The sequence below is a fragment of the Microvirga arabica genome (genome assembly GCF_016811235.1).
In the GTDB taxonomy this organism is placed as follows: domain Bacteria; phylum Pseudomonadota; class Alphaproteobacteria; order Rhizobiales; family Beijerinckiaceae; genus Microvirga; species Microvirga arabica.
Map to the genome: position 1 here is coordinate 1 of NZ_JAFBID010000019.1, position 93,700 is coordinate 93,700.

Genomic DNA, 93,700 nt, shown 5'->3' on the forward strand with positions numbered 1-93,700 from the left:
TCTGGCCGCAGCCCGCGAGGGAGACCCTCTGGCGAAGGATGCCCTGGACCTGTTCGCGCGGTTCCTCGGGCGCTTCGGCGGCGACCTCGCGCTCACCTTCGAATCCTCCGGTGGCGTCTTCATCGCCGGCGGCATTGCGCCCCGGATGATCGACATCCTCCAGGCCGGCAGCTTCCGCGAGGCCTTCGACCGCAAGGCGCCCCATGACGAATGGGCTCGGAAGGTACCCGTGTACGCCATCGTCAATCCCGAGCCGGCCCTGCAAGGCCTGGCCGCTATCGTGACGAATCCCGAGCGCTTCGTCTTCCCCTCGCAGGGGTGGAGGGCTACCTGAAGGGCCTGCCGCAAACGCGCCGGTCGAGCACATGAACCCGACGGCGCTCCAACCCGCTGATGGATGATGAGAACAGAACAGATCGCCCTTGCTCCGCTGGCTCCCGGAGCCGACCTCTCCCTGACCGTCCAGCGCTTCGGCCTGGAGGGCGCCCGTCCGCGCATCTATGTCCAGGCCTCGCTCCATGCGGACGAGATCCCCGGCATGATCGCGGCCCATCACCTGCGCGAGCGCCTCATCGCCCTCGAGAACGATGGCCGGATCAAGGGCGAGATCGTGCTCGTGCCCTCGGCCAATCCCATCGGCCTGGCGCAAAGGGTGCTGGGCGACCATATCGGGCGCTTCAATCTTTCCGACGGCATCAACTTCAACCGCGGCTATCCCGATCTCATGCCGAAGGTCACTGATCGCATCGACGGCAAGCTCACGGACGATGGCGAAGCGAATGTGCAACTCATCCGCGAGGCGCTGCGGGCGGAGTGTGAGGCCTGGGAGCCGTCCAACCCGGCCGAGGCGATGAAGAAGGCCCTGCTCGGCCTTGCTCAGGAGGCTGACATCGTGCTCGACATGCATTGCGATGCCGAGGCCGTGGTGCATCTCTACACCCATACCCGCTCTGAGGAGGCCTTCGCGCCGCTTTCCGCGCTGATCGGCGCTCATGCGTATCTGCTGGCGGATGTGTCGGGCGACGAGCCTTTTGATGAGGCCTGCAGCCGCCCCTGGGCGGAACTGGCGGACCGCTTTCCGGATCATCCGATCCCCTTCGGCTGCCACTCCACGACCCTGGAGTTCCGGGGCGAGCGAGACGTGAGCCACGAGACCGGGCAAGCCGATGCGGCGGCAATTGTCGATTACCTGATCCTGCGCGGTGCCATTGCCGGCGAGGCGCCGCAGGTGCCGGAGCCCCTGTGCCGGGCCACCCCGCTCGCAGCCTCCGAGCCGGTCCAGGCGCCGGCCTATGGCATCCTGGTCTTCAAGGCCGAGATCGGGGCTCGGGTGAAGGTCGGCGATGTCATTGCCGATGTTATCGATCCGCTGACCGGCGCTCTGGCCCAGGCCAAGGCGCCCTGCGACGGCGTGATGTTCGCCCGGATCGCCCAGCGCTTCGCCACCAAGGGCATGCGGCTGGCCAAGGTGGCGGGCACCACGGCCAAGCGCACCGGCAAGCTGCTCAGCGCCTGAAAACAAGAAAGGCCGCCCCAGGGGGCGGCCTTTCCATTGTCGGTTCCACGGCCCTTAAGGAGCCGTTCCTTGACGTGCGTTACGCACCAATCTCGGCAGAGGCCAAGATCCAGGTCACGGCAACCGGGGACCGTAGGGTATGACAATGAGACACTGGATCACCTCCTTTCGTTGTTGACGGGAAACCCCCATATGGGGTGAGAAGAGCCCAGCGAAAGGGCAGGGCGCTGCGGCGTTCTGTCCCCCATGTCGATCCCAGAGAATTTTTGAAAACCATGACCGATCTTCCGGCCCCGGTGGGCCGCCGCCGAACCTTTGCGATCATCTCCCACCCGGACGCGGGCAAGACCACGCTCACCGAGAAGCTGCTGCTGTTCGGGGGCGCGATCCAGCTTGCCGGCGAGGTGAAGGCGAAGAAGAACCGTGTCTCGACCCGGTCCGACTGGATGGGCATCGAGAAGGAGCGCGGCATCTCGGTGGTGACTTCGGTCATGACCTTCGAGTATGGCGATTGCGTCTTCAACCTGCTCGACACGCCGGGCCACGAGGACTTCTCGGAGGACACCTACCGGACGCTCACGGCGGTCGATTCCGCCATCATGGTGATCGACGCGGCCAAGGGCATCGAGGCGCGCACCCGCAAGCTGTTCGAGGTGTGCCGCATGCGCGACATCCCGATCGTCACCTTCATCAACAAGATGGACCGCGAGGCGCGCAGCCCCTTCGACCTGCTCGACGAGATCGAGAAGACGCTGGCGCTCGACACCGCGCCCGTTACCTGGCCGATCAGCCAGGGCCGGAGCTTTGCCGGCACCTTCGACCTGCGCCGCAACGTGGTTCGCCGCATCGACACGGACGAGGAGCCGACACCCGTCTCCGGTCCTGACGATCCGAAGCTGATGAGCCTGCTGCCACCGGAAGAGGCGGATGCGTGGCAGGAGGAGGTGATGCTCGCGCAGGAGGCCTGCAAGCCCTTCGATCTGCAGGCCTTCCGCGAAGGTCATCTCACGCCGGTGTTCTTCGGCTCGGCTTTGCGCAATTTCGGCGTGCGCGACCTTATCGATGCGCTGGCCGCATACGCGCCGCCGCCGCGCGGCCAGGAGGCCGACAAGCGTCTTGTCGAGGCGAGCGAGCCGAAGATGTCGGGCTTCGTGTTCAAGATCCAGGCCAACATGGATCCGAACCACCGCGACCGCATCGCCTTCATGCGCATCTGCTCAGGAAAACTCCAACGCGGCATGAAGGCGAAGCTCGTGCGCACGGGCAAGCCCATGAGCCTGAACTCGCCGCAGTTCTTCTTCGCGCAGGATCGCGCCATTGCGGACGAGGCCTGGGCCGGTGACGTGGTGGGCATCCCGAACCATGGAACGCTGCGCATTGGCGATACGCTGACAGAGGGCGAAGACATCGTCTTCCGCGGCGTGCCGAGCTTCGCACCGGAAATCCTGCGCCGCATCAAGCTGCAGGATGCCATGAAGGCGAAGAAGCTGCGCGAGGCCCTGCAGCAGATGGCCGAAGAAGGCGTGGTGCAGCTCTTCGTGCCGCAGGACGGTTCCGGGGCCATCGTGGGCGTGGTCGGCGCGCTGCAGCTCGACGTGCTGAAAGAGCGCTTGGCTGCGGAATACGGCCTGCCGATCGATTACGAGCCGACGCGCTTCTCCATCTGCCGCTGGATCACGGCGGACGATCCGCGGGAGCTCGACAAGTTCATCGAGAGCCACCTGTCGTCCATGGCGCGCGATCTCGACGACGCGCCCGTGTTCATGGCGCCGAACCAGTTCAACCTTCAATACGAGGTGGATCGCTACAAGGCGATCCAGTTCTCGGACGTGAAGGACTATCAGAAGAAGGCGGCGTAAAGCGCAAGCATCCCGTCATCCCCGGACTTGTTCCGGGGATCCACTCACGCGCGCCACGCTATGGATACCCTTCCCCTGCGATGGCTGCGCCATCTCCGGCCGGGAATGACACCTCTAAATTATGCTTCCAACTGGCTCAGCGGCAGGTCGATGCGCACCTGCAGGCCTTCCGCGCGCCAGTCATAGGCGATGGCGCCGCCGAGCTGGTCCGTCACGCTCCGGCGCGCGAGCTTCGAGCCGAACCCTTCCGCGCTCGGCACACCGTGGATGGCGGGCCCGTTTTCCTCCTGCCATGTGAGCGTGAGCATCGCGCCGCGCACCCAGGTGATCCTCAGGCGGCCCTCGGGCACCGAGAGGGCGCCGTATTTCGACGCATTGGTGGCCAACTCGTGCAGCACCAGCGTCAGGATCGTCGCGGCCTTTGGGCCGACCCGCACCGGCGGCCCTTCGAGGGTCATCGGTGAGGGCGCATCCTGGTTGATGTGCGGCGCCAGGATCGCCTGGGCGATCTCTTCAACCGAGGTTTCTCCGTCGGTCGGCTCGCTGCCCGTGATGGCTGGTCGGATCAGCTCATGGGCGCGGGCCAGGGCCTCGATGCGCCCGCGCAGGGCGGCCGCCATCTGCTTCGGCGTCTCCGCCATCCGGGCCGTCAGGGCGATCATGCCGCTCGTCATGGCAAAGAGATTTTTGACCCGATGGTTGAGCTCCTGCACCAGCAGCTGCCGGATCTCCTCACTCTTCCGACGCTCGGTGATGTCGATGATCGTTCCGAGAACGCGGGCGGGTTTCAATTCGCCGTCGACAATCTCGTAGAGCATGCGGCCGCGGCTGAGAATCCAGCGGATTTCTCCGTCAGGACGGATGATCCGGTGTTCGACCTGGAGCTGCCCTCCCGAGCGAGGATCGCTTAAAGATCCGACGCTGCTCACCACGTGCTCGCGGTCCTCCGGGTGAATGGCCGAGTGCCAGAACTCATAGGTTGCGGGCTTGGTCTTGGGCAGGCCGAAGATCTCCTTCTGCCGGTCCGACCAGAAGGTCTCGCCGGTCTGCGCGTTCCATTCCCACAGACCCATCTCCGTCGCCTCGACGGCAAGCGCCAAGCGCTCATTATGAAGCGCAGCTTCGCGGGCTTTGAGCTCGGCATCGCCGCGCGCCCTGACCCGCTCGGTCACATGGGCTGCCAGAGCCAGGATGCCGCTGATCTGATCGCCGCCATCGCGAACCGGTAGAAGCTTGATGTCCCAATAGGTGGTCGTGCCGGGCGTGAGCACGAGGGGATGGTCCTTCAGCTCCTGCGGCTCGCCGGTTTGAAACACCTTCTCCCGCAAAGCCCAAAGCTCAGGGGTGTATTTTTCACCCATGACCTCGGACACGGTCCGGCCAACAATGTCCTCATCGGGAACAGACAGGGCTGACCGGAACAGGCGGTTTGCAAAAGCAAATTGCTGGTCGGCCCCAAGGGTCACGGCGATGGCCAGCGGAACGTTCTCCAGAAGCTCGGACAGAGCCTCCCGGCTGAACCCTTCCACTCCTCCCTGGAGGCGAATTTCATCCAGTCCATAGGCCCAGGGCTGAGAGGGACTCACGCAGACATCCTTTACAAAGGCACATCAAGGAGAGGCGCCAGTACCATGACGATATTGTCGACGTAATTATATTCTAAGCCGTCAGCTTGCTTTTTCCAGCCGTATCCGAATCGTCCAGCAAGGTCCTGGATGCCGCTTTCTCAGGATATTGCGCCTGCACCTGCGCGATGTCGGCGATCGTCGGCAGGCTCGCCTCGTTGCCGAGATGCTGGATGGCATGGGACGAGGCCCCGCGGGCGAAGATGAAGTGCTCGCGCCAGGGCAGTTCGGGTCGGGCCATGGCGGAATAGACATAGGCGCCATGGAAGATGTCGCCGGCGCCGTTGGTGTCCACCACCTTGTCGCCCGGAACGTCGAGGGCGGGCAGAATCCCTTCCTGGCCGGTCTCGTCGTACCAGACGAGGCCACGCTCGCCCAAGGTCACGCCGCCGATCTTGCAGCCGCGGCTCTTGAGATATCCCAGCATGCCGGCCGGGGTCAGATCCATCTGCTCGCACAGGCGCTCGGCCACGATGGCCACATCGATGAATTCCAGAAGCTCATGGGTGTTGGAGCGCAGGCCCCCGCCATCCAGCGAGGTGAGGATGCCCGCCTCGCGGCACGCCCTGGCGTAGTGCATGGCGGCATCGGCCTGGTGTCCATCGAGGTGGAGGGCCTTGCAGCCCTGCAGGTTCAGCGGCGGGACGGGGTGTAGGTAATGGTCGTCGCGGCAGCGCACGATGGCGCGCTTGCCGCCGCGCGGCATGATGAAGGACAGGGACGACTCGTGGACCTTCCGGTGATGGACCGAGATGCCGTATTTCGCCGCCATGTCGATGAACATGCGGCCGAGCCAGTCATCGGCAATCGAGGTCAGCAGGTCGGGCGGCAGTCCCAGCTTGGCGCAGGCAAAGGCCGCCGTGACCGCATTGCCGCCGAACGAGATCGCATAATCCCGCGCCACGGTCTTCTCGTCCCCGGTCGGCAACTCGTCCGCCAGGAAGGTCACGTCGATATAGGTCTGTCCGACAAAGAGAGCATGCATCGTTCGTCATCGTCCCGCTGGATTCGCCGCCCGAGTCTTGGACGAGCGGGAATGAATAGGCAAGCCGTGCGGGATCCGCCTTTGGGCTTGGCGGTTTCTCAGGCCCTGTTGAGGGTTGCGGCCAGGCGGGCCGCCGTCAGGGCCGCGTCCAGATCGGTCGCGATGAACTCGACGGGAGCGACGAGCCCTTTGCGGAAGGCGCTCGAGACGACCGGGTGGAGGCGCGCACTGCCGCCCACCAGGGCCACCGGCCGGGGCCCGAGGCGCTTGATGAGGGCATTGGCGAGACGAGCCAGCTCCTCGCCGGCCTCTCTGAGGATGCGAAGAGCCGTGCCGTCGTCGGCATAGGCCGCCTCACCCACGGCGCGAGCGAGCGACCCGATCTTGCCCCGGTCGCCGCCATAGACGAAGGAGCGGACCACGTTCCAATCGGTCCCCCCAAGCGCCCGAGCCAGGCAGGTGCCCAGCGTCGAGGCCCAGCCCGCGCCGGGGCTTTCCTCCTCGGTGCGCAGGATGGCCTTGAGCGCCTCGCGGGCGATCCAGAAGCCGGAGCCGCCGTCGTCGATGAGGTTGCCGCGCCCGCCGACCCGGATCACCTGCTTGTCCTCGGACAGGTAGTAGCCGATGGAGCCGGTGCCGCTATAGACCAGGATGCCTTCGCCCAGCTCAAAATAAGCCAGATAGGCAATCCACATGTCCTCCGCGACGAAGACCTTGTCGGGCGACAGCTCGAAGGTCTCCGCGAACATGGCCCGCATGGTGGCCTCGGCCGGAGTCTCGCGGGTGAGCCCCGTGATGCCCGCGATGATGCCCAGCGGCTTTCCCACTTTCAGCACCGCCTGCGCCATATCGAGGACGATCTGCCGGGCGCGCTCTTCCGCGGCGGCGGAAAAGAGGTGGCCGGTCAGGGGAGCAACGGAGCCCTGCGCGACGCACTGGCCTTGCGTATCCGCCAGCCGCCAGCGCGTGGCGGTTCCGCCCGCATCGATGCCCAGCCCCAGCCCCATGCGCCCGCTGCCTTCTTGTGAGTGCCAGCTTTCAAGTCGACCTTTTTGTTAGGACGTCTTGGGGAGATCCGCCAGGGCTTTGCGCAGATTGCCGTCGTGGCGCTCAAGCGCGCCCTGCGCCTCCGCCGGGCTGGCGCCCATGGCGATGAGCACGGCAGTCTTCAGGTCGCCGCCAGCCTCCAAGATGGCATCCGTTGCCGTGGCTTCGTCGCAATCGGTGATCTGCATGACCATGATCTCGCTGCGGCGGCGCAGCTTGGCGTTCGTCGCGCGCATGTTGACCATGAGGCCGCGGTAGACCCGGTCCATCCGCACCATGATCAGGGTCGAGAGCAGATTGAGAATGACTTTCTGCGCCGTGCCGGCCTTCATGCGGGTCGAGCCGGCCACCACCTCCTCGCCTGTGTCGGCCAGGATCGGATGGGAGCAGACTTCCAGCAGCGGCGTGTCGGGATTGTTGGAAATGCCGATGGTCTGGGCTCCGCGCGCCGCCGCCTCCTTGAGGGCCGCGATGGTGAACGGTGTTCGGCCGCTGGCAGCCACGCCGATCACCACATCGTCGGGTCCGATGGTGTTGTCGCGAATGCCCGCGATGCCGTCCTCAACCGAATCCTCGGCATTCTCAACCGCCTGCATGATGGCGCCTTCACCGCCGGCGATCAGGTAGACGATGCGGTCGTCGGGCCAGTTGAAGGTCGGCGGCAACTCGGTTCCGTCCTGAACGCCGATGCGGCCCGAGGTTCCGGCGCCCGCATACACCAAACGACCGCCACGGCGTAGACGGGGCACCGCCTCTTCCGCGGCGGAAGCAATCGCCGGGAGAGCAGGCCTGACGGCGGCGACGGCGGAGAGCTGTCCCTCTAGAAAGGCCGAGAGCACATCGAAGCTCGGCCATGTGTCGAGGTCTTGGTAGCGGGTACTGAAATGTTCTGTCGCCATTATGCCAACTTTCTTCCAGACCAGTATAGGACCAGTTGTGGCCGGCAACAATTGCCTGCGAGGTTCTGAAAGAGACCGGTCATCAACTTTCTGTTGGCATCCTTAAAGTCATCCGATCTGATCGAACAACGCGATCACCTGCTCACCCGTTGCACGGCGAAGGGCAAGGATCCCGCTGTCCTTGTGTCGGCTTGGATGGACCCGGTTGGTGAGGAGCGACCAGGCAAGCCCGCGCTCGAAGTCGATCCACAATCCGGTGCCGGTGAAGCCCGTGTGGCCGATGGTGTCCGGCGAGCAGGCATCGCCGCCGTGCCAGCCAGGATAGAAGGCCTCCCAGCCCACGGTCCGCTTCTCGGATTCCCGTGTGCGGATCGCTTTGATGGAGTCGGGCGACAGCCCCGAGCCGTCAAGGAGCGAACGGGCGAAGTCGAGCACGCCGTCGATGGTGCCGAACAGGCCCGCATGGCCTGAGGCGCCGCCGAGCGCGAAGGCGTTCTCGTCATGCACCTCGCCGCGGATGACGCGCCCGCGCCAAGTGTCCTTCTCGGTTGCGGCGCAGTGTTTCGGATCGGGCCGGAACGAGAAGCGTTCAGGAAGCGGCTGTTCGATCAGCGCCTGCCCGGTAATGCGCTCGATGGCGATGCCGAGCAGGATGTAATTGATATCAGAATAGACAGGCGGTCCTGGCTGCCAGACGCGCTGCAGGACGAAGGCGCGCAGCGTGTTCGGATCCTGCCCATAGGTGTAGAGCGGCTCCACGGCCGGCAGATGCGTCTGGTGCGCCAAGCACTGGCGGAAGGTGAGGCGCCGCTCCGCCGCGTTCATATCGTACTGGCGAAGATCCGGAATGACGTTGACCAACGGATCGTCGAGGGCGACCCGGCCTTCCTCGACCAATTGCAGAACGCGCGTGGTCGTGAAGATCACTTTGGTGAGTGAGGCGAGATCGAACCATGTTGCACGGGAAACATTTTCGCGAACTGGCTCGATCTGCGCATAGCCTGCCCATCGCACAGCGCGCGCGCCATTTGCGGTCACGAGCCCAAGAACCGCGCCGGGAATGTTGCCGTTCTCAATCGAGTTGGCGGCGGGTGCGAAGACTTTGTCGATCAGATCAGTCAGAGGCATCAATGTCTCACGCCGCCCGGTGCAGTTCGCCGCCAGGCATTGGGTGCGGCACGCCGGTCGTGGTCGGCAGGCTTAAGGGCAGACCGAGGGTCGACCGCACGGCAAGATAGCCGAAGGCCTGCGCTTCAAGGAAATCGCCGTCCCAGCCTACGGATTCAACCGGATCGACGGCGACGCCGAGTTCCTCATGCAGGCGCTTCATGAAATGGGCGTTGCGCCGTCCACCGCCGGTGACCAGCCAGCGCTGCGGCGCGCGCGGTACATGGCGCAAAGCCGCGACAACGGATTGAATCGTGAATTCCGCCAGGGTCGCCGCGCCGTCTTCATCCGAGAGCGCTTCCACGCCTTTGGCGCGAGCGTGAAAATCCTGGCGGTCGAGAGATTTCGGCGCTGGGCGATCAAAGAACGGGTTCTGCATGAACGCGGCAACGAGTGCCTCGTCCACCGTGCCGGAGGCAGCGAGCTGCCCGTTCTCGTCGAAGCTTAAGCCGCGGCGGCGCAGCACGAAATCATCGAGCAGGGCGCTGGCCGGTCCGGTATCGAAGGCGATCACCACATCACCGTCGATATAGGTGACGTTTCCGACGCCGCCGAGATTGAGGATCATGATCGGCTGCTGGAGGTTGCTGGCGAGCGCGCGGTGGTAGAGGGGAACGAACGGAGCACCTTCCCCGCCTGACGCGACATCCGCATGGCGGAAGCGATAAACCGTATCGATGCCGAGCGCCTCGGCGACCTTGTCGCCAAGACCAAGCTGACGCGTGAAGCGGATCTCCGGCCGGTGATAGACTGTCTGGCCATGGAAGCCGATGAGCTTGACCTCTGCGGCCGCAATCCCGGTCTCCGCCATGAAGCGCCGGATGGCCGCGATATGCGCCTCGGTCACGGCCTGCTCGAGATCCTCCAGTGGCTCGCTCTGGGCCCGTGCCGGCTCGGCAATTAAAGCCTGAAGGGTTTTCCTCAAATCATTCGGATAGGAGAAGGTCCGGCCCGGCCCCGGCTTCACGACCGTATCGCCATCCGTCTCGACCATGGAGACGTCAATCCCATCCATCGATGTGCCGCTGATTACCCCGATGGCTTTGACGATGGAACGATCCGACATCTGTTTCTCCGGCCTTACTGTCTGTCGCGACCATAGCACAGCCGAGAAGACGGTCCAGAGTGGTATGATATTGGACCATGACAGGTTCGCGGCGATGGCCTATAAAATGGTCTGCGGCTTCCAAGGGAGGAATAGACGTATGGTCAGGTCAGCACTGCGCGGCGCAATCGGCGCAGGTTTCATGGTGGCGGCAATGGCTTCCGCCTCGGCTCAGATTCTGGAAATCGGTGCGGACAATGGGCCGACCGGCCTCGACCCGCATCTCATCACCGCGTTCCCGAGCTTCATGGTGGTGAACGGCAATATCTATGAGGGCCTCACGGCCATCGACAAGGACCTGAAGACCGTTCCAGGCCTCGCCGAGTCATGGACGGTCGCGCCGGACGGCAAGACCTATACCTTCAAGCTGCGCTCGGGCGTGAAATTCCACGACGGCTCCGACATGAACGCGGAGGACGTGGTAGCCTCCATCAAGCGCGTGCAGAGCAAGGACATCGCCTCTCCTCTGGCGAGCCGCTTGGCGGCGGTGGAGAGCGCCAATGCGGTCGATCCCCAGACCGTGGAGCTGAAGCTCAAGGAGCCGTCCGCGGCGCTGCTCTCGTCGCTTGCCACCATCGCCATTGTGCCGAGTGCCATGGAAGCCAACAAGGATGCCCTGCAGAAGGCACCGGTCGGCACAGGGCCGTTCAAATTCCAGGAGTGGCAGCCCAACGGCTTCATCCTTCTGACCAAGAACGATGCCTATTGGGAGAAGGGCCTGCCGAAGCTCGCCGGGCTCAAGTTCAACATCGTGCCTGAATCGGCCACCCGTCAGGTGGGCTTAAGCAACGGTCAGTATGCGCTGCTGCCCAACATCGATGCGGCGACGGCCCTGCAGCTCAAGGGCAAGCCGAACGTGAAGCTCGCCGAAACTATGGATCTCGCCTACACGCTCATCGGCATGAATGTGTCGAAGCCGCCCTTCGACAATGCCAAGGTGCGTGAGGCGGTGAACTACGCCATCAATCGCCAGGAGATCGTGGATGCGGCCCTCTTCGGCGCCGGCGTTCCGGGCGGTCCGCTGTCACCGGCCCTGAGATCCTGGGCGCTCGATGTGAACCAGTTCGCCTGCTACAAGCCCGATCTGGCCAAGGCCCAGGCGCTCCTGAAGGAGGCGGGCGTCACGACGCCTGTCGCCGTCACCCTGAAGGTTCTGCCGCGTCAGGACGTGAAGGACATCGCCCAGGTGGTGCAGGAGCAGCTGAACAAGGCGGGCTTCAAGGTTGAACTGGTCAACCAGGAGCAGGGCCAGTTCATCCAGGATTGGCGCAACAGCAACTTCGACATGTTCGCCTCGATCAATGCCGGCCAGCCGGATCCGGACGAGTATTTCTACCGCACCTTCCGCACGGGCGGATCGACCAATGTGTTCAAGTATTCGGACGCGGAGATCGACAGCCTGCTCGACCAGGCACGCAGCCAGCAGGATCAGGCAGCGCGCAAGACGGCGTACGACAAGGTGCAGCAGAAGCTCGCCTGCTCCGGCCCTGCGGCGCATCTCACCTACGGTACCCTGTTCTCGGCCATGAACAGCAAGCTGCAAGGCTATGACGTGATGCCGAACCGCTCGCTCATGCTGCTGCGCAACGCCTCCTATTAAGAGCCGACGATTGTCCCGGCGCCACAGATGCGGCGCCGGGGCGTATTTTGAGAGCCTCTCTGTATGAACCGAGTTCTGCTCGCCCGCCTTATCGATCTCGTCATCGTCCTGTTCGGCGTGTCGATCATCGTGTTTCTGATGATCCGCCTGATCCCGGGCGACGCGGTGGCGATCATGCTGGGGGCGAACACCGAGATCACGCCCGAGCGCATGGCGGAGCTCAACCGCCGCGTCGGTCTCGACCGCCCCATCGTCGAGCAGTACCTGCTCTGGGCGGGCGCTGCGCTGCGTGGCGACTTCGGCACATCGTTATGGACGGGCCGGCCCGTTGCCGGTGAGATTCTCCTGCACTTGTGGCCGACGCTGGAGCTCACCTTCCTGGCGCTCCTCATCGGCGCCGTGCTGGCGGTGCCCGTCGGCTGCCTGATGGCCCAGACCCGCGGCGGTGCAGCCGACGTGGCGATGCGGGTGACGGCCATCGCCGGCCTGACGATCCCCTCCTTCTGGCTCGGGATCGTGCTGATCCTGCTTCTCGCCGCCTGGGCGCCGGGCTTCGCGTCGCTCGGCTATGTGCCCTTCTCCGAAGATCCCATCGGCAACCTCCAGCGAATGACGCTGCCGGCCATCGCCCTGGCACTGCCGATCCTCGCCAATCTTTCGCGTCTCGTGCGCTCGGCCATGCTCGATGCGCTGGGGCAGGACTATGTCCGCACCGCACGCGCCAAGGGCTTGGCCGAGCGCAAGGTCGTCTACAAGCATGCCCTGCGCAACGCGCTGATCCCGTTTCTCACCAGCGTCGGCATCATGACCGGCTATCTGCTCGGCGGCGCCATCGTGGTCGAGCAGGTCTTCGCCATTCCGGGGCTCGGCCGACTCATTCTCGGAGCCATTGCCGAGCGCAACTACCCGCTGATCCAGGCCACCATCCTGGTGGTCACGGCAGGCTTTGTGCTCGTGAACTTTCTTGTCGACCTTCTCTACATCGTGGTCGACCCCCGCGTGAGGGCCTGAAGCCGTGCAGCGCCTAGCCCGAAACAAGCTTCTCGCCTTCGCAGTCGTCCTGGTGGCGATCCAGATCATCCTCGCCCTCGGCGCACCTTTATTCGCGCCCTACGATCCTATGGCGCAGAGCGTGGTGCGGCGTCTGCGCGCGCCGACCGAACTGAACTGGTTTGGCACCGACCAGCTGGGTCGCGATGTGCTGACCCGCATTCTCTACGGCTACCGCACCTCGCTTATCGCCTGCCTGCTCGCCGTTGGGATCGCACTTCTTATTGGAGGCACCCTCGGGCTCGTGGCCGCCTACTACCGTGGATGGCTCGACCGCATCATCATGCGCATCATGGACGTGCTCTTCGCCTTCCCGGTCATGCTGCTCGCCATCGGCATCATCGCGGTGCTCGGGCCGCATACCTATAGCGCCGCCGCCGCCATCGCGGTGGTCTATACGCCGATCTTCGCCCGGCTTTTGCGCGGCCCGGCTTTGGTGCTATGCGAGAGCGAATACGTGGCCGGCGCGCGCGCCATCGGCGCGTCCGACGCCCGCATCATCTTCCTGCACATCCTGCCGAACCTCGCCTCCGTGATTTTGGTCCAGACAAGCCTGCTGCTCTCCGCAGCTATCCTGGTGGAAGCTTCGCTCTCGTTCCTCGGCCTCGGGACACAGCCGCCGACGCCGTCCCTCGGCTTGATGCTGTCGGAAGGGCGCAACTTCCTCATGCTCTCCCCCTGGAGCGCGATCTTCGCAGGCTTCGCCATCCTGTTCCTGTCCTTCGGCTTCAATCTCCTAGGCGATGCCCTGCGTGACACCCTTGATCCGCGACTGAGAGGACAACCGTGATCGTACGGTCTGCCGGAGCCGACGACGTTCAGGCTCTCGCGGCCGTGGCCGAGCGGTCCTACCGTGCTGCCTTTGCAGAAATCCTGGAAGCGGAGGTGCTCCAGGGCCGGAATGAAACGTTCTTTGCTGAGAGGTTTTCCTCCTCCTGGCAACACATGCTGGTGGCCGTCTCGGACGGTAGGTCTGTCGGCTTTCTGCTCATGACGGACGGACATATCGACATGCTGTTCATGGATCCCGTTGCCAGCGGCAGGGGAGGTGGCGCGCTTCTCCTGAAGGAGGCGGAACGGCGAGGAGGGCGAAGCCTCGAATGCTTCCGAGATAACCATGCGGCCCGTCGCTTCTATAAGCGCCACGGTTGGCATGTGGAGCGGGAATACGACCGGGAGTTCGCCGGAAAAAGCCGCAGCTTTGTCTTCTACGTGAAGGGCTGACGCCTCAGAGCGTCACCACTCGGCCCGTCCGCACCGCCTCGTCGGCCGCGAGCACGATGCGGAGCGACCGGACAGCATCGTTCATATGATCCGTCAGGTCGAGATCCTCCTGGATCGCCCGCAGAAGATAACGCTGCTCGCGTTCGCAAAGAGCATCGTGATCCGGCTCGTCCGTGGTGCTGATCCGCTCGTCAGTCTTCGCGAAGCTTCCATCGTCCTTGAGCGCTGCATGGTGAAGCAGGATCTGGTTGGTCTTCGTGTGGGCATTAATGTCGTCGGAGCGGATGTCGCCCACCGTCTCGGCCATGACGATGCTGACGCTGCCCTTCGGCCCGATCACGTCCTTCACGAAATAGGCCGTCTCGCTCATCATCGGGCCCCAGCCGGCCTCGTACCAGCCGACCGAGCCGTCATCGAAGGTCACGTGGAGGTGGCCGTAATTGTACATGCCGGCCGGCATGTCCTCCGTCAGGCGCGTGCCGACGCCGTGAACATGCATGGGCTTTGCCCTGGTGATCTGGCACATGACGTCCACATAATGCACGCCGCAATCGACGATGGGTGACAGAGATTGCAGCAGCCGCTTGTGGGCCTCCCAGGCGGCGCCGCTCGATTGCTGATTGAGGTTCATGCGGAAGACGTGCGGGGTGCCGAGCGTCCGGGCAATCTCGATGAACTTGATCCAGGACGGGTGATGGCGAAGGATGTAGCCGATGACGAGCTTGCGCCCGGTGCGCATGGCCGTATCGACGACCCGTTGCGCATCCTCAACGGTATCAGCGAGGGGCTTTTCCACGAAAACATGGGCGCCTGCCTCCATGGCCCGGATGGCGTAGGGCGCATGGGTGACCGACCAGGTGTTGATCGACACCACGTCCGGCTTTGTCGCCGTCAGCGCTTCCTCGAAATCGCTGAACCGTGGAGCCCCGCGCAGAGCCTCGGGAAGTTCCATAGAATCGATGTTGCGCGTGCAGAGCCCGGCGATCTCGTAGCCGTCGATGCGCGCATAGGCGAGGGCATGGGACAGACCCATATTGCCGAGACCGACGACCAGAACCCGCTGCGCGCTCATCGAAGATTTCCCTTATTCGCTTTGCCCCTCGATCCAAGTCTGCCGCACCTGCAGGTTTTCGTCGAGAAGAACGAGGTCGGCCCGATAGCCTGGCGCAATGCGGCCGAGTTCGTGATCGAGCCGCAAGAAGCTCGCCGGCACGAGGGATGCCATCCGGAGCACGTCCGGCAGGGCAAGCCCTAAGCGCTCGACGCTGTTGCGCACGGCGCTCGCCATGTCGAGGTCGGAGCCTGCGAGCGTTCCGTCCTCCGTGGTGAGCCGGCCGTCCTTGCGGTAGATCGTGCGGCCATGGAGCTCGAAGCTCGTCAAATCCGTGCCGGTCACCGACATGGCGTCGGTCACGAGCATCATCCGCTCCGTGCCCTTGGCGGCAATTGCAACGCGCAAGGCGGCGTCGCTCACATGATGGCCGTCGACAATGAGGCCGCACCAGGTGTCATGGCTGTCGAGCGCCGCGCCCACGGGGCCTGGATCGCGGCCGGCCAGCGGCGGCATGGCGTTGAAGAGATGCGTGAAACCGCGCAGGCCGTGGCGGGTGGCTTCCATGACGGTGGCGTAGTCGCTCGCAGTATGCCCGGCGCAGATCAGCACGCCGGCCGAGGCGAGCCGCGCGATGGACTGCATGCTGTTGCGCTCGGGCGCCAGCGTCACCAGGGTGCGGCCCTCCTTCAGCGAGGACAGGATCGCAATGTCCTCTTCCTCCATCGGGCGCATGAAGGCAGGATTATGCACGCCCTTGCGCTCGGGGCTGATGAAGGGGCCCTCGACATGGATGCCGAGAACGCCGGGAATGCGAGCTGCCAGAGCTTGCCGCATGGCCTCGACCGCTTCCGCCATCGTTTCACGCGTGTCGGTAATGAAGGTCGGCAGGAGGCCGGTGGTACCGTAGGCCCGGTGAGCCTGCGCAATTTTCTCGATGCCCTCGACAGAGCGCACATCATTGTAGAGAACGCCGCCGCCGCCATTGACCTGAACGTCGATGAAGCCGGGAGCAAGCAAGCCGCTCACTGCGCGGCGTTCGATTCCGGCACTGAGATCGCGCTCATGCGGCACGCCGACGATGCGGCCGTTCTCGATCGCGACCGCGCGGCCGTCGAGCATGTGCGACCCGTCGAAAATGCGGGCGCCGGTCAGAGCAAGGGCCATCAGACGGTCTCCGTCACCTTGCGCAGCCGCGGCGGGCTGTCAGGGTCGCGCCCACGCGCCAGCGCAACGGCGTTTACGAGGGGATAGAAGCTCTGGATGAGGGCGATCGGCGCGAGATAGGGATGCACGCCCTCGACGGGCGGCAGCATGACGGCAGAAGGGCCTTCCGCCGCACCCGCAACCACGACAGGAACGCCTTGTTCGTTCAGCTTCGTCACGAGATCGTTCACGCCGCTCAGGGTCTCGTCCTGCTGGCTGAGCACCAAGATCGGGAAGTGGTCGCCGGCCAAGGTCCAGGGGCCGTGCATCAGCTCGGCGGCGCTCATGGCTTCCGCATGCACGCCCGATGTCTCCTTGAGCTTGAGGGCCGCTTCCTGAGCGACCGCAAAGCCTACCCCGCGTCCGACGACGAAGAGGTTGTCGGCATCCGACAGGAGAGGTAGCGCGGACGACCAGTCGACGGCCGAGGCCTTGGCGAGAACGTCCGGCAGCGTGTCGAGCGCGTTGAGCAGATCCTGATCCTGCGACCAATGGGCGACGAGCTGCAGGCCAGCTGCCAGTGCGGCGATGAAGGATTTGGTGGCAGCCACGCTCTTCTCGGGTCCCGCGTGAAGCGGCAGCACCACCTCGCAGGTGGAGGCGAGCGGCGAGGAGGTGTCGTTCACCAGGGCGACCGTCAGCGCGCCGTCATCGCGCCCGGCCTGGGCGAGATTGAGGATGTCGGGGCTGCGGCCCGATTGCGACACAGCGAGGAACAGCGCATCGCGCATGCGCGGACGCGCCTCGTAGACGGATGTCACCGAGGGGCCGACGGAGGCGGTCACAAGACCGGAATGAATCTCGAGCAGGTATTTGACGAAGGTCGCCGCATTGTCCGAGCTGCCGCGCGCGCAGGTCACGGCAAAAGGCGGAGGTGAGGCGCGCAGGCGCTCGCCGAGATCACGGCAGAGGGGCGCATTGGCATCGAGCAGGGATGCGACCACCTGCGGGGCCTCCTGCGCTTCGCGCAGCATGGCCGTGACGGTGGAAACAGCGCTGTTCGTGTCAGGTGTCATCATTGTGCATCCGGTCGGGCTGGCTGATGGTCAGCTCAGCCACGAAATCATAGGCATCGCCCCGGTAGTAGGATGAGGTGAACTCGACCATTTCACCGGTGGCCGTGAAGGAGCGGCGCTCGATATAGAGCGCGGGGCTCTGGGGCGGAACGCCGAGGAGCGAGGCCTGTTCCTCGTTCAGGAGCACCGCATGGAGGCGCTGCAGGGCGCGGGCCGGCATGAAACCTTTTTCATGCAGCACAGCATAAAGGGATTGCTGCACAAGAGACGGATCCGGCAGAACGCGTGACGGGAGGACGGCGTTCTCGATCGCCATGGGAATGCCGTTCGCCAGGCGCAGGCGATTGACGCGGCTTACCCGATCGCCGGGCGAGAGACCGAGCGCCATCAGCTCGTCCGTCGAGGCTGGCCCGGTCGATTGACTGAGCATCACGGCCGAGGATTTGAGGCCGCGGGCCAGCATGTCGTCCGTGAAGCTCGACAGGCGGGACAGGGGCTGCTCCAGCCGCATCTGCTGCGCGATGAAGGTGCCCGAGCCCCAGCGCTGGACGAGCACGCCCTTCTGCACAAGTCCCGTGATGGCCTTGCGCACGGTCACGCGCGAAATGCCGAGCTGCTTGGCGAGATCCCGCTCTCCCGGCAGCGCGGCATCGGCCTTGAGCGCCCCCTTTCGCACCGCCTCCTCGATGGATTGCTGCAGCTGAAGGTACAGGGGCGTCGGATTGGCCTCGTTGAGGGGGAGAAGCGACAGGGCCTCGCCGGATTGATCGCTCATGTGGGCCTCCCCGTCACGGCCATGCGCGCGAGCAGGATGGCGCCGTCGACCGCATCGGCCATGGGAGCCACAATGGTCCGCTGGACCGGGGGCGGGAGCCAGCGGCGCATAGGCTCGGCCAAGCCGCCGAAGAGGCAGATGGCCGGGGCGCCAAGATCGAGGAGGCGCGTGGCAATCAGGCCCAAGCCGGCGGCCGCGTCCGCAACGAGGTCGATGGCGAGGGGGTCCCGCCGTTCGGCATAGTCGAGGACGAGCGGGGCATAGCGTCCGAAATCGCTCGGCCGGGCCTTACCGACCCAGTCGACCAGGATCTCGAGATCGTTCTTGAACTCGGCCAGCACTACATCCGAGAGCGGGGTCGAAGGCGCGCGACCGTCATGAGCCCAGATGCAGCGGCGCAGGAGTTCCCGCCCAATGGCGGCCCCGCTGCCCTCGTCCGATACCTCATATCCCCAGCCCCCGACATAATGGCATTGGCCACTCACGCCGCCGTAGCCGCAGGAGCCGGTGCCGACGATGAGAATCGCCCCATCGCCTCCGTTGAAGGCGCCGAGCCAGGCGGTGTGGGCATCCGTGTCGATCTCGAAGGATGCGAAGGGATGCGAGCGGGCCAGCAGGCGCTCGACCGCGCTGGTCTGGCCCGCACCTGCGGCACCCATGCCGGCATGAATCCGGCCGAGGTCGTTCTCCTGAAGCCCTGCCTGGGACAGAGCTTCGCGGCATGCTGTCAGAATTGAGTTCCAGACTAGATCCGGGTCGAGACGGATATTGGATGGGCCCCCCGTTCCTTCCCCGAGCAGATCGCCCTGCGCATTGCGCAGACGCGCCCGGCACTTGGTGCCGCCGCCATCGATGCCGAGGAACAGGAGGTCGGTCATGCGTGGATGGATCTCAAGATCGGACATTCGGACGGCACCATGCCACTTAATGTCCAGTTCGGGAAGGGGCGGTAGCCGCATTGCCTGGAGCCTTGTGCACCTGCCCTGCGGATGCGGATCGTTGAGAGCGCGGACGGAAGCCGGCAATTTCCGGAGGATCCAGCCGAAGGGGAGTTGTCTTTGAATTTTGTCGATACCAATATGAGGTCACTTGTCCAACGCATCGACCAGTGAAACAGTCATGGCTGCCTGCTGGGACGCACAAGAATGCACATAATGGGCACGGGGCAACAAAAGGGAACATGCTCGTAAGGCGCGCCTCGGAGCCGCCTTCGGGTTACGGAGGACGAAGACAATGAAGAATCTCCATTCGAAGGCTTTCCGGCGCCGTGCGGGACAGCTGCTGGCGACGGCATCCGTCGTCGCTGCCGCTCTGGCTTTCGCCAATGCTGCCTCGGCCCAGACCCTCACCATCGAGAGCTGGCGCAACGACGATGCGGATGTGTGGAACACCAAGATCATTCCGGCCTTCAACAAGAAGCACCCGAACATCAAGGTGCAGTTCAAGGCCGATCCGCCGACCGAGTACAACGCGGCCCTCAACGCGCGCCTTGCCGGCGGGACGGCCGGAGACCTCATCACCTGCCGGCCTTTCGATGCGTCCCTCGACCTGTTCAAGAAGGGCAACCTCGTTTCCGTCAACGATGTGAAGGGTCTCGAGAACTTCTCCGACGTAGCGAAGAGCGCCTGGTCCACGGACGACGGCAAGACCACCTTCTGCATGCCGATGGCTTCGGTGATCCACGGCTTCGTCTACAACAAGGAGATCTTCGACGAGCTGAAGCTCACACCGCCCAAGACGATGGCCGAGTTCCACGCGGTGCTCGACAAGATCAAGGCCGACGGCAAGTACACGCCCATCGCCATGGGTACGGCCGATCAATGGGAAGCCGCTACCATGGGCTTCCAGAACATCGGCGTGAACTACTGGAAGGGCGAGGAGGGCCGCAAGGCGCTCATCGAGGGCAAGCAGAAGTTCACCGACAAGCCCTATGTGGATGCGTTCAAGGAGCTGGCGAGCTGGGCGCCCTATATGGGCGACGGCTACAAGGCGCAGAAATATCCGGATACGCAGAACCTGTTCACCCTGGGCCGTGCGGCCATTTATCCGGCGGGCTCCTGGGACGTGCCGATCTTCCGCAAGCAGGCCGATTTCGAGTTCGACGCCTTCGCGCCGCCCGTGGTGAATGCCGGCGACAAGTGCTACATCAGCGATCACACGGACATCGCCATCGGCATCAACGCCAAGTCTCAGAACATGGAAGCCGCCAAGACCTTCCTGTCCTGGGTGGCATCGCCTGAATTCGCCGAAATCTACGCCAACGAACTGCCGGGCTTCTTCCCGCTCTCCAAGGCGAAGGTGGACGTGAAGGATCCGGTGGCGGCTAAGTTCGTCGGCTGGCGCGGCACCTGCGAGAGCTCGATCCGCAATTCCTACCAGATCCTGTCCCGCGGCACGCCGAATCTCGAGAACGAGCTCTGGAACGTGAGCGCTCAGGTGATGAACGGCAGCATGAAGCCCGAAGAGGCGGCCAAGAAGGCCCAGGACGGGCTTGCCAGCTGGTATGAGCCGCACAAGAAGTAAGTGAAGCACTGAAGCGGGCCACTCATCCGGGTGGCCCGCTCTTATCCTACTCAGTTTTTAGGGCAGCATGACGGATCTCACGGCCTCACACGTGCAGTCGACGGACGTGGTCCCGGCCCGTTCGCGGTTCCCGATCCATATCGTGGTGTTTCTCGCCCCTGCGCTGGCGATCTACACGCTGTTCTCGATCTATCCGTTGGTCGATACCATCCGACTGAGCCTCTATGCTGGCGATGAGACCGGCGCGCGCAGCTTCGTCGGCCTCCAGAACTTCTATACGCTTCTGACGGATCCCAACTGGTCGGGCCAGTTCTGGAACGCATTCACCAACAACCTGATTTTCTTCGCCATCCACATGGTGGTGCAGAACGGGATTGGGCTAGGACTGGCCATGCTGCTCAGCCTGCCACGGCTGACGGGCGGCAGCGTCTACCGCACGTTGATCTTCCTGCCGACCATGCTGTCCGTGGTCATCATCGGCTTCATCTGGCAGCTCATGCTCAACCCGCTCTGGGGCATTGCGCCGAGCCTGTTGAAGGCCGTCGGGCTCGGCAGCCTCTTCGGTCCCTGGCTGGGGCAGGAATCGACCGCCCTGTTGACGGTCTCGCTCATTTCGGTGTGGCAGTTCGTCGGCATACCGATGATGCTGATCTATGCGGCGCTCCTGAACATTCCCGACGACCTCCTCGATGCCGCGACCGTCGACGGGGCAGGGCCGTTCAGCGTGTTCTGGTTCGTGCGTCTGCCGCTCATCCTGCCGACGCTCGGCGTCGTGTCGATCCTCACTTTCGTTGCCAACTTCAACGCCTTCGATCTGATCTATGCGATCAAGGGCGCACTGGCCGGCCCGAATTTCTCCACCGACATTCTCGGCACCTTCTTCTACCGTACCTTCTTCGGCTTCCAGCTCCAGGTCGGCAGCCCGACCATGGGGGCGGCGGTGGCGACCGCCATGCTGGTCATCATCCTGATCGGCGTGCTGATCTACCTCTTCGGCGTGCAGCGGCGGCTGCAGCGGCATACGTTCTGAGAGGGCAGGGACCATGACCATCAGACCTGGCCGCATCGCCGTTCACATCGCCCTGATCCTCTACACGATCCTGGCGCTCGGCCCAATCCTGCTCATCCTGATCAACGCCTTCAAGACGCGCCGGGCGATCTTTGCCGACCCGCTCGGACTGCCCAACGGACAGACCTTCACCACCATCGGCTTCGACCGGGTTTTCGCCAATTCCGATTTCGGCCTCTACTTCTTCAACAGCCTGACCGTGACAGTCGTGTCCCTTGTGCTGATTGTGCTCATCGGAGCCATGGCGGCCTGGGCGCTCACGGAATATCGCTTCCGCGGCAACACCCTGCTCAGTCTTTATCTCGCCATCGGCATCATGGTGCCGATCCGTCTCGGCAGCGTCAGCATCCTGCGCATGATGGTGGAGCTCAATCTCGTCAACACCCTGACGGCGCTCATCCTCGTCTATGTGGCGCAGGGGCTTCCGCTCGCCATCCTGATCCTCGGGGAGTTCATCCAGCAGATCCCGAAGGACCTGCGCGATGCGGCCCGCTGCGATGGGGTTAGTGAGTACCGGATCTTCTTCAGCATCATCCTGCCGCTGATCAGCCCGGCCATCGCGACAGTGGCGGTGTTCACCATGGTGCCGGTGTGGAACGATCTGTGGTTTCCGCTGATCCTGGCTCCCGGAGACGGCAAGCAGACCATCACGCTGGGCGTGCAGCAGTTCATCGGCCAGTACGTGACGGACTGGAATGCGGTGCTCGCGTCGCTCACGCTGGCGATTGCGCCGGTTCTTGTCCTTTACCTTCTCTTCTCGCGCTATCTCGTGCGCGGCCTCACCGCCGGCGCTGTGAAGTGACAGCTTCTTCCAGGAACTGACCGCAATGGCTGACGTTTCCCTCCACGGAGTTGCCAAGTCTTTCGGGGCCACCGAGATCCTGCGCGACATCAACCTGTCCGTGGATGATGGCGAGTTCGTCGTTTTCGTTGGCCCGTCGGGTTGCGGAAAATCCACGTTGCTGCGCATCATCGCGGGCCTCGAGACGGTCAGCGGCGGCGAGATCAGGATTGACAAAAAGCGGGTGAACGAGCTGCCGCCGGCGGACCGCAAGATCGCCATGGTGTTCCAGTCCTATGCGCTCTACCCGCATATGAACGTCTACAAGAACATGGCGTTCGGGCTGAAATTCGCGAAGACCGACAAGGCGGAGGCGGACCGCCGAGTGCGGCAGGCGGCGGAGATCCTGAAGTTGACGCCGCTTCTCGACCGCAAGCCTCGTGAATTGTCTGGTGGCCAGAGGCAGCGCGTCGCCATTGGTCGCGCCATCGTGCGTAATCCCAGCGTCTTTCTCTTCGACGAGCCGCTGTCGAACCTCGATGCGGCTTTGCGGGTTAATACGCGCCTTGAGATTGCCAAGCTGCACCGGGATCTTGGCGCCACGATGATCTACGTCACGCACGATCAGGTCGAGGCCATGACACTCGCCTCCAAGATCGTGGTGCTGAACCAGGGCCGGATCGAGCAGGTCGGGGCGCCGCTGGAACTTTATCGCTCTCCGCGCAACCTGTTCGTCGCCGGCTTTATCGGCTCGCCGCGCATGAACTTCATCAAGGGACAAGTTCTTCGAACTGACGGGAATAAAGTCACCATCGGCTTCGCCGGCACGGAGGCTACCCTGGATGTGAGACCCGGCAGCGTGAACCCCGGCGACCATGTGACGGTGGGTATCAGGCCCGAGCACATGGAAGTGGGAGGAGCGGATTCTACCTCTCTCAGGGGCACCATCGATGCCGTGGAGCAGTTGGGTGAATCGAGCTATGTCTATATGCGGCTGGCCAGCGGCGATGATGTGATCGTCCGTGCTCCCGGCGAGACCGAGGCGACGCCCGGTGGCACCTATACCGCCCATGTGCCGGCCCGCGCACTTCACGTGTTCGATGCAGCGGGCCTGTCGGTTCTGCCTGAGCGCACTTGAGGCGGCATCTCTACGAATTCGATACGGCTGCCGCGATCCTAGGTGCCAGAGCGCTGTTGAGAATCTCGGCAGGCTGACCTGAGGCTACGACCTTGCCATCAGCGACGAAGGCCATCTGATCGGCCACGTGGGCGGCATCCTCGGGCGTATGGATCGTCATGAGAATGGTGACCGGACGCTTGCGCCGCATCTCGTCGACGAGCAGGATCATGTCGCGGCGCAAGGTCGGGTCGAGGCTGCTGAAGGGTTCATCGAGCAGGATCAGAGGGCGGCCCGAGACGAGGGCGCGGGCGAGCGCCACGCGCTGGCGCTGGCCGCCAGACATCTCGCCGGGCTTGCGGTTTTCGAACCCTCCAAGGCCGACGGCTTGGAGGGTTTCCTCGATGAGCATCTTTTCACCTTCGGTCAGGCGTAGGGAAGGCCGTATTCCAAGGCCGACGTTCTGCGTGACGTTCAAGTGCGGAAACAGGTTGTGGTCCTGGAACACGATGGCGACAGGCCGCTTGGCCGGTGCGAGCGGCAACAGGTTCTGACCATCGAAGGTCAATGTGCCGCTCTGCGGCGTCTCAAACCCGGCGATCATGTGGAGCAGGGTGGTCTTGCCGCCTCCGGACGGGCCGATCACGGCGCAGAGATTTCCCGCCTTCACCGACAGCGAGTAATCGGCCGCGAAGTCGGGCCAGGTCAGGCGGCAGTTCTCAATGACCAGCATGGGACAGGCGACCTGAAATGTGAGCGAGCAGGAAGGCGACGAGAACGATGACGAGGCCGACGGCTGACGCCTCGTCGAGCCTGTAGGCGCCGAGGCGCTCGTAGAGAAGGTAAGGCAGCGTTACCAGCTCCGTCCCACCGAATAGCGCGATGATGCCGAAATCGCCGAACGATAGGGCCATGGCCAGGGCAAAGCCTGCGGCGAGCGGGCGCTTGAGCACTGGCCAATCCATGATCGTCAGCTTCGCCCATCCGGCGAGGCCCAGCGAGGCTGCCACCCGGCCATAACGCTCCTCGACGGTGAGCAGATGCGGCGCGACGAAGCGATAGGCGAAGGGCACGGCAGCCAACCCGTTGATGAGCGGCAGGAGAATGAGACCGGCGGAGGATGGATCCCCGGAACGCTGGATCAGCAGGAAAAGGCCCGCCGTGAGGGCAAAAGGAGGAACGGCAAGCAGCGTGTCGGGCAGGAAGTCATAGAAGGCGGCGATCCGCGGAGAGCGCAGGACGAGACGTTTCCGCCGCGCCGCAGAGGCGAGGGCGAGAGCGAGCAGGCAGGCGATCACTGCAGCGGCGGCGGCGATGATCATGCTCGTGAAGAAGGCCTGGAGAAGGTCTGCTCCAAGAATATCTGGAATGTTGCGAAGGCCTGTCAGGACGCTGAGGGCGAGCGGGGCGATGAACAAGGCTGCAATGGCGAGAACGATGCTATCCAGAGCCTTCAGGCGGCGATTCCCCGCATCCGGCCGGCGGACGAGGCTGCGGACAGTGTGGCCGACGGGCGGGCGCGTGAAGGCCCAATGCAGCAGCCCCGTCATCGACAGGCAGATCGCGAGCTGGATCAGCGCCAACCAGGCCACGCGGCCGAAATCGAGATCGATCTTGAGCGCCTCGTAGATGGCCACCTCGAGGGTGGATCGGCTTGGGCCGCCGCCCAGCGCCAGCACGATGGCGAAGCTCTTGAAGCACATGAGAAAGATGAGGCCGGCAATGCCGGGCAGCTCAGTGCGCAGCACGGGCCAGTCGAGATGGCGGAAGATTTGCGCCGGCGTGAAGCCAAAGGCAGTGGCGAGCCGCCAATGTTCGGCGGGAATCTGGTTTAGGCCATCCAGCGTGATCCGCGCCACGAATGGGGCATTCAGGAACACATGGGCGATGAGTATGCCCGGATAGCCGAAGATGGTGATGCCGCCGGGCCAGCCGAAGAAGGCGAGCCCTTCGGACAGCCAGCCGCTGCGGCCGTACACGGCAAAGACCGCGAAAACCGCCACTATCGTGGGCATCACCATCGTGGTGCTTAAAGCAGCCAGAACGATGCCTCGACCTGGAAAAGAGCGCCGAACGAGGGCAAGCGCCAGCCCGATGCCGAGAGCAAGAGACAGAACGGTCGAGAGTGTGGCCTGGATGATCGAGAAGGCGAGCACGCGGCCGAGATAGGGGCCGATGGAGAAAAGCGTCGGTGTTCCTCCATCGAAGGTGGCAAGGGCGATGAAGCCGCCCACAACCAACCCTAAGATGGCGAAAGCCACCAGGGTTCCGGGATGGGGCAGCCTCAAGGTCAGCATGGGCGATCAGCGCGCCGTGGCGTTGAGCCAGACATCGGTGAAGGCGCGGCGGTTCTGCTGCACCTCCTCGGGCGTGAAGAGCAGCGCCTGGCTCGGCTGGATCATTCCTTTGAGAGCCTCAGGCGTCCCCGACGGAGGGTTCTTCGCCGGATACATCCAGTTGGTCTCGGGGATCGCCGTCTGGAACCCTTCGCTGAGGATGAAGGCCATGAACTGCTTCGCGAGTTCCGGCTGCTTCGTGGTGCGGGTCATGCCGGCGAGCTCCACATGAAGGTAGTGACCTTCCGTGAAGGCGGCGGCCTTGTAGTTGTCCTTCTTCTCCGCAACGATGTGGTAGGCGGGCGACGTGGTGTAGGACATCACCATGTCGGCCTCGCCCTTCATGAAAAGGCCATAGGCCTCCGACCAGCCCTTGGTGAAGGTGACGATGCGGGGCTTGAGCTTGCCCCAGGCCTCGCCAGCCTTTTCGCCATAGACCTTCTGCATCCAGAGCAGAAGGCCGAGGCCCGGCGCGCTGGTGCGAGGGTCCTGCAGGACAACCTTCGGGCCGTTAGGATTGTCGACGAGCTCCTTCAGGCTCTTCGGCGTGTTGGGCAGCTTGTTGGCGTCATACACGAAGGCGTAGTAGCCCCAGTCGAAGGGGATGAAGGTGTCGTCCTTCCACTCGATGGGAAGAGACAGGTCCTTCACCTCGGTGCCATGAGGCGCGAAGAGGTTGAGGGACTTCGCTTCCGCCACGAGGTTCATGTCGAGACCCACGACCGCGTCGGCCTTGGTGTTCTGGCCTTCGAGACGCAGACGCCCGAGCAGGCTGCCCGCGTCCTCGGCGGTGACCCAGGTGACGTCGCAGTTGCAGGTCGCCTCGAAGCGTTCCTCGACGGTCTTGGCAGGACCGTATTTGCTGGCGAACGAGCTGTAGGTGTAGACGGTGAGCGTCGGCTTGGTCTGCGCCTGGGCGATGCCGGTGGCGAGCCCAAGCGAAACGAAGGTGAGAAGAAGGCGGCGGTACATCTTAAGAGCGCTCCCATGCAAAAGGCAGGCCGGACAGGCGGCGCAAATTGCACGAGGCATGGCTTTTATGGCGATGTCGCATGCTCATTCCCTCCGCCGGCATGACCCGGATCAGGTTCGACGGGTCGGCGGCCTGGCCGCCTCTCAGCCCCGTATGAGGCTCCCCGTGAGACGCTTCGCTTCTAGAACACTTCAGGGAAGGCCACAAGCCACCCCTGTTGAAGTCACTTCCGGCTGCCCTTGTCCTTGCCGTTGGTCATGGCAGCCCGGCGCAGGGCATCGGCAAGCGCGCCGCCGGAGGAGGGAGCCTGTGCGGCAGGCTTCCGCTCCGCTTGAGCCCGATGCTTCTGGAAGGCTCCCCGGTTGTCGTCCTGCCGCCCCGAGGGGCGCTTCTCGGCCGGGTCGCTCATGCGCATGGTGAGCGAGATGCGCTTGCGGGGAATGTCGACCTCGAGCACCTTCACTTTCACGATATCGCCCGGCTTCACCACGGTGCGGGGATCCTTCACGAAGGTATCGGCGAGCGCGGAAATGTGCACGAGGCCATCCTGATGCACGCCCACATCCACGAAGGCGCCGAAGGCCGCCACGTTGGTGACGACGCCTTCCAGCATCATTCCTGGCTTCAGGTCGCTGATCTTCTCCACGCCCTCCATGAAGGTGGCCGTCTTGAACTCGGGACGCGGGTCGCGACCGGGCTTCTCCAGCTCGCTCAGAATGTCCTTGACCGTCGGCACACCGAACTTCTCGTCGGTGAAGGTCTGCGGATTGAGCTTCTTCAGCACCGCGCCGTTGCCGATCACCACCTTGATGTCGCTCTTCGTGGCTTCGAGAATGCGGCGCACGACCGGATAGGCTTCCGGGTGAACGCCGGAGGCGTCGAGCGGATCGTCCCCGTTCGGGATACGCAGGAAGCCTGCCGCCTGCTCGAAGGTTTTGGGTCCAAGGCCCGAGACCTTGGTCAGCGCCTTGCGGGTCTTGAACGGGCCGTTGGCATCGCGATGGGAGACGATGTTCTGCGCCACCCAGTCGCCGAGGCCCGACACGCGGGCGAGCAGCGGCGCGGACGCCGTGTTGAGATCGACCCCGACCGCATTCACGCAATCCTCCACCACCGCGTCGAGGGAGCGGGAGAGCTTGTACTCGGCAAGATCGTGCTGGTACTGCCCGACGCCGATGGATTTCGGGTCGATCTTCACCAGTTCCGCGAGCGGATCCTGCAGGCGGCGCGCGATAGAGACGGCGCCGCGCAAGGACACGTCGAGATCCGGCAGTTCCTGGCTGGCAAAGGCAGAGGCCGAATAGACGGAAGCGCCCGCTTCCGAGACCATGATCTTGGTGAGCGTCAGATCCGGGTGCTTCGACACCAGTTCGGCAGCGAGCTTGTCGGTCTCGCGCGAGGCAGTGCCGTTGCCGATGGCAACCAGCTCGACCTTGTGCACGCGGCAGAGACGCGCCAGCGTTGCAATGGACTCGTCCCATTGGCGCTTCGGCTCGTGCGGGTAGATGGTGTCGGTCGCCACCACCTTGCCGGTCGCATCCACAACCGCCACTTTCACGCCGGTGCGGTATCCCGGATCGAGACCAAGCGTCGGGCGGGCGCCGGCAGGAGCGGCGAGCAGCAGGTCGCGCAGGTTGCCCGCGAACACCTTTACGGCTTCGTCCTCGGCGAGCTGCCAGAGCTTCATCTTCATGTCGAGTTCGATGGAGAAGCGCAGCTTCGTGCGCCATGCCCAGCGCACGGTATCGAGCAGCCACTTGTCGCCGGCGCGCCCCTGATCCGTGATGTTGAAGGCAAGCGCCACACGGCCCTCGTAGCGGCTCACATAGCCCGGCTCGGCCGCGTCCTTGTCCTCCTCCATCCGCAGGTCGAGGATCTCCTCCTTCTCGCCGCGGAACAGCGCGAGGATGCGGTGGGAGGGAAGCTTGGTCAGCGGCTCGGCGAAGTCGAAGTAATCGGAAAATTTCGCGCCGTCATTCTGCTTGCCGTCACGCACCTTGGAGGTGAGGCTGCCCCGCTCCCAATAGATGTCGCGCAGGGCACCCAGCAGCTCCGCGTTCTCGGCAAAGCGCTCGACCAGGATGGAGCGGGCGCCTTCGAGAGCGGCCTCCGGAGTGGCGACCTCCTTCTCCGGGTTCACGAAGGCAGCGGCGGCTTCCTTCGGCTCGCGGGTGGGGTTGCCCAGGAGCAGATCGGCCAAAGGCTCCAGGCCGGCTTCCCTGGCGATCTGCGCCTTGGTGCGCCGCTTGGGCTTGTAGGGCAGATAGAGGTCTTCGAGGCGCGCCTTGGTGTCGGCGGTGTTGAGCTGGAGCGCCAGCTCGTCGGTGAGCTTGCCCTGCTCGCGGACGCTGTCGAGGATTGTCTTGCGGCGGCTCTCCAGCTCGCGCAGGTAGCTCAGGCGTTCCTCGAGGGTGCGCAGCTGGGCGTCGTCCAGGGTGCCGGTGACTTCCTTGCGGTAGCGCGCGATGAACGGTACGGTCGAACCGCCGTCGAGGAGCTCGATGGCCGCCTTGACCTGCCATTCCTGAACATTCAGTTCGCTCGCAATGCGCTGACCGATGGATAGCATGAAAGTCTCCGAAAGGTTGAGGCGCGGCTTCTACGGTGCAGGGCGCCCCCGGGTCAACGGCCCGTCCACAGCGCCAGGGTCGCAGTGACCGAACGGAAAGCCCTTTCTCCGGCGATTTCGCTTGGCTCTCGAAGCCTTGGCGTATAGACCGTCCGGCCCTTCCCGCCCGCTCCCGAGGTCCTCATGCCCCATTCCAACGATTTTTCCATCGGCATCGATTTCGGCACCAGCAACACGGTCGTGGCCATTGCGGGGCCGGACGGGCAGGTGGAGGCCCTGACCTTCGAGCATGGAGGTGAGAGCCTGAAAGTCTATGTGACCGCGCTCTGCTTCTGGGACGAGCGGCACGGAAACGGACTGCGCACCCAGGTCGAGGGTGGCCCCTGGGCCATCGAGCAGTTCCTGGAAGGGCTCCATGCCCATCGCTTCATCCAGTCCTTCAAGACCTTCGCGGCGAGCGCCACCTTCAAGGAAACGCGCATCTTCCGGGAGCGCTACGGCTTCGAGGATCTGCTGAGCGCCTTCCTGCGCACCCTCGTGCGCCACGGCGGCTCGCGCCTGGACTGGGGTGCGCGGAACGTCATCATCGGCCGGCCGGTCCAGTTCGCCGGCTACAATCCGAATGACGATCTCGCCATGCAGCGCTACCGGGCCGCCTTCGGACGGCTTGGGGCGGAGCACGCCCGTTATGTCTATGAGCCCGTGGGAGCCGCCTTCTTCTATGCGCAGCAGCTCGATCACGATGCCACCGTGCTCGTGGCCGATTTCGGCGGCGGCACCAGCGACTTTTCCGTCATGCGCTTTTCTAAAGCTGGTGGAGTGCTGCGGGCCGAGCCTCTGGGCCATGCGGGCATCGGAATCGCCGGTGACGCGTTCGACTATCGGATCGTCGACCGGGTGGTCTCGCCTCGCCTCGGGAAGGGCGGGCTCTACCGCTCCATGGACAAGATCCTGTCGATCCCCAACCATTACTACGCCAACTTCGCCCGCTGGAACCAGCTGGCGATGATGAAGGGCAGCGGCGATCTCAAGGAGCTGCGGGAACTCGCCCGTACAGCCCTCGATCCCGAGCCGCTGGAAAAGTTCATCGATATCATCGAGTACGATCTGGGTTTCGCCCTCTACCGCGCCGTCTCCTCGGCCAAGGTAGCGCTCTCTAACCGGGAGGAGACGGATTTCCGCTTCGAGGGCGAGGGTGTCGCCATCCAGGCGCGGATCACCCGCGCCGACTTCGAGGGCTGGATCGCCGAGGATGTCCAGAAGATCGCGGGCACGGTGGACGAGGCGCTTGCCAAGGCCGGCGTGAAGCCGGAGCAGATCGAACGCGTTTTCCTCACCGGCGGCACGTCCTTCGTGCCCGCCATCCGCCGCCTGTTCGTGGAGCGCTTCGGCGAGAGCTGCCTGACCTCCGCCGACCAGTTCGAATCGATTGCCTACGGTCTTGCTCTCATTGGCCAGACGGAGGAGCCGGGCCGCTGGGCTGTCGCCAACTAGATCCGCAATCCGGCGGGTCTATGCGGTAGCAGCCTGGGAACGGAGTTACGGAACCGTTCTCCGGCAGTTCGGTTGAGCCTGCGAGAGGTCATCTCATCCGAGCACCGATACGATCAGGAGAGCGCCATGTCCCGCGGTGACAAGTCGGCTTATACGGACAAGCAGAAGCGCAAGGCCGAGCATATCGAGGAATCCTACGAGAGCCGTGGCCTTTCCGAGAAGGAAGCCGAGCGTCGCGCCTGGGCGACCGTCAATAAGCAGGACGGCGGCGGCAAGAAGAGCGGCTCCGGACGCAGCTGAAGGCATAGCTGGGCCGCCTCCCAAGGGTAGTGCACCCGGCGGCAAGCAGGTGTATGAGGGGCGCCTGACCCTTTGCCAAGCTCTGCCATGGAGGAAGCCTTGCTCACGAGTTCTGCCGCCGGCGTCTATGTCATCTGTCCCACGCCTTTCGAGAGCGATGGGCGGGTGGACGTCGCCTCCACCGATCGGATGGTCGAAGCCTACTTGAAGGCCGGGGCCACTGGGTTGACAATCCTCGGCATCATGGGCGAGGCCCCTAAGCTGGCGGCCGACGAGGCGCTGGCCTTCGCCCGCCAAGTGATCGCCACGGTGGCGGGGCGTGTTCCCGTGATCGTCGGCGTGTCCGCCGCCGGTTTCGCCGCCATGTCGGGGCTTTCCTCCAAGGTCATGGATGCGGGCGCCGCCGGCGTTATGATCGCCCCGCCTTCGACCCTGAAGACCGACGACCAGATCGTATCCTATTATGCCGATGCGGTGGAAGCCATTGGCGCGGATGTGCCGTGGGTGATCCAGGACTACCCGCTCACGACGAACGTGGTCATGACCCCAAAGGTGATCATGCGCATCATTGAGCAGAGTCCCTCCTGCGTGATGCTCAAGCACGAGGACTGGCCAGGTCTCGACAAGATCACGACGTTGCGCCGTGCCAGTGACTCCGGGCAGTCGCGGCGCGTATCGATCCTCTGCGGCAATGGCGGCATGTTCCTGCCCTTCGAAATGGAACGCGGCGCCGACGGCGCCATGACGGGCTATGCTTATCCTGAGATGCTGGTGGGCGTGGTCAATCTCATCAACCAGGGCAAGCGCAAGGAAGCGCACGATCTCTTCGATCGTCATCTGCCGCTGGTGCGCTATGAGACCCAGCCGGGCGTCGGGCTGGCCGTGCGCAAATACGTGCTCAAACGGCGCGGCATCATCGCAACCGACACGCTGCGCAAGCCCGGGCCGAAGCTGAGCCCGGAAACAATCGCCGACATCGAATGGCTGATGGAGCGCATCGAGCGCTCGTAAGACAAGGGGACTTTCAGATGAAAACTGGATTGGAAGGAAAGCGCGCGCTCGTTCTCGGCGCGAGCAAGGGCCTGGGCTTCGGCATTGCTCAAGGGTTGGCGGAGGAGGGCGCCCGCGTCGCCATCGCGAGCCGCACGATGGAGGGCTCGAAAGCCGCCGCGGATAGGATCGGCAAGGATGTTCTGCCGTTCATCTGCGACACCGGCAAGGTCGATCAGGTCGATGCCTTGATCAAGGACGTCACGGAGGCGCTCGGCGGTGTCGACATCCTCGTGCTCAACAGCGGCGGCCCGCCGCCCGGTAAGGCGCAGGGCGTGTCGTCCGATCAGTGGCGGCAATCGTTCGATGCGATGTTCGTCAATCTGGTGCGCATTGCGGATCAACTGCTGCCCGGCATGATCGAGCGCAAGTTCGGCCGCATCATCTCGGTGATCTCGTCCGGCGTGATCCAGCCGATCCCGAACCTTGCCATCTCCAATGCCATCCGCCCCGCGCTCGTGGGCTGGGGCAAGACGCTGGCGAGCGAGGTCGCGTCCTTGGGCGTGACGGTGAATGCCATTGCGCCAGGTCGCATCGCAACGGATCGGCTGAAGCAGCTTGATGCTGCCAATGCCGAGCGCACGGGCCGCTCCGTGGAGGACGTGGCCGCAGCCGCTCGCGCGGGCATTCCGGCCGGCCGCTATGGCGAGATCGAGGAGTTCGCGGCGGCGGCTGTGTTCCTCGCCAGCGAGAAGGCCTCGTTCATGACGGGCTCGATCCTGCGCGTCGATGGCGGGCAGATCTCGTCCGTGACCTGATCGAAGACGGGTGAGGCAATATCTTGCCTCACCCCATGGCGCCGGCTGCGTAGAGAGCAATGCCTGCAGCCGACGTCGCAGCCAGGGTTGGCAGCATTCCGACCTTGAAGCGGAACATGGCGATGATGGCTGCAGCCGACAGCAGCAGCGCCCAGAGATTCACGCTTCCCCACACCGGCGCGTCGAAGCTGAGAATGCCCCATTCCACGGGCCGAACATCCCTGAAGATCGTGTGAATGCCGAACCAGATCGCAAGGTTCAGGATCACGCCAACGACAGCCGCCGTGATGGCTGTTAAGGCTCCGCTCAAAGAGCGGTTGCCGCGCAGCACCTCGATGTAGGGGGCACCGAGGAAGATCCACAGGAAGCAGGGCGCGAAGGTCACCCATGTGGCGAGAAGGCCGCCCAGCGTGCCTGCCACAAGCGGATCGAGCGCGCCTGCATCGCGGAAAGCTGCCATGAATCCCACGAACTGCAGAACCATGATCAGCGGGCCCGGCGTCGTCTCGGCCATGCCGAGGCCGTCCAGCATCTCGCCGGGCTGGAGCCAGCCATGTGTCTCGACCGCCTGCTGCGCCACATAGGCCAGAACCGCGTAGGCGCCGCCGAACGTCACCATCGCCATCTTGGAGAAGAAGACTGCGATTTGGCTGAAGACATTGCCGCCGCCGAGAAGCAGCAGGAGGGCGGCAACCGGCACGAGCCAGAGCGCCAGCCACACAGTGGCGATGCGCAGGCTTCGTCCTGTGTTGGGTCTTGCGTGATCCGGAAGATGTTCGCCCAGCAGGTTGTCGCTTTCCTCTGCGCTCTGGCTGCCATGCCCGCCGACCTGAAACTGCGGCAGGTTTGCTCTTCCACTAAGAAAGCCGATCAGGCCCGCCGCAAGGATGATTAACGGGAATGGCGCGTCCAAAAAGAAGATCGCCACGAAGGCAGCCGCCGCGATCCCGACTAGCACCCGGTTCTTGAGCGCCCGCTTGCCGATCCGCATAACCGCTTCGAGCACGATGGCGAGCACGGCTGCTTTCAGGCCGAAGAAGAGCGCCGCGACGAAGCCGACCTTCCCATAGAGGGCATAGATCCAGCTCAGGCCCATGATGGCAATGATGCCCGGCAGAATGAACAGGCCGCCGGCCATGAGGCCGCCGAGGGTACGGTGCATGAGCCAGCCCACATAAGTGGCCAGCTGCTGCGCCTCGGGTCCCGGCAGCAGCATGCAGTAATTGAGCGCATGAAGAAACCGGCTCTCCGAGATCCAGCGCTTCTCCTCAACGAGGATGCGGTGCATCACGGCGATCTGGCCTGCAGGCCCACCGAAGCTCAGGGCAGCAACCCGCAGCCAGACGCGAAAGGCTTCGCCTAAAGATACGCCATGGCTCGGAGGGGGGTGAGACGTCGATCCCTGTGCGGCCTGTACTGTCTCACTCATATCAAGCTCCTGGCTTCGTCGAAGGCCAGTTGTGGGTCTCGTCCGTGGCATCCCGGCACCAGCGGTAAAAGGCATCATAGAGGAAAAGCCCGGCCTCAAGCTGAGCGAGATCATCCGAATACATGCGGGACAGTCCCAGAGATGCGGCCAGCAGGCCGGGCGCTTCAGGGGCTAAGTCCAGCCGCGCTGTGTCGGCGCCTCTTACGATCGTCGCGAGGTGTCTCAAAGGCTTGGTGCCAAGCCCGAACTCCTCGACCATCACGTCGAAAGTGCAAAGCTCGCCGCGGTGGCTCCAGAAGACATCGTCGCCGTCGATGTCAAAGGGCGTCGCCTCAAATCGCTCTACGACGCCAAGAACTTCCGAGGTTGGAACGAACAAGAACACTGCGTTTGGATCTACGAAGCGGCGGATCAGCCACGGACAGGCGATCCGATCGATCTTGGGACGCGAGCGTGTCACCCAGATCGTTCGCCCCTGCCGATCGCGGAATGGAATTGTTGCGCTAGGCACCATGGGCAAGCCAGCCTGAGCCCAGGCCAAAGTCCCTCCTTCAAGGCTATCGGCCGGTATGCCTGCATGGCGGAGCCACGCCGCGACGCCATGGCTGAGCTTCCGCCCCTTTTGGCAGATCACGATAGTAGATCTGCCTGTGAAGTCATGAGCCCAATCTGAGACTGTCTCGAATGGACGTCTGACGGAACCAGGAACAAGGCGTGGATCACTCTCAAAATCTTCATCAGTGCGAACATCGATGAGGACCGGGCACTTGGGGGTGCCGACAAGGCGAGCAAGCTTTTCAGTGGAAATGGTGTTGAATGACGACATGATGCATCCGTGAACGTTCTGGTGCGGATGCGATGCTTGGGCATGTCGCCTCGTGGGGAGATCGCTATCCCCATGAAAGTCATGAAAGTTCAGCCCCGCGATTTTGTCAAATCAATTCGACCGTCTCCGACCCAGCCTCAGAAATCCTGCTCCGAGCCTCTCTCGAGTGTCTGAACCACAAGACCATTTTCAATCAATGTGCTCCACACGTCTTCTGCGGTATCGGCAAAATGGGCCAGTTCGCGATCTCTCTCACTGACCATGCCGTGTTCGAGGAGAGCGTCGAACTTAATGACGGATTGCCAATAGGCCTTGTCGAAAAGAACGATAGGCAGGGGTGGCGCCTTGCCGGTCTGACGAAGGGTAAGGATCTCGAACAGTTCATCCAGAGTACCAAAGCCTCCGGGAAACACCACCAGCGCATTGGCGCGCATGGCCAGATGCATTTTGCGCATGGCGAAGTAGTGGAAGCGGAAGGTCAGGTCCGGGGTCGAATAGGCATTGGGCTCCTGCTCATGCGGAAGGGTGATGTTGAAGCCGATGGAGGGCGCTCCCACGTCGGAGGCTCCCCGGTTGGCAGCCTCCATAATGCCGGGCCCACCACCCGTGGCGATGACGTTGTCGCGTGTTCCGCTGGTGACCGTCATCGCGCCGCCGCGTTGTGACGCGATAGCGCCGAAGGACCGCGCCTCCTGGTACCAGAAGGGGTGCCGCCCCGGCCCATTCTCCCTGATGCGCGCGCTGCCGAATACGACGATGGTCGAGCGGACGCCCCAGGTGCGAAGATGCTCCTCGGCCTTGGCATATTCCAGCATGAACCGCACGCCCCGCGTGGAGTCGCCGAGCAGGAAATCCTGATCGAGCGCCGCCAGACGGTAGGAGGGCGAGGCCATGTTGGCCGCGGTCGAACGCTTGCTGTCATCCATGGATTGGGGCTCCTTTGACCCGGCCACGCACAAAGCACAGTTTCGACGCGGCGTTAATTCCCCATCGGGCCGATGGGGAGTTCCTGAGGCCCCGAGGGAGGAATGCCTACCGGCTCGCCAGGGCTAGGGACATCGCTGGGCGTGACGGGCGGGACGCCGACCGGCTCATCAGGAGCCGGAATGCCCGCAGGTCCCGGATCGGGATGTACCGGATTGGGCACGTCGGGCTGCGGATTCGGGGATGGTGTATCGGACATGTCTCGCGTCTTTCTTGTGTCGGTGCCTGCCGGCACATGCATGGCATCGCAATGGCATAACTTAAGCTGCGAACGGGGGATGAACCGGGTTTGTTCCGAGCCCCCCATACAGGGCAAGGCTGCAATGAATTTTCCCTATAGCCCCTTGCGGCCTCCTCGCTATATCAAGGGCCAACAAGGGAAGAGGGCGAAGCACACCCTCAAGGAAAGCGAGCGCCGGCCGATGGACCACCTGTCTTCAACGAATATTGCCCGCATCCTGCCCGAAGATGGGTTCCAGGGGGCGCTCGTCGGGCGTGTCTGGCGTCCCGGCTTGGGACCGTCGGTGGTTGCCGTGAGGGCGGATGGCCTCTTCGACATCTCCTCCACATGCTCCACGGTCAGCGATCTTGCCGCCATGGACGATCCGGCGCGTGTGGTGAAGGCCGCACAAGGCGAGAGGATCGGCTCGCTGGAGGACATTGCTGCAAATACGGCACCCGACAGCCGTGATTCCTCCAAGCCCTGGCTCCTGGCGCCGATCGACCTTCAGGTTGTCAAGGCGGCCGGCGTCACGTTTGCGGTCTCCATGCTGGAGCGTGTCATCGAGGAGCGGGCGCGGGGCGATGCCAGCGCAGCGGCGGCGATCCGGGCCGAAGTCCTTCGTCTCGTGGGCGACGATCTCAGCCGTCTGAAGCCGGGATCTGCCGAGGCCATGGCGCTGAAAGAGGTTCTTATGGCTCAAGGAGCCTGGAGCCAGTATCTCGAGGTGGGAATCGGGCCGGACGCGGAGGTCTTCACCAAGGCGCCGACCCTGTCTGCCGTCGGTGCCTTCATGGATGCCGGCCTGCATCCCAAGTCCACCTGGAACAATCCCGAGCCGGAAGTGGTGGTGATCGTCACCGCTCAAGGAAAGATCGTGGGCGCAACCCTCGGCAACGACGTGAACCTGCGCGATTTCGAAGGGCGCTCGGCTCTGCTGCTCTCGAAGGCGAAGGACAACAATGCTTCTTGCTCGGTTGGTCCCTTCATCCGGTTCTTTGACGAGACCTTCTCCCTCGATGATGTGCGCCAGACCACGGTGACGCTCACCGTCGAAGGGGAGGATGGGTTCCGGCTCGAAGGCTCGTCGTCGATCACGAAGATCAGCCGCGATCCCGAGGATCTGGTCGCCCAGACCGTCGGGCCGCACCATCAATACCCGGACGGTTTTGCACTGTTTTTAGGAACGATGTTCGCTCCCACGCAGGATCGCGGCGAGCCCGGCATGGGCTTCACCCACAAGCATGGCGACATCGTCACCATTGCGGCGCCCAAGCTCGGGGCACTCATGAACCGCATGAAGCCCAGCTCCGAATGCGAGCCCTGGACCTTCGGGCTGCGCGCACTCATGTCCAACTTGGCCCAGCGGGGCCTCATCAACACCAGACAGGCAGGTTAACGATGACGAAGAACTATATTGCGGGCGAGTGGCTTGCCGCGTCGGAGGCTTCGCCGAACATCAACCCGTCGAACACGCAGGACGTGGTGGGCGAGTTCGCCCGTGCCTCGGCGGCAGAAGCCGAGCGCGCGATTGCTGCAGCCTATGACGCCTTCCCGGCCTGGTCGCGCTCCTCGATCCAGCAGCGCCACGATATCCTGAAAAGCGTCGGCGACGAGATCCTGGCCCGCAAGGAGGAACTCGGACGCCTCCTCTCCCGCGAAGAGGGCAAGACCCTGCCCGAGGGCATCGGAGAGGTCACCCGCGCGGCCCAGATCTTCCACTTCTTCGCCGGCGAGTGCCTGCGGCTGGCTGGTGAGAAGGTGCCGTCCGTGCGGCCGCTCATCGACGTGGAGATCACCCGCGAGCCGGTGGGCGTGATCGGCCTGATCACCCCCTGGAACTTCCCCATCGCCATCCCGGCCTGGAAGATTGCGCCTGCGCTGGCCTACGGCAACACCGTGGTGTTCAAGCCTGCCGAGCTGGTGCCGGGCTCCGCCCACGCGCTGTCCGAGATCATCATCCGGGCCGGCGTGCCGGCCGGCGTGTTCAACCTGGTGATGGGCAAGGGCTCGGTGGTCGGCGAGGCCATGCTGCAGAGCCCCAAGGTCTCGGCCATCTCGTTTACCGGCTCGGTGCCCACCGGACGCCGCGTGGCCCAGACCTGCATCACGGCCGATCCCATGAAGAAGCTGCAGCTGGAGATGGGCGGCAAGAACCCGATGGTCGTGCTCGACGACGCCGATCTCAAGGTGGCGGTGGAGTGCGCCGTCAACTCGGCGTTCTTCTCCACGGGCCAGCGCTGCACCGCCTCCTCGCGGCTGATCGTGACCGAGGGCATTCACGACCGCTTCGTGGCCGCCATGCAGGAGCGCATGGCCGGCCTGGTGGTAGACGATGCCTTGAAGGCCGGCACGCATATCGGCCCGGTGGTGGATCAGGGCCAGCTCGACCAGGATCTGAAGTACATCCGCATCGGTCAGGAGGAGGGCGCCAAGCTGGTGGCCGGCGGCGACCTCCTGAAGCGCGACGCGCCCGGCTTCTACCTGGCGCCGGCCCTGTTCACGGAGGTGGACAACCGGATGCGGGTGGCGCGCGAGGAGATCTTCGGGCCTGTGGCCACGGTGATCCGAGCCAAGGATTATGACGAGGCGCTGGAGATTGCCAACGACACGCCGTTTGGGCTCTCATCCGGCATCTGCACCACGAGCCTGAAATATGCCTCGCACTTCAAGCGCAATGCGGAAGCCGGCATGGTGATGGTGAACCTGCCGACCGCCGGTGTGGACTACCACGTGCCGTTTGGCGGGCGCAAAGGCTCGTCCTATGGTCCGCGCGAGCAGGGCCGCTATGCTGCGGAGTTCTATACTACGGTGAAAACCGCCTATACCTTCGACGGAAACTCACCCTACGTGCCGAAGACCACCGCAAGCGAGTAACCTCGTTCCTTCGAAGCGCGAAGCATTCCAGCCCCGGCATCTTCTTCATGAGAAGCCGGGGCTCTTAACTTATGTAATTGGCTGGTGCTTGGGACCTTGGATTTTTCCGGATCAACAGGCGTCCCGGATGGCATTGGAGCCCATGAATCGGGCTCTCATTAACACTATCGACAAAACTCTGGCAGCTTTTTGCCATATCCATTGAACTTTGCCACGCGAACGCCATCATAGGCTTTCAAGAGAATTTCGCTTACACGCTCGAACTTCCACAGTGTCAAACGTTGTTGCATGTCGAATCCAGACGAGTTGCCTCTGGAGTGTGAATTGTAACTTCATTGTTTTGGTTCAGGATGCTGTAAGTTCTTCGAGCTGATACGCGACACTCGGTTAATAGTAGAGAACTTAATATGGTTACTTCCAGGCGTTACCTCATTGCCTCTTCCCTTGCGCGGCTCATCCGCAAGGAGCGGGGTGGCAATCGTGTGACGGAAGGCCACTTCCCCAACCAGGCCGACCGCAGCTCGTTCGTGGTCGTCGAGGGTGACAAGGGCAGCCTCGTTCTGGTTCACGCGAGCGCCAGCGGGCCCATCGAGGAGCGCACCGAGGTTCCGCGGGCTCATGCCGAGGCGCTTCTCGACGTCACGCCGGGCAAGCTCGACTACCTGCTTACGCATCTGACGGTCGGCACCCGGGACATCCAGATCCTCCGCTTCGTGACGCCAGGTCCCCTCGACCTGATCTCCGTGTCCTTCGAGAGCGAGGATGAGGCCCGGGATTTCCGGCCGTTGTCCTGGTTCGGTGCGGATGTCACGACGGAGGTTCCTTATCAGAACCGCTCCATCGCACTGGAAGGCGCCCCTCAAGCGCCGGATGTGCCGATGTCGAATGCCGCTCTCAACAGCCTGCTCGATGCCCTGGAAAATCGCTATGTGGCGCCTCGGGGCTATACGGCACACCACGCACCTACCCGCAATCAGGCGGAGCAGGGCGGCGGTCAGCGCAACGCACCCCCTCCGCCGCCACCCGCGGCTCAGGCCAATGAGAGGCCTGCGGCCCCGCAGCGTGGTGTTCTGTCCAGGCCCGCTGCTCCGGCGGAAACTGACATGCATGAAGACGACAACAACGATGACAACGATCTGAACCTCAACATCGAGGATAACGTCATCCGCGAACTGGCCCGATCGCTCCGGCCTCAGCGCCGCTGATCCGGCTCATCCAGGAAAGCCCCCGATGACAGCATCGGGGGCTTTTTCTTTAGCTCGGCAGCACGATGCAGCTTCCTCCGGCCGAGCGGATATCCCGGCACATCTGCTCCGCCGCCTGGCGTGTGTCGGCAGGTGCGCGCACGCGATAGAAGGTTCTGGTTCCGCGGTAGCGCAGGCGCGTGCCGATGATCATCGGCCGCGTGTCCTTGATCAGGGACGCATAGGCCCCGCTCGCACGCCTGAAGCTTGCCAGCGCTTTGTCCTTCGAGAAGTTACCGGCAAGCTGAACGCCCCAGGGAGCGAAGGGAGCCTCGATGGTGTCGCCACGGCCGGGCACCCGCAGGGTGGCGACGATCTGCAGGCATGTCTGTGGTTCGGTGCCGGATGCCTCCTGGCCTGCGTCCTTCCTGTCCCTTGCATCGGAAGCCCATTCCTCCGCCGAGCGGCCCGTGACGGCGACAACGTAATTCTGAGTCTCCGCCGGTAATCCCCCTCGACCGGCCAGCCATGAGGCGACACGCGCAGGGCCGCCGTTATAGGCAGCGGCCGCCAAGCCCAGATTGCCGAACTGCCCTGCAAGGTGCGCGATGAACTCCGCAGCCTTCGGAATGGCTTGCTCGGGATCGAAGGGATCGATCAACCCGCGCTCCTTGGCTGTGCCCGGCATGAACTGCGCGATGCCCTGCGCTCCCGCCGGGCTGACGACGTTCAGACGGAAGGAGCTTTCCTGCCAGATCAGCTTGGTGAGCAGGTCGCGCGGGATTTTTTGAGCCCGTGCGGAACCTTCGATCAGGCGGCATAGCGCCTGTTCGACCGTTTCGCCGGACGATTGAGCATTGGCGGAAACTGCGCTGCAGCAAAGAAGGATTCCGCAAAGCGCCAGCTGCAAGCGCATGAATACCTCGGTTGAACGGGGACGTGTGACAACAGATTGCGCCAAGCTACAGATAGGCAATCATGCGCCCTGCCAAGAGCGTGACGATCCAGGCGAGGAGCGACACGAGAGCATAGGCACGGGCTTCCGGGAGGAGGAAACCGGCACGCAGGGCCGCTCCGAAGCGGGCATGAAACAGCGCGACATTGATGAGGCCCAGAGCAATGAAGGCGAGCTTCACATAGAAGGCGGGGTTGGTTCCAAGCGCCCGGGCCTCCACGGCAAGGAGAAGCAGGCCTGTCGGGATCTGCAGAGCGAGACCCGCAGCCGCGAGGGGTATGGCGTAGCGTCCCACCTGCCAGGCATGCTTGCCACGTTCCGCCAGCACCTTCAGGTCGAAGATGGCGATGCCGCCGACCACGAAGGCGGCACCGAGCACATGCAGCAGGTTCGCGGCCGTATAAAGCCACGCGGAATGGCGCCCCGTATGGCCGAGCCAGGAGCCTTCCAAAGCTGCGAGCAGGTCGAGATACATCAGGCGCTAGCGCAGTTCGTAGGTTTTGCCGTCGACGACGATACGCTCGGCCCTCATTTCGGTTTCCGTGCGGGTGGAGGGGTAGCCCTCAACCCGGACTGACGTCCCAGGTTTGAGCATATCCGGATTCAGGCCTCGGGCGCTCATCCGGAAGGGCGGCGCCAGCACCGCGTCCCAGTTCTTGTTCTCGTGAGACACGACCACCGTCACGTGGGGGTTTTCCCAATTGGCCCGTTGGATATTGCTCGTGACCGAAACGAGCCGGCCCGCGTCGTAGCTCCCCCAGCCATGGTGCGCGACGGCGATGCCGCCTGTCAGAAGAGCGCCGGAGAAGAACAATCCGAACAGAGGATATTTCATGATCGTAGGCTCCATGATCCCGCAGACCGCTTATTCACGGCAGAGTTGGCTGCAGCATAGGCGCCGTCAAGACGCTGACGCGGAAAGGCCAAGCCTGATCATGGGATCGTGATGGGACGGGTGAGAGTCGCACCTCTGCCGATGCCGGATTATGCTTCAGCCTTACGAATCATCCCAGCTTGAGTGTGCCATGCCGTCGATCCTGAAAGACCTCTGGAACCGCTTTGCAGGCGGAGGCGGTGCAACCGGCCGCGAGGAGCCTGCTGCCGAGGCCGTTGAGTACAAGGGCTTCCGCATCCGTCCAGCGCCGTACTCGGCCAAAGGCGGCTTCCAAACGGCAGGGATCATAGAGAAGGAATCCGAGGCTGGGATGAAGGAGCACCGGTTCGTGCGGGCCGAAACGCATCCGAGCAAGGATGATGCTGCCGCCTTCGCGATCGCAAAGGGCAAGCAGATCATCGACGAGCAGGGCGACCGGATCTTCGGCTGAGCCAAAAGAATCGGCGGGCTCCGAACTTTTCCGGCGCTATCTGCGCTTGTGGAGAAACCAATGCCAATTCCGGATGTTGCCTTCGCGAACATGCGGCAGCCTGCTGGACAGCCAATTAGATAATCTGATCGGGACTTATAGAAATATCGATTGGTATTGATCGCCACCCGCCATTTAAGGTCTCCAGGGGGCGCATCGCAATCAGCCATTCCTCAAGGGAGAGAGCCATGGATAAGAGCCCCAAAGCACCGTCGGGAACGCCGGATCAAATCCTGACGAACCGGCAGGGCCATCCGATCACCAACAACCAGTCCCAGCGCACAGTCGGAAGCCGCGGTCCGGCCACGCTGGAGAACTATCAATTCCTTGAGAAGATCACCCATTTCGACCGCGAGCGGATCCCTGAGCGGGTCGTCCATGCCCGCGGCTTCGTCTGCTACGGCGAACTTGAGGTCACCGGAAAGATCGGCGACGAGCCCGCCTCCAAATACACCCGAGCCAAGCTGTTCCAGGAAGCCGGCAAGAAGACGCCGCTTGCGATCCGTTTCTCCACCGTGATCGGCGGCCGCGACTCCTCCGAGACCGCCCGCGACCCGCGCGGTTTTGCGGTGAAGTTCTATACCGAGGACGGCAACTGGGACTTGGTCGGCAACAACCTCGCCGTTTTCTTCATCCGCGATGCCATCAAGTTCCCGGATGTCATTCACTCCCTGAAGCCCGACCCGATCACGTTCCGCCAGGAGCCGAACCGGATCTTCGACTTCATGAGCCAGACCCCGGAATCCATGCACATGCTGACGCATCTGTTCAGCCCGCGTGGCATTCCGGCGAGTTACCGGCACATGGAAGGCTTCGGGGTCAACACCTACAAGATGGTCAATGCCCAGGGCGATACCGTGCTGGTGAAGTACCATTTCCACCCGCGCTGCGGCTTGGCGAGCCTGACGGCGGAAGAAGCCGCCAAGGTGCAGGGCCAGGATCTCGGCTCCGCCTCCAAGGATCTCTACGAGGCCATTGAGCGGGGCGAGCACCCGCAATGGGACATGTACGTTCAGATCATGGAGGATCACGACCATCCGGAGCTGGACTGGGATCCGCTCGACGACACCAAGATTTGGCCGGAAAAGGATTTCCCGCTGCGCCATGTCGGCGTCATGACGCTCAACCGCAATGTCCAGGATCACTTCAACGAGAACGAGCAGATCGCCATGGGAACGGGCGTTCTCGTCGACGGGCTCGACTTCTCGGACGATAAGATGCTGGTGGGGCGCACCTTCTCCTATTCCGATACCCAGCGCTACCGCGTCGGCACCAACTACCTGCAGCTGCCGGTGAACCAGGCCAAGAACGCCAAGGTGTCCACCAACCTGAACGGTGGGCAGATGTCCTACCGTCGCGATCTGGCGCCGGGGCAGAACCCGCATGTGAACTACGAGCCGTCGATCCATAACGGGCTGCACGAGGCGCCCCGGGAGGAGCCACACAATGCGCCTGAGATCCGGGGACGCCTGACCCGCAGCGTTCTTGAGCGGCGCAACGATTACGTCCAGGCCCGGGGCCGCTACTGCACCATGATGGATTGGGAGCGTGACGACCTCGTCCTCAACCTGGGTACGCTGCTCGGCCAGTGCGAGCGCGACGTGCAGGAGCGCATGGTTTGGCACCTCCTGCTGGTTCACGACGATTACGGCAACCGGGTCGGCGAGATGATCGGCATCACGGCGGACGAGGTGCGCAATCTCCAGCCGCTGCCGAAGCAGGTGCTGACGGACGAGGACAAGCGCCGCCTGCAGAACCTGGGCAAGAACGGCGACAAGATCGACCCATCGGTCTGGGGGCAGTGGACGAGTTCCGTGAAGAACTACAAGGCCTCGGCCGCGGAGGTCTTAAGCGGTATGCGCGATGTTCCGACGGAGCCTGCTACGAAGGAGGCTGCCGAGTAGCCCCTGCGGATAATCCAAGGATGAGGTGGAACGGGTCAGGCCTCCTGGCCCGTTCTTGTTTGTGGCTCTGCCGTCCTGCGGCGTCCCCTTCGGCTCCCTCGGCTTTCCGCATAGGCCTTCGTGAACTCCGCGCCGAAGAGCAGGATCAGGGATGAATAATAGATCCAGAGCAGGATCGTGATGATGGAGGCGGCGGCTCCGTAACTTGAGGCCACGTTGCTCTTGCCCAGATAGTAACCAATCAGGAACTTGCCGAGGGTGAACAGGAGCGCGGTCACGAGGGATCCGGTCCAGACGTCGCTCCATTGAAGATCGACGGACGGCAGCAGCTTGAAGATCATCGCGAACAGCAGTGTGGCGACCGCAAAGGCGACAAGACTGTTAAGGAACCGGAGGATGACAGTTGCGCCTGAGAAATTCGCCTCAAGATACGACCCGACGGCCGTGAGGCCCGTATCGATGATTAAGGAAACGAGAAGCAGGAAACCGATGCCCAGCACCAGCGCGAGACTGATCAACCTGGTGCGGATGAAACTCATGACCCCATAGCTGGCAGGCGGTTTCGCCTTCCAGATGATGTTCAGGTCGTCCTGAAGCTCGACCACGGCTCCGGTCACCAGGAGCAGAAAGGTGATGATCCCGATCGTCATGCCGACGATGCCGGATCCGACATTGCTGGCGCTGGCAATCATCGCCTCAAGGGCCGAGGCTTCGTTGTTGCCGATCATGCCGCCGAGTTCCGCCACGATGGCGCCCTGTGCCGCATCCCGGCCGAAGGCAAGGCCGGCGACCGCAATGGCGGCGAGCAGCATCGGGGCCAGCGAAAAGACGGTGAAGAACGCAATGGAAGCGCCAAGGCTCATGGCACGGTCGTTCCACCACCCTGCGAATGCCACCTTCAAGAGCTGCCATGTTTCGGAAAGCATGCAAGAACCGATCCTGCCGGACGGATCGGTCCGGCCCCGCAAGTGTGTTGCCTTGGCGGTTAACTGGCCGGCGCTTCCTCTTGTTCCTGCAAAGGTTCAGAGCCTCCTCTGCGAGGCAATCGATTGTGGAGGAGACCTTCATACCGATCGGCAGCCTGGCGCAGGCGGGTGACCTCCGGCCCTTCTCCCAATGCGCCTGCCGCCATCAAGTGGGCACCCAGCTGGAAGGCGAGATAGCAGGGAAGCATGAAGGCGAGCAGGGCCTGATCGACCGGACGACCGCTCTCCTGCTGCACGATATCGCACAGCCACGAGGCTTCGTCTTCGGAGAGGTTCAGCTCGACCATTGCGCCTGCAACGTCCCAGCTCACGTCCTGATGGCCGACAAGGTCATGAGCAGCGCTATGATCGAGCGCATCCGTCTTGATCAGCCTGTCGCCTGAAACGAGCCATTCCCAGGCATGCAGGCGATTGTCGGTACAGACCCGGTGCACCTTGCCCGTGAGGCTGCTCGGATCCGCCAGCGACTGTTCCAGGGCCGCGGCCACGGTGTCCCCGAGAGCTTGACCCATGTTGTAGACCGCCATCCGGCGCAGCTCACCGAGGGAGGCTCCCTGATGCTCGACTGCTGGGAAGAGCCGGGCGCGGAAGCCCAGATAGGCTCCGACCTGCTCGACCAAGCTCTTGCGGCTGACGGGAGCCTGATCGAGGCTATCCAGCTCCTCGTGCCAGCGCTCAATAAGGAAACCATGGCGGCAGCCGGCCGGCTCCGGCGTGAAACCCGCCTGGTGAAGCTGGCGGGCTATCTGGAGCTTCCGTGCGCCGATCTCGCCTAAGCCCACAAACTTGACCAGCCATGCCGTGCCGTTCGCCCGCGCCAGGAACTTGCGCCGTTCCTGCTGAATGTTAGCCGGCGGCCACGAGCCTTCGTCCTGGTAGCGCCGTGATCGCCAGGCTCCTCCCGAGATCTCCTCCAGAGGTCGATCCAATGGACCGAGGAGGTATTCCAGCCAGCTCTCAAGGCAGTGTGCAGGCGACCCGCGCAGCAGGAGGTCGTCCATGCTGACGAAGTGGCGTGGAGCGGAGCTCCACCGTGCTCGGTGCCTGTCGCTGGCCTGTGGGCCGAGCGCATTGCCGTGGCTTGGGAAGAAGTGGATCCGCTCCCGCGAGATTCCGGCCGCCTCCAGCCAGTCGGCGACCGCACCAAACGAGCTGCCGGACAGGCCCGGGCCCTCGTCAACGATTGCGAAGGTTTTTCGGCTCTCAGATGTAAGGCTCCTCGTCAGGTCCGGATCCACCCTCACTTCTCGCCCGAAAGGGTGGCCGACGGGGCGCAGGGTGATGGGAGCATGAGCGCCGAGTTCTGCCGCCACGAGGGCGCTCAGGCCGGTTCCAATGCTGCGGATGCCGACGACCTGGGTGTCCGAACCCAGGCCTGAAGCCTTGGCTGCTTCAAGGTAGCTTTCCGGATAGAGCGCATAGAAGGCATAGCCTTCCGCCTGCTTGGTCCGAATGGTTTGCGACGGATCGAACCCGTGCAGCGTCTCGAAGAAGGTCGGGGGCAAAGGAGTAGGCTGCCCGAAGCCGCTGCGCCAGGACTCTCTGATCGCGCGGGCGAGGACGGAAAGGCATTCCATCCCTGCTGCATGATCCTTGGTCCAGGCATCGAAGCCGCGCTCGTGGAATTCCGCGTCGATCATGCCTTGGACAAGTTCGCTTGTGCTGATGAAGGCCGTGACGAGAGCCCCATGCCGCTCGATGCCGGGTGGCATTGAGGAGGCCTGAGACAGGAGGCTCGTGACGGCGGCCTGCTTGGCTTCAACCGTCTCGTCTCGTTCAATGTCGCCGTAGACCAGCATCGAGGCTGCCGGGCTTTAAGCAGCAGCCTTCTGCTTCAGCGAGGCCATGTCGATCACGAAGCGGTACTTCACATCGCTCTTGAGCATCCGCTCATAGGCCTCGTTGATCTGCTGGATCGGGATGATCTCGATCTCGGCGGTGATCCCGTGCTGGGCGCAGAAGTCGAGCATTTCCTGCGTCTCAGCGATGCCGCCGATGAGGGAGCCGGCGAGCTGGCGACGCTTCATGATCAGGTTGAACACGGTGGTGGCCGGATGCGGTTCGGCGGGCGCGCCCACGAGCACCATGGCGCCGTCGCGGGCGAGCAGCACGAGGTAGCTGTCGAGGTCGTGCGGGGCGGCGACCGTATCGAGGATGAAGTCGAAGCTGTTGCGGTGCGCCTTCATGGCGTCCCGGTCCTTGGACACGACCACTTCGTGGGCGCCCAGCTTCAAGGCATCCTCACGCTTGTTGGGAGAGGTCGTGAAGAGGACAACATGCGCGCCCATGGCGCGGGCGAGCTTCACGGCCATGTGACCGAGGCCGCCGAGGCCCACGACGCCCACTTTCTGCCCGGCCTGAACGCGCCAGCGGCGCAGGGGCGAGAAGGTGGTGATGCCGGCGCACAGGAGAGGCGCGGCCGCGGCCGGATCGAGCCCGTCCGGCACCCGCAGGACAAAGCTCTCATCGACCACGATGGTGTCGGAATAGCCGCCATAGGTGTTGGCGCCCGTGCCTTGCTCCGGGCCGTTATAGGTGCCCGTGAATCCTACCTCGCAGTATTGCTCCAGCCCCTCGCGGCACGAGCGGCAGGTGCGGCAGGAATCGACCATGCAGCCGACCCCGACGACATCGCCGGCTTTGAACTTCTGCACCCCTGAGCCGACGCGGGTGACGCGGCCGACGATCTCATGGCCCGGCAGGCAAGGGTAAAGGGTGCCGCCCCATTCTTCCCGGACCGTATGCAGGTCGGAATGGCAGACGCCGCAATAGAGGATGTCGATCTGAACGTCGCGCTCACCCGGCTCCCGGCGCTCGAAGCTAAAGGGCGAAAGTGGCGTGGATGCATCCTGGGCAGCGTAGCCGAAAGCTTTGATCACAGGAAAGTTCTCCGGATAGAGCGAGCTGAAGGGGTAAGCCCCGATGAGTATTCAGGCGCTACAGACGATAGGCTCCATCGACCCATCGTCAACGGATGCGGAGTGTGTTTGTTCATGAGAGGGGCAAGCCCTTGCTGCATTGCAGCAGGTAGCGGCTTTTCCACATGGTCACGCGCAATTGAATCGCCGGAGTCTAGCTTCCGTGCCGGCCCTTCCCACATCATAGGTAAGGGTTTGTGCTCGCTTGAGGAAAAGCCGTTTCATGAGTGTACGGGCGGCAATGCGGCACACCGAAATGGGCTGCTGGCGAGAAACTTTAACTTGCCGTTGCGCCCGCAATCCGCGACGCTGTTTGTCAGGGCGGGCAAACTTCCAAGTCGCACAGACGGACCCGAGATAAGCCCGATCTGCTGCGACCTGTTCATCAGCCGCCACAACGAAAGGGCTATGCCGCACCATTTGGCCGCATCACAGTATCGCATGGTCTGGGCAACCTTAGCGGTGCACAATCGTTGTCTCTGAGAGGGATTGGATTTCGGTGGCGCCATGCTTCATTCCGACGACCTGTTCTCGAGTTTCCTGAAGGCCTATGAGACCCGCCGCGAGGCGGAGATGTCCCTGGCGGAATACCTGGAAGGGTGCCGCACCGATCCCATGATGTATGCAAGCGCTCCGGAGCGCATCCTGGCGGCGATCGGCGAGCCTCAGCTCGTCGATACCTCGAAGGATGCGCGGCTCGGCCGCATCTTCATGAACCGCACCATCCGGGTCTATCCGGCCTTTTCCGAATTCTACGGTATGGAAGAGACGATCGAGATGATCGTCAGCTTCTTCCGTCACGCAGCCCAGGGCCTTGAGGAGCGCAAGCAGATCCTCTACCTGCTGGGCCCTGTCGGCGGCGGCAAGTCCTCCCTGGCCGAGCGTCTGAAGGCCCTGATGGAGGTCAACCCCATCTATGTTCTGAAGGCCGGCGACGAGATCAGCCCGGTCTTCGAGAGCCCGCTCGCGCTGTTCGACCCGGAGCAGATTGGCTCCGCGCTGGAGGAGCGCTACGGCATTCCCCGGCGGCGTCTGACCAACCTGCTCAGCCCATGGGCGATCAAGCGCCTCGATGAATTCAAGGGCGACATTTCCAAGTTCCGGGTGGTCAAGATCAACCCGTCCCGGATGCGGCAGATCGGCGTCGCCAAGACCGAGCCGGGCGATGAGAACAACCAGGATATCTCGTCCCTCGTCGGCAAGGTCGACATCCGCAAGCTTGAGACGCTCTCCCAGAACGATCCCGACGCTTACAGCTATTCCGGCGGCCTCAACCGGGCGAACCAGGGCATCCTGGAATTCGTCGAGATGTTCAAGGCGCCGATTAAGATGCTCCATCCCCTGCTCACGGCTACGCAGGAGGGCAACTATGTCGGCACGGAGAACATCGGCTCCATTCCGTTCACCGGCATCATCCTGGCCCACTCCAACGAGGCGGAGTGGCAAACCTTCCGCACCAACAAGAATAACGAGGCGTTCATCGACCGCATCTACGTGATCAAGGTGCCTTATTGCCTGCGGGTCACGGAGGAGCAGAAGATCTACGAGAAGCTGATCCGCGGGTCGGAACTGGCAGGCGCCCCCTGCGCTCCGGCGACCCTGGAGATGCTGGCCCGGTTCTCGGTCCTGTCCCGCCTGCGGGCGCACGAGAACTCCAACTTCTATTCGAAGATGCGGGTTTATGACGGCGAGAGCCTGCGCGAGGTCGATCCGCGTGCCCGCAGTCTGCAGGAGTACAAGGACTCAGCCGGTGTCGACGAGGGCATGGACGGAATCTCGACCCGTTTCGCCTTCAAGGTCCTGTCCGCCACCTTCAACCATGACACCATCGAGGTGGCGGCGGATCCCGTGCACCTCATGTACGTGCTCGAACAGTCGCTCCGGCGGGAGCAACTGCCGCAGGACGTGGAGCGGCGCTATCTGGAGTTCATCAAGGCAGAGCTTGCGCCGCGCTATGCTGACTTCATCGGCCACGAGATCCAGAAGGCCTATCTCGAATCCTACCACGATTACGGTCAGAACCTGTTCGACCGCTACGTGTCCTATGCGGATGCATGGATCGAGGACCAGGACTTCAAGGATCCCGATACCGGCCAGCTTCTCAACCGGGAGCTCCTGAACCAGGAGCTGACCAAGGTCGAGAAACCGGCGGGTATCGCCAACCCGAAGGACTTCCGCAACGAGGTCGTGAAGTTCTCGCTCCGTGCGCGGGCCGGAAACAATGGCCGTAATCCATCTTGGACGAGTTACGAGAAGATCCGTGACGTCATCGAACGGCGGATGTTCTCCCAGGTGGAGGAACTCCTGCCGGTAATCAGCTTCGGCTCCAAGAAGGACGGCGAGACCGAGAAGAAGCACGGGGAGTTCGTGCAGCGGATGATGGAGCGTGGCTACACCGAGCGCCAGGTTCGGCGTCTCGTGGAGTGGTACATGCGGGTGAAGCAGGCGGGCTGACAGAAAACGGAGGCAGATCAGGCGTTCCTATGTACATCATCGACCGGCGCCTCAACCCAGGGGGCAAGAGTCTGGCGAACCGCCAACGCTTCCTTCGCCGCGCGAAAGCGCAGATCCAGAGGGCGGTGCGCCAGACCGCAGGAGACCGGGACATCACCGATCTCGAACGGGGAGGGGAAATCACGATCCCCGCCGATGGTGTGCGCGAGCCCAGCTTCCGGCGCTCGGGCGAAGGCGGTGTGAATGACCACATCCTGCCCGGCAACAAGCGCTTTGTCGAAGGCGATACGATCAATCGCCCGCCCGGAGGCGGCGGTGGCGGTTCGGCCGGCGGTGACAATGGCGAGGGTGAGGACGATTTCCGCTTTGCCCTGACGCGCGATGAGTTTCTCGACCTGTTTCTCGACGATCTCGAACTGCCTGACCTCGCCAAGCGGCGGGTGGCAACGGTGGAGACGCAAGGGTTTCGGCGGGCAGGCTACACGGTCACGGGCTCCCCGGTGAACCTGGCCCTGCTGCGCTCCATGCGGAACGCCCTGTCGCGCCGCATTGCCATGCGACGCCCCAAGCCAGAGGAACTGTTGCGCCTTGAGGAAGAGATTGACCGGCTTGAGAAGCAGGAAGGTTCGTCCGAGCAGCTCACCGCACTGCGGCAGGAGCTTGAGCAGCTGAAGCTGCGTACCAAGCGCTTCCCTTATATCGACCCGCTCGATCTGCGCTATCGCCGCTTCGAGCCGGTCTCCCGCCCGGTCGCGCAAGCGGTCATGTTCTGCCTGATGGATGTGTCAGGCTCCATGACGGAGCACATGAAGGATCTCGCCAAGCGGTTCTATATGCTGCTCTACATCTTCCTGACGCGCCGCTACAAGCATGTGGAGATCGTCTTCATTCGGCATACGCACGAGGCGAAGGAGGTGGACGAGGAGACATTCTTCAACAGCCCGGAGACGGGCGGCACGGTGGTATCCTCGGCTTTGCGCGAGATGCAGCGGATCGTGGAGGAGCGCTACTCGCCGGACAGCTGGAACATCTACGCGGCTCAAGCCTCAGACGGCGACAACTCCCCCAATGACGGCAGCACCAGCGCGGCGCTGCTCAGGGACGTGATCCTGCCCGTCTGCCAGTACTACGCTTATCTGGAGGTCGGCAGCGACAGCGACCGGATGCAGACCGGCTTCATCAACCACAAGACGTCTCTGTGGCAGACCTATGAGACGCTGCAGGAGCAGGGCGCGAACCTTGCCATGCGCAAGGTCAACCACCGCCGCGAGATCTATCCCGTTTTCCGCGAACTCTTCCGTCGACGTGACGCGGAGGCAGGAGCCAGGGTGCCATGAGCCTGTTGGAGCACGACAACCTTCTGTTCCAGGGCGCCGACTGGGATTTCAGCCTGATCCAGCGCATCCATGACGCCGTTGAGAAGATCGGCGTCGGGGAAATGGGGCTCAATGTCTACCCGAATCAGATCGAGGTCATCACCGCCGAGCAGATGCTCGACGCCTATGCCTCCATCGGCATGCCCCTGTTCTACAAGCACTGGTCCTTCGGCAAGCGCTTCGCACTCCATGAGGCGAGCTACCGCCAGGGCTTCATGGGCTTGGCCTATGAGATCGTGATCAACTCGAACCCGTGCATCTCCTACATCATGGAGGAGAATTCGGCCACGATGCAGACGCTCGTGATCGCCCACGCGGCCTTCGGGCACAACCATTTCTTCAAGAACAACTATCTCTTCCAGGAATGGACGGACGCCGACGGGATCCTGGACTACCTCGAATTCGCGAAGGGCTACATCACCCGCTGCGAGGAGCGTTACGGCCATGCCGCCGTGGAGCGGGTGCTCGATGCCGCCCATGCCCTGATGTCCCACGGGGTCCACCGCTATCCGCGCAAGAAGCGCCCCAATCTGCGCTCCGAGGAGCGGCGGGAGAAGGAGCGGCATCTCCATCTGGAGCAGACCTTCAACGACCTTTGGCGCACGGTGCCCACCAAGGGCGCTGCCTCAAAGCCGCAACTGAGCGACGAGCGCCGCCGCGCCCTCCTGGAGCTGCCGCAGGAAAACCTTCTGTACTTCCTCGAAAAGTCCGCCCCGCGCCTTCAGCCCTGGCAGCGGGAGATCCTGCGCATTGTTCGCCAGATCGCGCAGTATTTCTATCCGCAGCGACAGACCAAGGTGATGAACGAAGGCTGCGCCACCTATTGCCATTACCGCATCATGACCCGCCTGCACGAGACGGGGCAGATCACCGATGGCGCCTTCCTCGAATTCCTGCAGTCGCACACGAACGTCACGCGCCAGCCGGAATATGACGACCCGCATTACGGTGGCATCAATCCCTATGCCCTCGGCTTCGGCATGATGCAGGACATTGAGCGCATCTGCACCAAGCCCACGGCCGAGGACCGGGAGTGGTTCCCCGAGATCGCCGGCAGCGGCAACACCATGGCGGTCCTGCGCGACGTGTGGGCCAACTACCGGGACGAGAGCTTCATCTCACAGTACCTGAGCCCGCACCTGATGCGCCAGTGGCGCATGTTCCATCTCGTGGACGACCCCGACCAACCTGAACTCAGGATCGAAGCCATCCACGACGAGCGCGGCTATCGCCGGCTGCGGCGCTCCCTGTCGCGCCACTACGACGTTGGCTGGAGCGATCCCGACATTCAGGTGATCGACGTCGATCTCGCCGGCGACCGGCGCCTGATCCTCCACCACCACGTCTTGAACCGGACGCTCCTGCACAAGGATGATGCACAGAGGGTCTTGCAGATGGTGGCCAATCTCTGGGGCTATGCGGTTGTGCTCAAGGAGGTCGAGCCCGCCACCGGGGCGATCTTCCAGGAACATGTGGCGCATCCGCACGAAACTCTCTTCTGACCAGCCTGATGCTCCGCTTTTTGCGAGCGCATTGTCCTTGCGGAAAACCGGGGCCACTTTTCCGCACGAAGCGCTCGTTTGACGCAAAAAAGCCTGGGACTCGCGGGATCATAGGTTTCCCTGGGCTCGGCCCGGATCGCGGGTCGGCTCCCTTGCAGGAGAATACCTATGGAACACAAGCCTGTAGAGAAGCTGCGTAGCGTCGCTGAAGTGCATGAGTTCAACCAAGGTTTCCTGTCTCGTCGCGAACGCCTCGAGCGCTGGGCCGAGGTGCTGGAGCGCCAGCCGAAGCGGCGCCTGAGGTCTCTGGGAGAGATCGAGTTCGTCCCGAAAGACAAGCGGCCGCAATTGCGGTCGGACGAGTCGCCGATCACGGTTGCCTTCGAGGACCCGATCCTGCGTGCCGCAGGCCTGAAGGGCGATACGCTCGGAGATGCCATGGAGTTCTTCGAACTCTCCGAGGGAGCCTCTCACCGCCTTCTCTGCTCCTGCATGAACGGCTGGAGCATGGAGGCCGGAACCACCGCCCGGAAAGTTCATCGCATCGCGAACCCTGATCATCGGCTCACGTTATTGACGGCAGCCGGGTTGCTCACTGCGGCACCCGCTGTGCTCTATCTGCTGAGCTGAGGAAGTTTGCAGCTTCGAGCCCTCCCGGAACGAGAGGGCTCGATGGCTGATCCATGTTGGGGGCAACGAGAATGACGAATGAGCCGGCGCGTCGGATCGGGCTGCCATGGTATCGGCGTGAGGATTACCCCCGCATCCGCGAGATGATGGCCGACCGGCACAATCTGGCACCCACCTATGAAAGCTGGCTCGCGGCTGCCGAAAACAATGAAGAAGTGGGCAGACAGGCCGGTCTTCACGTCAGTCGCATCCTGATCGAGCCCGAGGCTTTCGCCCGCTGGTGCGCTAAGAAAAACGTGGAGCCCGACAGCGCAGCGCGCAGGGATTACGTCGCGGAGAAGAGTTCCGAGAACGCTCCTTGAGTTCGGTCATACAGCCAAGCCTTGAAGTCTCCTCCCCGGTTCCTAGTTGCTCGGGCATCATGGTGGAGGGCCACACTTGCTGAACGAAAACGGCACGAGCAGCGAAATTTCCACACTTGGGCATAAGACCAATGCAGCCGGAGCGGCTCAGGCCATGCGAGCTGCTGTTCTCACAGGACCTGGGCAGATCGAGGTCCGCCAGGTGGCGCGACCGGAGCCCGGCCCCGGTCAGGTGCGCCTGCGTCTGGAGGGGTGCGGCGTCTGCGCTTCGAACCTCACCCCTTGGGCAGGTCCGGAATGGATGCAGTATCCCACCGAGCCGGGTGCGCTCGGGCACGAAGCCTGGGGATTCGTGGATGCCGTCGGCGAGGGCGTCGAGTGTGTGTCGGTCGGCGACCGCGTTGCGGCGCTCTCCTACAAGTCCTATGCCGAGTACGACATCGCCGATGCCGAGGCAGTCGTGCCGCTGCCGGAAGCGCTTGCAGGACAGCCTTTTCCCGGTGAGCCGCTCGGCTGCGCCATGAACATCTTCCGCCGCAGCGAGATCGAGGCGGGTCAGACCGTTGCGATCATCGGTATCGGCTTCCTCGGCGCCATCCTGACGAAACTGGCAACAGAAGCTGGCGCACGTGTGATCGCGATTTCGCGCCGCCCCTTCTCGCTCGACCTCGCCCGCCGCATGGGTGCGGCCGAGACGATCCCGATGGAAGATCACCAAGCGATCATCGAGAGGGTGAAGGACCTGACGGGCGGGGTATTCTGCGATCGCGTGATCGAGGCGGTCGGCAAGCAATGGCCGTTGGATTTGGCCGGGGAACTCACCCGTGAGCGCGGCAAGCTGATCGTGGCCGGATATCATCAAGACGGCCCGCGACAGGTCAACATGTGGCTGTGGAACTGGCGTGGCATCGACGTGATCAATGCCCATGAGCGCGATCCCAAGATTTACATGCAGGGTCTCCGCGAAGCGGTGGAGGCCATTGCATCGGGCAGGCTCGATCCAAGTTTCCTCTACACCCATACTTACCCATTGGACCGGCTGGACGAGGCGCTCGACGCCACACGTGACCGACCGGATGGATTTCTCAAAGCTCTGGTAACCTACTGATGGCGCAGCAGGCTCTTCGCAAGGAACAGTTCGAAATCTCTCTTGCCCGTCCCCGCCTCGGTTTTCTCGGTGTCGGCTGGATCGGTCGACACCGCATGCAGGCGATCCTCGGCACGGGAGCGGTCGATGTGGCTGCCATTGCCGATCCGTCGCCGGAAATGGCCTCGGAAGCAGGCAAGCTGGCGCCCGACGCAAAGCTGGTTTCGACGCTCGAGGAGATTCTCAGTACGGGTGTCGATGGTGTGGTGATCGCAACGCCAAGCGCCATGCATGCAGATCAGTCGATCCGCGCGCTGGAGCGCGGTGTTGCGGTGTTCTGCCAGAAGCCGCTTGGGCGTAACGTGGCGGAGGTGCAGGCGGTGGTGGATGCCGCGCGCAAGGCCGACCGGCTGCTCTGCGTCGATCTCTCCTACCGCTTCACGGAAGGCATGCGGCGCATTCGCGAGATCATCGACTCAGGCGAACTGGGGCATATCTATGCCGTAGACTTGGTGTTCCACAACGCCTATGGCCCGGACAAGCCCTGGTTCTACGATCCGGCTCTCTCCGGCGGCGGCTGCGTGATGGACCTCGGCGTTCACCTGGTGGATCTGGCGTTGTGGAGCCTGAACAATCCCGGCATCGCCAGCGTCACGGGCAAGCTCTTTGCAGACGGCGTGCCGCTGAGGGACTCGACCGCTCAAGTCGAAGATTATGCGGTTGCGACCGTGGAGCTGGAAACCGGCGCCGTGGTGCAGCTCGCCTGCTCCTGGCGCTTGCAGGCCGGGTGCGATGCGATGATTTCTGCGACTTTCTATGGCACGCAAGGCGGCGTATCGTTGCGCAACGTGAACGGATCCTTCTACGATTTCACCGCGGAGCGCTATCGCGGCACGTCCCGTGAGACATTGACCTCGCCTCCCGACGAGTGGGGCGGGCGGGCGGCAGCCGACTGGGCCTCACGGTTGGCGGCGGGCGAGCGGTTCGACCCTGCTGCAAATCACCTCGTCGATGTCGCTCGTGTGCTGGACCGGATCTACGGGCGATAGGGCGACTTCTACAGAGCTGAAAATGAGGGAGGCGGCTGAACCCGGTTCAGCCGCCTTTTCGTCGACCGTTCAACGCTCCGTCAGAGCACTTCCAGAACCTTGCTGGCCGGTGCCGACTGGCTGGCTGGGGCATAGCGCCGGATCATGGTGGCGCAGAACTCAGCGAACTCTTCCTTCACCTGCGGGGCGCTGGTGTGATGCGGCGCGATTCCGCGATGCTCCGGCGTGAAGCAGAAGGTCACCGTCACATCGAAGTCGGCGAGAGCCTCCATCTGGCGGTCGAACCAGTCCATCGCATTGGGGCGGAAGCTATCGGCCCACGACAGGCCTGTGCGCAGATACTTTACGCCCAGCCGCTTCATCCAGGTCACCGCATCATCGAGACGATGATCCTCAAAGTGGAACCACTGGCACAGGCCCATTTGGGATGCGTATTTCGCATATTCCTCGAGAGCGGGCTTCGGCGTGCCGTCCTCGCGCAGAAGGCCCATGTAGAAGTGGCGGTAATAGGAGGAGCCTTCCGCCTCCCGGTGCCGCGTGGTGGCCTCCCAGGCGCGGGGCAGGTCGTAAAGGCTGTACCAGTGGATCTTTGGCACCTTGCCGATTAGAAGCTCCGCGGTTCTGTTCAGGCCCCAGACCTGCACTTCCTCGGCCCCGAAGGTGGAGATGCCGACCTCGCTGACCCAAATCGGTTTATCCGTCACCGCCCGGATCTCATCGATCTTCGCCGGCCATTCGTGGATCTGCCATAGGTTCCAGTCGAGCGGGAAGCCGTGAACGGCCACGACGTCGAGATGCTCCATGGCACCGTGACTTTCCAGCTTCTTGATGAAGCCGGGATCGATGGGCGAGATGCCGCCGAGCACCCGGGGCAGGTTGGGGTTCTCGCCCTTGATCGCCTGACCAGCGGCAATCACCATGTCGGAGAAGAGCTTCCAATCCGGATCGATCTCCGGATCCCAGTGGGATTTGTTGTTCGGCTCGTTCCAGATCATTGCAGCTTCGATCATGCGGTTCTCCCTTGGGCCGGGTAGACGGCGCCCGCGCCGGGCGGGGCATCGACACGGCGGCAGATGTAAACTTCGGCTTCCGGGTGCTGGACGATCTCGAACCCGGTGCTGCGGAGCATGGCTTCCACGCAAGCCGCATTCGGCGCCCACCAGTTGGTCGGATCGTCGGCATAGCGATGCTCGATGAAGTGCATCTTCGGGTAGCGCGGATCCTCGAAATGCTCCGTCTGCCAGAAGGTGTAGTTCTCATCGACCGGCATGATCTCCGCCGAGCCGCGCTGCATCGACTGGAACACGAGGAGGTCCTTGGCCACGTGCTCGTGAATAAGATCAAGGGCGAGAAGTGGATGGCGCAGGTGGTAGAGGACGCCCATGAAGAGCACCACGTCGAATGTCTCGCCAAGCTGCCCGAGGTCGTAGACGGAGAGCTTGCGGAACTCGATGTCGTGGCCCATCGTCTGGGCGGCAAAACGGGCCTGGGCAAGATACGAATCGTCGAAGTCGACACCCAGCACGCGCTCCGCTCCGCGCTTCTTCATCTCCATGGAGTAGAAGCCGCCGTTGCAGCCGATGTCGAGCACGCTCTTGCCTGTGAGGTCTTCCGGGATCGCACTGGCGAATTGCTGCCACTTCACGGCAGGGTAGTTGCCGAGAAAGTGGTCGGGCGCGGTCCAGACGCCGCCTTTCAGCTCGATGTTGTGGAACCAAGGGCCAAGCGCTTCGGCCTTGCGGCGGATTTCTTCCGGGGGCATTGGGTCGATTGCGTTCATCGTGGAGTCTACTCCCTGTTCAAATCATGGAGGCCGCGCGGCAGCCGGCCGGCCGGCCAGCCCAGGGCCACCCGCGCGCCTGTGACGTTCTCCTGCTGAGCCGCTTCGCTCAACAAACCAATGGCGGATCGATAGCCATGGAGCGTCCCAACATCGACATAGGACACGCCGGCCTTGACTCCGATGGCCTCGCCGCCTTGGGCCAGATAGGCGTTCACCAGAGTGCCGAAATATTCATCCTCGCGATTGCGCGCGAGCCAGAGCTGGCGCAGCGCTTCGAGGACGTGGCCCGGCATTTTAAAGGCTCCCCAGATCCAACGGGAGGATGCGTCCTCCCGCTTCACTTGGATCTCCTGCACGCGCATCGTCTCATCCAGAACGACAGCGTCAAAAACCTGCGGGTTATCAACCGGGAAGAGCAGGAACGAGAGCATTTCTTCCGGAAGTTCCGCAAGCGCCGTCTCGGGAAACCAGACCGTGTCGGGCAGGCCGACGATCACGCTCTCGTCCGCCGGGATCAGGGGAGCGGCCTGGAAGATGGCGTCGCACAAGCCGCTCGCCTGCGGCTGCACCACATAGGCAATCGAGGCGCTGCCGTAGCTTGCGCCGTAATACTCCATGATGTCGGATTTGCCGGGGGAGATCACGAAGCAGATCTTGTCGGCGCCGCCATGGATCATGCGCTCGACGAGGTACTCGCTCACCGCGCAGGGCCGCTCGATCCCGTTGTCGAGGCGGCTGCCCACCGGGAGAAGCTCCTTCGAGAAAGCCAGCGGCTGAATGCGGCTGCCGATCCCTGCCGCGGGTATGATGCCCCACATGGTCATGCCTCCATCATGGCGGCGGAGCCGCCGGTCGAGGATGGGATGGAACTGGCGCTCTCCAGCAGGAACTCAAGCTCACGGGCCCGGTGCTCCGAGGTGTGCTCGGCGAGAACCCGCTCGCGGCCGGCGCCGGCGATGCGCTTCAGCTCCGCATCCGTCAGGTCGAGGGCGCTGACGGTATCTTCGCTTGCTGTGGCAATAAGAATTTCCCGATCGGGTGTGAGGAAGCTGTCGAGTCCTTCCCAGGTGTCGGACAGAATCGGCGCGCCGCAGGCTGCCGCCTCGAACAGGCGGCCCGAGGGGCACCACCCCATGTCCGCCATGGTCTGACGGGTGATGTTGAGCGTCAGGCGCGAGGACGAGAAGAAGGCAGGATGCTCGGACGGCGGCAGATGGCGGACGAAAGAGATGTTGGGCTGCCAGGGGAAATCGGCAGGATACTGCGCGCCGCCAATCAGGAAACGCCGCTTCGGGCGCAGGCCCGCGGGATCGATGAACAGGCGCTGCAGGGCCGCCTGACGATCCGCCGCATAGGTGCCGAGATAGGAGAGATCCGACCTGTAATGATCGGCCGGATGCACCGGGTGGTGGACGTCGGGATCCACGTGCCCGTAAAGGGGCGCAACGCGGCAGGCTCCGAGCTCCGATCGAAGCCTGTCGAGAGCGCGACCGCCGGTATAGCTGAGCGCGAGGTCGAAATCGCGCAGGCCGCGTGGTCCGATATAGGTGATGGGCTCTCCGGCCTCCAGGCGTGAGAAGGTGACCGGCGTGTCGAGATCGTAGAACACATGGAGCGGGCGAGGCGCAGCGAGCAGGAGCTCGCTCGCCGCGATGCCGTCCGGGCAATAGGAGGTTGCCATGGCCACATCCGCGTCGACCAGCTCTGCCGCGGCCCGTTGACGGATATCGTCCCAATCCTGGTAGAGGACGAGATCGCCGCCCGGGATCTCGAAGAGATCCCGGTTCGCGGCATAATAGGGCACATCCTTTTCGAAGAACACCACCCTGTGTCCACGCTTCGCAAGGGCGCGGATGAGACCTCGCCAGAGCGTCGCGTGGCCATTGCCCCAGGATGAGGAGATGGTGAGCCCGAAAATGACGATCTTCATGCGGCCACCACCTCGTTCAGACGCAATACCTTGGAACCCCAATCGCCGACCACGAGGGTGCTGATGGAGGCAGGCTCGATATCGAAGCGCGCATAGGCGTCAATCGGCAGACCGAGATGGTAGAGCAGGGCGGCCTTGATCACGTCGCTGTGGCTGACGAGGATGATGGACCGATCCGCGTAGCGCTGGTGCAAACGCTCGATGGCGCCCACGATGCGTGCCTGAGCCTCAAGCATCGTCTCCCCATAGGGCGGACGGCTGTTGCTGCGGGCCTTGTTCCATGCCGACCAGCGGGGATCCTGCGCCAGAGCCTCGAAGCTTGTGCCGGACCATGCCCCGAAGTCGATCTCAGCGATGTCCTCGCAAATTTCAAGCGGCTGCTCGAGGCGAGCCGCGATCGGTTCGGCAGTCTCCACGGCCCGCTCAAGAGGGCTTGTGTGAATGCCGGCAATGGTCTCGTTGGCGAAGCGTTCCGCCAGCCGCTCGGCCTGAGCTTTCCCAACATCCCCAAGGTGAACGCCGGGAATGCGTCCGCACAGGATCGTGCCGACCCTGTCATGGGCCGCATGACGCACAAGATGGAACGTGGCGGTCACCTCCTGGTGCCTCTACTCTTCATCACCGTCGATGAAGCGAATGGTTCTCTCGCGGGCCTCGTTGTCGGTGAACTGCTGCGGCGGCGACTTCATGAAATAGCTGGAGGGGCCAGTCAGAGCGCCACCGATCTTGCGGTCCAGGGCAAGCTTCGCGCAGCGCACCGCATCGATCACGATGCCGGCGGAATTGGGCGAATCCCAGACTTCGAGCTTTACCTCCATGTTCAGCGGCACGCCGCCGAAGGTGGTGCCTTCCAGGCGGATATAGGCCCATTTGCGGTCCGTGAGCCACGGCACGTGATCGCTCGGCCCCACATGGATGTCGCCGGCGGGCAGGGGGATATCGAGCTGGCTGGAGACGGCCTGAGTCTTGGAGATCTTCTTGGATTCCAGGCGCTCCCGCTCCAGCATGTTCTGGAAGTCGGTGTTGCCGCCGAAATTGAGCTGGTAGGTTCGGTCGAGCCGCACGCCGCGCTCGCGGAAAAGGTTGGCGAGCACGCGATGCACGATGGTGGCGCCGACCTGGCTCTTGATGTCGTCACCCACTATGGGAAGCCCGCGCTCTTCGAAGCGCTTGCGCCATTCCGGATTGGACGCGATGAAGACCGGAACGCAGTTGACGAAGGCGCAGCCCGCGTCCAGCGCCCGCTCGGCATACCATTCCGTTGCCTTCTGGGATCCTACGGGCAGATAGGAGACCAAGACATCCGTCTTGGACTGGCGCAATATCTCCGTGACGTCGGCCTCATCCTGCTCCGATTCCGCGATTTCCTCGCGCAGATACTTGCCGAGACCGTCGAGGGTCCTGCCGCGATGAACGATGATCCCGCTCTCCGCAACGGCCGCGAAGCGCTGTGTATTGTTTGGCTCGGCGAAAATCGCCTCCGAGATGTCGCGGCCGACCTTCGAGGCGTTGATGTCGAAAGCTGCGGACACTTCGACATCGCTAATATGATATCCGCCAATGTCCACATTCATGAGTCCGGGCACGGGCTCGTTGCCCTTGGCGTCCTTGTAGTAGGAAAGGCCCTGCACGAAGGACGAGGCACAATTGCCGACGCCCACGATCCCGACGCGGACCTTTCTCGAAATCATGACGATTCTCCCTTGTGCGGTCAGCCGATTGCCTGCATTCTTGAGGCGCGCCCATAGACGGCAGCAGGCAAGTACCGGGCGGCATCATCCCAAGCTTGGCCGTCAACGTTCGAGAAAGGTATGTAGTTCCCTCTCTCGATTCCTGGCTTGGGTCTCTTGTCTTAGCGCGCCGGCGCCCAAACTACTCAGCAGGTGCAGGAACAAAGATGAAGCTTTGGCGTTTCCAATGCGAAAGGCCAAGCTTGCTAGGGGCACGTGGTGTGACCGACGCCTGATGCGGTCCGCCAATGCCTCATCCTGTCTGGAATCTGCGAAGGTCTCGTGTCGCTCTTTCCAGCCAAGGAGCGGGATTTCTCCCGTTTTGCTCATTGGCTCGATGAATCGACAACAGATCCGGAGTCATGTCGTGACGGATACCATCCTCATTACCGGCGGTGCGGGCTTTATCGGACGTTACGTTGCTCGGGCCTGCCTGGAGCGCGGCCACCGGGTTCGCGTGCTCGACAGCCTCATCGAGCAGGTTCACGGCGACAAGACGCAGGCCGACGGGCTCGATCCCGAGGTCGAGGTGGTCGTGGGGGATGTTCGTGACGAGACGGCGGTTCTGAGGGCCCTGAAAGGCACCACCAAGGTGGTCCACCTCGCGGCGGAGGTCGGCGTCGGTCAGAGCATGTACGCCGTCGACCGCTATGTCTCCGTGAACGATTACGGCACCGCGGTGCTGTTCCAGCAGCTCATCGATAATCCGGTCAAGCGCGTGGTCGTCGCCTCGTCCATGAGCATCTATGGCGAAGGCCTCTACAAGGATGCGGACGGACGGGTGCGCGAAGATGTCGTGCGCACGCCTCGCGCGACCGAGAACGACCCTTGGGATCCCCTCGACGAGCAGGGGCGCCCCCTCGTTCCCGTGCCGACGCCGGAATGGAAAAAGCCGGCGCTCGCCTCCGTCTATGCCTTGTCGAAATATGTTCAGGAGCGACTGACGCTGACTCTCTGCCCGGCTTATGGCATGGAGGGTGTCGCGCTCAGGCTCTGGAACGCCTATGGCCCTGGGCAGGCCCTGTCCAATCCCTATACCGGTGTTCTCGCAATCTTTGCATCCCGGCTCCACAACGGTCAGCCGCCGATGATTTTTGAGGACGGCCAGCAGCGCCGCGATTTCGTGCACGTCGAAGACGTGGCGCAAGCCTTCGTCCTGGCGCTCGAGCACGAGAAGGCGCCGGGCAACGTCTACAACGTCGGCAGCGGTCAGGATCGCACCGTCTCCGAAGTCGCGGAGCTTCTGTCTCAGGCCATGGACCGGCCCATGGCGCCGGAGATTGCCGGCAAGGCCCGCATCGGCGACATCCGTCACTGCATCGCCGACATCACGAGGATCCGGCAGGAGTTGGGCTACAGCCCGAAGAAGGACTTTTCCGAGGGCCTGGCGGAGCTCGCCGAATGGGTCGCCAAGCAGGAAGCCAAAGATCTCGTGCAGGAGGCCCGCAAGGAGCTGGAAGCGAGAGGCCTGGTGGCATGAAGACAACCGACACCCATGCCGGTGCGCCTGCCGCCCTTCGCCGGATGCCTGTTCTGGTCACCGGCGGGGCAGGCTTTATCGGCTCCAATCTCGCCGACCGCTTTGCAAGCGAGGGGCATGACGTCCTCGTCTATGACGCACTGGCGCGACCTGGCGTCGAGCGCAACCTGGAATGGCTGAAGAAGAGGCATCCAGCCAAGATCTCGACCGTTCTTGGAGATATTCGCGACGAGACGGCTGTAGCCGATGCCGCAGGCGAGGCCCAGGCCGTGTTTCACATGGCGGCGCAGGTTGCCGTTACCACGAGCCTCGTCGATCCGCGCGAGGATTTCGAGATCAACATCCGCGGCACCCTGAACCTGCTCGATGCTCTCCGGCAGCGCAATGAGCGGGTTCCGCTGATTTTCGCCTCCACCAACAAGGTCTATGGCGATCTTGCGGATGTGGAGCTCGAGAAGACCAACGACGCCTACAAGCCGCGCGATCCTGCAATCCGCGATGCCGGCATCGGCGAGACGCGGCCGCTCGATTTTCACACGCCTTACGGCTGCTCCAAGGGAGCGGCCGATCAGTACGTTCTGGACTATGCCCGCTCGTTCGATATTCCCACCTGCGTGATGCGCATGAGCTGCATCTACGGGCAGCGGCAGATGGGAACCGAGGACCAGGGATGGGTGGCCCACTTTCTGATCCGTGCTCTCGAAGGCAAACCCATTACGATCTACGGCGATGGCTGCCAGGTGCGCGACGTGCTCGACATATCCGATGCGGTCGATGCGTATGCCGCCGCATGGAAGCGGATCGATGCGGTCCAGGGTCGTGCCTTCAACCTCGGCGGCGGTCCGACGAATGCCATCAGCCTGCGCCAGCTCATTACCCATATCGAGGATGTAATCGGCCGCCCGGTCGAGACGATCTATTCCGACTGGCGGGCCGGTGATCAGCGCTACTACGTCTCCGACACCCGTCTCGCGACGAGGGAACTCGGGCTGAAGCAGCCAACCTCGTGGCTCAAGGGCGTGGCCGCTCTGGCGAGTTGGCTGCAGGCGGAGAGGGGATTCGCACCGTCTGGAGCGGCTCCTCGTCTGCATGCTGCCGAGGCCCTGTCATGAGGGTGTTTCGCGGGTTCAGGTTGCGCAGCGTCGAGAACTGCGATGCCCGCACCTGATGCAAAGAGCCTCCATGTGCTCATGACGGCCGATGCGGTCGGCGGGGTTTGGCAATACGCCCTCGATCTTGCCGGCGGCCTGCGAAATCACGGTGTTCGAGCAACGATTGCGGTGCTGGGACCGGCACCCTCGGCGGATCAGCAGGCCATGGCCGAAGCCGCTGGTGCGGAGCTTGTCGCAACCGGTCTGCCTCTCGAATGGACTGCATCTCACCAGGGCGAAGTGAAAGAGGCGAGCCGGTCCGTTGCGGGGCTCGCAAGACAGATCCGGCCGGATCTCATTCATCTCAACGCCCCGGCGCTGGGAGCCCATGGGCAGTTCGACGTCCCGGTCGTAGCAGTCTGCCATTCCTGCGTCGCCACTTGGTGGCAGGCAGTTAAAGGCGGGCCGCTGCCGGAGGATTTCATCTGGCGCACAGAGCTTGTGCGGCGGGGCTACGCCGCTGCAAGCAAGCTTCTTGCGCCCACCCGGGCATTCGCTCACGCAACAGCTGAAGCCTACGAGCTCCCGCAGCCTCCTGTCGTTGTGAGAAACGGCAGGCGCGCCTTGCCGGGTAAGACGAATGCTCGTTCCGAGGTTTTCGTGTTCACGGCAGGACGTCTCTGGGACGAGGGGAAGAATTTCGCTGCGATCGATCGCATGGCTGCGCGTTTGTCGATTCCGGTTCTTGCGGCCGGCCCGCTGCAGGGGCCTCACGGCGCTCAGGTCGAAGCACGTCATGCCACGCCCCTCGGACGCTTGAGCGATGAGGGTGTTGCCCGCTATCTCGGCGAGCGGCCGATCTTCGTCTCGACAGCGCTCTATGAGCCGTTCGGCCTTGCGGTGCTGGAGGCAGCCCAAGCCGGCTGCGCCCTCATCCTCTCCGACATCCCGACTTTTCGTGAGCTCTGGGAAGGCGCGGCGCTCTTCATCGATCCGCAAGACGAGAGCGCGGCTGCCGATGCAGTCGAGCGCTTGGCACAAGACTCTGACGCACGGGCCGTTCTGGGGCGTGCGGCCAAAAAGCGGGCCGAGGCTTATACCGTCGAAGCCATGAGCGAAGGCGTTCTGAACGCCTATCGATCCGCACTCGCCGGGATCTCCGATAAATTCCCCCTTGAGGGCGCTGCCGCATGAAGTTCGTCTATTTCACGCATTCTCTCGCCTCCTGCTGGAACCACGGCAACGCGCATTTTCTGCGCGGCGTGCTGCGCGATCTGGTTCATCGTGGACACGAGGTGATGGCCTATGAACCCAGGGGTGCCTGGAGTCTTGAGAACCTGCTGAAGGACCATGGCGGCGCTGGCCTCGACGCTTATCACAGTCTCTATCCCGAACTGTCGTCGACCGTCTTCGATCCCGATCTCGATCTTGAAGCGACTCTCGCCGATGCCGATGTGGTGATCGTCCATGAATGGAACGACCCCTGGCTCGTTGCCGCCATCGGCAAGGTACGCAGGCAGGGTGGCCGCTTCACGCTCCTCTTCCACGACACGCACCATCGGGCTGTGAGCGATCCCAACGCCATCCGCCAGTTCGATCTCGACGGCTACGACGGTGTCCTCGCCTTTGGCGAGACACTTGCGGAAGTGTATCGCCGCTGGGGCTGGGGCGATCGCGTTCATGTCTGGCATGAGGCCGCGGACATAAGACATTTCCATCCTCCTGCTCAGGAAGTGGAGCGGAAGGGTCTTGTCTGGATCGGCAACTGGGGCGACGACGAGCGCAGCGCCGAACTGGAGAGCTTCCTGTTCCGTCCGGCGCAGACTGTTGGCCTGCCGCTGGACATCTATGGCGTGCGCTATCCCGAGCATGCCCTCGCAACCCTCGCCCGCTACGGCGTCACTTATCGCGGCTGGCTCCCGAACGCCCGAGCGCCTGAAGTGTTTGCCCGCCACTTGGCAACCGTGCATGTGCCGCGCCGCTTCTATGTCGATATGCTGCCGGGCATTCCCACAATCCGCGTGTTCGAGGCGCTGGCTTGCGGAATCCCGCTGATCTCTGCTCCCTGGAGCGACTCGGAAGGCTTGTTCAATCCAGGCACGGATTATCTGGTTGCACAGAACGAGGCTGAGATGGAGCGCCATCTCAACGCCGTGCGCAGTGATGCCGACCTGCGCCGCTCATTGGTGGAGAATGGCCTCAATGCCATCCGCAGCCGCCATTCCTGCGCCCACCGGGCCGAACAGCTTCTTGCCATCCTCGCCACTCACGGCGCCGGAGCGCCGATGGAGATGTCCCCATGAAAATCGCCTTTTATGGCTCCAGTCTTCTCTCCTCTTATTGGAACGGTGCTGCCACATATTATCGCGGCCTGCTGAGCGATCTCGCCCGCCGTGGCCACAGCATCACCTTCTACGAACCGGATGCCTTCGACCGCCAGAAGCATCGTGACATCGAGCCGCCGGATTGGGCCGAGGTGAAGGTCTATCCCGCGACCGAAGAGGCCATGCGCTCCGTGGTGGCGGAGGCTGCGAAAGCTGACGTGGTGGTGAAGGCTTCCGGCGTCGGCGTGTTCGATAACGAGCTTCTCGAAGGTGTCGTGACCGCATCCCGCCCCGATGCCATCCGCATCTTCTGGGACGTGGATGCCCCGGCAACCCTCGCCGAACTGCGTGAAAGCCCGGATCACCCGCTCCATCGCACGATGCCGGCGCTTGATCTGGTGCTCACCTATGGCGGTGGCCCGCCGGTGATCGCGGCCTATGAGGGGTTCGGTGCCCGCCGCTGCATCCCGGTCTACAATGCCTGCGATCCGTCGACCCACCATCCGGTGCCGGCAGACGAGCGGTTCACGGCTGATCTGTCCTTCCTTGGCAATCGCCTGCCTGACCGAGAGGCCCGTGTTGAGCAGTTCTTTCTGGAACCTGCCTCCCGCCTGCCGAACCGCAACTTCCTCATTGGTGGCAATGGCTGGGAAACCAAAGGCATGCCGTCGAACGTGCGCCATATAGGCCACGTCTATACCCGCGATCACAATGCTTTCAACACGAGCCCACTGGCGGTTCTCAACATTGCCCGGGACTCGATGGCGACCACAGGCTATTCGCCCGCAACCCGCGTGTTCGAGGCGGCCGGTGCCGGCGCGTGCCTGATCACCGATGCCTGGGTCGGACTCGAACTCTTCCTGAAGGAGGGCGAGGAGGTGCTCGTGGCCCGCGACGGCGAGGATGTGGCCGATCATGTCGAGTCCCTGACGCCCGAGCGCGCCCGCGCCATCGGCGACGCCGCCCGGGCGCGCATCATGGCCGAGCACACCTATACCCGCCGCGGCGCGGAAGTGGACGCGATCCTGCGCGAGGAGGCATCCCTGAAGCGGGAAAGGAGCGTGGCGTGAGCAAGCTTCGCGTCGTCGTTCTAGGCTTGAGCCTGTCCTCGTCATGGGGAAACGGTCATGCGACGACTTTCCGGGCGCTCCTGAAAGCCTTTGCGGCACGGGGGCATGACATCCTGTTCCTCGAACGGGACGTGCCCTGGTATGCCTCCCATCGCGACCTGCAGAACCCCGAATTCTGCCAGCTTGAATTCTACACCAGCTTGGAGGACCTCAGGCGATATCGCGATGTGATCGCGGATGCGGACGCGGTCATCGTCGGTTCCTATGTGCCCGAGGGCGTCGCCGTCGGGCAATGGGTGCAGCAGACGGCAAACGGCGTGGTGGCGTTCTACGACATCGACACGCCGGTGACGCTCGCGAAGCTGGAACGGGGCGATCACGAGTATCTCACGCCTGCTCTCATCCAAGATTATGACGTCTATTTCTCCTTTACCGGCGGCCCCACCCTTGAGCACCTCATGGAGCAATACGGCTCGCCGGCCGCGCGAGCGCTGTATTGCTCCGTCGATCCGAAGGCTTATCCCGCCCTTGAGCGCGAAAAGCGGTGGGACCTCAGCTACCTTGGAACCTATAGCCCCGACCGACAGCCGACCCTCGAGCGGCTGCTGATCGAGCCGGCACGGCGTGCGCCGCATCTGCGTTTCGTCGTGGCAGGCCCGCAATATCCCGCCGACATCGACTGGCCGTCCAACGTGGAACGCATCGATCACGTCCCTCCAGGCGAGCACCCTGCCTTCTACGCCCAGAGCCGCTACACGCTCAATGTGACGCGAGCCGACATGATCCGCGCCGGCTACAGCCCGAGCGTTCGTCTCTTCGAGGCAGCGGCCTGCGGAACGCCGATCATTTCCGATATTTGGGATGGGATCGAGACCCTGCTCGAGCCGGGTCGGGACATCATCCTAGCCGAAAAGCCAGACGACGTCCTCGAGGTGCTCGGCACATGGGCCGAGACTCGGCGAAAAGCCTTGGGCGCTTCGGCACAGGGGCGGATCCTGGCCGAGCATACGGCAGCGCACCGGGCAGCCTCCATGGAGCGGGATCTTATGGAAGCAATGGACCGCTCGCGCAGGGATTCTTCTCTGGCAGTAGGGGTCGGCGCCTGACTTGTGAATAGATTCTGAAGCCGGCATTGAACCAATGCCAAGCTTCAACGTTGGACCAGAAAAGGTTTGTACCTCGGGACCTCTGTTATCGGTCTGAAGGAGCGTTCGCATGAAGAATGGCAAAAACAAGCACGTCCTTGTTGCGGGCGGTGCTGGATTCCTGGGATCCCACCTCTGCGATGCTCTTCTCAGCGAAGGCGCTCACGTCACTGCTCTCGACAATTTCCAAACAGGGCGGAAGCAGAATCTCCGCCATCTGGAGCGGGAGCCCCGTTTCGACCTCGTCGACAGCGATATCATCAAACCGTTGCCGGCTCGCCTCCGTTCCAAGCGCGTCAAGTTCGACGAGGTCTACAATCTCGCTTGCGCGGCCTCGCCGCCCCACTATCAAGCCGATCCCGAGCACACGATGCTGACGAGCGTCGTCGGAACGCATAATCTCCTGACATTCGCCGAGGGTATCGGAGCGCGCTTCTTTCTCGCGTCCACGAGCGAGATCTACGGCGACCCTGAAGTTCATCCGCAGACCGAAAGTTACTGGGGCAATGTGAACCCCACTGGCCCTCGGGCTTGCTATGACGAAGGCAAGCGTGCCGCCGAAACCCTGACCTTCGATTTTGATCGCTCCGGCCGTGCCGACGTCCGGGTTGCACGGATCTTTAACACCTATGGACCGCGCATGCGCGCCGATGACGGGCGCGTCGTCTCGAACGTGATCTGCCAAGCCCTGGCCGGCGAGGACATCACGATCTACGGGGACGGAAGTCAGACGCGTTCGTTCTGCTACGTGTCGGATCTGGTCGATGGATTTCTCCGCCTCATGGCCTATCAGGGACCGTTCCCTGGTGCAGTCAATCTCGGCAATCCGGTTGAACTGACCGTCGGCGATCTCGCCGACAAGGTTCTGGCGATGACAGGTTCGTCCTCTCGCCTCGTCACCCGGCCATTGCCGGTCGACGATCCGCGCCGCCGCCGCCCCGACATCACACGCGCCAAGCAACTCCTCGGCTGGTCTCCACGGACTTCCCTTGACGTTGGCCTGAAAGCAACGATTGCCTGGTTCTCCGATGAGAGAAGCCATGACGGCAAGTCCAATCGCACAGTGCCAGCCTTGGCGAGTGCTGTCACGATGGGCTAGGGCCTGTCCTGCCGCTTTCCCTTGTTCTCTCTTCGATCATTTCTGCGGGTGCGCTGACCTCTGTCAGCGCATTTCTTTATTGCACAAGATCCCTCCGGCTCTTTGCGAGAAGACGTCTGTGTAATCCATGCATGCCAGAGATCATTAGGAGGCGCTGAGCATTTGAGGCAGTCAAAGGACTGGGTGCCCCTCGGATTTAATCAGCGGACAAAGAAAGAGGGCGCTCCCGGAGGAGCGCCCTTCACGCCTAGCTCACGGGGATCAGCTCTTTGCGACCCCGATCGTATCCGCCATCTGCGCGCCGCGGGTGCCCATAGGCTGATGGCTGCCTTCCGTCGTGTCCTTGGCCGTCTGGTGTTCCATTTCAGCATTGATCTCGGCACCCAACAGGACAACAACGCTCGAGATCCAGATCCAGGTCATGAAGCCGATCACCGCGCCCAACGAACCATAGGTCTCGTTGTAGCTGCCGAAATTGGCCACGTACCAGGAGAACAGCATCGATACGGCAAGCCAGAGCACGGCAGCCATAAGGCCGCCCGGCGTGACCCATTTCCATTCTGCCTTGTCCCGGCTAGGGCCGTAGCGATAGACCAGCGACAATCCGAGCACGACGACCAGCAATAGGACTGGCCAGCGGGCCAGCGACAACAGCCATTCGAGGCTGCTGCCCAAGCCGAGGAAATCCAGAAGAATCGGAAGGACGACGATTCCGGTGATAGCGAGAATAATGAAGATGATGGCTCCCAAGGTGAATGAGAGGGACATCAGATTCAACTTGATGAAGCTTCTCTTCTCCTCTTCGTCATAGACGATATTGAGGGCGTCGAAGACAGCCTTCATGCCGGCATTCGCACTCCAGAGCGAGATGACGAGACCGATAACGAAGCTGAAGCCTAAGGTCCCTCCACCTTGCGAAGCGATCCGCGTGACCTGCTCGCGAACGATGTCGAGGGCGCCGCCGGGAAGGACGCCCGACAGGGTGTTGAGGTGATCCTGGAGTGACACGGGATCGGCAAAGAGGCCGTAGAGCGAGACGAGGGCGGCGATGGCTGGGAAAATGGCAAGCAGCGCATAATAGGTTACGCCGGCGGCAACGGACATCACCCGGTCCTTGCCGAATTCCTCATAGGTGCGCCAGAGGATGTCCTTCCAGCCTTGAGAAGGGATCTCGGTCGGCGTGTCCGCACTGCGCCCGCGGCCCTGCTCATTGGCCGCATGAGGTGGGGCATGCTGCTTTTGAGAGAAGCCCGTGTCGCGGTCCCGACTTTGGCTTGCGCCCTGTTGCTGAGGGTGCCGCACCGGGCGTCCGGCTGACGCCGGGGCGGGACGGCGCTCCCCGGAGGCGACAAGCCTTACAAGAGCCCAGCCGATAACCACAGCCCACATGGTTGTGGCGGCCGAGGACGATTGCCGCGTTGCAGGTTGCTGGACAGCCGGATTATCCGCCATAGTCAGACACAGCCTCACTTATCGATTGCCAGCCGGAACGGCTTGGGCTCAACCGTAAACCTTGTAAATAAGGCAGCGGTTCCAATCGGTTGCCCAGTCACCGAGGTCGGGTGACGCGGAACCCCGAGCGGAAACCTTGCAGGGATAGGTTTCCGCATGGGCTGCACTACAACCAGAAAATCTCTTTCAGCCTCGACCGTAAGGAACAGCAATGACAGCAGCGACACGCTGGGTGACGGGCCTTCTCACTCTCCTGGCGGCTCTTCTTGCGATCAACGCCGAGCTGCCCCGCATTGTCCACGAACCCGGACTGTGGGACTTCGGATCCTTCGTGGCTTCGGGGCGAGCAGCGAGTGAGGGGTTGAATCCCTATGGGATCTACCCGCTGACCCTTCGTGTGGAACTGCCAGGTTTCGAATCCTGGAATCCCAATCTCAACCCGCCGATCTCGGCGCTCCTGTTCCAAGCCTTCGATGTGGCCGATCCCTATGTGACGTACCAGGTCTGGCGCTGGATTTCCGTGATTGTCTATGCAGGGGCGGTTCTTCTTCTCGTCAGCCGGGTCAGCAATCGTGTGGAAGCATTGATCATTGCCGTGTGGGCTTTCGCGCTTGCAGGATTCTGGGACACGCTCTTTCTCGGGCAGATCTATCTGCCGCTGGTTCTCGCTGGCGTCGCTGCATGGCTGCTGCTCGAGCGCGGTGCAGGGCTCTGGGCGGGGCTCCTCATCGGAGTTGTTGTGGCCATGAAACCGAATTTTCTGGTTTGGCCCGTGCTTCTTCTGCTGTCGGGACATCATCGGTCGGCGATCGTTGCCTTCGGCACGGCAGGCGTTATCAGCCTGATCCCGCTGGTGATCTATGGGCCCGAGGTCTACCGCCAGTGGTTCGAACTGGTTGCTGCAGACGGAAGCCGGGCTCTCTTCCTTACGAACGGGTCCTTTGCCGGTCTCGCTGCGCGGGCTGGCGTCCCGGCCCTCGGTCTCGTGCTCGGCTTCCTTCTCCTGGCAGGGCTGGCAGCCTGGGCTTGGTGGCGGCGACCCGATGTTCTCACGGTCAGCGCCTTGGCGCTGCTCGCATCAGTCTTGGCCTCGCCGCTCGGCTGGATTCACTACACGCTGTTCCTGCTTCCCGTGATCGTGAGGCACTGGCACCGGCCGGCCATGCGTCTCGTTGCCCTCCTGCTCATCGTTCCGGTGCCCTTCATCATCGATCAGTTGGGCAAGCCGGCTTGGGTCCAGCTGACAATGGGGTCCGTGTATGGCTGGGCGCTGGTGCTGTGTCTTGCGATCCTCATAGCCGATGAGTGGCGCCGCATCCGACAGAATGAGCAGCGGGCATCGGCCGCGATGCCGCTGCCCCAGGGCCATTACAGGCCAAGCGCCTCTTGAGGCGAGCTGTCAGCCGCCGGTCGAAGGCGGGATCTCCTGCTCTTCTTGCTCGTCCTCGGGCGACCGGCTGACAGTTTCCGCAGGCTCGCGCAGGACATAGACCTTCCAGTCCTTCGTTTCCTTCTCAAGGTCGTAATGGTTGGACAGGTAGTCTGCATAGATCTGGCGCAAGCCTTCGGCAGTCGCGAATTCTATCGGCCATTTCGGCTCCATCACGACGCGGACGTCCTGAAAGAGTGTTTCAGGAGGGAGATGGTGGTGCTCGTTGATCGTGCGTCCCCAATGATGCCACGTGCTGTCGCCCCGCGGTGGCGCAAGGCCGAGACCTGCCGAGAAGGGGCCTACGAAATCGAGAACGTGGACTCGGTCAGCCTCAGTGCCAAGCGGAGAAAGGGCCCGAGCCCCGTCACCGAGGCTTTCAAGATAACGGGAGAAGACCGGGTAGTTGTCTTCCGTCCACAACTGCACGAGCCTCACGCGATCGAGTCTTGGCAAGGGCACCGCTTGACCCTGGCTCGTGGAGGCCAGAGCGGCATGAAGGCCAAGGGTTGCGGCATGATGGACGCTGCTGGGCAGGATGAAGGCAAGCAGCAGAAGTTGCGTGCCTGCGGCGAGGGATGAAGCCGTCCTGGTATCCGGTTGCGGCAGAGATCGAGCCAGCAGTTCCGCCGCGACGGCCGCGCCGGCAGGAAGGGTGACGATGCCCCAGACCTGAAAATTCTGCATGATCAGCATGTAGCCGGAGCCAGCGCAGAATCCGTAGAAGAGAAAGTCCCGGACACTCCGCGTGCGCCAGAGCGCGAGAGCGGCGAAGAGGGCAAACACAGTATATTCGGAGAGATTTCTGAGAAACACCGAGACGAGTTCATCCAATGACTTGAAGCTGCCGCTCACTCCACCCGCCAGAAGCAGATCGTCGATGTGGGCTTCGGTTGCATCCCAGAACGATTCAATCAGCAGACCGCCTGCCAGAACCATGCCGAATGCAGCCAATGCCCATCGCCGCTGCTGCGAGTCGAGCAGCATCAGGGTGAGAAAGCCGAGCGCCACCAATCCGTAGCTGAGCTTCATGTACAGCATGAGGAGCGTCAGCGAGGCCGCACAGACGGCATCGAGTACGCTTTGAAAGGGGCGGTGGTGGAGCGGCCGGAGGTACAGGATCAAAAGAAAGCCGAGAGCCGCCCAGCCGACTCGGTTGTAGAACATGCCGAAGGAGAGGCCGGCAATGCTCTCGCCCAAGTTGATGGGAACGGCTGCGACCAGGATCAGAAAGATGGAAAAGGGCAGGGCAATCGCAGGCCTCAGGCGCGAGCTGACGATATGGGCCGCGGCGAGTGCCATCATGAGAACCAGAAGAGCCATGCCGGTAGGCATGGCTCCGCCCAGGTGGCCGGAGATCCAGTAACCCAGGGCCGGCACGTAATAGACGAGCGGGCCGAGGGCCGTATGGAAGTCCCGATTTGGGACCTGCCCTTCGCTCACGCGATGCACGCCATCGAGGAAGATGAACAAATCGTTCAGGTAGCGTGTTGTGACCGTTTGGCCCGGCACGGCAAGCAGCAGGGCGCAGATTGCCGCCACAGCAATAATGAGCGCCGCCACGGATGCCGGGCGTACCTTCGATACGTTCATGGTCACATTCCATCCCCAGCGCCAACACGGGATGGCTGCGCATGTTCCAGCGGTTGTCCGACGCTGCTGAGCATGCTCGCTTCACGGCGCTTGTACACAGTCCATAGATCGGTACGGCGAATGGGATCAAATGCCTCTCGGATGTAAGCGCCGTAGAGATTGCGAAGCGGGATGCCGTTGATGCCAGCCTTAGGCACCATCAGCACATCGACTTCTCCGAGCAACTGCTCCGGAGGCAGGTGGTGGACGTCGTTGACGTTGCGCCCCCAGTGGAGCCAGGCGTAGTCGCCACGAGAGGGCGGCAGGCTCATGCCCGCCGAAAAAGGATTGGCGAAATCCAGGACCGAGACGTTTTCGGGCTTTACGGGAAGTTCGTTCAGGAGCCGCGCGCCTTCGCGGACGCTCACGAGATAGTCGTCCATGAAACCGCGGTCGCCCGGCATCCAAAGACTGGTCAGCCTGAGTTCACCGAAACGAGGTAATCCGAAAGGCTCTCCCACTCGTGCCAGGGCTGCGACGGTATGAACGCCGAGCGCCATGAAGCAGTGAAGGGCTGTCGGCAGGAGAAAGGCCAGCAGCAAAAGCGGAGCCCCTCGGGCTAAGATCCCCCTCTCTTCCCGATTGTCGAGACGGCGGGAGCGCAGCAGCAACTCCGTCGCGACGGCCGCGCCGGAAAACACTGTCATGATGCCCCAGGGCTGAGAGTTCTGGCTCTGAATGATCAGGCCGGGACCCGCGCAAATTCCGAAGAACAACAGATCGCGAAGGCTGCGGGAGCGCCAAAGCACCAGGCCGGCGAAAATCCCCAGGATCACATAGTCAGCCAGATGGCGAATGAAAGCCAGCGACAGATCAACGATGCCGCGGCCTCCACTCACCCGGCCAGCAAGCGCGAGATCCTGAAGATGAATGAGCGAGGATTGCCAGACGGCCTCGATGAGGAGCGCTGAGAGGAAGATCAGGCCTAAAGACCACAGCACCCAACGACGCTGGCGGATGTCGAACAGCATGAAGGCGATAAAGGCGAGCGCCACGAGACCATAGGTGGCTTTGGTGTAGAGCATGCTCAAGGTGAGAACCGCAGCGCAGAGTGCGTCGAGCAGATTTTGACGGCCGCGGATCTGCCTGGGCTCAAGATACATCACGAGAAGGAGGCTGAGAGCGGCCCATCCGATCCGGTTGTAGAACATTGCAAACGAGAGGGATGCGATGCTCTCGCCGAGATTCATGGGAACGGCCACGATCAGGAGCAGGAACACCCCATAGGGAATTGCCACCACCGGCTGGAGCCGGGAACCGAGGATGTGGATCATCGGCAGGGCAAGCGCGACGGTCATGGCCGCCATGGCTGCCGGCATCGCGCCGCCCATGCTGCCGGAGATCCAGTATCCGAGAGCCGGCACATAGAAGGAGAGTGGGCCCAGGGCGCTGTGGAAGTCGCGGTTGGGAACCTGCCCGGACGCAATCCGATGTACACCGTCGAGAAAGATGAACAGGTCGTTGAGATAGGCGGTTGTGACCGTCTGGCCCGGCAGCGCGAGGAGCAGCCCAAAAGCGGCCGCCGCACAGAGGAGCGTGCCGGATGTCCAGGGTATCGGCCGTTCGGAGTGCGCCGTCATGAACGGCCGTCCAGGTGCAAGGCAGCCTCAGGGATCGAGGGAGCGCGGCGCCGATGCAGCTTCCAATGCTGCGTCTCGCCGGCGGCGTCGAAATGGGCTGCGATGTAGGGACCGTAGATAGCTTGAAGCTGTGGCAGCGGTCCTTTCGCAGCATCCGGGCTGTCGGAGAGTTTCCGCTCCATCACGAGCTGCACATCGGCCAGCAGCGTCTCAGGCGGGATATAGCTCGTGTTGCCGAGGGTGCGGTCCCATTGCAGCCAGGGCGTATCGCCTCGCGCCGGGGGAGCGTTGAGCGCCATCGAGAATGCGTTACCCTGATCGAGCACGAAGATCCGGCTCGGCTTCGGCTCAAGCTGCGATAATGCGTTAAATCCGTCACGCAGAACCTCGTGATAGGCAGTGGCTGTATCGTAGTCGCTCCATGTCCAGAGGTTCGCGACTCGGATTTGCTCCATATTGGGAAGCGGGACAGCGATGCCTGCCCTGACACTCGCGGCAGCCGTGTGAAGGCCGAGTGCCGCCAGGCAGTAAATAATAGTGGGCAGCACGACGGCAAGGAAGAGCAGCCTCGCGCCCGCGGCCGTCGACCAGCTCCCATGATCGACCCCTTGTGGTCGGCGGCTCTCAGATCGTAGAATCGTCTCTGCAGCGACAGCCGCCGCGCCATGAAGCATGATGATGCCCCAGGCCTGAAAGTTCTGATTGATGATCAGAAACCCTGCTACGGCACAAAAGGCATAGAACAGCAGATCCCTAACGCTGCGGGTGCGGTACAGGGCTATCCCGGCGAACAGGAACAGCAGAATATAGTCCGTGAGGTTCACGAGGATGTGATCCACGATCTGCCCCCAGGTGCCCCGCAGCCCGCCGTCCAAAGCAAATGCCAGCCGCAGATCAGCCAGATGAGCCAGTGACGATTGCCAGATGAGTTCGATGCTCAACGCAGCGAGGAGTGTAGCTCCCATGGCACCGGCAGACCAGCGGCGTTGCTGCCGGTCGGAGAGCACGAGCAGAGGAAACGCGAGCGCCACAACCCCATAGCTGAGCTTCGTGTAGAGCATCAGCAGAGTCAGAACAGTTGCGCAGGCCGTATCCAGGATGGTCTGCCGGCGATCGATGCGGACCGGGCGGAGATACATCACGAGGAGCACGCCCAAGGCAGCCCAGCCGATCCGGTTGTAGAACTTGGCGAAAGACAGGGAGGTGATGCCCTCGCCGAGATTGACGGGCACCGCCAGGATCAGGAGCAGGAAGAGCCCGTATGGGATGGCAATGAAAGGATGAAGCCGCGAGCTGAGAACATGCGCCATTGGCAGGGCGACCAGAAGAGTGATCAGGGCCATGGCAGTGGGCATGGTTCCGCCGAGCGTTCCCGATAGAGCGTAACCTGCAGCCGTCAGATAATAAGCAAAAGGACCCAGAGGCGTGTGAAAATCCTGGTTCGGCACCTGGCCTGCGGCAACCCGGTAGGCACCATCCAGAATGACGAAGAGATCGTTCAGGTAGCGCGTCGTGACGGTTTGTCCGGGCAGGGCGAGTAGCAGGGCAAGGAGGGCCGCGGCTACGAGCAGAATCGGACCCACCTTCATGGGGCGCTCAGTCCAGAGCCGCATGGTTCCTGTCCTCCGTGCGTCAGGTTTTAGAGGCGCAAGCGCTTGAAGAAACGCTCGGGAATGCTCCCGATCGCCATCATGACGGGGCGCCAGATCGGGCGCACGTAAATTACGTCACGGCCGCTCTTCTCGGCTGCCGCGAAGATGGCGCGTCCGACCTCGCCGGGCTCCGCGGTCAGAACAGGAGGCAGCTTCATGCCGGCCGTCATCTGCGTGCGCACGAAACCGGGCTTGACCGTCACCACCCGCAGGCCCTTGGGCGCCAAGCGGTTGCGGAGGCCTGACAGAAACGCGGTAAAGCCCGCCTTGGCGGCGCCGTACAGATAGTTGGATCCACGACCGCGATCGCCCGCCACGGAACTTACGCCCACGAGGGTGCCGGATCCACGTGCCAGGAAACGCTCCGCAAACAATCCGAGCAGGAGCGCCGGGCCCTCGAAGTTGGTTCGCAGCAGGAGGGATGCGTGGACCATATCGGTCTGGCCCTTCGCCTGATCACCCAGTTCGCCGACGACGCACACCACCGTATCCGGCAGTGTCGGCAGGCTGTTGGTAAAGCTGTCGAAACTGCCGGTGTCGAGAATGTCGAGCCTGTGCACGGTCACCTCAGTGCCGGTACGGGCACGGATATCGTCGGCGTTGCGACGGGCTTCCTCCTCGTTCCGGGCGGCGAGCTGCACGTACCATCCGGCTTGAGCGTAGTGAAGTGCCGTGGCGCGCCCGATATCGGAGGTGCCGCCGACCAGGAGAAGGGTTTTCGAAGGTTGCATCAGATGCCCAGCCGTACCGACAGACGCGAAGAAATCCGGTCGGTCGCCCCGATGGCCCGCCGCAGGTCGCGAAAGCGGGACAATCCAGGATAACCGGCCTCGAAGGTTGCAGGCGATTGCCGTGCGTCCTTGGCTAGATAGAGCCGCCCCCCGGCTTCGACCACCAAGCGGTCAAGCTCATTGAGCAGGGGGAAAACATCGTCGCTCACAGGTAGGTCGAGGGTCAGAGTGAAGCCTTCGAGCGGGAACGAGAGATCGCCATGGCTTGCGCCCAGCTGCTTGAGCACGGCTAGGAAAGACGCGTTGTCGTGCTTGGAGACGCGCTCAAGCATGCTGCCCAGAACCGCTTGCGCCTGCGCCGTGGGGATGACGCATTGATACTGCAGGAAGCCGCGCCGCCCATATATCCGGTTCCAACTGCTGATCCCATCGAGGGGAAAGAAATAGGGGTTCCAATGAACCAGGAAAGGATAGCCGGATTTCACCGCTCCTGCCCGGAAGTACAGTTCGTTGAAGGCGGACACCGACAAGCGGTTGAGGGTGAAGGAGGGCAGCTCGAGCGGAACGCCCAGGCTACCGAGCTTGGAAGGGGGATAGGGCTCGGCTCCAGGCCGTAGGGCATCGATGTCGCGCCGAGTGGCATGCTCCGCCGCAAAGACCAGCGAACGGCCCAGCGAAGCGCCACTGGCCAGGCAGTCGATCCAGGCTACCGAATAGGTGGCGCGGCTCGTCTCCTGCAGGGCTCGGATGGCGCCGTCGAGATTGCGAGCAACGGTGGTTGTCTGGCGCATCCACCCGGTCTCGGTGGGCCGGAGGCGGAAGGTGGCATCGAGGATGGTGCCCGTGAGCCCCATCCCGCCGATTGTAGCCGACAGGAGCTCGGGATTTTCATCACGGGAGCAGGTGACGACGCCTCCATCCGGCAGGGCCAGGGTCAGGCTTTCCACGTGGTCGCCGAACCCGCCGTCCCGATGGTGGTTCTTGCCGTGAACATCCGAGGCGATCATGCCCCCGATGGTGACGAACTTGGTGCCCGGCACGACGGGAGGAAAGAAGCCTCTGGGGACAACAACATCGAGCAGGTCGGAGAGGAGGACGCCTGCTTCCACCTGGATGCGGCCTGTCGCCTGATCGAAGGCCCGGATGCGATCAAGCCCCTGGGTCATGAGGGTGACCCGCTCTCCGATGGCGGCATCGCCATAGGCGCGACCATTGCCGCGGGCCACCAGCCCGGTCCGGGAGGCCATCAGGGAGGGGAGGGCTTTGGGGGACGCGGGGCTGAGTGTCTCTGACGGATGGCGGGGGTAGCGTCCCCAACCGGCGAGTTCCGTCATGCCTGTCGCTCCTTGAACACGAAGGTTCGATCCAGAATGAACTTGGCGGCATAGCCGATGGCAAGTCCAATCACCGCGCCGGTATATTTTGCCAGATCCGTCTTCCAGATCATCCAGAAGGCGACCTCGAAACCCCAGAAGACCAGGGTGGTCAGGACGCTGAAGGCACCATAGAGGGTGATCTTCTGGAACTCCTGCCGATGACCGCCATAGTCATCGTCGAACACCCACTTCTTGTCGAGCACGTATTTGAGGATGAAGCCGGCGGCCGTTCCCATCAGGATCGATAGAGCCAAGGGGGCAACCGGCGCGATCCGGATGACGATCTCCTGGGTGACCAGATTGACCAGCGTCGCGATGACGGCGAACAGAACATAGCGGACGAACATCATCGTCCTCCATCTCCCTTGAGGTTTCGAAGAATTGCTCGAAAAGGGCTTGTGCCCTCGATCGCTTGCCGATGGGACATGGACTAGACGGCAGCCACGATCAGGGCGAAGGCGGCAGCCACCGTCAGAAGACTGCCCCTGTCCTTGATAGCAAACACCACGGGATCGTCATCCATGATCCGCCGCCCGGCGAGCATCAGGGCACGGGCAATCCAGAACATCAGAAGCGGGCCCACGAGCCAGAGGAGCTGAGGGCGCGAATAGAGCTCGTTCACGCTGTCGCTTGAGATATAGAGCGCCAGGATCGTGACCGCGTTGAAACCGGCCGCCGCAGCCAGGGCCGCCACGATGTCCAGATCGCTGTTCTTGTAGTCACGGCTTGTCGGATCCGGGAGGTTGGCGTCCCGCCGGGCCGCCAGTTCCACGTAGCGCTTGATCAGGGCCAGAGACATGAAGATCATCATGCTGAAGGCAATCAGCCATTCCGACACAGCGACAGAGGCCGCAACGGCGCCGCCGATCACCCTAACCGAGTAAAGGCCTGCCAGGGTGATTACGTCGACCACCATCATGCGCTTGAGCACGAAGGAATAGGCGGTGGTGAGGGCAAAGTAGCCGAGCAGCACTCCTAGAAACGGCAGCGACACCGCTGACCCGACAGCCAAGGCTGCGAGGAAGAGAACCGGGATGGCGATCGCGCCGTGCATCAGGGGAATGGCGCCGCTCGGCAGGGGACGCCTGCATTTGCTGCGATGCCCCCGATCATCCTGCAGATCCACAAGATCGTTGAGGATGTAGATGCTCGAGGCGCAGAGCGAGAAGGCGACGAACGCCAGCAGGGCCTGGGTGACGGCTTCAAGCGTGAAGAGATGAGCCGCCAGGAGCGGTAGGAAGATGAGCGTGTTCTTGGCATATTGATGCATGCGCAGCATCTTGGCCCAGGTCCGCCACGTCGGGTGCGTATGGGTCAGGTGCTCTGCATCGGGGCATTGGCGGGCAAGCCTTTTTCGCACCCCGGCAGGGGTGCGGATGGCAATCGACCTGTCAGCCTTCTCCCAGACAGGGAGATCGGCGGCATCATTGCCGACATAGTCGAAACCGCGCTCCCCAAAGGCCTCGACGAGCTGCTGAGCTTTCCTATGGCCGGCCAGATTGGTGGTCTCGTTGGACGCGAACCATCCGGTAAAAAGGCCGAGGTGATCGGCGATGCTCTCCACCAAACGCTGATGGCTGGCGGAAGCGAGGTAAACCGGGCGTCCTTCAGCTCTGGCCTTCCGGATGAGGCTCAGGACCTCTGGGTCGTAGGGCAACGTTCCCGGATCGAAATCGACGGGTTCGGACAGGCGGTGCTTCAGGGCGGCCTTGCCACGGGAGAGCGCCATCAGCATGTCGACAATGGATTGCGGACGGCGGCCTAGCTCCGAGAAGGCGGTCTCAATCAGCAGGTCGGAGGCAATCAGGGTGCCGTCGAGATCCACCACGAGAGGACGAGATCCCTCCTGCTTGGGCGTTTCGATCTCAAGGGTTGTCCAATGCGCCTCATCCCTTTCATACTGGCGCTCGGAACGCTCATGAGTGCGGAGATTGCGGGCACGCTGGGGCAAGGTCTGCGATTTGAGTTCAGATTGCACCAAGAGCCCGTGCTCCCTTTTTGAAAGTCATCAAAGAACGTGTGTTCGCCCATTTGGCCGTTGAGTACATGGAGCGCAGTCTCTCCACGCCAAGCCATTTCCGTTCCTTTCCGCCAATGAGCATCGTCAACTGGCTGATTGGGCTCGTCGTTGCATGGCAATCGGGCAGAACTTGACTGCAAACCAACAAACGCGGCTGTAAAAAGTTTCATGAATGGTTTGTTATGTGAGCCTGAAACTTGGGTCCGAAGAAGCAACAGGGGCCGGCCAGTGGCATAAAACGTTAACCATCGCTTTTAACTAGGCCGCAAGGATGTTGGGCCAGTGTTTGTCTCAATCCACGAGGAGGATTTGAGATGGACGAGTGGTCAGGACGTAAGTGGGAGCCTGTTACCGAGGAGCGGCTGCTCCGGGCAATCGACGTCCTCGTCGACATTGCCAAAGAGCATGGGCCAGCCTTCGACCCGGTTCTGGAGACGGTGAGGCAGGAGCTTCACGATTTCCGCCGCCGGCATTCAGCCACCGGACAGGTCGAGCATGAGACGGAAGTTCTCCTCCGCAAAGCCGGCTAAGTCATCCTGCATGGCGCTTCGTCAAGATTGCCTGCGGTGACCCTCTGTGGACGTCTCGATCAGACAGGCCGTAACTGCTCTTCACGGACGAGACGCGCGGGGCCATCATGGGTTCCTCGCACGTGGTATTGAAAGCCTGCCTGATCCGCTGGAAGGACGCGGGTGACCTCCCATACGTCGTCAGGGCGCGTCACTTCGGTGGTTGTCACCATGTTCAGAAAAGCCTCGACCGTATTGGTACTTGCCAGCTTGACCAAATGCACCCGGTCCCCGACCTTGAACTTGTGCGACGTCATGGCGCGATCCCCCGCTCGATAACCACCTGAGCAGTAGGAACTAACATAGGTTAGTTTCGTTCCACGCATCATGATGAACAGCTATTCACACAGCTCTCCTGTCGTTCTGCTGGTCGAGGATGAACCGCTTGTCCGCATGGCAGCGGCCGACGATCTGCAGGATGCCGGCTTTCACGTTCTTGAGGCTGCCAATGCCGATGTGGCGCTGGCGGTTCTTGAATCGTGCTCCGACGACGTGCAGGTTCTCTTCACGGACATCGACATGCCGGGTTCCATGAACGGGCTGGACCTAGCCGAGAACGTCCAGCAGCGTTGGCCGCACATTTCGCTCCTGATTTCATCGGCTTATCATCGCCCGAGCCCCGAGACACTGCCCGATGATGGACGGTTCGTACCGAAGCCTTATTGCAGCGACGATGTCGTCCAGCAGATCCGCGACCTCGTGACGAGCCATTGATCCTGAACTGCCATCATACGGATTGCAGCACCGGAGGCTTGACGGTCACGGTGATTGCAAAGTGGCGGGTTTCTCCAGGCTGGAGAGAAACAGTTCCTGGCTTGTCTGAGAAGTCGCCCGCGAAATCCTGCGGATCTGCGTGACCCTGCCAGGGCTCGAGGCAGATGAAACCTGCTCCCGGCTTAGTCCAGATTCCTAAGTGCGGCATGTCAGGAAAGTCGACGCGAAGCGAAGCGCCACCACGTGCGCCGTACTCGACGGAGCGGCTCTTGAGCTGATCGAACACCAGAGCATCCGCCCCGAAGAGATCGTCACGCAATGCAAGAGTGCGGCCCTGCACGGGGGACGGTTCAGGCTCTCGCTTGATCAGGCCTTCGAGAGGTCGACGGATCGGTGCCGCCTCCTCCTGCTCGAACCAGATCTCATGAGCATCGCGCGGGGCACCATAAGGCAGCGGCCACCTAAAAGCCGGGTGGAAGCCGAACGAAACAGGCATGCCGGAGGGGCCGGTGTTTGTCACGCCCGCGGCGACGCTCAAAGTGGCGTTCTCAACCGCATAGATCACATCGAGCTGGAAAGGAAAGGGATAGCGCGAAAGCGTGGCTTCATTGGAACGGAGCTGGAAGCGGCATTGGGATGGATTGATTTCCTTTATCTCAAAGCGGGATGTCCGGGCAAAGCCATGCCTCGGCAGTTCATATTCCGAGCCATTGACACGAATGCGATCATCCCTCACGCGCCCAACAATCGGAAAGAGCAGGGGAGAGCGCCCGGTCCAGAAGGCAGGATCTCCGTCCCACAACCAGTCACGTCCCTGCTCATCCTGAAGCCGAATGAGTTCAGCGCCTTCGGCAGATACCTGCGCTCGCAGCTGTGAACTGGAGATGACGACGCTCATTCTTCTGGCTCCCTTTCCCGCGCTGCCGATCTTGGCATGAAGGCGCCGATAGGCAGATGGGGCCGGCAGCAGGATGGACAAGGCACGCAGAGCGATTTGAAAAGGTCGTAATCACTCCTCTGTCGCGCCACGGTCTGTGTACCATTCCTATTTGCCGAGCGGTTTTGCCGTCTTGTCTGAGCGGGGCCTTACCAACATGGAATTCCACCGGCGCACGAGTTCCGGGATCTGCGAGGCAGCCATCGGCTTCGCATACAGGAATCCCTGAGCATGATCGCAGCCCAGCTCGCGCAATCGCCGAGCCTGCCCGTGAGTCTCGACCCCCTCGGCCGTGACCTGAAGCTGCAGGCTCTTACCGAGGCTGATAACCGCCGCGATGATTGCTTCATCATCGGAGTCCTGTTCGAGATCCCGCACGAAGCTCCTGTCGATTTTGATATGATCCACCGGAAACTGCTTCAGGTGAGTCAGTGAGGCATATCCGGTACCGAAATCGTCTAATGCGATCTGAATTCCATGTTGCCGGAACTGAGCGAGTGCCGAGGAAACGTTGTCTGAATTTCTGCCGAGAAGAACGGTTTCGGTAACCTCTACCTCAAAGAAGGAGGCTGGCACCCTCAGCCGGTCGAGTGAGCGCAGCAGGTTGTCGACGATCCCCGTCTGGCTGAACTCGGCCGGCGATAGGTTCAGAGCGACACGGCCAACCAGGAGATCCTGGTCGAGCCAGCCGCGGACATCCGCCGCCACCTTTGTGATCAGCTTCTTGCCGATGGATGCCGCGATGTCATGATCTTCGAAGACCGCGCCGAAATATCCCGGCGTCAGGATGCCATCCTTCGGATGCTGCCACCGTGCCAGCGCCTCAAGACCGACGATCTCTCCTGTCGTGAGACAGATCTTCGGCTGATAGAAGGGAACGATCTCATCGTTGGAGATGGCTTCGCGCATGCCCCGTCCGAGGGAGACGCGCTGCTCGATGACGTTTCGCATCTCGGGCGAGTACGTGATGACCCGGTTCCGTCCCTGGGACTTGGCCTGGTACATCGCAATGTCGGCATCCTTGATGAGCTCCGCCGGATTCCCGTCATGATCAGGATAGGCGGCAATGCCGATACTCACGCGGCTGATCAAAGTCCGCTTCTGATAGATGAAGGGTTGCCGGAGTGCCTCGGCGATCAGTGCCCCGAGCCTTGTCGCGTTCTCCAGTTTCAGAGGATCAACAACGAGGACGGCAAATTCGTCGCCGCCGATCCGCGCCACGGTATCGCAGCCACGGACCATCGTTGACAGGCGGCGAGCTGTCTCCTGCAGCAGAGCATCCCCGGCATCATGACCAAGGGTATCGTTGATGTCCTTGAAATCGTCCAAGTCAATTAGGAGGAGGCTGACACTTGTGCCGTTCTGCCGTGCATGATCAAGGGCAGCATCAAGGCGATGCTGGAACAGGGTGCGGTTAGGAAGGCCGGTTAGTGCATCGTGGTTGGCCGAATGCCAGATCTCCGCTTCCGCTTCCTTCTGCTCGCTGATGTCGAAAGTGACACCCACAATGCGATCCGGGCCGGCCTGCTCGCCACGCACACGCAGCCATCGTGTCTCTCCGCTCGGCAACACATAGCGGCACTCGATGGAGCTGGCGCCGTTTGAACGGATCTCCTGCAAGAAACCATCGACCCTCTCATGATCATCGGGGTGAATGCCCGTCATGAAGGTCCGGTCGACGCCCGGTGTAATTCCAAGCAGCGCGAGGGAGTTATCGGAGCGGGTGGTCGTTCCGGATTGCGGATTGAACTCCCACGCGATCATGTGGGCGGCCTTCAGGGCGAGTTGCAGGCGCTCCTCGCTATTCTTCAGGGCCTGCTCCGACTGCTTGCGTTCGTGAATGTCCATGGCTATCCCGAACCATTGCTCGGTTTTGCCCTGCTCGTTCCTCAAGGGCTGGCCACGCACGATGAACCAGCGGTACATGCCATCCGGAGCGCGACGCAAGGGCATCTCGATCTCGAAGGACGTCCCTTTGCGGAGGGCATCACTCCAGCTGTCGAGCATCCGCTCCCGATGGATCGGATCGACGACCGTGCTCCAATTTCCGTTAGGTCCGTCCCCGGCGCTGAGGCCGGTGTACTCGTACCAAACATCGTTACAATAGGTGAAATCTCCCTGCGGGTCGCTGAACCAGACGACCTGAGGAGAGTTCATGGACGCCGGCATGGCATCCACGAGGGTGCGAAGGCGCTTCTCACTGCTTCGAAGGCGCTCTTCGGTTGCTCGAAACTCCGTGATGTCCCGTGAGATGCAAAGAAAGCCTTGTGGAGTACGGTCGTGTCCCATGATGGGAGTAACGACCACATCCCACCATTTCTGGACCCCTGTCATGGTTGCGCATGATCCCTGAAAGCGCCCGATCCCACCTGCTTTGACAGCTTCAACAGCTGCGGTGGATTCCTCGCTTGCGATGCTGCTCCAAAGAGTGGTCCAGTGGCGGCCCTCGATCGTATGGAAATCCTCAACTTCCATGGCACGCATGCCACCTTCACTCATGAAGCGGAGGCGTCCCTTCAGGTCGAAAACTTTAATGCAATCGTCCGAGCTTGCCAGAAGGCGGCGCGTGAACTCCTCGCTTTCCGCTGCGGCCTTGCTGGCCAGCTTCAGCTCAAGCTGACACATGACAGCCTCGGCAAGCGTCGCAAGCGCTTCTCCCTGCTGTTCGGTGAGACCCTCAGGGCGCGCGACATAATCGAGAACGCAGAGCATCCCGAGGGGCAGGCCTTCCTTCGTTCTGAGCGGAACTCCCGCGTAGAAGGATAGGCTGGGCGCACCTTCAACCTGCACTCTATCCTTGAAACGTGGGTCGAGGCTCAGATCAGAGACGACGAAGAGTCCCGGTTGCATGATGGCGTGATTGCAGACCGAGTTTTCCCGGGGTGTCTGCGTGAGCTCCACGCCAGTCCTGGCTTTGAACCACTGCCGATGCTCGTCGAGGAAGGAGATACAGGCGATTGGCGTATTGCAGATCTGAGCTGCCAGCTTCGCGATGTTGTCGAACTGAATATCCGGTGCCGTATCCAGAATGTCGAAGTTCCGGAGCGCAGCGAGACGTTCGACTTCCTTCCATTGATGCAGATCGCCGGGACCAGAATGCTCTAACATGCCAAAAAATGCCCGTTGGGAAGCATAGGAGGTTTCAAGTATGTCGGACTGCAACCGACCCAACGGAGTGGCATCATGCCTCGAGCGGTCGCTCGATCCGTTGCAACCTATGATCCGGGCCACCCGGTAAAATGGCAGTGCGTCATGCCGGTCCTTATGAGAGGACCTACCATAGTGCTGATAGGTTCTTGTTCGCAATAGTTGAACGATCGCCAATCACATGAGGTACTTGCCGCCATCCATGCGGTCAAGAAGCCGAAATGCGACACCACATCTTAGGGTTAACAGAGGCCCCATGGCCGGTTGTTGGCGGCGGAAGCTGCAAGGTCCGGTCTCCAGTGAGGCGAGCCATTCGCTCGTGTCCGAAAGAGCCGTGTTTCGGCCAGCAGTCCGAGGCTCAAGCTATGCAATCCGAACCTCGAAAGCTGCTGCCTTCGCAGGTCGCGTAAGCAGTTCTACTTAGTCCCTCATTTCGGAAACTACGTAGTAATAGGAAATCATAACGCTGTTGTTGCAGAATAATCCCCGTGAGGCGAGCCTCAATCATTTGGAAAACATCAGTTTTGACAAACCCTTGCGCTGGTCGGCTCGGCCGTTCTGCCGCGATCAGATGGGCCGCTCCACCTCGGAAACCATTGATTAACGTTAGTTAAGAAGCATTAACCATAAGCGAGTAACAGCTCCCATTCTTTACGTATTGTCCGGTGGGATGCCAAAATATAGTTTCTGTCTCAGCCGCTCACCGATGTTGAACAAAGTAAATAAGAGCGGGCGGTAAGCATAGATATAAAGAACGCACTTAATTACTAAGGCGGGGCAGAAAAAATGTATATCGTCGTCGATGACCGGCAGATGGTTACGTCCGGATATGTTGCAAGCTTCAAGCGTGAAGGCATATCCTCCCTTGGCTTATACGCAGATGAGTTCAGCGATTGGCTTGAGACGGCCTCTGATGCCGATCTGGAAGCCGTGCAGGGTTTCGTGCTGGGCACCTTCGAAGAGCGGGTTCACTCAGCCGAAAGCATCCGGCGCTACTCGAAGGCACCGATCATCGCCTTGAGCGATGTTCGCTCTCTTGAAGAAACGCTGGAACTCTTCACTGCGAAATTTGATGATGTTGTCCGTAAGCCTGTCCATGTCCGGGAAATTCTCGCACGCGCCGAAGCCGTCTGGCGGCGTGTGAATGCAAGCTCGGGAAAGAAGGTTCAGGACGACAGCGACAGGCTCAAGGTGTTCTTTGACGGTCGCGATCCGGAGATCGACGGCCTTCCCCTCTCTCTCCCACGCCGGGAGAGGCACATTCTCGAGTATCTGGTTCGCAAAAAGGGCCACCGGCTGACCAAAAAGCAGATCTTCGATGCAGTCTATGGCATCTATAGCGATGATGTCGAAGACAGCGTGGTCGAGGGGCACATCAGCAAGCTGCGCAAGAAGCTGCGGCAACGCCTCGGCTACGATCCCATCGATGCTAAGCGGTATATCGGTTATTCCTACGTAGGCATCGCCTCCTAATTTCATCACTGCAAAGTGTGGCCGCCGCAGCAAGCTGCGGCCGCCACATGCTTGAAATGCCTATGCTTAAGGCGCGGGCGATCTGCGAACGTGCAGAATTGTATCCTTTGAGCCGACCCTGATGACGGTTCCGGTTGTGGTGACAGATACATTGTCATCGGCAGCAGCCGTAAACGCACGCCGAATGCAACAATGAAGCTATATTCACGTGCGGTTTTTATGCGGAATCAGGTCGATTCAGCATTCAACCCCTTTGTGCGTTAACTCTATTGCAGGAAACGCCGACTTATTCTTCCTCAACGTCATGGCTGCGATCTGAAAGGCGCAAAGCTCAAAGGATCAACTCTTCGTTTGATTAGAGGCGAAGAAACGATCAGGTCCAGCCGCTCAGTTTTGATGGCTGACGAAGTGATGTAGTGAAGAGGTGTACTGGGGCACTGTCATGAAGATCGGAACTTCGCGGACGACCGTCTGCACGCGATTGATGCGCAACAGGCGCTTCACCGATCTTCAATCCTGATTTGACACTGCCCTTCAGTTCCCACGCCTGAACATGAGGTTCAGCGCTTTATTGCCGGCGTGAAGGCCGAACGATTCTCCCAATCTGAAGCGCCAGACCACCGGCGCCGTTCAGTTCACATAGTAAGAGTTGAGACACGGCAATGGACGACCTTCTTCTTGAGTTTCTTACGGAGACCAACGAGCACCTCGAAACGGTCGACGTGGAGATGGTCCGTTTCGAGCAGGATCCGAACAACGAGGCTATCCTCAGCAACATCTTTCGCCTGGTTCACACGATCAAGGGAACCTGCGGATTTCTCGGTTTGCCCCGGCTTGAGGCACTGGCCCATGCGGCCGAAACTCTTATGGGCAAGTTCCGCGATGGAATGCCGGTCACGACCCCGGCCGTTTCCTTGATCCTCAGCACTCTCGACCGCATCAAGGAAATCCTAGGGGAACTTGAGCGTCAGGGTGCCGAACCCGAGGGCTCCGACGGCGATCTCATCAAGATGCTGGACCAGATGGCCTCGCAGGAGCCGCCTGCTCCGGAGGCAGCTCCGGCTGCGACCCCTGCGCCAGCCTCAGGCACGACGGTCTACCAGGTGCTTGAGAGAGAGCTGAAGCCGGGAGAGGTTTCACTCGACGAGTTGGAGCGTGCCTTCCAAGAGGCTCCGGGCCCAGACAAAGCCGTGACCGCTGGCACCCTAACATACCAAGTTCTTGAGCGACCTCTGAAGCCGGGTGAGGTTTCGCTCGATGAGTTAGAGCGCGCATTCCGCGAAGCGCCGGGACCCGCTCCACTCGTCATTGAGAAAACTGCCGAGAAGGTATCCGGCGAGAAGCAAGTGGCCCCCGCTGCAACACCTGGTGTGTCCAAGAAGAACGGTGAATCGCCGGAGGCTGGCGAGGGTGGCGAAGGTATCGCCGGAAAGGTTCAGACGATTCGCGTCAACGTGGATACCCTCGAACATCTCATGACGATGGTATCCGAGCTCGTTCTCACCCGGAATCAGCTTCTCGAGATCGCCCGCCGCAGCTCGGAGGATCACGGCTATAAGGTGCCGTTGCAGCGTCTGTCCCAGGTTACGGCCGAGTTGCAGGACGGGGTGATGAAAACCCGCATGCAGCCGATCGGCAATGCCTGGCAGAAGCTGCCACGCGTCGTACGCGACCTCTCGAACGAGCTCTCGAAGAAGATCGAACTCGTGATGCAAGGCGCGGACACGGAGCTCGACAGGCAGGTTCTGGAGGTCATCAAGGATCCGCTCACCCATATGGTCCGCAACTCGGCGGATCATGGCATCGAGAGCCCGGCCGATCGTAAGGCAGCCGGCAAGCCGGAGAAAGGTACGATCCGCCTCAATGCCTATCACGAGGGCGGATCGATCACGATTGAGATCGCCGATGACGGAAAGGGCTTGAATTTCGCGGCCATCAGAAAGAAGGCAGCGGAGCGAGGAATTTCGAGCGATGCCGAGCTGGAGCGGATGAGCGACGCCCAGGTGGCGAAGTTCATCTTCCATCCTGGCTTCTCGACTGCCGCAAAGGTTACGTCCGTCTCGGGCCGCGGCGTCGGCATGGACGTGGTGAAGACCAACATTGAGCTGATCGGTGGAACAGTCGACATCCGCTCCGAGCAGGGACGCGGAACGACGTTCACGATCAAGATTCCCCTGACGCTTGCGATCGTTGCAGCGCTCATCGTATCGTCCAAGGATCAGCGCTTCGCCATTCCACAAGTCGCGGTATCGGAACTCGTCCGGGTGTCTCCCACGTCCGAGCATTCCATTGAGCGAATCAACGGAACACCGATCCTGCGCCTGCGCGACCGCCTGCTGCCGATCGTGCCGCTGTCAAAGGTCATGGGTCTGTCGGGGAATGAGGATGCCAATCATGGCTTCGTGGTGGTGACGCAGGTCGCACATCAGCGGTTCGGCATTCTCGTTGACGGCGTTTTCCACACCGAGGAGATCGTGGTGAAGCCGATGTCCTCGAAATTGAGGCATATCCAGCTCTTCTCAGGGAACACCATCCTGGGCGACGGCGCCGTCGTGCTCATCATCGATCCCAACGGGCTTGCCCGTATGGTGGGGTCGGAATCGGATCGCAACGAGTTCCAGAGCGATGCGAATCTTGAGCAAGCTGCCGTTGCAGCAGACGAGATGACGAGTCTCCTGGTCTTCCGTGGCGGAAGCGAGAGCCTGAAGGCCGTTCCGCTTTCCCTGGTCACGCGCCTTGAGGAGATCGAAGCATCGACAATCGAATGGTCGAGCGGCCGCCCAGTGGTTCAGTACCGCGGGCGCCTGATGCCGCTGGTCTCTTGTGACGAAGAGCTCGCAATCAAGCGTGAAGGCATGCAGTCGCTGCTGGTGTTCTCGGACGGTGACGTGTCGATGGGCCTGGCCGTTGCCGAGATTGTCGATATCGTCGAGGACAAACTCGATATTGAACTTCTCGCCGAACGGTCAGATCTGGTCGGTTCTGCTGTTGTCAGGGGGCGCACGACCGAGATTGTCAATGTCGCGCACTATCTGCCAATGGTTCTCGAGACATGGTCGCGCAAGGAGCGAAAGGGCGGACCCGAGCGGTCGCTGCTTCTCGTCGATAGCTCGACCTTCTTCCGGGACATGCTTGTGCCGGTGTTGAAGGCATCCGGATACCGCGTTCAGACGGCTTCGACGGCCCAGGAAGCGGTTCGTTTGCTATCCAACGGATTGCATGTTGACGTGGTCGTCACCGACCTCGAGCTTTCGGGGCATTCGGGCTTTGCTCTCGTCGCGTCTCTCCGGGCTGACCCGCATCACAGCACGACCCCCGTGATCGGACTGACCGTCAAACCCGACCCGCAGCAAATTGCCTTGGCAAGGAAGCTGCAGATTTCCGAGATCGTCTCGAAAATTGACCGCAGAGGCCTGCTCTCTGCTCTCGCGGAACTCAATGGAACGCTTGAAGAGGCTGCATAATCATGAAGCTCATTGATTCAAACCCTTCGGGGAACGTGAAAACAGCCTCCAAGCAGATGGAGTTCGTGACGGTCACGGTGGCTGGACAATTGCTGGGGCTGCCGATCAGCCGTGTGCATGACGTCTTCGTGGTGAGCGAGATGACGACCGTTCCACTCGCTCCAGGAGAAATTGCAGGCCTTCTGAACCTCCGCGGGCGGGTCGTCACAGCGGTGTCGCTGCGCCGTCGCCTTGGATTGGGCGACACCGCAGAAGCAGGGCGACGGATGGCCGTTGGCCTTGAGAACCAAGGCGAAGCCTATGGCTTGCTGGTGGATGAAGTCGGCGAGGTACTCAAGCTGGATCCGGACGAGATGCAGCCGAACCCGGTTCACATGGATCGGGGGTGGGTGGGACTGTCGCAAGGTGTTCACCAGTTGCGGGACCAGCTGCTGATCGTGCTCGACGTTGACGCTGTTCTTGCCTTCGAGACGGAGCGGGAGGCTGCATAAGTCACTTTCGCCCAGTGCATGTGTTTCAGTTCATGAAAATCAGAATACAGGAAGTTTGCCGTGAGTCTTGATCTATCGACCCCCGTTCTGATCGTTGACGACTACCAGACGATGCTGCGCATCATCCGCAACCTGCTGAAGCAGATCGGCTTCAACGACGTCGACGAGGCGAAGGACGG

At 62.4% G+C, this 93,700-nt stretch carries 81 protein-coding genes, 1 pseudogene and 1 riboswitch; of the genes and pseudogenes, 41 read left to right on the top strand and 41 right to left on the bottom strand.

Translation table 11 applies throughout. The features are described from left to right. The 3 genes from JQC81_RS11985 to JQC81_RS11995 all read left to right on the top strand — a co-directional run. Window positions 1-334, top strand: a 334-nt coding sequence (locus tag JQC81_RS11985) for a glucokinase (protein WP_203272043.1), incomplete at its 5' end; no start/stop codon positions are given. A gap of 66 nt (window positions 335-400) precedes the next feature. Continuing rightward, window positions 401-1,516 carry a succinylglutamate desuccinylase/aspartoacylase family protein gene (locus JQC81_RS11990; RefSeq protein WP_246520378.1) on the top strand — a complete coding sequence of 372 codons (1,116 nt, stop codon included), beginning with the start codon at window positions 401-403 and terminating at the stop codon, window positions 1,514-1,516. Window positions 1,517-1,791: 275 nt separating this feature from the next. Beyond that, a complete protein-coding gene (locus JQC81_RS11995; RefSeq protein WP_203272045.1) occupies window positions 1,792-3,375 on the top strand; it encodes a peptide chain release factor 3 in 1,584 nt (527 codons plus the stop codon). A gap of 119 nt (window positions 3,376-3,494) precedes the next feature. Here JQC81_RS11995 and JQC81_RS12000 read toward each other — a convergent pair whose 3' ends face one another. The 6 genes from JQC81_RS12000 to JQC81_RS12025 form a co-directional block, all read right to left on the bottom strand. Continuing rightward, entirely contained in the window at window positions 3,495-4,961 is a 1,467-nt protein-coding gene (locus JQC81_RS12000; RefSeq protein WP_203272046.1) for a sensor histidine kinase, read from the bottom strand. Between the two features lie 73 nt (window positions 4,962-5,034). Further along, a complete protein-coding gene (locus JQC81_RS12005; protein ID WP_203272047.1) occupies window positions 5,035-5,985 on the bottom strand; it encodes a sugar kinase in 951 nt (316 codons plus the stop codon). Between the two features lie 98 nt (window positions 5,986-6,083). Beyond that, window positions 6,084-6,992, bottom strand: coding sequence for an N-acetylglucosamine kinase (locus JQC81_RS12010; RefSeq protein ID WP_203272048.1), 909 nt, complete (start codon window positions 6,990-6,992; stop codon window positions 6,084-6,086). A 48-nt stretch (window positions 6,993-7,040) separates the two neighbouring features. Continuing rightward, window positions 7,041-7,931: an N-acetylmuramic acid 6-phosphate etherase gene (locus JQC81_RS12015; protein WP_203272049.1), complete on the bottom strand. Its 891-nt coding sequence runs from the start codon at window positions 7,929-7,931 to the stop codon at window positions 7,041-7,043. Window positions 7,932-8,039: 108 nt separating this feature from the next. After that, on the bottom strand, window positions 8,040-9,059 hold the full coding sequence (locus tag JQC81_RS12020; RefSeq protein ID WP_203272050.1) for a serine hydrolase domain-containing protein: 1,020 nt from the start codon (window positions 9,057-9,059) through the stop codon (window positions 8,040-8,042). Window positions 9,060-9,066: 7 nt separating this feature from the next. Continuing rightward, entirely contained in the window at window positions 9,067-10,164 is a 1,098-nt protein-coding gene (locus JQC81_RS12025) for an anhydro-N-acetylmuramic acid kinase (RefSeq protein ID WP_203272051.1), read from the bottom strand. 139 nt (window positions 10,165-10,303) lie between these two features. On the opposite strand from JQC81_RS12025, the gene JQC81_RS12030 reads away from it, so the two are divergent. From JQC81_RS12030 to JQC81_RS33095, 4 genes are all read left to right on the top strand, one after another. Then, window positions 10,304-11,803, top strand: coding sequence for an ABC transporter substrate-binding protein (locus tag JQC81_RS12030; protein WP_203272052.1), 1,500 nt, complete (start codon window positions 10,304-10,306; stop codon window positions 11,801-11,803). A 63-nt stretch (window positions 11,804-11,866) separates the two neighbouring features. Further along, window positions 11,867-12,814, top strand: a complete 948-nt coding sequence (locus JQC81_RS12035; RefSeq protein ID WP_203272053.1) for an ABC transporter permease — start codon at window positions 11,867-11,869, stop codon at window positions 12,812-12,814. Between the two features lie 4 nt (window positions 12,815-12,818). After that, on the top strand, window positions 12,819-13,643 hold the full coding sequence (locus tag JQC81_RS12040; RefSeq protein ID WP_203272054.1) for an ABC transporter permease: 825 nt from the start codon (window positions 12,819-12,821) through the stop codon (window positions 13,641-13,643). Then, window positions 13,640-14,077 carry a GNAT family N-acetyltransferase gene (locus JQC81_RS33095; RefSeq protein WP_203272055.1) on the top strand — a complete coding sequence of 146 codons (438 nt, stop codon included), beginning with the start codon at window positions 13,640-13,642 and terminating at the stop codon, window positions 14,075-14,077. The genes JQC81_RS12040 and JQC81_RS33095 overlap by 4 nt, the downstream gene beginning before the upstream one ends. 4 nt (window positions 14,078-14,081) lie before the next feature. Here JQC81_RS33095 and JQC81_RS12050 read toward each other — a convergent pair whose 3' ends face one another. From JQC81_RS12050 to JQC81_RS12070, 5 genes are read right to left on the bottom strand one after another with little or no spacing between them, the layout of a single operon-like run. Next, on the bottom strand, window positions 14,082-15,149 hold the full coding sequence (locus JQC81_RS12050; RefSeq protein WP_203272056.1) for a Gfo/Idh/MocA family oxidoreductase: 1,068 nt from the start codon (window positions 15,147-15,149) through the stop codon (window positions 14,082-14,084). 12 nt (window positions 15,150-15,161) lie between these two features. Beyond that, entirely contained in the window at window positions 15,162-16,295 is a 1,134-nt protein-coding gene (nagA, locus tag JQC81_RS12055) for an N-acetylglucosamine-6-phosphate deacetylase (RefSeq protein ID WP_203272057.1), read from the bottom strand. Next, the gene (locus JQC81_RS12060) at window positions 16,295-17,350 is read right to left on the bottom strand and encodes an SIS domain-containing protein (protein ID WP_246520379.1); all 1,056 of its coding nucleotides are present in this window, start codon (window positions 17,348-17,350) and stop codon (window positions 16,295-16,297) included. The genes nagA and JQC81_RS12060 overlap by 1 nt, the downstream gene beginning before the upstream one ends. Further along, complete coding sequence (locus tag JQC81_RS12065) at window positions 17,340-18,125, bottom strand: GntR family transcriptional regulator (protein ID WP_203272059.1); 786 nt, start codon at window positions 18,123-18,125, stop codon at window positions 17,340-17,342. The genes JQC81_RS12060 and JQC81_RS12065 overlap by 11 nt, the downstream gene beginning before the upstream one ends. After that, window positions 18,122-19,030: a glucosamine kinase nucleotide-binding domain-containing protein gene (locus JQC81_RS12070; protein ID WP_246520380.1), complete on the bottom strand. Its 909-nt coding sequence runs from the start codon at window positions 19,028-19,030 to the stop codon at window positions 18,122-18,124. The genes JQC81_RS12065 and JQC81_RS12070 overlap by 4 nt, the downstream gene beginning before the upstream one ends. A 328-nt stretch (window positions 19,031-19,358) precedes the next feature. Here JQC81_RS12070 and JQC81_RS12075 point away from each other — a divergent pair, with 328 nt between their 5' ends. The 4 genes from JQC81_RS12075 to JQC81_RS12090 all read left to right on the top strand — a co-directional run bounded on the left by JQC81_RS12075 (window position 19,359) and on the right by JQC81_RS12090 (window position 23,636). After that, the gene (locus JQC81_RS12075) at window positions 19,359-20,648 is read left to right on the top strand and encodes an ABC transporter substrate-binding protein (protein ID WP_203272060.1); all 1,290 of its coding nucleotides are present in this window, start codon (window positions 19,359-19,361) and stop codon (window positions 20,646-20,648) included. A gap of 67 nt (window positions 20,649-20,715) precedes the next feature. Further along, entirely contained in the window at window positions 20,716-21,678 is a 963-nt protein-coding gene (locus JQC81_RS12080) for a carbohydrate ABC transporter permease (RefSeq protein WP_210347147.1), read from the top strand. A 13-nt stretch (window positions 21,679-21,691) separates the two neighbouring features. Beyond that, window positions 21,692-22,519, top strand: coding sequence for a carbohydrate ABC transporter permease (locus JQC81_RS12085; RefSeq protein ID WP_203272061.1), 828 nt, complete (start codon window positions 21,692-21,694; stop codon window positions 22,517-22,519). 25 nt (window positions 22,520-22,544) lie between these two features. Then, on the top strand, window positions 22,545-23,636 hold the full coding sequence (locus JQC81_RS12090) for an ABC transporter ATP-binding protein (protein ID WP_203272062.1): 1,092 nt from the start codon (window positions 22,545-22,547) through the stop codon (window positions 23,634-23,636). Between the two features lie 10 nt (window positions 23,637-23,646). On the opposite strand, the gene JQC81_RS12095 is transcribed toward JQC81_RS12090, so the two are convergent. The 4 genes from JQC81_RS12095 to JQC81_RS12110 form a co-directional block, all read right to left on the bottom strand. Further along, window positions 23,647-24,348, bottom strand: coding sequence for a thiamine ABC transporter ATP-binding protein (locus JQC81_RS12095; RefSeq protein WP_203272063.1), 702 nt, complete (start codon window positions 24,346-24,348; stop codon window positions 23,647-23,649). Next, complete coding sequence (locus tag JQC81_RS12100; protein WP_203272064.1) at window positions 24,335-25,912, bottom strand: ABC transporter permease subunit; 1,578 nt, start codon at window positions 25,910-25,912, stop codon at window positions 24,335-24,337. Before JQC81_RS12100 ends, JQC81_RS12095 begins: the two co-directional genes overlap by 14 nt. A gap of 6 nt (window positions 25,913-25,918) precedes the next feature. Next, on the bottom strand, window positions 25,919-26,923 hold the full coding sequence (gene thiB / locus JQC81_RS12105) for a thiamine ABC transporter substrate binding subunit (protein ID WP_203272065.1): 1,005 nt from the start codon (window positions 26,921-26,923) through the stop codon (window positions 25,919-25,921). 70 nt (window positions 26,924-26,993) lie between these two features. Further along, window positions 26,994-27,100: riboswitch (TPP riboswitch) on the bottom strand. Window positions 27,101-27,147: 47 nt separating this feature from the next. Then, window positions 27,148-29,493: a Tex family protein gene (locus tag JQC81_RS12110; RefSeq protein WP_203272066.1), complete on the bottom strand. Its 2,346-nt coding sequence runs from the start codon at window positions 29,491-29,493 to the stop codon at window positions 27,148-27,150. 183 nt (window positions 29,494-29,676) lie between these two features. Between JQC81_RS12110 and JQC81_RS12115 the strand changes: the two genes are divergently transcribed. The 4 genes from JQC81_RS12115 (at window position 29,677) to JQC81_RS12130 (ending at window position 33,095) form a co-directional block, all read left to right on the top strand. Further along, entirely contained in the window at window positions 29,677-30,987 is a 1,311-nt protein-coding gene (locus JQC81_RS12115; protein ID WP_203272067.1) for an Hsp70 family protein, read from the top strand. A 126-nt stretch (window positions 30,988-31,113) separates the two neighbouring features. Continuing rightward, entirely contained in the window at window positions 31,114-31,287 is a 174-nt protein-coding gene (locus JQC81_RS12120) for a hypothetical protein (RefSeq protein ID WP_173949999.1), read from the top strand. Between the two features lie 99 nt (window positions 31,288-31,386). Beyond that, a complete protein-coding gene (locus JQC81_RS12125; protein ID WP_376772397.1) occupies window positions 31,387-32,298 on the top strand; it encodes a dihydrodipicolinate synthase family protein in 912 nt (303 codons plus the stop codon). Between the two features lie 17 nt (window positions 32,299-32,315). Then, window positions 32,316-33,095 (top strand): SDR family oxidoreductase, encoded by a 780-nt coding sequence (locus tag JQC81_RS12130; RefSeq protein ID WP_203272069.1) that lies wholly within the window; start codon window positions 32,316-32,318, stop codon window positions 33,093-33,095. 28 nt (window positions 33,096-33,123) lie between these two features. Here JQC81_RS12130 and chrA read toward each other — a convergent pair whose 3' ends face one another. The 3 genes from chrA to JQC81_RS12145 form a co-directional block, all read right to left on the bottom strand. Further along, window positions 33,124-34,524 carry a chromate efflux transporter gene (gene chrA, locus JQC81_RS12135; RefSeq protein ID WP_203272070.1) on the bottom strand — a complete coding sequence of 467 codons (1,401 nt, stop codon included), beginning with the start codon at window positions 34,522-34,524 and terminating at the stop codon, window positions 33,124-33,126. Between the two features lies 1 nt (window position 34,525). Continuing rightward, on the bottom strand, window positions 34,526-35,350 hold the full coding sequence (locus JQC81_RS12140; RefSeq protein ID WP_203272071.1) for a chromate resistance protein ChrB domain-containing protein: 825 nt from the start codon (window positions 35,348-35,350) through the stop codon (window positions 34,526-34,528). 137 nt (window positions 35,351-35,487) lie between these two features. Beyond that, on the bottom strand, window positions 35,488-36,276 hold the full coding sequence (locus JQC81_RS12145; protein ID WP_203272072.1) for an LOG family protein: 789 nt from the start codon (window positions 36,274-36,276) through the stop codon (window positions 35,488-35,490). Between the two features lie 480 nt (window positions 36,277-36,756). Here JQC81_RS12145 and JQC81_RS12150 point away from each other — a divergent pair, with 480 nt between their 5' ends. From JQC81_RS12150 to JQC81_RS12160, 3 genes are all read left to right on the top strand, one after another. Beyond that, window positions 36,757-37,953, top strand: coding sequence for a fumarylacetoacetate hydrolase family protein (locus JQC81_RS12150; protein ID WP_203272073.1), 1,197 nt, complete (start codon window positions 36,757-36,759; stop codon window positions 37,951-37,953). Between the two features lie 2 nt (window positions 37,954-37,955). Further along, window positions 37,956-39,431, top strand: coding sequence for an aldehyde dehydrogenase family protein (locus JQC81_RS12155; protein WP_203272074.1), 1,476 nt, complete (start codon window positions 37,956-37,958; stop codon window positions 39,429-39,431). Between the two features lie 407 nt (window positions 39,432-39,838). Further along, a complete protein-coding gene (locus JQC81_RS12160) occupies window positions 39,839-40,636 on the top strand; it encodes a CYTH domain-containing protein (RefSeq protein ID WP_203272075.1) in 798 nt (265 codons plus the stop codon). Between the two features lie 49 nt (window positions 40,637-40,685). Here JQC81_RS12160 and JQC81_RS12165 read toward each other — a convergent pair whose 3' ends face one another. Genes JQC81_RS12165 through JQC81_RS12175 form a run of 3 tightly spaced genes read right to left on the bottom strand, consistent with a single transcriptional unit; the run spans window position 40,686 to window position 42,405 of the window. Further along, window positions 40,686-41,531: a lytic transglycosylase domain-containing protein gene (locus JQC81_RS12165; protein WP_203272076.1), complete on the bottom strand. Its 846-nt coding sequence runs from the start codon at window positions 41,529-41,531 to the stop codon at window positions 40,686-40,688. 46 nt (window positions 41,532-41,577) lie between these two features. Further along, the gene (locus JQC81_RS12170; protein ID WP_203272077.1) at window positions 41,578-42,045 is read right to left on the bottom strand and encodes a hypothetical protein; all 468 of its coding nucleotides are present in this window, start codon (window positions 42,043-42,045) and stop codon (window positions 41,578-41,580) included. A gap of 6 nt (window positions 42,046-42,051) precedes the next feature. Then, window positions 42,052-42,405: a DUF6152 family protein gene (locus JQC81_RS12175; protein ID WP_203272078.1), complete on the bottom strand. Its 354-nt coding sequence runs from the start codon at window positions 42,403-42,405 to the stop codon at window positions 42,052-42,054. Between the two features lie 190 nt (window positions 42,406-42,595). On the opposite strand from JQC81_RS12175, the gene JQC81_RS12180 reads away from it, so the two are divergent. Both JQC81_RS12180 and JQC81_RS12185 read left to right on the top strand, forming a co-directional pair. Then, window positions 42,596-42,895, top strand: coding sequence for an HlyU family transcriptional regulator (locus tag JQC81_RS12180; protein WP_203272079.1), 300 nt, complete (start codon window positions 42,596-42,598; stop codon window positions 42,893-42,895). A gap of 227 nt (window positions 42,896-43,122) precedes the next feature. After that, a complete protein-coding gene (locus JQC81_RS12185; protein ID WP_203272080.1) occupies window positions 43,123-44,838 on the top strand; it encodes a catalase in 1,716 nt (571 codons plus the stop codon). A gap of 35 nt (window positions 44,839-44,873) precedes the next feature. Here JQC81_RS12185 and JQC81_RS12190 read toward each other — a convergent pair whose 3' ends face one another. The 3 genes from JQC81_RS12190 to JQC81_RS12200 are packed head-to-tail and all read right to left on the bottom strand — an operon-like array spanning window position 44,874 to window position 48,703. Beyond that, window positions 44,874-45,764 (bottom strand): YihY/virulence factor BrkB family protein, encoded by an 891-nt coding sequence (locus JQC81_RS12190; RefSeq protein WP_203272081.1) that lies wholly within the window; start codon window positions 45,762-45,764, stop codon window positions 44,874-44,876. A gap of 59 nt (window positions 45,765-45,823) precedes the next feature. Further along, on the bottom strand, window positions 45,824-47,623 hold the full coding sequence (locus JQC81_RS12195) for a hypothetical protein (RefSeq protein WP_203272082.1): 1,800 nt from the start codon (window positions 47,621-47,623) through the stop codon (window positions 45,824-45,826). A gap of 15 nt (window positions 47,624-47,638) precedes the next feature. Further along, window positions 47,639-48,703 carry an NAD(P)-dependent alcohol dehydrogenase gene (locus JQC81_RS12200; RefSeq protein ID WP_203272083.1) on the bottom strand — a complete coding sequence of 355 codons (1,065 nt, stop codon included), beginning with the start codon at window positions 48,701-48,703 and terminating at the stop codon, window positions 47,639-47,641. A 546-nt stretch (window positions 48,704-49,249) separates the two neighbouring features. Here JQC81_RS12200 and JQC81_RS12205 point away from each other — a divergent pair. From JQC81_RS12205 to JQC81_RS12235, 7 genes are all read left to right on the top strand, one after another. Next, window positions 49,250-51,196 carry a PrkA family serine protein kinase gene (locus tag JQC81_RS12205; RefSeq protein WP_203272084.1) on the top strand — a complete coding sequence of 649 codons (1,947 nt, stop codon included), beginning with the start codon at window positions 49,250-49,252 and terminating at the stop codon, window positions 51,194-51,196. 29 nt (window positions 51,197-51,225) lie between these two features. Continuing rightward, window positions 51,226-52,533, top strand: coding sequence for a YeaH/YhbH family protein (locus JQC81_RS12210; RefSeq protein WP_203272085.1), 1,308 nt, complete (start codon window positions 51,226-51,228; stop codon window positions 52,531-52,533). Next, window positions 52,530-54,074: a SpoVR family protein gene (locus JQC81_RS12215; RefSeq protein WP_203272086.1), complete on the top strand. Its 1,545-nt coding sequence runs from the start codon at window positions 52,530-52,532 to the stop codon at window positions 54,072-54,074. Before JQC81_RS12210 ends, JQC81_RS12215 begins: the two co-directional genes overlap by 4 nt. Before the next feature lie 168 nt (window positions 54,075-54,242). Further along, complete coding sequence (locus JQC81_RS12220; RefSeq protein ID WP_201859653.1) at window positions 54,243-54,704, top strand: hypothetical protein; 462 nt, start codon at window positions 54,243-54,245, stop codon at window positions 54,702-54,704. Window positions 54,705-54,775: 71 nt separating this feature from the next. Further along, the gene (locus JQC81_RS12225; RefSeq protein WP_203272087.1) at window positions 54,776-55,066 is read left to right on the top strand and encodes a DUF8829 domain-containing protein; all 291 of its coding nucleotides are present in this window, start codon (window positions 54,776-54,778) and stop codon (window positions 55,064-55,066) included. A 154-nt stretch (window positions 55,067-55,220) separates the two neighbouring features. After that, window positions 55,221-56,174, top strand: coding sequence for an MDR/zinc-dependent alcohol dehydrogenase-like family protein (locus JQC81_RS12230; protein ID WP_203272120.1), 954 nt, complete (start codon window positions 55,221-55,223; stop codon window positions 56,172-56,174). Beyond that, on the top strand, window positions 56,174-57,202 hold the full coding sequence (locus JQC81_RS12235; RefSeq protein WP_203272088.1) for a Gfo/Idh/MocA family protein: 1,029 nt from the start codon (window positions 56,174-56,176) through the stop codon (window positions 57,200-57,202). Before JQC81_RS12230 ends, JQC81_RS12235 begins: the two co-directional genes overlap by 1 nt. A gap of 80 nt (window positions 57,203-57,282) precedes the next feature. Here JQC81_RS12235 and JQC81_RS12240 read toward each other — a convergent pair whose 3' ends face one another. Genes JQC81_RS12240 through JQC81_RS12265 form a run of 6 tightly spaced genes read right to left on the bottom strand, consistent with a single transcriptional unit; the run spans window position 57,283 to window position 62,606 of the window. Then, entirely contained in the window at window positions 57,283-58,212 is a 930-nt protein-coding gene (locus JQC81_RS12240) for a glycoside hydrolase 5 family protein (protein ID WP_203272089.1), read from the bottom strand. Next, window positions 58,209-58,982 carry a TIGR04290 family methyltransferase gene (locus tag JQC81_RS12245; protein WP_203272090.1) on the bottom strand — a complete coding sequence of 258 codons (774 nt, stop codon included), beginning with the start codon at window positions 58,980-58,982 and terminating at the stop codon, window positions 58,209-58,211. Before JQC81_RS12245 ends, JQC81_RS12240 begins: the two co-directional genes overlap by 4 nt. 8 nt (window positions 58,983-58,990) lie before the next feature. Then, entirely contained in the window at window positions 58,991-59,803 is an 813-nt protein-coding gene (locus tag JQC81_RS12250; protein ID WP_203272091.1) for a nucleotidyltransferase family protein, read from the bottom strand. Window positions 59,804-59,805: 2 nt separating this feature from the next. Next, the gene (locus JQC81_RS12255; RefSeq protein WP_203272092.1) at window positions 59,806-60,915 is read right to left on the bottom strand and encodes a CgeB family protein; all 1,110 of its coding nucleotides are present in this window, start codon (window positions 60,913-60,915) and stop codon (window positions 59,806-59,808) included. Further along, the gene (locus tag JQC81_RS12260; protein ID WP_203272093.1) at window positions 60,912-61,511 is read right to left on the bottom strand and encodes a histidine phosphatase family protein; all 600 of its coding nucleotides are present in this window, start codon (window positions 61,509-61,511) and stop codon (window positions 60,912-60,914) included. The genes JQC81_RS12255 and JQC81_RS12260 overlap by 4 nt, the downstream gene beginning before the upstream one ends. A gap of 12 nt (window positions 61,512-61,523) precedes the next feature. Next, window positions 61,524-62,606 (bottom strand): inositol-3-phosphate synthase, encoded by a 1,083-nt coding sequence (locus JQC81_RS12265; RefSeq protein ID WP_203272094.1) that lies wholly within the window; start codon window positions 62,604-62,606, stop codon window positions 61,524-61,526. A gap of 376 nt (window positions 62,607-62,982) precedes the next feature. Here JQC81_RS12265 and JQC81_RS12270 point away from each other — a divergent pair, with 376 nt between their 5' ends. From JQC81_RS12270 to JQC81_RS12300, 7 genes are all read left to right on the top strand, one after another. Continuing rightward, the gene (locus JQC81_RS12270) at window positions 62,983-64,125 is read left to right on the top strand and encodes an NAD-dependent epimerase/dehydratase family protein (protein ID WP_203272095.1); all 1,143 of its coding nucleotides are present in this window, start codon (window positions 62,983-62,985) and stop codon (window positions 64,123-64,125) included. After that, window positions 64,122-65,237: an SDR family NAD(P)-dependent oxidoreductase gene (locus tag JQC81_RS12275; protein ID WP_203272096.1), complete on the top strand. Its 1,116-nt coding sequence runs from the start codon at window positions 64,122-64,124 to the stop codon at window positions 65,235-65,237. The genes JQC81_RS12270 and JQC81_RS12275 overlap by 4 nt, the downstream gene beginning before the upstream one ends. Window positions 65,238-65,279: 42 nt before the next feature. After that, complete coding sequence (locus JQC81_RS12280; protein WP_203272097.1) at window positions 65,280-66,410, top strand: glycosyltransferase family 4 protein; 1,131 nt, start codon at window positions 65,280-65,282, stop codon at window positions 66,408-66,410. Then, window positions 66,407-67,519, top strand: coding sequence for a CgeB family protein (locus tag JQC81_RS12285; RefSeq protein WP_203272098.1), 1,113 nt, complete (start codon window positions 66,407-66,409; stop codon window positions 67,517-67,519). The genes JQC81_RS12280 and JQC81_RS12285 overlap by 4 nt, the downstream gene beginning before the upstream one ends. Next, window positions 67,516-68,610 carry a CgeB family protein gene (locus JQC81_RS12290; protein WP_203272099.1) on the top strand — a complete coding sequence of 365 codons (1,095 nt, stop codon included), beginning with the start codon at window positions 67,516-67,518 and terminating at the stop codon, window positions 68,608-68,610. Before JQC81_RS12285 ends, JQC81_RS12290 begins: the two co-directional genes overlap by 4 nt. Continuing rightward, entirely contained in the window at window positions 68,607-69,716 is a 1,110-nt protein-coding gene (locus tag JQC81_RS12295; RefSeq protein WP_203272100.1) for a CgeB family protein, read from the top strand. The genes JQC81_RS12290 and JQC81_RS12295 overlap by 4 nt, the downstream gene beginning before the upstream one ends. Before the next feature lie 109 nt (window positions 69,717-69,825). After that, on the top strand, window positions 69,826-70,854 hold the full coding sequence (locus JQC81_RS12300; RefSeq protein WP_203272101.1) for a UDP-glucuronic acid decarboxylase family protein: 1,029 nt from the start codon (window positions 69,826-69,828) through the stop codon (window positions 70,852-70,854). A gap of 261 nt (window positions 70,855-71,115) precedes the next feature. Here JQC81_RS12300 and JQC81_RS12305 read toward each other — a convergent pair whose 3' ends face one another. Further along, window positions 71,116-72,306, bottom strand: coding sequence for a YihY/virulence factor BrkB family protein (locus JQC81_RS12305; RefSeq protein ID WP_203272102.1), 1,191 nt, complete (start codon window positions 72,304-72,306; stop codon window positions 71,116-71,118). Window positions 72,307-72,517: 211 nt separating this feature from the next. On the opposite strand from JQC81_RS12305, the gene JQC81_RS12310 reads away from it, so the two are divergent. Next, window positions 72,518-73,696, top strand: coding sequence for a glycosyltransferase family 87 protein (locus tag JQC81_RS12310; protein WP_203272103.1), 1,179 nt, complete (start codon window positions 72,518-72,520; stop codon window positions 73,694-73,696). Between the two features lie 9 nt (window positions 73,697-73,705). On the opposite strand, the gene JQC81_RS12315 is transcribed toward JQC81_RS12310, so the two are convergent. The 7 genes from JQC81_RS12315 to JQC81_RS12345 form a co-directional block, all read right to left on the bottom strand. Beyond that, window positions 73,706-75,328: a DUF2339 domain-containing protein gene (locus tag JQC81_RS12315; RefSeq protein ID WP_203272104.1), complete on the bottom strand. Its 1,623-nt coding sequence runs from the start codon at window positions 75,326-75,328 to the stop codon at window positions 73,706-73,708. Between the two features lie 2 nt (window positions 75,329-75,330). Next, entirely contained in the window at window positions 75,331-76,947 is a 1,617-nt protein-coding gene (locus JQC81_RS12320) for a hypothetical protein (protein WP_203272105.1), read from the bottom strand. Next, window positions 76,944-78,560 carry a hypothetical protein gene (locus JQC81_RS12325; protein ID WP_203272106.1) on the bottom strand — a complete coding sequence of 539 codons (1,617 nt, stop codon included), beginning with the start codon at window positions 78,558-78,560 and terminating at the stop codon, window positions 76,944-76,946. Before JQC81_RS12325 ends, JQC81_RS12320 begins: the two co-directional genes overlap by 4 nt. Before the next feature lie 26 nt (window positions 78,561-78,586). Further along, complete coding sequence (locus tag JQC81_RS12330) at window positions 78,587-79,330, bottom strand: SDR family oxidoreductase (protein WP_203272107.1); 744 nt, start codon at window positions 79,328-79,330, stop codon at window positions 78,587-78,589. Next, complete coding sequence (locus JQC81_RS12335) at window positions 79,330-80,664, bottom strand: FAD-binding oxidoreductase (protein ID WP_203272108.1); 1,335 nt, start codon at window positions 80,662-80,664, stop codon at window positions 79,330-79,332. The genes JQC81_RS12330 and JQC81_RS12335 overlap by 1 nt, the downstream gene beginning before the upstream one ends. Beyond that, a complete protein-coding gene (locus JQC81_RS12340; protein ID WP_203272109.1) occupies window positions 80,661-81,056 on the bottom strand; it encodes a GtrA family protein in 396 nt (131 codons plus the stop codon). Before JQC81_RS12340 ends, JQC81_RS12335 begins: the two co-directional genes overlap by 4 nt. Window positions 81,057-81,136: 80 nt before the next feature. Next, entirely contained in the window at window positions 81,137-82,684 is a 1,548-nt protein-coding gene (locus JQC81_RS12345) for a UbiA family prenyltransferase (RefSeq protein ID WP_376772399.1), read from the bottom strand. A gap of 356 nt (window positions 82,685-83,040) precedes the next feature. Between JQC81_RS12345 and JQC81_RS12350 the strand changes: the two genes are divergently transcribed. Beyond that, window positions 83,041-83,256 (top strand): hypothetical protein, encoded by a 216-nt coding sequence (locus JQC81_RS12350; RefSeq protein WP_203272110.1) that lies wholly within the window; start codon window positions 83,041-83,043, stop codon window positions 83,254-83,256. A 59-nt stretch (window positions 83,257-83,315) separates the two neighbouring features. Here the strand turns inward: JQC81_RS12350 and JQC81_RS12355 are convergent, their stop codons facing one another. Then, entirely contained in the window at window positions 83,316-83,552 is a 237-nt protein-coding gene (locus JQC81_RS12355) for a hypothetical protein (RefSeq protein WP_203272111.1), read from the bottom strand. A 73-nt stretch (window positions 83,553-83,625) separates the two neighbouring features. Between JQC81_RS12355 and JQC81_RS12360 the strand changes: the two genes are divergently transcribed. Continuing rightward, entirely contained in the window at window positions 83,626-84,009 is a 384-nt protein-coding gene (locus JQC81_RS12360; protein ID WP_376772398.1) for a response regulator, read from the top strand. 13 nt (window positions 84,010-84,022) lie between these two features. Here JQC81_RS12360 and JQC81_RS12365 read toward each other — a convergent pair whose 3' ends face one another. Together JQC81_RS12365 and JQC81_RS12370 are read right to left on the bottom strand one after the other, a co-directional pair. Then, window positions 84,023-84,907 (bottom strand): aldose 1-epimerase family protein, encoded by an 885-nt coding sequence (locus JQC81_RS12365; RefSeq protein ID WP_203272113.1) that lies wholly within the window; start codon window positions 84,905-84,907, stop codon window positions 84,023-84,025. Window positions 84,908-85,054: 147 nt separating this feature from the next. Next, complete coding sequence (locus JQC81_RS12370) at window positions 85,055-88,054, bottom strand: bifunctional diguanylate cyclase/phosphodiesterase (protein WP_203272114.1); 3,000 nt, start codon at window positions 88,052-88,054, stop codon at window positions 85,055-85,057. A gap of 825 nt (window positions 88,055-88,879) precedes the next feature. Between JQC81_RS12370 and JQC81_RS12375 the strand changes: the two genes are divergently transcribed. The 4 genes and pseudogenes from JQC81_RS12375 to JQC81_RS33100 form a co-directional block, all read left to right on the top strand. Beyond that, a complete protein-coding gene (locus tag JQC81_RS12375; RefSeq protein ID WP_203272115.1) occupies window positions 88,880-89,566 on the top strand; it encodes a response regulator transcription factor in 687 nt (228 codons plus the stop codon). A gap of 662 nt (window positions 89,567-90,228) precedes the next feature. Further along, window positions 90,229-93,030: a hybrid sensor histidine kinase/response regulator gene (locus tag JQC81_RS12380; RefSeq protein ID WP_203272116.1), complete on the top strand. Its 2,802-nt coding sequence runs from the start codon at window positions 90,229-90,231 to the stop codon at window positions 93,028-93,030. Between the two features lie 2 nt (window positions 93,031-93,032). Beyond that, entirely contained in the window at window positions 93,033-93,521 is a 489-nt protein-coding gene (locus JQC81_RS12385; protein WP_203272117.1) for a chemotaxis protein CheW, read from the top strand. Between the two features lie 60 nt (window positions 93,522-93,581). Further along, a pseudogene (locus JQC81_RS33100) lies at window positions 93,582-93,700 on the top strand (two-component system response regulator); the annotation flags it as partial.

Excerpts from the sequence above, each read along its gene's own strand:
- JQC81_RS11990 (WP_246520378.1), top strand. The coding sequence starts at position 401 with ATGAGAACAGAACAGATCGCCCTTGCTCCGCTGGCTCCCGGAGCCGAC.
- JQC81_RS11995 (WP_203272045.1), top strand. The coding sequence starts at position 1,792 with ATGACCGATCTTCCGGCCCCGGTGGGCCGCCGCCGAACCTTTGCGATC.
- JQC81_RS12005 (WP_203272047.1), bottom strand. The coding sequence starts at position 5,985 with ATGCATGCTCTCTTTGTCGGACAGACCTATATCGACGTGACCTTCCTG.
- JQC81_RS12010 (WP_203272048.1), bottom strand. The coding sequence starts at position 6,992 with ATGGGGCTGGGGCTGGGCATCGATGCGGGCGGAACCGCCACGCGCTGG.
- JQC81_RS12015 (WP_203272049.1), bottom strand. The coding sequence starts at position 7,931 with ATGGCGACAGAACATTTCAGTACCCGCTACCAAGACCTCGACACATGG.
- JQC81_RS12020 (WP_203272050.1), bottom strand. The coding sequence starts at position 9,059 with ATGCCTCTGACTGATCTGATCGACAAAGTCTTCGCACCCGCCGCCAAC.
- JQC81_RS12025 (WP_203272051.1), bottom strand. The coding sequence starts at position 10,164 with ATGTCGGATCGTTCCATCGTCAAAGCCATCGGGGTAATCAGCGGCACA.
- JQC81_RS12030 (WP_203272052.1), top strand. The coding sequence starts at position 10,304 with ATGGTCAGGTCAGCACTGCGCGGCGCAATCGGCGCAGGTTTCATGGTG.
- JQC81_RS12035 (WP_203272053.1), top strand. The coding sequence starts at position 11,867 with ATGAACCGAGTTCTGCTCGCCCGCCTTATCGATCTCGTCATCGTCCTG.
- JQC81_RS12050 (WP_203272056.1), bottom strand. The coding sequence starts at position 15,149 with ATGAGCGCGCAGCGGGTTCTGGTCGTCGGTCTCGGCAATATGGGTCTG.
- nagA (WP_203272057.1), bottom strand. The coding sequence starts at position 16,295 with ATGGCCCTTGCTCTGACCGGCGCCCGCATTTTCGACGGGTCGCACATG.
- JQC81_RS12060 (WP_246520379.1), bottom strand. The coding sequence starts at position 17,350 with ATGACACCTGACACGAACAGCGCTGTTTCCACCGTCACGGCCATGCTG.
- JQC81_RS12065 (WP_203272059.1), bottom strand. The coding sequence starts at position 18,125 with ATGAGCGATCAATCCGGCGAGGCCCTGTCGCTTCTCCCCCTCAACGAG.
- JQC81_RS12070 (WP_246520380.1), bottom strand. The coding sequence starts at position 19,030 with ATGTCCGATCTTGAGATCCATCCACGCATGACCGACCTCCTGTTCCTC.
- JQC81_RS12075 (WP_203272060.1), top strand. The coding sequence starts at position 19,359 with ATGAAGAATCTCCATTCGAAGGCTTTCCGGCGCCGTGCGGGACAGCTG.
- JQC81_RS12080 (WP_210347147.1), top strand. The coding sequence starts at position 20,716 with ATGACGGATCTCACGGCCTCACACGTGCAGTCGACGGACGTGGTCCCG.
- JQC81_RS12085 (WP_203272061.1), top strand. The coding sequence starts at position 21,692 with ATGACCATCAGACCTGGCCGCATCGCCGTTCACATCGCCCTGATCCTC.
- JQC81_RS12090 (WP_203272062.1), top strand. The coding sequence starts at position 22,545 with ATGGCTGACGTTTCCCTCCACGGAGTTGCCAAGTCTTTCGGGGCCACC.
- JQC81_RS12095 (WP_203272063.1), bottom strand. The coding sequence starts at position 24,348 with ATGCTGGTCATTGAGAACTGCCGCCTGACCTGGCCCGACTTCGCGGCC.
- JQC81_RS12100 (WP_203272064.1), bottom strand. The coding sequence starts at position 25,912 with ATGCTGACCTTGAGGCTGCCCCATCCCGGAACCCTGGTGGCTTTCGCC.
- thiB (WP_203272065.1), bottom strand. The coding sequence starts at position 26,923 with ATGTACCGCCGCCTTCTTCTCACCTTCGTTTCGCTTGGGCTCGCCACC.
- JQC81_RS12110 (WP_203272066.1), bottom strand. The coding sequence starts at position 29,493 with ATGCTATCCATCGGTCAGCGCATTGCGAGCGAACTGAATGTTCAGGAA.
- JQC81_RS12115 (WP_203272067.1), top strand. The coding sequence starts at position 29,677 with ATGCCCCATTCCAACGATTTTTCCATCGGCATCGATTTCGGCACCAGC.
- JQC81_RS12120 (WP_173949999.1), top strand. The coding sequence starts at position 31,114 with ATGTCCCGCGGTGACAAGTCGGCTTATACGGACAAGCAGAAGCGCAAG.
- JQC81_RS12130 (WP_203272069.1), top strand. The coding sequence starts at position 32,316 with ATGAAAACTGGATTGGAAGGAAAGCGCGCGCTCGTTCTCGGCGCGAGC.
- chrA (WP_203272070.1), bottom strand. The coding sequence starts at position 34,524 with ATGAGTGAGACAGTACAGGCCGCACAGGGATCGACGTCTCACCCCCCT.
- JQC81_RS12140 (WP_203272071.1), bottom strand. The coding sequence starts at position 35,350 with ATGTCGTCATTCAACACCATTTCCACTGAAAAGCTTGCTCGCCTTGTC.
- JQC81_RS12145 (WP_203272072.1), bottom strand. The coding sequence starts at position 36,276 with ATGGATGACAGCAAGCGTTCGACCGCGGCCAACATGGCCTCGCCCTCC.
- JQC81_RS12150 (WP_203272073.1), top strand. The coding sequence starts at position 36,757 with ATGGACCACCTGTCTTCAACGAATATTGCCCGCATCCTGCCCGAAGAT.
- JQC81_RS12155 (WP_203272074.1), top strand. The coding sequence starts at position 37,956 with ATGACGAAGAACTATATTGCGGGCGAGTGGCTTGCCGCGTCGGAGGCT.
- JQC81_RS12160 (WP_203272075.1), top strand. The coding sequence starts at position 39,839 with ATGGTTACTTCCAGGCGTTACCTCATTGCCTCTTCCCTTGCGCGGCTC.
- JQC81_RS12165 (WP_203272076.1), bottom strand. The coding sequence starts at position 41,531 with ATGCGCTTGCAGCTGGCGCTTTGCGGAATCCTTCTTTGCTGCAGCGCA.
- JQC81_RS12170 (WP_203272077.1), bottom strand. The coding sequence starts at position 42,045 with ATGTATCTCGACCTGCTCGCAGCTTTGGAAGGCTCCTGGCTCGGCCAT.
- JQC81_RS12175 (WP_203272078.1), bottom strand. The coding sequence starts at position 42,405 with ATGAAATATCCTCTGTTCGGATTGTTCTTCTCCGGCGCTCTTCTGACA.
- JQC81_RS12180 (WP_203272079.1), top strand. The coding sequence starts at position 42,596 with ATGCCGTCGATCCTGAAAGACCTCTGGAACCGCTTTGCAGGCGGAGGC.
- JQC81_RS12185 (WP_203272080.1), top strand. The coding sequence starts at position 43,123 with ATGGATAAGAGCCCCAAAGCACCGTCGGGAACGCCGGATCAAATCCTG.
- JQC81_RS12190 (WP_203272081.1), bottom strand. The coding sequence starts at position 45,764 with ATGCTTTCCGAAACATGGCAGCTCTTGAAGGTGGCATTCGCAGGGTGG.
- JQC81_RS12195 (WP_203272082.1), bottom strand. The coding sequence starts at position 47,623 with ATGCTGGTCTACGGCGACATTGAACGAGACGAGACGGTTGAAGCCAAG.
- JQC81_RS12205 (WP_203272084.1), top strand. The coding sequence starts at position 49,250 with ATGCTTCATTCCGACGACCTGTTCTCGAGTTTCCTGAAGGCCTATGAG.
- JQC81_RS12210 (WP_203272085.1), top strand. The coding sequence starts at position 51,226 with ATGTACATCATCGACCGGCGCCTCAACCCAGGGGGCAAGAGTCTGGCG.
- JQC81_RS12215 (WP_203272086.1), top strand. The coding sequence starts at position 52,530 with ATGAGCCTGTTGGAGCACGACAACCTTCTGTTCCAGGGCGCCGACTGG.
- JQC81_RS12220 (WP_201859653.1), top strand. The coding sequence starts at position 54,243 with ATGGAACACAAGCCTGTAGAGAAGCTGCGTAGCGTCGCTGAAGTGCAT.
- JQC81_RS12225 (WP_203272087.1), top strand. The coding sequence starts at position 54,776 with ATGACGAATGAGCCGGCGCGTCGGATCGGGCTGCCATGGTATCGGCGT.
- JQC81_RS12230 (WP_203272120.1), top strand. The coding sequence starts at position 55,221 with ATGCGAGCTGCTGTTCTCACAGGACCTGGGCAGATCGAGGTCCGCCAG.
- JQC81_RS12235 (WP_203272088.1), top strand. The coding sequence starts at position 56,174 with ATGGCGCAGCAGGCTCTTCGCAAGGAACAGTTCGAAATCTCTCTTGCC.
- JQC81_RS12240 (WP_203272089.1), bottom strand. The coding sequence starts at position 58,212 with ATGATCGAAGCTGCAATGATCTGGAACGAGCCGAACAACAAATCCCAC.
- JQC81_RS12245 (WP_203272090.1), bottom strand. The coding sequence starts at position 58,982 with ATGAACGCAATCGACCCAATGCCCCCGGAAGAAATCCGCCGCAAGGCC.
- JQC81_RS12250 (WP_203272091.1), bottom strand. The coding sequence starts at position 59,803 with ATGTGGGGCATCATACCCGCGGCAGGGATCGGCAGCCGCATTCAGCCG.
- JQC81_RS12255 (WP_203272092.1), bottom strand. The coding sequence starts at position 60,915 with ATGAAGATCGTCATTTTCGGGCTCACCATCTCCTCATCCTGGGGCAAT.
- JQC81_RS12265 (WP_203272094.1), bottom strand. The coding sequence starts at position 62,606 with ATGATTTCGAGAAAGGTCCGCGTCGGGATCGTGGGCGTCGGCAATTGT.
- JQC81_RS12270 (WP_203272095.1), top strand. The coding sequence starts at position 62,983 with ATGAATCGACAACAGATCCGGAGTCATGTCGTGACGGATACCATCCTC.
- JQC81_RS12275 (WP_203272096.1), top strand. The coding sequence starts at position 64,122 with ATGAAGACAACCGACACCCATGCCGGTGCGCCTGCCGCCCTTCGCCGG.
- JQC81_RS12280 (WP_203272097.1), top strand. The coding sequence starts at position 65,280 with ATGCCCGCACCTGATGCAAAGAGCCTCCATGTGCTCATGACGGCCGAT.
- JQC81_RS12285 (WP_203272098.1), top strand. The coding sequence starts at position 66,407 with ATGAAGTTCGTCTATTTCACGCATTCTCTCGCCTCCTGCTGGAACCAC.
- JQC81_RS12290 (WP_203272099.1), top strand. The coding sequence starts at position 67,516 with ATGAAAATCGCCTTTTATGGCTCCAGTCTTCTCTCCTCTTATTGGAAC.
- JQC81_RS12300 (WP_203272101.1), top strand. The coding sequence starts at position 69,826 with ATGAAGAATGGCAAAAACAAGCACGTCCTTGTTGCGGGCGGTGCTGGA.
- JQC81_RS12305 (WP_203272102.1), bottom strand. The coding sequence starts at position 72,306 with ATGGCGGATAATCCGGCTGTCCAGCAACCTGCAACGCGGCAATCGTCC.
- JQC81_RS12310 (WP_203272103.1), top strand. The coding sequence starts at position 72,518 with ATGACAGCAGCGACACGCTGGGTGACGGGCCTTCTCACTCTCCTGGCG.
- JQC81_RS12315 (WP_203272104.1), bottom strand. The coding sequence starts at position 75,328 with ATGAACGTATCGAAGGTACGCCCGGCATCCGTGGCGGCGCTCATTATT.
- JQC81_RS12320 (WP_203272105.1), bottom strand. The coding sequence starts at position 76,947 with ATGACGGCGCACTCCGAACGGCCGATACCCTGGACATCCGGCACGCTC.
- JQC81_RS12325 (WP_203272106.1), bottom strand. The coding sequence starts at position 78,560 with ATGCGGCTCTGGACTGAGCGCCCCATGAAGGTGGGTCCGATTCTGCTC.
- JQC81_RS12330 (WP_203272107.1), bottom strand. The coding sequence starts at position 79,330 with ATGCAACCTTCGAAAACCCTTCTCCTGGTCGGCGGCACCTCCGATATC.
- JQC81_RS12335 (WP_203272108.1), bottom strand. The coding sequence starts at position 80,664 with ATGACGGAACTCGCCGGTTGGGGACGCTACCCCCGCCATCCGTCAGAG.
- JQC81_RS12340 (WP_203272109.1), bottom strand. The coding sequence starts at position 81,056 with ATGATGTTCGTCCGCTATGTTCTGTTCGCCGTCATCGCGACGCTGGTC.
- JQC81_RS12350 (WP_203272110.1), top strand. The coding sequence starts at position 83,041 with ATGGACGAGTGGTCAGGACGTAAGTGGGAGCCTGTTACCGAGGAGCGG.
- JQC81_RS12355 (WP_203272111.1), bottom strand. The coding sequence starts at position 83,552 with ATGACGTCGCACAAGTTCAAGGTCGGGGACCGGGTGCATTTGGTCAAG.
- JQC81_RS12360 (WP_376772398.1), top strand. The coding sequence starts at position 83,626 with ATGAACAGCTATTCACACAGCTCTCCTGTCGTTCTGCTGGTCGAGGAT.
- JQC81_RS12365 (WP_203272113.1), bottom strand. The coding sequence starts at position 84,907 with ATGAGCGTCGTCATCTCCAGTTCACAGCTGCGAGCGCAGGTATCTGCC.
- JQC81_RS12370 (WP_203272114.1), bottom strand. The coding sequence starts at position 88,054 with ATGTTAGAGCATTCTGGTCCCGGCGATCTGCATCAATGGAAGGAAGTC.
- JQC81_RS12375 (WP_203272115.1), top strand. The coding sequence starts at position 88,880 with ATGTATATCGTCGTCGATGACCGGCAGATGGTTACGTCCGGATATGTT.
- JQC81_RS12380 (WP_203272116.1), top strand. The coding sequence starts at position 90,229 with ATGGACGACCTTCTTCTTGAGTTTCTTACGGAGACCAACGAGCACCTC.
- JQC81_RS12385 (WP_203272117.1), top strand. The coding sequence starts at position 93,033 with ATGAAGCTCATTGATTCAAACCCTTCGGGGAACGTGAAAACAGCCTCC.